This is a genomic window from Vibrio sp. Of7-15 (genome assembly GCF_022347565.1).
GTDB lineage: Bacteria > Pseudomonadota > Gammaproteobacteria > Enterobacterales > Vibrionaceae > NORP241.
This window is the reverse complement of sequence record NZ_JAKRGH010000012.1, coordinates 57,672-143,085: the sequence shown is the minus strand read 5'-3', so window position 1 is coordinate 143,085 and position 85,414 is coordinate 57,672. Positions and strand designations below refer to the sequence as shown.

The 85,414-nt window shown below is 41.8% G+C and carries 67 protein-coding genes, 2 tRNA genes and 1 pseudogene (1 of these 70 running past the window's edge); 26 read left to right on the top strand and 44 right to left on the bottom strand.

Translation table 11 applies throughout. From position 1 onward, the window contains the following. Positions 1–129: pseudogene (locus MHO82_RS14185) on the bottom strand (IS5/IS1182 family transposase); the annotation flags it as partial. Positions 130–391: 262 nt separating this feature from the next. On the opposite strand from MHO82_RS14185, the gene MHO82_RS14180 reads away from it, so the two are divergent. After that, positions 392–964 carry a hypothetical protein gene (locus tag MHO82_RS14180; RefSeq protein ID WP_239184605.1) on the top strand — a complete coding sequence of 191 codons (573 nt, stop codon included), beginning with the start codon at positions 392–394 and terminating at the stop codon, positions 962–964. 309 nt (positions 965–1,273) lie between these two features. Here the strand turns inward: MHO82_RS14180 and MHO82_RS14175 are convergent, their stop codons facing one another. After that, entirely contained in the window at positions 1,274–2,236 is a 963-nt protein-coding gene (locus MHO82_RS14175; protein ID WP_239184604.1) for a helix-turn-helix domain-containing protein, read from the bottom strand. 93 nt (positions 2,237–2,329) lie between these two features. Between MHO82_RS14175 and MHO82_RS14170 the strand changes: the two genes are divergently transcribed. Next, complete coding sequence (locus tag MHO82_RS14170; RefSeq protein WP_239184603.1) at positions 2,330–2,854, top strand: isochorismatase family cysteine hydrolase; 525 nt, start codon at positions 2,330–2,332, stop codon at positions 2,852–2,854. Positions 2,855–2,972: 118 nt separating this feature from the next. On the opposite strand, the gene MHO82_RS14165 is transcribed toward MHO82_RS14170, so the two are convergent. The 3 genes from MHO82_RS14165 to MHO82_RS14155 are packed head-to-tail and all read right to left on the bottom strand — an operon-like array spanning position 2,973 to position 6,926. Beyond that, positions 2,973–3,839, bottom strand: coding sequence for a hypothetical protein (locus MHO82_RS14165; protein WP_239184602.1), 867 nt, complete (start codon positions 3,837–3,839; stop codon positions 2,973–2,975). Positions 3,840–3,856: 17 nt separating this feature from the next. After that, on the bottom strand, positions 3,857–5,152 hold the full coding sequence (locus tag MHO82_RS14160) for an HlyD family type I secretion periplasmic adaptor subunit (protein ID WP_239184601.1): 1,296 nt from the start codon (positions 5,150–5,152) through the stop codon (positions 3,857–3,859). Then, positions 5,145–6,926 carry a type I secretion system permease/ATPase gene (locus MHO82_RS14155; RefSeq protein ID WP_239184600.1) on the bottom strand — a complete coding sequence of 594 codons (1,782 nt, stop codon included), beginning with the start codon at positions 6,924–6,926 and terminating at the stop codon, positions 5,145–5,147. The genes MHO82_RS14160 and MHO82_RS14155 overlap by 8 nt, the downstream gene beginning before the upstream one ends. A 137-nt stretch (positions 6,927–7,063) precedes the next feature. Between MHO82_RS14155 and MHO82_RS14150 the strand changes: the two genes are divergently transcribed. The 5 genes from MHO82_RS14150 (at position 7,064) to MHO82_RS14130 (ending at position 11,566) form a co-directional block, all read left to right on the top strand. Then, on the top strand, positions 7,064–8,581 hold the full coding sequence (locus MHO82_RS14150) for a DUF3131 domain-containing protein (protein WP_239184599.1): 1,518 nt from the start codon (positions 7,064–7,066) through the stop codon (positions 8,579–8,581). Between the two features lie 255 nt (positions 8,582–8,836). Beyond that, positions 8,837–9,463, top strand: coding sequence for a family 16 glycosylhydrolase (locus MHO82_RS14145; RefSeq protein ID WP_239184598.1), 627 nt, complete (start codon positions 8,837–8,839; stop codon positions 9,461–9,463). Positions 9,464–9,545: 82 nt separating this feature from the next. Next, entirely contained in the window at positions 9,546–11,261 is a 1,716-nt protein-coding gene (locus MHO82_RS14140) for a response regulator (protein ID WP_239184597.1), read from the top strand. A gap of 116 nt (positions 11,262–11,377) precedes the next feature. Continuing rightward, positions 11,378–11,469: transfer RNA gene (locus MHO82_RS14135), tRNA-Ser, on the top strand. A 22-nt stretch (positions 11,470–11,491) separates the two neighbouring features. Beyond that, positions 11,492–11,566, top strand: a tRNA-Gly gene (locus MHO82_RS14130). Positions 11,567–11,721: 155 nt separating this feature from the next. On the opposite strand, the gene MHO82_RS14125 is transcribed toward MHO82_RS14130, so the two are convergent. Both MHO82_RS14125 and MHO82_RS14120 read right to left on the bottom strand, forming a co-directional pair. Then, positions 11,722–14,922, bottom strand: coding sequence for an HD domain-containing phosphohydrolase (locus MHO82_RS14125; protein WP_239184596.1), 3,201 nt, complete (start codon positions 14,920–14,922; stop codon positions 11,722–11,724). Between the two features lie 309 nt (positions 14,923–15,231). Then, positions 15,232–15,678 carry an exoribonuclease R gene (locus MHO82_RS14120; RefSeq protein ID WP_239184595.1) on the bottom strand — a complete coding sequence of 149 codons (447 nt, stop codon included), beginning with the start codon at positions 15,676–15,678 and terminating at the stop codon, positions 15,232–15,234. Between the two features lie 341 nt (positions 15,679–16,019). Between MHO82_RS14120 and MHO82_RS14115 the strand changes: the two genes are divergently transcribed. The 3 genes from MHO82_RS14115 to MHO82_RS14105 all read left to right on the top strand — a co-directional run bounded on the left by MHO82_RS14115 (position 16,020) and on the right by MHO82_RS14105 (position 22,844). Continuing rightward, the gene (locus MHO82_RS14115; RefSeq protein WP_239184594.1) at positions 16,020–16,976 is read left to right on the top strand and encodes an ABC transporter substrate-binding protein; all 957 of its coding nucleotides are present in this window, start codon (positions 16,020–16,022) and stop codon (positions 16,974–16,976) included. 10 nt (positions 16,977–16,986) lie between these two features. Next, the gene (locus MHO82_RS14110; RefSeq protein WP_239184593.1) at positions 16,987–19,740 is read left to right on the top strand and encodes a response regulator; all 2,754 of its coding nucleotides are present in this window, start codon (positions 16,987–16,989) and stop codon (positions 19,738–19,740) included. A gap of 149 nt (positions 19,741–19,889) precedes the next feature. After that, positions 19,890–22,844 (top strand): HD domain-containing phosphohydrolase, encoded by a 2,955-nt coding sequence (locus tag MHO82_RS14105; protein ID WP_239184592.1) that lies wholly within the window; start codon positions 19,890–19,892, stop codon positions 22,842–22,844. Between the two features lie 114 nt (positions 22,845–22,958). Here the strand turns inward: MHO82_RS14105 and MHO82_RS14100 are convergent, their stop codons facing one another. After that, complete coding sequence (locus MHO82_RS14100) at positions 22,959–23,867, bottom strand: DMT family transporter (RefSeq protein ID WP_239184591.1); 909 nt, start codon at positions 23,865–23,867, stop codon at positions 22,959–22,961. A 328-nt stretch (positions 23,868–24,195) separates the two neighbouring features. On the opposite strand from MHO82_RS14100, the gene MHO82_RS14095 reads away from it, so the two are divergent. After that, positions 24,196–24,687, top strand: a complete 492-nt coding sequence (locus MHO82_RS14095; protein WP_239184590.1) for a GNAT family N-acetyltransferase — start codon at positions 24,196–24,198, stop codon at positions 24,685–24,687. Between the two features lie 54 nt (positions 24,688–24,741). On the opposite strand, the gene MHO82_RS14090 is transcribed toward MHO82_RS14095, so the two are convergent. Beyond that, a complete protein-coding gene (locus MHO82_RS14090; RefSeq protein WP_239184589.1) occupies positions 24,742–25,566 on the bottom strand; it encodes a transporter substrate-binding domain-containing protein in 825 nt (274 codons plus the stop codon). A 297-nt stretch (positions 25,567–25,863) separates the two neighbouring features. Between MHO82_RS14090 and MHO82_RS14085 the strand changes: the two genes are divergently transcribed. Then, a complete protein-coding gene (locus MHO82_RS14085) occupies positions 25,864–28,395 on the top strand; it encodes a zinc-dependent metalloprotease (protein ID WP_239184588.1) in 2,532 nt (843 codons plus the stop codon). A gap of 79 nt (positions 28,396–28,474) precedes the next feature. Here MHO82_RS14085 and MHO82_RS14080 read toward each other — a convergent pair whose 3' ends face one another. After that, positions 28,475–28,843 carry a VOC family protein gene (locus MHO82_RS14080; RefSeq protein WP_239184587.1) on the bottom strand — a complete coding sequence of 123 codons (369 nt, stop codon included), beginning with the start codon at positions 28,841–28,843 and terminating at the stop codon, positions 28,475–28,477. A gap of 139 nt (positions 28,844–28,982) precedes the next feature. On the opposite strand from MHO82_RS14080, the gene MHO82_RS14075 reads away from it, so the two are divergent. Then, positions 28,983–29,933 (top strand): YkgJ family cysteine cluster protein, encoded by a 951-nt coding sequence (locus tag MHO82_RS14075; RefSeq protein ID WP_239184586.1) that lies wholly within the window; start codon positions 28,983–28,985, stop codon positions 29,931–29,933. 42 nt (positions 29,934–29,975) lie between these two features. Here the strand turns inward: MHO82_RS14075 and MHO82_RS14070 are convergent, their stop codons facing one another. The 8 genes from MHO82_RS14070 to MHO82_RS14035 all read right to left on the bottom strand — a co-directional run bounded on the left by MHO82_RS14070 (position 29,976) and on the right by MHO82_RS14035 (position 41,979). Then, positions 29,976–32,150, bottom strand: a complete 2,175-nt coding sequence (locus tag MHO82_RS14070; RefSeq protein ID WP_239184585.1) for a TonB-dependent receptor — start codon at positions 32,148–32,150, stop codon at positions 29,976–29,978. A gap of 163 nt (positions 32,151–32,313) precedes the next feature. Continuing rightward, a complete protein-coding gene (locus MHO82_RS14065; RefSeq protein WP_239184584.1) occupies positions 32,314–33,630 on the bottom strand; it encodes a SidA/IucD/PvdA family monooxygenase in 1,317 nt (438 codons plus the stop codon). A gap of 12 nt (positions 33,631–33,642) precedes the next feature. After that, positions 33,643–35,403: an IucA/IucC family siderophore biosynthesis protein gene (locus MHO82_RS14060; protein WP_239184583.1), complete on the bottom strand. Its 1,761-nt coding sequence runs from the start codon at positions 35,401–35,403 to the stop codon at positions 33,643–33,645. Continuing rightward, entirely contained in the window at positions 35,403–36,323 is a 921-nt protein-coding gene (locus tag MHO82_RS14055; protein ID WP_239184582.1) for a GNAT family N-acetyltransferase, read from the bottom strand. The genes MHO82_RS14060 and MHO82_RS14055 overlap by 1 nt, the downstream gene beginning before the upstream one ends. Next, positions 36,316–38,091, bottom strand: coding sequence for an IucA/IucC family protein (locus MHO82_RS14050; protein WP_239184581.1), 1,776 nt, complete (start codon positions 38,089–38,091; stop codon positions 36,316–36,318). The genes MHO82_RS14055 and MHO82_RS14050 overlap by 8 nt, the downstream gene beginning before the upstream one ends. Positions 38,092–38,274: 183 nt before the next feature. After that, the gene (gene fhuB / locus MHO82_RS14045; RefSeq protein WP_239184613.1) at positions 38,275–40,230 is read right to left on the bottom strand and encodes a Fe(3+)-hydroxamate ABC transporter permease FhuB; all 1,956 of its coding nucleotides are present in this window, start codon (positions 40,228–40,230) and stop codon (positions 38,275–38,277) included. Between the two features lie 41 nt (positions 40,231–40,271). Further along, positions 40,272–41,165, bottom strand: coding sequence for an ABC transporter substrate-binding protein (locus tag MHO82_RS14040; RefSeq protein WP_239184580.1), 894 nt, complete (start codon positions 41,163–41,165; stop codon positions 40,272–40,274). Between the two features lie 46 nt (positions 41,166–41,211). Next, positions 41,212–41,979, bottom strand: coding sequence for an ATP-binding cassette domain-containing protein (locus MHO82_RS14035; RefSeq protein WP_239184579.1), 768 nt, complete (start codon positions 41,977–41,979; stop codon positions 41,212–41,214). Positions 41,980–42,120: 141 nt separating this feature from the next. On the opposite strand from MHO82_RS14035, the gene MHO82_RS14030 reads away from it, so the two are divergent. Next, complete coding sequence (locus MHO82_RS14030) at positions 42,121–43,335, top strand: MFS transporter (RefSeq protein ID WP_239184578.1); 1,215 nt, start codon at positions 42,121–42,123, stop codon at positions 43,333–43,335. Positions 43,336–43,439: 104 nt separating this feature from the next. On the opposite strand, the gene MHO82_RS14025 is transcribed toward MHO82_RS14030, so the two are convergent. The 7 genes from MHO82_RS14025 to MHO82_RS13995 all read right to left on the bottom strand — a co-directional run bounded on the left by MHO82_RS14025 (position 43,440) and on the right by MHO82_RS13995 (position 49,217). Beyond that, positions 43,440–44,171 (bottom strand): siderophore ferric iron reductase, encoded by a 732-nt coding sequence (locus tag MHO82_RS14025; protein WP_239184577.1) that lies wholly within the window; start codon positions 44,169–44,171, stop codon positions 43,440–43,442. A 135-nt stretch (positions 44,172–44,306) separates the two neighbouring features. Then, positions 44,307–45,488 carry a hypothetical protein gene (locus MHO82_RS14020; RefSeq protein WP_239184576.1) on the bottom strand — a complete coding sequence of 394 codons (1,182 nt, stop codon included), beginning with the start codon at positions 45,486–45,488 and terminating at the stop codon, positions 44,307–44,309. Beyond that, complete coding sequence (locus MHO82_RS14015) at positions 45,485–46,105, bottom strand: energy transducer TonB (protein ID WP_239184575.1); 621 nt, start codon at positions 46,103–46,105, stop codon at positions 45,485–45,487. Before MHO82_RS14015 ends, MHO82_RS14020 begins: the two co-directional genes overlap by 4 nt. Beyond that, positions 46,105–46,509 carry a biopolymer transporter ExbD gene (locus tag MHO82_RS14010; RefSeq protein ID WP_239184574.1) on the bottom strand — a complete coding sequence of 135 codons (405 nt, stop codon included), beginning with the start codon at positions 46,507–46,509 and terminating at the stop codon, positions 46,105–46,107. The genes MHO82_RS14015 and MHO82_RS14010 overlap by 1 nt, the downstream gene beginning before the upstream one ends. After that, entirely contained in the window at positions 46,506–46,991 is a 486-nt protein-coding gene (locus tag MHO82_RS14005) for a MotA/TolQ/ExbB proton channel family protein (protein WP_239184612.1), read from the bottom strand. The genes MHO82_RS14010 and MHO82_RS14005 overlap by 4 nt, the downstream gene beginning before the upstream one ends. Before the next feature lie 92 nt (positions 46,992–47,083). After that, positions 47,084–48,448 (bottom strand): MotA/TolQ/ExbB proton channel family protein, encoded by a 1,365-nt coding sequence (locus tag MHO82_RS14000; RefSeq protein WP_239184573.1) that lies wholly within the window; start codon positions 48,446–48,448, stop codon positions 47,084–47,086. 1 nt (position 48,449) lies between these two features. Beyond that, on the bottom strand, positions 48,450–49,217 hold the full coding sequence (locus tag MHO82_RS13995) for a DUF3450 domain-containing protein (protein ID WP_239184572.1): 768 nt from the start codon (positions 49,215–49,217) through the stop codon (positions 48,450–48,452). Positions 49,218–49,769: 552 nt separating this feature from the next. Here MHO82_RS13995 and MHO82_RS13990 point away from each other — a divergent pair. The 3 genes from MHO82_RS13990 to MHO82_RS13980 all read left to right on the top strand — a co-directional run bounded on the left by MHO82_RS13990 (position 49,770) and on the right by MHO82_RS13980 (position 52,091). Further along, positions 49,770–50,285: a sterol desaturase family protein gene (locus MHO82_RS13990; protein WP_239184571.1), complete on the top strand. Its 516-nt coding sequence runs from the start codon at positions 49,770–49,772 to the stop codon at positions 50,283–50,285. Positions 50,286–50,297: 12 nt separating this feature from the next. Then, positions 50,298–50,660 (top strand): hypothetical protein, encoded by a 363-nt coding sequence (locus MHO82_RS13985; protein ID WP_239184570.1) that lies wholly within the window; start codon positions 50,298–50,300, stop codon positions 50,658–50,660. An 846-nt stretch (positions 50,661–51,506) separates the two neighbouring features. Further along, complete coding sequence (locus MHO82_RS13980; RefSeq protein ID WP_239184569.1) at positions 51,507–52,091, top strand: GNAT family N-acetyltransferase; 585 nt, start codon at positions 51,507–51,509, stop codon at positions 52,089–52,091. Positions 52,092–52,165: 74 nt separating this feature from the next. On the opposite strand, the gene MHO82_RS13975 is transcribed toward MHO82_RS13980, so the two are convergent. The 4 genes from MHO82_RS13975 to MHO82_RS13960 form a co-directional block, all read right to left on the bottom strand. Continuing rightward, complete coding sequence (locus MHO82_RS13975) at positions 52,166–54,526, bottom strand: AAA family ATPase (RefSeq protein WP_239184568.1); 2,361 nt, start codon at positions 54,524–54,526, stop codon at positions 52,166–52,168. Between the two features lie 259 nt (positions 54,527–54,785). Beyond that, positions 54,786–54,953, bottom strand: a complete 168-nt coding sequence (locus MHO82_RS13970; RefSeq protein ID WP_239184567.1) for a hypothetical protein — start codon at positions 54,951–54,953, stop codon at positions 54,786–54,788. Between the two features lie 243 nt (positions 54,954–55,196). After that, complete coding sequence (locus MHO82_RS13965) at positions 55,197–56,891, bottom strand: SgrR family transcriptional regulator (protein ID WP_239184566.1); 1,695 nt, start codon at positions 56,889–56,891, stop codon at positions 55,197–55,199. A gap of 19 nt (positions 56,892–56,910) precedes the next feature. Next, positions 56,911–57,801 (bottom strand): LysR family transcriptional regulator, encoded by an 891-nt coding sequence (locus MHO82_RS13960; RefSeq protein WP_239184565.1) that lies wholly within the window; start codon positions 57,799–57,801, stop codon positions 56,911–56,913. Between the two features lie 104 nt (positions 57,802–57,905). On the opposite strand from MHO82_RS13960, the gene MHO82_RS13955 reads away from it, so the two are divergent. The 4 genes from MHO82_RS13955 (at position 57,906) to MHO82_RS13940 (ending at position 61,777) form a co-directional block, all read left to right on the top strand. Continuing rightward, positions 57,906–58,571 carry an NAD(P)H-binding protein gene (locus tag MHO82_RS13955; RefSeq protein ID WP_239184564.1) on the top strand — a complete coding sequence of 222 codons (666 nt, stop codon included), beginning with the start codon at positions 57,906–57,908 and terminating at the stop codon, positions 58,569–58,571. Positions 58,572–58,748: 177 nt separating this feature from the next. Continuing rightward, a complete protein-coding gene (locus MHO82_RS13950; RefSeq protein WP_239184563.1) occupies positions 58,749–59,960 on the top strand; it encodes an MFS transporter in 1,212 nt (403 codons plus the stop codon). 324 nt (positions 59,961–60,284) lie between these two features. Further along, a complete protein-coding gene (locus MHO82_RS13945) occupies positions 60,285–60,425 on the top strand; it encodes a hypothetical protein (RefSeq protein ID WP_239184562.1) in 141 nt (46 codons plus the stop codon). 332 nt (positions 60,426–60,757) lie between these two features. Beyond that, positions 60,758–61,777 carry a biogenesis of lysosome-related organelles complex 1 subunit 2 gene (locus tag MHO82_RS13940; RefSeq protein ID WP_239184561.1) on the top strand — a complete coding sequence of 340 codons (1,020 nt, stop codon included), beginning with the start codon at positions 60,758–60,760 and terminating at the stop codon, positions 61,775–61,777. A gap of 98 nt (positions 61,778–61,875) precedes the next feature. Here MHO82_RS13940 and MHO82_RS13935 read toward each other — a convergent pair whose 3' ends face one another. The 5 genes from MHO82_RS13935 to MHO82_RS13915 form a co-directional block, all read right to left on the bottom strand. Further along, positions 61,876–63,189: a TRAP transporter large permease subunit gene (locus MHO82_RS13935; protein WP_239184560.1), complete on the bottom strand. Its 1,314-nt coding sequence runs from the start codon at positions 63,187–63,189 to the stop codon at positions 61,876–61,878. Then, entirely contained in the window at positions 63,186–63,782 is a 597-nt protein-coding gene (locus MHO82_RS13930; protein ID WP_239184559.1) for a TRAP transporter small permease, read from the bottom strand. The genes MHO82_RS13935 and MHO82_RS13930 overlap by 4 nt, the downstream gene beginning before the upstream one ends. 15 nt (positions 63,783–63,797) lie before the next feature. Then, positions 63,798–64,859, bottom strand: a complete 1,062-nt coding sequence (locus tag MHO82_RS13925) for a C4-dicarboxylate TRAP transporter substrate-binding protein (RefSeq protein WP_239184558.1) — start codon at positions 64,857–64,859, stop codon at positions 63,798–63,800. A 391-nt stretch (positions 64,860–65,250) separates the two neighbouring features. Then, positions 65,251–65,763, bottom strand: coding sequence for a hypothetical protein (locus MHO82_RS13920; RefSeq protein WP_239184557.1), 513 nt, complete (start codon positions 65,761–65,763; stop codon positions 65,251–65,253). 195 nt (positions 65,764–65,958) lie between these two features. Then, positions 65,959–66,282 carry a DUF2007 domain-containing protein gene (locus MHO82_RS13915; RefSeq protein WP_239184556.1) on the bottom strand — a complete coding sequence of 108 codons (324 nt, stop codon included), beginning with the start codon at positions 66,280–66,282 and terminating at the stop codon, positions 65,959–65,961. A 153-nt stretch (positions 66,283–66,435) separates the two neighbouring features. Here MHO82_RS13915 and MHO82_RS13910 point away from each other — a divergent pair, with 153 nt between their 5' ends. Together MHO82_RS13910 and MHO82_RS13905 are read left to right on the top strand one after the other, a co-directional pair. After that, a complete protein-coding gene (locus MHO82_RS13910) occupies positions 66,436–67,452 on the top strand; it encodes an adenosine deaminase (RefSeq protein ID WP_239184555.1) in 1,017 nt (338 codons plus the stop codon). Between the two features lie 429 nt (positions 67,453–67,881). Next, positions 67,882–68,370 carry an FKBP-type peptidyl-prolyl cis-trans isomerase gene (locus tag MHO82_RS13905; protein ID WP_239184554.1) on the top strand — a complete coding sequence of 163 codons (489 nt, stop codon included), beginning with the start codon at positions 67,882–67,884 and terminating at the stop codon, positions 68,368–68,370. A 59-nt stretch (positions 68,371–68,429) separates the two neighbouring features. On the opposite strand, the gene MHO82_RS13900 is transcribed toward MHO82_RS13905, so the two are convergent. The 3 genes from MHO82_RS13900 to MHO82_RS13890 form a co-directional block, all read right to left on the bottom strand. Then, complete coding sequence (locus MHO82_RS13900; RefSeq protein ID WP_239184553.1) at positions 68,430–68,762, bottom strand: hypothetical protein; 333 nt, start codon at positions 68,760–68,762, stop codon at positions 68,430–68,432. Positions 68,763–68,863: 101 nt separating this feature from the next. Then, positions 68,864–69,469 (bottom strand): glutaredoxin domain-containing protein, encoded by a 606-nt coding sequence (locus MHO82_RS13895; RefSeq protein WP_239184552.1) that lies wholly within the window; start codon positions 69,467–69,469, stop codon positions 68,864–68,866. Between the two features lie 99 nt (positions 69,470–69,568). Beyond that, a complete protein-coding gene (locus MHO82_RS13890) occupies positions 69,569–69,772 on the bottom strand; it encodes a DUF3283 family protein (protein ID WP_239184551.1) in 204 nt (67 codons plus the stop codon). 130 nt (positions 69,773–69,902) lie between these two features. Between MHO82_RS13890 and MHO82_RS13885 the strand changes: the two genes are divergently transcribed. After that, complete coding sequence (locus tag MHO82_RS13885) at positions 69,903–70,310, top strand: RNA-binding S4 domain-containing protein (protein WP_239184550.1); 408 nt, start codon at positions 69,903–69,905, stop codon at positions 70,308–70,310. 80 nt (positions 70,311–70,390) lie between these two features. Here MHO82_RS13885 and MHO82_RS13880 read toward each other — a convergent pair whose 3' ends face one another. From MHO82_RS13880 to MHO82_RS13855, 6 genes are all read right to left on the bottom strand, one after another. Then, complete coding sequence (locus tag MHO82_RS13880; protein WP_239184549.1) at positions 70,391–70,771, bottom strand: MAPEG family protein; 381 nt, start codon at positions 70,769–70,771, stop codon at positions 70,391–70,393. Between the two features lie 34 nt (positions 70,772–70,805). Then, on the bottom strand, positions 70,806–72,953 hold the full coding sequence (gene pbpC, locus MHO82_RS13875) for a penicillin-binding protein 1C (RefSeq protein ID WP_239184611.1): 2,148 nt from the start codon (positions 72,951–72,953) through the stop codon (positions 70,806–70,808). A gap of 12 nt (positions 72,954–72,965) precedes the next feature. Then, positions 72,966–77,759 carry an MG2 domain-containing protein gene (locus MHO82_RS13870; protein WP_239184548.1) on the bottom strand — a complete coding sequence of 1,598 codons (4,794 nt, stop codon included), beginning with the start codon at positions 77,757–77,759 and terminating at the stop codon, positions 72,966–72,968. A 219-nt stretch (positions 77,760–77,978) separates the two neighbouring features. Continuing rightward, positions 77,979–78,767, bottom strand: a complete 789-nt coding sequence (locus MHO82_RS13865; protein WP_239184547.1) for a lipase — start codon at positions 78,765–78,767, stop codon at positions 77,979–77,981. A 56-nt stretch (positions 78,768–78,823) separates the two neighbouring features. Then, positions 78,824–80,710 carry a methyl-accepting chemotaxis protein gene (locus MHO82_RS13860; RefSeq protein ID WP_239184546.1) on the bottom strand — a complete coding sequence of 629 codons (1,887 nt, stop codon included), beginning with the start codon at positions 80,708–80,710 and terminating at the stop codon, positions 78,824–78,826. Between the two features lie 257 nt (positions 80,711–80,967). Then, positions 80,968–82,650, bottom strand: coding sequence for a FapA family protein (locus tag MHO82_RS13855; RefSeq protein WP_239184545.1), 1,683 nt, complete (start codon positions 82,648–82,650; stop codon positions 80,968–80,970). 319 nt (positions 82,651–82,969) lie between these two features. Between MHO82_RS13855 and trxC the strand changes: the two genes are divergently transcribed. Both trxC and MHO82_RS13845 read left to right on the top strand, forming a co-directional pair. Continuing rightward, complete coding sequence (gene trxC, locus MHO82_RS13850) at positions 82,970–83,398, top strand: thioredoxin TrxC (RefSeq protein WP_239184544.1); 429 nt, start codon at positions 82,970–82,972, stop codon at positions 83,396–83,398. A gap of 175 nt (positions 83,399–83,573) precedes the next feature. Continuing rightward, on the top strand, positions 83,574–84,773 hold the full coding sequence (locus MHO82_RS13845) for an MFS transporter (RefSeq protein WP_239184543.1): 1,200 nt from the start codon (positions 83,574–83,576) through the stop codon (positions 84,771–84,773). 18 nt (positions 84,774–84,791) lie between these two features. On the opposite strand, the gene MHO82_RS13840 is transcribed toward MHO82_RS13845, so the two are convergent. After that, a protein-coding gene (locus MHO82_RS13840) for a response regulator (protein WP_239184542.1) crosses the window boundary here: on the bottom strand, positions 84,792–85,414 show its 3' end. Its footprint extends 1,531 nt past the window's final position; only the last 623 of its 2,154 coding nucleotides appear in the window; its start codon lies off the right edge, out of view — the gene reads right to left on this strand; it ends in the stop codon at positions 84,792–84,794.

The following is an 85,414-nucleotide window of genomic DNA, read 5'->3' as shown; positions in this document are numbered from 1 at the left end:
TGATTTCTTCGCCTCACTTCTCCACAGGTCAATCGCTCTTTCATCAATCCAGAATGTCAGTGAACCTCTATTAATAAGTGATTGATTATATTGTTTCCAGTTCGTCGTTTTGTATTTCGATCTAGGCATGACACTATATGGTTAAAAGAGCTTTCCTGATCAGATCGTAGTTTAGGGGATTAGTTCCATCGATTTAGGAAACAAAGCCGTGAAGATGCTGAAAAAATAGCCAAGAAGGTAATTGAAGAGCATAAAAATAGTGCTGAGCTTTCAGAAGCTTTAGAGCCTCTAGAATCTTCAAGGCTATTGTGGAGCATTGGATATATCTATATATCCGACGATTAATATGGTGTATAACCAAAATATAAGTAAATACGTATTGAGTTAGAAGATGAGTAACCCTGATTGTAAAGAACAGCAACTTCTCAATGAAATTATTGCAAAAGCATTTGAAAAAAAGCAGAACGAAAATGTTGTTGATGAAGGTGCACTGAATTCAACATTAGAGTCTATCTGCGAAGTTACAGGAATGTCTCGTGAAGAAGCTGAAGAGATAGCAAATGAGGTGATTGAAAAGTATAAAAATAAACCAAAACCTTTAAAGAATCATAAAAAAGAGAGTATTAAAACAGCAACTGTTGTTGAAGGAACTACCTTGGAGGTTATAGGTGTCTCTCTTTTAACATTCGGCTTTTATTTAGCAAGTGTGAAAAGCCTCTGGTGTATTTTTGTACTGATATTTTCAGCTCTATTCCTTACGTTAGTTGTATCAAAGTATTTTATAAAGCATCTTGATTCAAAAACTAAATTTGTGAAAGTTCGTCTTCCTATCAGATATACAGAAAGCGGGTTAGAAAAAACCTATACAAAAGTTAAACGGCAATGGGAATTACAAGATTGGCGTGAAGTAGAGTATGTCAATGGTGGAACGACAGCACTTAGCTTTATTATATTTGAAAGATAAAATATACTAATCCCGACTTGATCTGACAGTTACCACTTTTTATATGGTTCCTGTCAGGTTAAATCTGAGCTAGATTTTTTCAGCTCAGACTGATTTTCCCATTCGTCCTTTCCGGTTGTACTTACGCTCTCCACTTTTACCTCTGAGGTAGAAAAGCCTGGCAAAAATGAGCTACATGACAAAATAAGTCCACTAATTTACGCATAGCTGGTTCCATTCAGTTTTTATCCCAAGCCCATGTTAAATATAGAAATTAAATTGAGGGATACAGTCTAATCTGTGCGCCGTTAATATGACTGAAATTACCCTTTATTCCATTTCAGTGACTGAATCTGTACTAAATCGTTTTCTAAATTCAGTAGGGGTAAGGCCGTACTCTCGTACAAAAGTTTTTCTAAAAGCGCTCACATCTTGGTATCCCACCTCATAAGAAATTTCAGATATCCCTTTTTTGGTGAGTTCAATTAATTGACAAGCATTATGCAAACGTAGCTTTTGTAAATATTGAACCAATGTCGAGCCTAATGTTTTGGTAAACCGCCTTTGCAGAGTACGAGAACTCACAAAATAGCGCTCGGCTATCGCCGCCATGGATAAAGGCTTCGCATAATGCTCCTCCAAGTAATTTTGTACTTTCAGAACAAGCTCATCCCCATGGTCTCGTTTGGGAATAAATTGATGATAAAACCGTTGTTCACGGTAGCCAATATCAATCACCATTTCTTTGGATAATTGTTGTGCGATTGCAGGAGAAGAGAATAACGAAATAACCTCAAAGACAAGATCAAGCCATGCCATACGGCCACCAGCGGTGATTACGCTCCCTTCATTGACCACGATGGCATTGTCGTTCAATTTTACGTTCGGAAACTCAGTTCGAAAAGATTCACTAAGCCGCCAATGAGTCGTACAAAACTTGTTATCTAAGAAGCCCCCGCTTGCCAAAATAAACGCGCCAACACACGCAGATGCAAGTACAGCCCCTTGTTGCTTCATTGTTGAAAGGTATCGATTTAGCATCGTGTGCTCTCTTGTATAGAAATCGTCACTAATACAAGGGGGCAGCACCACAGCCTGTACACCTCTTTCAAGGTCAAGCTCCTCCAAGGTATGAATATTTACATGAAACCTCACTGACACATCCAGCTGCTGACAAATCGTGTTAGTTAACATCATTGTTTCCGCCAATCCATGCACTGCTGATTGGCTGGCTGTGGGGTAGTTTATGACTGTAATCTCTACTGTTTTCATCTCTGTAAAATATTGTCGCATTTGCCTTCTTACGTGTCATTTTAGACTCTCGTTAACGTAATTCAAACAACACATAATGAGCACATAAACACAAAACACCGAAGAGAATACACCATGACTAAACAAGCACTCATTGTGATCGACATCCAAAATGACTACTTCGAAGAAGGCAAATACCCTCTTTATCAGCCTGAAGTCACAACAGCTAAAAACCTAAAAGCGATTACCATTGCTACCGAGAAAAACATTCCCATTATTCATATTCAGCATCTTGTCTCACCAGAGCTGGGCGAAGGTCTATTCTTTTATGACAACTCCTATGGCGCAGAGATCCATATAGACATTATGGCAGCAGCACCTAACTCTCCTATTGTTGTTAAACGTCATGCTGATTGTTTTGAGAAAACAAACCTTGAGGCGCTATTGCAGGAGATGGGCGTAGAAGAGATTCTATTAACAGGCATGATGACTCACAATTGCATCACTCATACAGCACTGTCTCCAGCGGCTGAAAAATACAACCCGAAAGTCATTGAAGAGTGTTGTTGTACCATCGACCCAATTACTCATACATTAGCTGTAGATTCAATGCAAGTTCGCGGTATCGAAATGCTCAGTATTGACAACGCATTCGCCTAAATTCCTTAAACCCAATGTCACCAGAATCTAAGTAACCTGAACTCAGGCTCTGTAAAAACAATGCCAATCCCCCCGATTGGCATTGTTTATCTCACTCCATTTTACTCACTCAGCACCATTAACTTTCTACGCATAACGTCCGATTCTGAGCGCTAATGGATGTGTCATTAGAAATCACGAAAAAATAGTATTCTTGATTCATTTCATGTTGCTGGATAAATGTACGTATGTGGTTAAGAACGCTTTTGGCTTCGTTGTAACGATAGAGGTAATCTTTATCGCATTCATTCACTGTACTTAAATCCACTTGAAGTTGATTGAACTTACTCATTAGCTCATCAATTCTGCGTTCTTTTTCCGCTTGTTGCGCAGAATCTGTGTATTTTTTCTCAAAGCCTGCTTTTTGCTTTTCCCATTCGTCAACCTCTGCAATCTTTTCATTCAATTGATGGTGACGAATTTTTGCTGATGCCAGTTCACCTTTTAGCTGTACCTGTAATTGACGAACTTTGGCCTTTTCTTTTTTGAGTTGATTGGCTAAATCTCGCTGGTAATTACGTTTTAGCTTATTCAGTGAATCACGCAAATCGTCAGCTTCACGAGTAGAGGAGGTTTGAGTGTCAAGCAAGCCTTGGATTTCTGTTCGTAAACTGAATTCCAATTCCCGCTGTTTATCTAACATTGACTGAAGATGAAGCTTTTTTTGTTGCACTTCCACTAATTTAGCTTCTGTTTCCACGACTCTAAGCTGCAATTTTTCTATCTCTTTTTCATTAAAATCTACCTGCTCCTGCGCCGATTTTAACGAGGACTTCAGTGCCAGTACGTCTTTCGATGGAGTATAACCTTGTACAACATGCCACCCTATGAAGGCCCCTTGAGCGGTAATAATGCACACACAAAGCAGTAATACTTTCATCTTCCACGTTAATTGAGTCGGCTTGGATGATGCCTCTGTACTTTTCATATTCACGTCTTCATTCATAAGTATTTCCCCCCCTCTTATGATTCTCGAAATGATCGGTAATATGAACTCAGCAATGGCTCTGTTAAGTAATCCCATACTGTTTGTTCTTCTAACAAGATGAACACTTCCGTGGGCATGCCAGGGTATAACTTCACATTCGGCAGTTGCTGTATTTCTGTATTACTTAACTTTACTTTCACTAAGTAACCGGGAGTTTGGTTCGCTCTTTTGGGAAGTAATAAATCAGCGGCCACATGAACGACTTCTCCGCTCACAGGCTGAATACGGCGGATATTATAAGCACTTAAACGAACTTTGGCTGCTTGCCCCTGATAGACGGAATCAATGTCTTCTGGCTTAATCAGCGCCTCTACGATCAACTCATCGCTGTCGGGCACAATTTCCATGATCACATCACCCGCATTCACCACACCACCGACACTATGAACATTTAAGCCCACCACCGTTCCTGAATGCTCACTGCGGATCACCACACGAGAACGTACATCACGCGCGGCCGCTAAAGCTTGCTTTACATCGCGCAACTCTTTTTCAATTTGACCCAATTGTGCTGTCACCTCTTGGGTTAGCTCTGCAGTTTCACTGGTAAAACTTTGCTCCAATGCCACTAGCTGGCGAGATAAACCATCAATATCAACATTGAGCTCCGCTTGCTGGGCATCAATACGAGCCTGATGGCGTTGCAGTTCAAGTAATCGAGTCTTAGAGACAAACCCTTTTTCACTCAAACCACGAGTCATTTCCACTTCTTGATTAACCAAATCCATCTGACGTTTTACCGCCTGAAGTTGAAACCGGATACCTCGTCGCTGCTCTTCTAATGAACGTCGCTGTTGCTTGTATTGCGCTTCTCGCAAGCCTTTCTGTAGCATGGCCTGCTGATGCTGAAGCTCATGAGAGCTTAAAATATTACTCAGCTCTGCTGGATCTATCTCTTCAATGTCTGATGTACTCCAAGTGATCGTTTTCTGGTTATTTAACTCAGCATCTAAACGATCATGCTGCGCTTGCAGAGAAATCATATGAAGGAATAAACGGTGATAGTCAGATTCAGCTTTGCTGTTCGAAAAAGCCATGAGCACATCACCAGCTTTTACTCTATCCCCTTCTTTCACATAAATGGCTTTTACCTGCCCACCTTCAAGGTGCTGCACTTTTTTACGCTGCGATTCCACCACCAGTTTACCTTCAGCCAACGAGGCAGAACTGAGCGGTGCGTTCATGGCCCACAACAAAAAGCCCCCTATAGTGAGAAAAATAAAAACAAACCCAAAACGGATCAGAGAAGTTGTATCAAAAGAGTTACCCATTCACTTCTCCTTTTTCTCTGGCTGGGGCTGTTTTTTCTTTTTGTTGCTGGCCCATTTTCTGCGGTTTCACTACTTTCTGTTGCTTGGCTAACTGAGCATTCCCCTCAGAGTCAGCGTGATGGCTCACAAACTTATCGCTGGTGCCCGCTTTTGCTATTTTTCCATCTTTTAACACAATCACCCAATCCATCTGACGTAAGAAGCCAGGACGATGACTGATCATAACCACGGTAATTTCATTCTCTTTGCAGTACTGCAATACGATGGCTAATGCCACTTCTCCTTCTGGATCCAAGTTAGAATTTGGTTCATCCAATACCAACAAAGTCGGGTTCGAAAAAATCGCTCTCGCTAAACCAATCCGCTGTTTTTGGCCGCCAGAAAGCCGCAATCCACCTTCGCCAATATAAGTGTCGTAGCCATTCGGCAGCGAAATAATAAGCTCGTGAATACAGGCCAAGCGCGCAGCATGTACAACCTCTTCTGCAGGCGCGTTAGTAAAGCGACAAATGTTTTCGGCAACCGTACCAGTAAGTAATCCAACTTCTTGGGGCAAGTAACCAATGTGTTTACCAAACTGCTCCTCAGGCCATAGTTCTACGGCTGCACCATCAATTTTAATGCTCCCCATCGAAGGCTTATGGATACCCATGATCAAGGCAGCCAAGGTGGACTTTCCTGAGCCACTGTTGCCCATAATGGCTAATGCATTACCAGCACCTAACTTAAAGCTGATATTTTGAAGAACAGGAGCCAAATGCGCCTCAAACTTGAGCCCTACATTTGTCAGCAGCAACTCACCACTGGGTATTGGTAACTCTGTTTTTGTTTGCCCTGAGTATTCGTGATTGACTGAGCCAAATTTCCTTAATCTTATATAGGCACAATAAGCGCTATACCAGCCTTTCCAACCACTCACAGCAAGCTCAAAAGGCATCATCACCCGAGACATAATAATCGAACTGGCAATAATGGCTCCTGTGCCAAGTTCTTGCTGAATAACCAGCCATACCCCAACAGTAAGTACGGTGACTTGCAGCACATTACGAACAAAACGACTAATAGACATAAGCTGCCCTGTTCGCTCATTCACACTCAATAACAATGTTGATAGCTGGCGGTTTTTATTCCCCCATTGCACTTGCACACTTTCAGCCATCCCCATTGCACGCACCGTAGCGGCATTTCTCAAATATTCATCCATCTCTGTACTGCTTTTACTGACCAAGCTGCGTGCCTGCTCACTAGATTGCCGGGCCGCATACATCATGACCACAGCCAGAGTGGAAAATAACACCATGCCTGAAATGGTGATCAAACCAATGTAAGGGTGCAGTAAAAACAAAATAATAAGGAAGAAAGGGATCCAAGGAATATCAAACACCGCAGAGGTAGAAGGCGTGACAAAAAAGCGTTTCAACTCCGATAAATCATGTAACCCTTGTTTATCAATTTGATTTTTTTGAGCCGAACGGTGGATGTCCGAAGACAATAAAATGGGGCTGAGTAAGGTGTCTAATTTCAAGCCAACTTTTTGCAAGAGTAAGGTTCGGACATGCTCTATTACGGCTTGACAAACAATCAAAAAAACCGCAATCGCCAATAAATAAAACAGTGTATCTAAACTTAAGCTACTCAAGACCCGATCAAACAATTGCAAACTGTATAAAGGTAACGTGAGCACCAAAAAATTAATAGCGAGGCTAAACACGAAAGCCGCGCTTAAATCCCGTTTACACCCTGAGAAAACCTCTTGTACATTTCCTTTATACAAAACCACCACCATAAGATTTAAGTTTCATATTATTATAGAAGTATAATGGGTTGTTCCTAGCATAAATTGATTAAATAACATGATATTAATAACAGTTTGATTCTCCCTCTTAAGGCTGGGTATACTCATCAAAAGATATGAAGCAACGCACACAGGAGCAACATAAGGATATGCAGGCTCAGGCTGTTCATCATTTTTTATTTATTGGCTTCTTAATTGGCGGAATAACGCTGCAACCCGCTCGTGCCAGCGAAACGAACAGCACCCAAGGTGCCGAATCTAAAACCACCAGTTTAAGCAGCCAAAGAGCCATTGTTCAGCCCTACGAACAAGAAACACCTGCACCTGTCACGTATCAAAGACGTGCAATCACGCCAGCCTCAATACCAATAGACACACTGCCTGACATTCCTACTTCTGATAACACTCAAGACACGGTGGTGATCAACCCTATTACGCCTATTGAAATAACAGAACACTCACTATTGCCACCCATGGTGTTAACAGAAAACAATTTAGATCTCTTAACCCCCTCCGATCTCGAATTAGCACAAAAAGCTTACAACTACATAAAGTGGAACTGGCAAGAAAATACTGGGTTTGTCAATTCTGTGGATGGCTATCCACACACCACAATGTGGGATCTCGCCAGTGCGCTAGCGGCTGTTTTAGCACTAGAGCAACTCTCACTTATGCCTACGGATCTCGTAACCCAGCACATTAAAAAAATGTTGAATACACTGCAGAATATTCCACTCTACAAACAGCAGTTACCAAACCGACAATACAACACACAAACAGGCCAGCCCTCGGGAAGAATGAGTAGCAGCAAGTTACAAGGCAATGGCTGGTCAGCGCTAGACATTGGTCGGTTACTCATTTGGCTAGACATAACAACACAATACAGACCAGAGTTTACCCTTCAAGTTGAGGCCATCAAAAGCCAATGGAGCTTAAACCATGCAGTACATAACAACAGCTTATTTGGAGAAAAGAATACGGGAGAAAAGCAGTTTTATCGGCAGGAAGGTCGGCTTGGCTATCTACAATACGCACAAAAAGGGTATCAAATTCAAGGTATTCCGTTAAATGATAATAAGCCGAGCAACAACATTAAGCAGATCTCTTTAGAAAATCAGCAGCTGTATATTGATGATCGAAACCTGCCTTTTTTTACACTTGATCCTTATGTGCTCTATCAAATTGAATTTGGTTTTACCGACGAGTGGTGGAATCAGCTTCTGCCTCTTTATGAACTTCACGAAGAGCAATATAAGAAGAAAAATCAACTCTGGTTTTTTGCTGAAGATGCCATGAACCGAGCCCCTTGGTTTTCATATAATAATATTTTTTACCAGAACAAAACTTGGCACAGCACAACACCCACAGGAAAAAAAGTAAAAAACCCTCAAACTTTTAGTAATAAAATGGCTTTTAGTTTAAGTGTAATATTTCAAGATGAATTATCTGATAAAGCGAACAAAGAAGTAGTTAGAATAAGTCAGCCTTATAAATCAATTCCAACAGGAAAATATTCGGATGGCACAATTAATACCGCCTTTAATGTAAACACTCAGTCCCTTATATTAACATCTCTGTGGTATAAAGTTAGAAATAATACACCTCTATATACATATAACCAGACAACAAATTAATATTTAGATACTAAAAACATTTTTCTTAACTACAATTTATATTCATTTATTAGATATATTAAGATCAGTCGTATGAATTTTAAGATGTGGTTATCTAAATTACCTTTCATTTCATGGTGTTTATATTCACCTTTTACATTAGCTAATGATCATTGTGATATTTTCAGTCCGCAATGCCAACATCAAGATACACTTTCCAATTTTAATTCCGAGTTGTGGTCTAAAGCCGATGGTTGGAGCAACGGGTTTCCTTTTATGAATCGATGGAGTGAAAAAGCCATCTCTTTTCAAAAACAACAAATGCGGATCACCTTATCCAAAACAAAAAAAAATTCCGACGGGCTGCACTATCGGTCAGGAGAATTAAGAAGTAACCGCTTTTACGGCTACGGCTGCTTTGACATAGAAATGAAACCCATTGCCACCTCTGGTGTTGTTTCTTCTTTCTTTCTCTTTGCTGGTCCCTACGACAGAAACCGGACCAGTAATGGGCAACATAACGAAATTGATATTGAGTTTTTAGGTAATAACACCAATCTCCTCCAAGTTAATTTCTGGACCAATGACGATGATTACCTCAATGACCACGCAACCCTAATCTATTTAGACTTCGACGCGTCGCTCGACTTCCATCATTACCGTATTGTCTGGGCCCCCGACTACATTCAGTGGTTTGTTGATCATAAGCTTGTTCATCAGGTTTTTGATGATGACCAAGATCCCATTCCTTCAGCCTCAGACAGCCAGCTAAAAGTCATGACAAATGTATGGTTAACGTCACCAGATATTTCCCAGTGGGCCGGTATCTTTCAATCTGAGAAGAAACACTTCAGTGCAGAATATAAAAATTTTAGCTTTCAACCAATTAACGACTGTAAATAATCAGCATGGATCTGTTTCTTAGCTATAATTAGCCAAGTATTTAATAACAATAACAATCTGGCTAGGGATAGGAGTCATCACTATGGAAACGGTGAATGATAAAAAGCATAATGACCTGCTTTTCGTTGACAAAAATCATTATAAACATACAGTGAAACGCGCTCTTATTATTGAGGATCAATCTTCAGCATCATTGCTGCTTAAATCTTTACTCAAAAAATTAGACATTCATGATGTGGATGTCGCAAATAACGAAAAAGAGGCCTTGCACCTCTGCCATAGTAAAAGCTACGATCTGCTTATTATTGACTATCATCTCAATGACCAAGTCACTGGCAGTGAGCTGCTTGATGAACTACGACAAAATAAGCTAATTTCAATTCATACTGCTTGTATTATTATTTCAGGGGATAACAGCCATGAGGTGGTTATCTCTTCCATTGAGTCTAAGCCCGACTGTTTTATTTGCAAACCAGTTAACTACTCTTCTTTAAAAGAAAAAATTGAGCATGCTTCTTTTGAAGTATCTACTCGTTACCCTTTTTTAAAAATAAAAAAAGAATATGGAGTACAAGAAGCTATTAATTATGGAATAAAAGAAATTGAAAATAGCAATAATAAAACGAACATTCTCCACTCCTTATTAATTAGCTATTTAATAAAGCTAAAAGAATGGGAAAGACTGAATCACGTCGTCAATATTATGATCGGGTTTCATGATTTCCCGCAACTTGATATAGCAACAGCTCATATTGAGTACCAAAATAAAAACCTCGAAAAAGCAGAAGAAATTTTAGAGAATTTATTAGATAGCTCTCCTTTTAATTTAGAAGCTATGGATCTTCTCTGTGAAATAAAAATAAAAAAGAAAGATTTTTCATCCGCATTAATGCTATCTGAAAAAGCAATGAAGCTAACCCCAAATAATGTTCCTAGAATATTAAATAGCGCTAAGCTATCTGCACAGCTTTTAGACAGCGAAAAGCTCGACTACTTTGGTAATACCTTAGCCTCTCATTTGCATTTCCAAGAAAAAGAGTGGTTAGTACAAATTATTCGGTTTGTTAACCTAAAAGAGTTAGTTTACGTACGCACCAAAAGCAATCACTACCGCCTAGATATCCCAAAAGACATCTTACCTTTTTTTAAAAAAGTGGCTTCCCGTGCGAAAGCGAATCAGAAAAAAGTCATTTCATGTTTTTCTAAAGTCGTCGCAGCACGATTTGAGCTCATTAATAACAATAAGCTTAATGCGAAAAAGCAACTATTTTCAGCTTTAAGTCCTTATTTTGATAACCTCAATAAGCTAGACGACCATCTCATTATTGAAAGTATTGAACCATTCATGCGATTGGGTGAAGCAGAACTGGCTACCACCTTTTTACAGCACGTAACGAATCACCAAGAGCATACCCCTTATTCTACAATGAGACTTAGTCAAATAAATCACAGCCATCTACTCAAGAAGAACATGCTAGTACGAAGGAAATTACAACAGGCAAAAGAGCTGCTTCATACCCAACCTAAAAATGCCCTAGCAACCTATGGCAAAATTTTAGATGTTTACCCTACATGCAGTGAGGCCCACTTAGGAAGCTTAGATGCCAACTATCGCCTAGCAGAAATGGATGAACACGTCGTATTAACCAGTTTCTCAGCATTAACTTTATTTACTCTCCCTCACCCCCAAGATAAATGGTGTAGCCAGCTCGCCACTCTGTATGAAGAAGCTGGGCTCAGTAGCCCACTGCATAAAATGAAGCAAGGAGAGCTACTCGCACGCACTTCTCACGACTAAAAATGGAATACAAGCCACAATAACGATCACAAAACAAACAGATTAGCTATTTATTAACCACTTGAAAATAAAAAGCTTTACAAGCTGGAAAGGATTACGATAGTATCTATTCCAACGGTGAGGTGGCCGAGAGGCTGAAGGCGCTCCCCTGCTAAGGGAGTATGCGGTTTATCCCGCATCGAGGGTTCGAATCCCTCCTTCACCGCCATTAATTTAAAGCAACACTTGTTGCGTGCATCGTATAATGGCTATTACCTCAGCCTTCCAAGCTGATGATGCGGGTTCGATTCCCGCTGCACGCTCCAACTTCCTATCTTAAGAACACCCAACGTAAAATCCCCTATAAAAATACCTATATCAACATATCGTTGATAGCTAAGCTGATCGTAGACTCAACTGTTATTTTTAATGAGCCTTAGCTCCTTCCACACCCATAGAGTGCAGAAGAAGCCGAACCGTATCAAATACTGACTTTAGCTCTCCGCTCTGAGCATTGAGTTTTAAAACCTTTAGGCTCTAGGTACTTAGTAACATCAACCGAATCTATTTGCTCTGGCTTTAAATAAGCTTTGGCATAACGCACATGAGTTTCACTTTGCACAAAAAGTTTAAATACATCCATATCAATGTGCTCATCCAACGCCATCTTATGCATGATATCAACAGCAACACTGATGGGTTTTGCTTTTTTATAGGGCCTATCAGACGCCGTAAGTGCTTCAAAAATATCTGCCACGACTAAAATTTTCTCAGGAATAGACAGCTGATCTCCCGTTAATTTTCTTGGGTAACCTGTGCCTTTAATGGTTTCGTGATGCGTTGAGGCGTATCGCGGCACACGTTGCAATTCAGGTGGGAAAGGCAGGTTCTCTAACATCTTAATGGTACTGATCATATGTTCATTAATCTTGAAGCGATCTTCGGCAGTTAATGTGCCACGGCCAATGGATAGGTTATAAACTTCACCTAAATTATATTGGTGCTCAGGTATCTCCATTTTAATGCCGTATTTCGGGTCGTAATCAGTGTTACGTGTTCGCTTAATAATATGCTCTGGCTTGTCGGATAGCAGCTGCTCTTTTACAGGTAAAGTGACAGTACTGGTCGGTTTAGAGAGCTCCTCAACGGGTGAAAGTCCAACTGTATCATCAAAGTAACGTAACCACGTTTGTTCCGATATCTGACAAATTCGAGCTTTACTCTCTTCATCCATAAACTCTTGACCTACATTCGACGCAGCGATAAACGCAAAGTCATCCTGCAATTGGGCTTGGGTCTGATTTCGTTGCTGACGCCACAACTCTTCATGCTCAGGCTCTGTATGTACTTTTTTCAAAAACTCGATTTCAGCCTCACGCCATAGCACTTCAAAACGCATTCTTATTTCATGAATACGATTATAATTGGCTTCTAATTTAGAGCCCTTATCCACTATATGCTCTGGAGTCGTGATTTTTCCGCAGTCATGTAACCATGCTGCAATCCTAAATTCACGTCGCTCGTCTTGAGTAGCAAATTTGAATGACGCAAACGGCCCAGAATCAGATTTTTCTGCCGCATCAGAAAGCATTAAACCCAGTTCAGGCACTCGATTACAATGGCCCGCTGTGTATGGTGACTTATCATCGATCGCTTGCGCTATTAATCGAATAAAGGCTTCCACAAACTCTTCTTGTGCTTTTTCGTGGCGCTTGAGTTCTTGCGACATGTCCACAATAGAAGACGACAATTCCCACACTTCTTTTATTCGCGTATCCACCAGCTCTACGGCGTCATAATCACGCTGTTTGATCTTCAGCGTTTCAGCTCGTAATGCACGTATTGGTGTCACAATCGGAGAGCCAAAGACCCACGCAACCGGCAATAAACAAGCCATTAAAATCGCGGTTGCAGCAATGGAGGTAAACACTTTTTCTTTCACCGAAGCATAAACAATATAGTTAGGAATAATGGCGGCGAAATATTCATCTTGATTAACGGCACTAACAAAAAAGTATTTTTTTACCCCTTCAATCTCACGTTCAATAAGCTGATTTTGCAACTTCTCGTCTTTTGCAAATTCAAAGAGCTCTACATATGGCACTACCAAGTTTTGTTGGTTACGCGTTGCTTGGGAAGAATTAGTAAACCATTTATTCTCTAACTCTGCTTTTTGATCTTCAGATATATTAAGAAAAGCCTTATCAATAATCGCAACCAATGCCTTATCAGACTCTTTCATGGCTAAATGAAATTCGGGTCGGTATGAGGTATTTAGTTTCTCTATACCATCATGGTAGGTCAAGCCATTCATAAAATACTGCTTAACGGTATGTTTCAATATGACATCGGAGTCAATCACTGCATCCGCTTCCCCACTAAGTACCGCTTCTATCGCCTCTTTTACTGAGTCAAACGTCACTATTGTCATCTGCGGATAGTTTTTTTTCAGTTCAGGAATGATGGACCAGCCACCTAAGATAGCTAATTTTTTACCATTTAAATAAGAAAGGTCGGTAATTGGCTCATGATTATGTTTTGTTAAGAGCCCAAAAGGAAGTTGATACATAGGTAAGCTAAAATGACCTAACTCGGCATTACTCTCTGTGTTTAATAACGAGTGCAACACATCAATTTTACCAGTACGGTACTGCTCTACTAATTGAGTCCAAGAAAATCCGTTTATATACTCAAATTGCAATCCCGTCATCTCAGAAACCATATTTAAAATATCAATACTGTACCCTCTCGGCTCACCTGCAATCGCGTAGTCGATTGGTGTCCATGCCAATTGATTCGATATTTTTAATGGACGAGTCTGGCTAATAAGCGCCTTTTCTTCTTCAGACAATACTAATTCGGAAGATGCAGGTAACTCTGCTTCCGTTTGTTTTCCTTGGTTAGAAGCAATGATCTCCCCAGTACTTTTATAGATATACGCTTCTTTCCCTGATAGAGAAGCTTGACCGAGGGTGGAGTTCACCATTTGAGTAGAGACTGAAGAAAGAACAATATCCAACCCTAAAACGGTATTGATATTAGGAACTTTGATAGAAAAAGTTTGGCCAGTTATTTTAAGGTGTTGAAACAGATATGGGTTACTTTTGAAGACCTTATCGACACTCGCAGAGTCGTACCAGGGTCGCTGACTTGGAAAATAATTACTTCTTTCCGATGTGGAATGTCTCAAAGTAAACTCTTCATCGTAAAATAATGACTCTTTAACCCGCTGCTCCCCTTTGCCATAAATTTTAATAAGTACCCAGCGATCTTGCGGTAGTGCCTTAATTTTTTCTCGTACGACCGGAGAAGATTCAAGGTTAACCAGCTGATAAAAACCATCGTCTTGATTCGCTATATAAATACTGTAAAAAAGCGGGTTATTCTTCATCGCTTCAGCCAGTATTTTACGCACATCTTGCTCGCTATCTTTATACTTTCCCGAGCTGCCAATATGAGCCAGTAATTTTGCGGTACTAGACGCATCCATATCTAAATTACGGATATAAGTACTCACTGACTGAGACATGGCTGAATAGCGAGCTAAAGCATTATCAGTAGCAATTTGTTTACTAAAATGGAACTGAAGGCTAATGGCCACCATTGCGGTGAGTAAGGTAGCCAATAAAAACATACCGCCCACCGTGAACTTGATTGAAATCCGTTTATCACTCCTAAACATTCGGTATCCTTACCTAAGCTGTTAACGTTTCCCTTCAATAAAACTTACCACATAGCAACCCATATGGAACGTGATTTTTTTAAAAGAAAAGTAAGTCTGTTAACCATAGAACAAAAAATAGTAAGACGCTGAATTTAAAAAGTAATTATTAAAACTAACAGTTTATAGATGCTGTAAACTTAAGAATCCATCTTCGAAAACGACGATGGTAATGGAAAGAATTTATTGTGGTAATGAGGGAAGGTAAAAGGAAAAAGCAAGCATAAAAACGGTTACACTTGCTCTAAAATCACTGAAGAAAATACAGCCTTATTTTTTTGAACCGATCTTTGCGTATTCATTTAATAAATTAGATAACACAGGTAGCCAGCCTAATGCGTCTGATGGGGCTTTTTTCAGAATGTTTTCAACCATCTGACAATGTTGTTCAAGCGTTACTGCTTCTTCTAAATTAAACAACATTGCATAACAGTGCCATAAAATCAGGCGATACATACGCTCAGCATTTTGTGCCGAGTTTTCAGATTCTGAAAAAGCCAGCTTTACTTCACCTAATGCAACAGCCGTTAGCCTTAGCATGGCATCAAGTTGGGCTGTTTGCATCTTATCTGTATCGGCAGCTTCATCTTGATCGAACGTGAAAATCTCTTGCATGACTTCTTCAGGAACCATACGACTTATCACACGGTGACTGAATTCTTCCAACTCTTGTCGTGGCATTGTCACCAAGCAAGAAAATGTATAATCGCGTTCCATAACTTTTCCTAACGATCAAAAATAAGGGGGCGTATTTTGCCCCAATTACGGTGAAGGGAAAACCCATTTATTTCACCTTCCTAATGAATAAAGGCAGCCTCTCACTAATAGCCAAATAAGCACCATTATTATCGTATGCTTACTTTATCCTTAATAATTATGCTGATAGTAATATTAACTAAGCCCAACAGCCCCCTAAAACTGTGACTATTTTTTCGTCATTAGATATAAAGTTCGACTACACTCACTGATAAGGTATTCAATAAAAAGAAAAGCTTTATTCAAGCAAAGTCTCCTTTACCAATAATCACTTTTTACATCATTTATATTAAGGAAAATATATGATGCGATTCGTGTGCAAAACCGCACTTTTAATTGCGCTAGCCAGCCTCTCTTTTCAAATAACCGCCAAAACCATTTACCAAATTGGAATCGCACCATGGACTGGTTATGAAGAAAATGTCTCCGGCTTTAAACACGCAATGGAAAAAGCGGGGTTTAGAGAAGGGGAAAATGTCGTGTACACGCTGAAAAAAAGCAACGGTGATCAAGAAGTACAACAGCGTATCGCCAAAGAATTAGCAGACAGTGATCTTATCTACTCCTTGACCACGACAGGTACCAGCATCATTAAAGAGCACACGCCAGAAGAAACGCCTATTGTTTTCTCCATTGTCACTTACCCTGCCGATGCTGGGTTAATTGAATCTTTCGACTACTCTGGTAACAACCTTGTCGGCACCAGTAACTACGTGTCTATTCACAGTTATGTCAATTTACTCACCACACTATTACCGGAAACAAAAACGTTGGCGATTTTCCATCGTAAAGGAGAACCAAATTCAAAAATCCAAGCCAGTAATGTGATTCGATTAATGGAAGCAACTGGGATTAAAGTTATTGATTTAGAGCCTACGTCCGTTGACGAAATGGCACAAATGGCAAAAGAAGTCGTCAATGAAGTTGATGTCTTTATGACCACCACTGATACTTTGTGTCAAGGTGGAGGAGAAGCCGCTCTACTGCCCATTTCATTAGCCAATAACATCCCTATTCTCAGCTCCAATAAGGCTCAAATAGAAGAAGGTTCAACCTTTGGACCTGTTGCCGATTTTTACACATTAGGAGCAATGGCTGGCGAACTGGCTGCAAAGATACTCAAAGAAAATAAAAAGCCAGCCCAGCTTGAATCCAGACTCATGGATCTTCCGGTAATTTTGCTGCATAAGAAAAATACACAACGGCTCGGAATTTCCGTTGATCCTACGTTACTGCCTAATATTAAGTTTGTAGAGTAGGTCGTTACGAATGTCGTTAGTTACTCGCTTACTGTCACTGATCGCAACCATCGTGTTCAGCGTTATGCTATCCCTCAATTACTACGGCATCCAATTACTACAAGAGACGGATCAGCAACAATTTAATCAACTAAAACGCAGCTACTTAACGTTAATCGATTCAAAGTTTGACTCTCATGTTGAAAACTTAATGCACGCTACAGAGGTCATCGCACAAAACCCCGAGATTCAGAAATCACTGGATTTACAAGTAAGCCGAGGCATTAACCAACGATTAAATAAACTGGTCACTCTCTACCCTAATTTAAACTATTTATTGGTTGTTGATACCCGATTAAAAATCTTTGCGGCCAATACTGTAAACAATAAGGGAAAGCGCATTAATAGCGAGCAGCTCCTCGGCCTCAGTATCAATAAAAATCCATTATTTTATGCCCCAAACATGCAACAGGCAGTGTCGGGTACCCCTGGCTTTGATCCTTTTTCATTAGAGCAGGACAGTACCAAACGTTCTCAATGGATCATATCGCCAGTAATAAAAAGAGGAAAAATAAAAGGTTGGATTGTTTTAAGCTTTTCTTGGCAAAATCAAATGCAAGAGATTCTAGATACATTAACGGATCAGCTTATCGAACAAAACCCCGCCATTATTGGAACGTTATTAGTAAAACAAGACGGTAAAACCATTGCGCTCACCAAAGGTATTAAACCCATTTACCCAGATACATCACTGCCATTCAAAGCAACAGAGAACATCGTTGTCTTAGAGCACCCGGTTAAGTTTAATCGCTTGCAAGGCCACATTTTACTCATAACAGACAAAGAAAAAGCCAATGCTGCAGCCAATGAAGCAGAACAAATCCTATTTATCGGGGTCGTACTCAGTACTCTCGCACTGATCACCTTCCTCTTTTTTATTTTACGTAAAACCTTGTTTCAAAGAATTACGACTCTAATACAAGGAACAAAGCAGTTAGAAAAAGGAAACTACCAATATCAGCTACCTCCTCTCGGGCGGGATGAATTAGGACGACTTGCCGATGCCTTTAATCAACTGGCTATCAACCTACATTGCTCACGAGTTCAACTACTGGAAGAAAAAAACTCCCTTGATGTTAAAGTCGCAGAGCGCACCAAGCAACTCGAGCAAGCCATGGAGCAAGCTGAAGCAAGTACCAAAACCAAGAGTGAATTTTTAGCCGCCATGAGCCATGAAATTCGTACCCCAATGAATGGTGTTCTTGGCATGGCCCAGCTTTTAAAAGACACTAAGTTAGAGCCGCAACAACAAGAGTATCTCGATGTTCTTTATAACTCTGGTACCTCTTTATTAAACATCATCAATGACATTCTCGACTTTTCAAAAGTAGAAGCCGGTCAAATGGAACTGGAGAATATCTCTTTTGATCTCGAACGCGCCGCTTACGATGTTTGCCAAATCCTGTCTATTCAATCCAATAAAAAAGACGTTGAACTTATTTTAAACTACGCTCCCGATTGCCCACGGCAAGTAGAAGGAGATGCTGGCCGAGTTAGACAATTACTAACAAACCTAGTCAGTAACGCCATAAAATTTACTCACTCGGGGCATGTCATACTGAGTATTGAGCAAACACAACCCCACAATGGCCAGCCTTATCATCACATACAAGTCATCGATACAGGCATTGGCATAGAAGAAAAAGTACAAGAAAAACTCTTCGCGTCCTTTACTCAAGCCGATACGTCAACAACTCGAAAATACGGCGGTACAGGGCTTGGGTTGGCCATTTGTAAAAAAATAACGGCCTTAATGAACGGTGACATTGGAGTCAACAGCACCCCAGGTAAAGGCTCGACCTTTTGGATAAACCTTCCTCTCGCCTTACTACCGACACCGAAACCACTGCCCAAAGCTGAATTAAAAGGACTTAAAGCCTTAGTGGTTGATGACAATCGTACCCACCTTCAGGTGTTCACTGCCATGCTTAACAGCTTTGAAGTATACGTAGAAACCTGCACCAAACCGAAATTAGTCACAGAGTTACTTGAACAGGCCATTGAACAAGAAAAGCCTTTTGATATTTTAATCTCCGATTACCAAATGCCCGAATTAGATGGTGCCCAGCTAACCAGAAACATCAGAGCCAATGATAAAATACAACACATTCCTATCGTGATTCTTTCTTCCTCTTGCCAAAAAGGAGATGGTAAATTACTCAAAGAAGCGGGAATTAACAGTCTAATCAATAAACCAATTTTAACAGAGATTCTGAAAAATACGCTTATCTCAACATTAGGCCTAATGCAAACGCCGGGAGAAAGAACCTTTGTTACCACTCATGACATTAATGAATCGGACCGAGCCAATACCGCCGAAAGCACGCGGCTAAATGGGCATGTTTTATTGGCTGAAGACGTGAAAGTAAACCAACTAGTGGCCAAAACAATGATGGAACAACTTGGTTTAACGCTGGACATTGCCGCTGATGGTTTGATTGCCACAGAGCTTTGCCAAACTCATCGTTATGATCTGATCTTAATGGATTGCCAAATGCCGAATCTAGATGGTTATCAAGCCACAAAAAAGATTCGTTTGCGTGGTATCAACCAAACTACCCCCATTGTTGCACTGACCGCTAACGCCTTACATGAAGATAAAGAAAAGTGCTTAAGCTCAGGGATGAATGATTTTTTATCAAAACCTTTTGACCAATCAAACTTTGCCAAATTGCTACAAAAATGGCTAAAAAAAGATGAAGCGAAGATGCACCCTTCTAAATAATCCCCCAACACCATCGTTTATGTTTTTACTATCAATAAGCTAGCCATAACTCTGCAAACTTGAAAGACCAGCATTATGCACTAGTATGACTAATGGCAGTCATGGTTCTATGCTCATCATCGTACGCTTTCAAGGTTATGGATAACCATATGACATTAGCATTCAAAAAACAGAGTTTCCCTCTCCACATACATATTTCAACACTCTTAATTTCAATTTTGATGGTTGTTTGTGCCATCCAAGCCTGGTTTTCTTATCAGTACATTTCTCGGCTTATGCTCACGGCAAATGAAGAGCTGTTTGAGCAAATTAGTGATGAATCTTTAAAAAGCTTTCAAGCCAGTTATCGTCCTATGGCTCGTTCCGTTGGCTTAATTGCCAGTTCTGAACTTACTCAGGCCAAAGGTCTCAATGAACGAATGCAATACACTCCCATGCTCATTGAGGTATTGCAGCATGAAACCAGCGTAGCGGCGCTGCAAATTGGTTATGATACCGGGGAGTATTTTATTGTTCGTCCTCTTCGAACTCCCTACTTCAAAGAGCTTTTTCATGCTCCAGCAGCGGCCGAGTTTGTTATTGATAATATCGCTATGAACGCCGATGGCACCAATAACATGGTGCGGTTATTCCTTAATTCTCAACAAGCTATTATCGGCACACGTAACGTTGGCCCACAAGATTACGATCCCCGTAAACGCCCTTGGTATCTTGCTGCTAATGCCGATAGAAACGCTTTAACCAAGCCCTATAAATTTGCTTTCATGAAAAAAATGGGGCTCAATCTAACTCGAAAATCTTCAACAGGAAACAGTGTTGTCGCGGCTGATATTACCTTAGATACCCTGTCTGATTCATTAACAGAAAATAACACCTCGAAATCCGCATTACGTGTCATGTATAACGATGAAGGCATGGTATTAGGGCATAACGACATTGATTTATTCAATCAAAAACTGACTCAAGTCGGTGACAGAACATTAATGATTTCCGACTTAAAACAAGACATTTTATTACAAGCCATCAATCAAATCCCATCATCAAACCAATTGATTGAATTCATGTATCAGGGGCAGTTATGGTATGGAAAGATCAAACCACTGACTCCTTATACCGATACCGTTTTCAACTTATTAATGCTGATCCCAGAAGAAGAGATTTTACAAGAAGCCTACAGTATCCGAACCGCCAGCGTGATCATCACAATATTAGTTGTTTTATGCTCTATTCCCATCGCTTTTTATTCTGCTAACCTCATTGCACGCCCACTTCGTTCTCTCTCATACAAAGCACAGTCAGTTGGCCAATTTAATTTTAACGACAGTGAGACTACACGTTCTCATATTTCTGAAATTCAAAACCTACAAGACTCCATGAGCACCATGAAAGAAACCCTAGGCAGCTTCTTAACGCTCATAGGCTCTATGAGTGAAGAACAAAATTTTGATCGCTTACTCGGTACGATTTGTAAAGAAACCGCCCAATCCACGAAGGCTGAAGGGGCTGCTCTGTATCTGGTTAGTGATGATGATTCTGAGTTGATCCCATATTACCTATGGTTCAAACAATCTGGCTCACAGAGCATCGATGAAATGCCCGTGCTCGATTTATCCGATCAATTTAGTAGCAACCCTTTTTTAGGCTCACTTAATACCGAGCAAGTCGTGATCATGAACATCAACCCTGAAGAGCAATTCGATAACCCTTTATTAAAAACCATGGTCCATACCATTAATGATGATCTACTCACCAACTGCATTGTTCCACTAAGAAGCCGATCGGGTGAAAAGGTAGGAGTACTCAACCTCATTTATAAACAGAAAGACGCAACCCAATTTGAAGAAACTTATCAACGCTTCATTGAGACCTTATCAGGCTTTGTCGCCGTCACCATAGAAAGTCGCCAAATGCTTTCGACTCAAAAATCCTTATTAGAGTCTTTCATTCAACTCATCGCCAACGCCATTGATACCAAATCGCCTTACACTGGTGGCCACTGTCAGCGAGTACCTACTATCACCAAGCTTTTAGCAGAAGCCGCATGTGAAAGCAAAACCCCACCTTTTAAAGACTATCAGCTCACGCCAAAACAATGGGAAGAATTACACACTGCAGCTTGGCTGCATGACTGCGGAAAAATTACTACCCCAGAGTTTGTGGTAGATAAAGCAACCAAGCTTGAAACCATTTACAACCGTATTCATGAAATTCGTACCCGCTTTGAAGTACTAAAACGAGACGCTCAAATCACAGCACTCAAAAAAATACTCGCAGGAGAGCCGGAAACAGCAGTACAAACAGAACTAGAACACGAACATAAAACCCTAGATGAAGACTTCGCCTTTATCGCCAAAATCAATATCGGCTCAGAGTTCATGTCTGAACAGTCATTAATACGATTGGAAAAAATTGCCGAACGAACTTGGCAACGAACTCTCGATGATACGATTGGCCTTTCTTGGGCTGAAGCAGAAAGGCATACAAGCAACACTCCCCCTACCTTACCAGTCACGGAAAAACTACTTGCCAATAAACCAGAGCATAAAATTGCCCACGACCTTATCCCAATTCCTAAAGAAAACCCATGGGGGTTTAAGGTGGAAGCACCCCAATACAAATATGATCGTGGTGAAATCCATAATCTGTCGATTCAGCGTGGCACCCTAACCGCAGAAGAACGCTATAAAATCAACGACCATATCGTACAAACCATTGTGATGTTAGATCAGCTTCCATTTCCTAAACACCTGAAAAATGTGCCAGAGATTGCTGGAGGACACCATGAAAAAATGGACGGCACTGGTTACCCCAAACGTCTGACCAAAGAAGACATGACAATATCAGCCCGGATCATGGCCATAGCCGATATATTCGAGGCATTAACCGCTTCAGACAGGCCGTATAAAAAAGCCAAAAAACTCTCAGAAGCCATCAATATCATGCATAAAATGAAGCTCGGAAATCACATTGATGGAGAGTTATTCGAGCTATTTCTAACCTCTGGTGTTTATCTACACTACGCAGAGCAGTTTTTAGACCCCAAACAAATCGACTCTGTGGATATTCAGCAATATTTAAATCAGCCAGAACCTTCCATTCATTAAATACTGACAATAGAGCAGAGCTAAATGGCGAACTTTGAAAGCAGGGCTGCCTAAACTGAAACCCTGCACCAACATTGATTATCCAAGGTGGAAGCCATGATCACTCAAGACAATCTAAGACGATTTGGTTTTACGCCAATTTAGCTGCACAACCGACCACAAAACAAGGCCCATGCCAGCAGCATGAAACACAGTAAAGTTTTCATCTAACAGAACAACCGCAAACACCGCGGTAATCGCTGGGCCAACATTACTGGTCAAACTCAGGTGAGAGGGAGTCAAACGTGCCATTGCTGCTGCAACAAAAAAAGAGGGGAGTACAGTACAAAACACCCCTATAATAATGCCAAGCACAATGAACTCTGTACTCATCGCTGTTACGTTTAGTGAACTCACCTGACTTTGTAATAAAATCATGCCCCCAGCACTCCCCATACCTAAACACGTAAATAACTGGCTCCCCATGTTGCTGATCAGTGACTTACTCAGAATTAAATACACGGCAAATATAAAAGCAGAGCCTGCCGCTAATACACTTCCTAGCCAAACATCGTTACCTAAATAACTCAAATCATGAGCAACAATAAGCGCAATTCCTACATAACCAAATAATACAGAGACAAACGTGCCTTTGGCTGGTCGTTGCTTTAGGGCTATCCAGCTGATCAACACCACAAAAGTGGGGAATAGAAAAATAACCAACCTTTCTAGCTGAGCACTGATGTATTCCAAAGACAAAATATCGAGGTAAGACGCGATGTAATACCCTAAAACCCCAACACATGCCGCTTGCCAGCCGTGCTTTTTCACCTGCTCACGAGGCTGAGCATCACGACATAGCCACATTAGCATCACCAAATAAAACGGAAGTGAAAAAGCAGCACGAATAGCCATAATCGAGAGTGCATCACCACCATATTGATATGAAAATTTAATCAAAACAGGCTTAATGGAAAACAGCACAGTGGCAATTAACGCAAAGGTAACACCTGCTTTTATATCTTGTGTGGGGTGTTGTATCATAAAGTCACTCACAATCTGGTGGGAAAAGTAGACTGTAAGTGAAGGCAAGATTCTTATGGCTGCGAGTCACTCACAGCCAGATAATTACTATCGGCCGAGAGGCAATAAGGTGAGGAGGAGGAGCAGTCCAAATAAACCGATAGTTGTGTTCATAGGTAATCATCCTTAATTTGAATAAATTTTAAGCTAACGCCTTTCCTATTTAAATTCAAGAGAAAAATTGACCAAAGTAGTCTTTTATTAATTGAAATTATTTTTAATCTTCCTGTTGCTTTTATTTTAATAAATAGGTATTTCTTTAATAAAGTCACAACAGAGGATATGAGTAATGGAAGTTATTATTCGTCACGCAGAGAAAAAAGATATTAAAGGTATTCAAGAACTATACTGTGGTGAAAGTGCATATACAGGTACTCTGCAACTTCCATTCCCATCACTCGCTATGTGGGAAAAACGCCTCTCAGACGTTCCTGACGATGTTTATGTATTTATTGCTGAAATAGACGGAAAAGTTGTTGGTAATTTAGGCTTCGAAATTGCAAAAAACGCAAGAAGGAAGCACGTTGCGAGCTTTGGTATGGCCGTTCATGATAACCACCAAAATCAAGGTATTGGCAGTAAGCTTCTTGAAAAAGCCATGGATCTTGCAGACAACTGGCTAAACTTAAAAAGAATTGAATTAACTGTGTATACGGATAACGCCTCTGCCATTGCAATGTATAAAAAGCACGGTTTTGAAATAGAAGGAGAAGCCAAACAGTTTGCATTCCGAAATGGGGAGTATGTGGATACCTATTATATGGCCAGAATAAAAAACTAATCTTCATCTAGTCAATTAAAAATAAAGCAAATAATAACCCGTGAATATCTCTAATCATTTAATCCATTTGTTTATGATTTTTTGATATTCACCACTCTCTTTTAATATTTTTAATTCTCTATCAAACTTATCTGCAATGTATTTTATTCCTGGGTATTTAGAAGCTTTAGAAAAAGGCATTGGATAAGATTTAGAAAATAAAACAGAATCATAATAGGTAATAGAGTCTTGTAAATTCATCTGTTTAATGGTGTATAAGCCCACCGTTTTATCAGCAGGATAAACATCAATACGGCCTTGCACCGACAGTAGCTTCATGTTCATTTTCAGACTGGAAGACGCATAGAGTTGAGAATGCAGCGGAATTAAAGAGGAATCCCCTTGAAAATACGTAGAACCGTCTTGATATGGAAATGCCTGCCAGAAATTACTATGGTAAGAGTTACCTTGTATAATTCCTACCTTTAAATTTTTTTCTAAAATGGTTGAGTACCCTTCAAAGGCCGGTAACACCTGCTTTTTATGAGTAAAAAATACAAACTCACTGGCCCACATACTTTGCTCGGGATACCACAAATACGGCTCTCTGCTGTCTTTTCGGCTAGTTGATAACACGGCATCTGCTTGACCTGTTTTCACCATGTACCACGCTCGCTTCCAAGGTAGAATATGGAACTCGACAGGGATGCCTATTTTATCAAAAATATGAGAAGCAATATCGATATCAATGCCCACCACCTTATCATTTTCAATAAATTCAAAAGGGGGAAACTCTTCACCCACAACAATTAAAGCTCTATCTACATCCACGGCATAAACAGGTGAAGAAAGAACAAGATAACCGCAAAGAAATAAAGTCAACCGCCCAATTCCTTTCATACTCACTCCTTAAATCTCCCCATTAATCTTAATTGTAGTTAGCTTTAACAATAGCCAAATATAAAACTGAGCGCACAATAAATAAATCAACAATCTATCGGATAGCAACGTTCCTAAATCCATCCCATCTATTTTCTATCGTCTTACTTTTTAACCCGCTCAACGCTACCTACTAGAGCAGCCCAAAAATACTTGGATCCCCCCTCTCAGTTTCTAATTCTTCTTTACTTTTCACTACCAAAATTCGTTACGCTTCCCCCATTTTCATCGGCCCTGCAAGAACCATAAGGATGCCCCATGACTTTAACAAGATTATCTCTTGCATTAACTATCGCACTAACCACAGCTAGCGCCTCAAGCTTTGCTGAAGACACTACAAAAACACAAGAAAAAAAAGAACAGACCTTAGTTGAATTACTGGCTGACAAAAAGGAAAGTAAAGGGCTGCTGAATTTTTACCAAGATAAAAAAACAGGCGAAACCCTCATGCTGCTCAACAACAATCAGCTTGATGTACCTATGTTGTATTTTGCTCACACTGTGGATGGCGTAACGGATGCAGGCCACTTTCGTGGAAAGTACCGTGAAACAAAAATTATCGAGTTTCGCCGCCACTTTGATCGCATTGATATCATAACAAAAACCCCGCGCTACAAATTTGATCAAGAGAACCCAATCAGCAAGGCCAGCGATGCCAACATCAGTGAAGCTGTACTTGCTAGCATCAAAATCGAAAAAGAAGAACAAGGCCAAATCGCATTAAAAGTCGATAAATTATTTTTAAGCGAGTCTCTCCATAAAATCTCACCATGGTCGAATCCAGATAAAGAAAAAGACAAATACCGCTTCGAGTTAGGAAAGCTAGACGATAAAAAGTCTCGTATTTTAAACAAACGCACTTACGATGATAATGTCGATGTCGTTGTCGATTATGTCTTTAGCAACACGAATCCCAAAGTCTATGGCTCCCATGCCGTGTCTGATCCACGGGCAGTTTCTCTAAAAATTCAGCACTCGTTTGTCAAACTTCCAGACAATAACTTTCAACCTCGCCTCGATGACGCTCGCATTGGCTATTTCACTGAACAATATAACGACATGACCTCCAGTGACTGGGCACCTTATCAAGATGTAATCAATCGCTGGAACCTAGAGAAAAAAGACCCTAATGCTGCATTGTCAGAACCTGTTAAACCCATCGTATGGTGGATAGAGAACACGACACCACATGAATGGCGTAACACCATTAAAGAAGCGGTACTTAGCTGGAATATTGCCTTTGAAAAAGCAGGCTTTAAAAACGCGTTGCAAGTGAAAGTACAACCTGATGACGCCACTTGGGATGCCGGTGACATTAACTACAACGTGTTACGCTGGACTTCTTCCCCTCGCCCACCTTTTGGTGGCTATGGCCCTTCTCTCGCTAACCCGCTTACAGGTGAAATCCTTGGTGCAGACATCATGCTTGAGTTTGTCTTCATGAAGAATCGCTGGATCCACAATCAGCTCTTTAGCCAAGGTGCCAGCTCGTTAGAAAGTATGCCTATAGACTCCTCTCATGAGCACAGTCTTTCTTGCAGCGCAGGTCATGAATTACAGCATGGCTTAATGTTCGCCAAAGGCCTAACTGCCGATGACGACCTTAAAACCAAAGCCATTTTGGAAGAAGGGCTGCGCATGTTGATTTTGCATGAGGTTGGCCATACATTGGGCCTAAACCACAACATGAAAGCCTCCATTTTATGGGATGAAAAAGAAATCCATAATAAAGCGCTAACCCAAGGTGTACTGACAGGCTCTGTCATGGACTACACTCCTGCCAATGTGGCCCCTTTGAACACCGCCCAAGGGGATTACTTCCAAACAAAACCTGGGCCATACGATATTTGGGCCATTGAGTATGGCTATTCCCCTGCCCTTGATGATACAGCGCAAGAACAACAACGATTAAACGATATCTTATCTCGCTCTTCTGACAAAGGTCATGCATTTGGCAATGATGCCGATGACATGCGCCAAGCAGGACGACACATAGATCCAAGAGTCATGATCAGCGATATGTCTTCAAACCCAATAGCCTACGCCACAGACCGAATGGCACTGATCAATAATAAACTCAAAACATTGAAGCTAAATGCCTTACAAAAAGGTGAGTCACACCATTCATTACTCATTTCAGCTAATGTGTTATACGGACAATATCGCCGACAAGCTGAGGTAATTTCTCGTCACATTGGCGGTGTATATGTAGAACGTGATGTCGTTGGTGGCAGTACTTCCCAGCCTTACACACCAGTACCGCTAGCAAAACAAAAAGAAGCCATGAGTGCATTAACAAACTATGTATTTGCACCAGATACACTAGCAGCAATGCAGCCTTTATATACTCACATGCAGCATCAACGTCGCAGCTTTAATCACTATGGCCGTAACGAAGATCCAAAAGCGCATAAGATGCTCCTGAACATGCAGAAGTCGGTATTAGACCATTTATTACACCAGAATGTGTTACAGCGACTGTCAGACACCGCCTTATATGGCAATGAATACTCACTCAACACATTCATGAATGATCTGAGCGCTGGAATTTTTACTGACAAGCAACCAGAAACGTCCATCAGCCAAAACCTACAAATTGAATACGTTCAGCGCTTAATTAAGATGTTAGGTACTGAAGGAAGCTCCGACTACCATCACTTGGCTAAATCTTCTGCAACGTATCAGCTTCAAAAAATTAGAGCGAAAAATCGCCTCATGCAAGATACCATCGAGAGTAAAGCTCACCAAGCCTATTTAGAGTTAATGATAAAAAAGGCGCTTGAAGCTTAATCAACCTAGATTCACTATAAAAAAGCCGGATCTCTTATTGGAATTCCGGCTTTATCGTATATGCCCCATAGCCAACTCATTAAGCCTCTTCCATTTCCTTATCAGACCACACCGCATACTCATTCCCATTTGGGTCCGAGAAATGAAAACGCCGCCCACCGGGAAATGAAAAAACCTCTCGCACTATCGTGCCACCCGCCTGCATTATTTTGGCTTGTGTTTGCTCCAGATTTCCACTGTACAGCACCACCAGCGCACTCCCATTATGGGTAGAGGTACTCTGATCGGATTTAAAAAAACCACCATCAATACCCTGTTTAGAAAAACACGTATATTCTGGGCCATAATCCACAAACTCCCACCCAAAGGCTTGGCTAAAAAAGGCTTTTGTTACTTCTAAGTCTTTTGCTGGAAACTCAACATAACTGATTTTTTCCGTGTTATTCATAATAAATCCCTCCATTAAATAAAAACCATTACTAAATAAAAGCTATTGCCACTAAGTGTATACCAAGCTCTTAATCAGCCTGAATTTAGAATAAGAAAGTCTATATTCAATAGAAAGCTTTACATCGCAAGGTTCCATAATGCATATCTGCTCTGATCTATTGCAAACGCTGCACGTTTCACAACTTAATGTCACCATTACAAAAAAAGAAGTAAATGAGGTCATTCACAAACTAAAAATGAAACACCAATGCAAAACTGACGGCGAATTAATGGCTCAGTTAGGGTTATCGAACGCATTGGAGTTGTATGAAGTCATACAAAGGAATATGGAGAACTCCATTACTCACCTAGTGAAACTATCAATGAAAGAACAGCTGTTTGAACAACTCATCGAGCTATTTCACGATAATAAAGAGCGCTCCAATAAAGCAATAGTGTTAGAAAATGCCATTACTCATTTTTTACAACAATACCCTATCGAATTAGATCGCCTTCGCGTGCAAGAAGAGCTAGAAAAAACAGCACACACATCAGATACCATGATTGCGGCTAAAACGGCCGTCACTGACATTGAAAGCTATCAGAAGATTTGTGCAAAAGTGATGGAAAAGCAAATACTCGAAAAGCTTATGGCGCATGCATCTGTTACTCAACAAGAGCTGAGTTTCACGCAATTACATAATAAAAACATAAACCAAATACCTATTATTACCATCAACACCGAGAACAAATGTGGCTATTGCAGTGCCAAACATTGCTGTAATTACATTACCCAGAAAATCCCTGAACCTGAAACACAAAAAGATTTCGACCACCTCCTTTGGCAAGTTTCTCACCACAACATCAGTGTGTTCGAAGATGCCACTGGCTGGTATTTAATGATAGAAACACCGTGCGAGCATTTAACCCACCAAGGCAAGTGCAACATTTACCAACATCGCCCTCAAGTATGCCGCGATTATAAAAACACCTTTTGTGAATTTGATTACGCCAACGACACGAGCCATTTCATCCACTTCTTTGTCGACTACGATTCCTTTTTAGCTTATTACAACAATGTCGCCCACAAAAAAGCCGCTTTAAGGTAACCCTCAAAGCGGCTGATATCTATTTAAACAGTAAGGTCTACATTAGTAGCTAATTTGATAGTTTAGAGTGTACGTACGGCCACGGCCTTTAAAATCAAATTCAGGTGTTTCACCATAAAACATTTGAGCTCTTTGACCCCATAGCGTTGTATAGTCTTCATCCAGAAGATTTTGAACTCCAAAACCTAAACTACCGACTGGCAATTCATAACTGCCTTGCAGGCCTAAAATAGTATATCCATCTAGCTTCTCTTGCTCACCGTCTTCATAATCAAACATCGTTTGACTTGTTAATTTAGCGGACAAGTCAGAATCACTCCACCCAATCCATGCATTAGCCTTAGAAGTACTGGCAGATTTTGCTTGTATATCTTCCCAGTTCCCTTTTTGCTTAATTTTTGAAACTACATAGTGGCCAGACATACCTACTTCGATATTATCATTCACCCAATAAGAGACTAGGCCTTCTGCACCGTAGACTCGTGTTTCATCATCTACCGCCGCAATCAATAACGTTTTCCTATCATACTTAATGGAATTATTTGATTGTGTATAATACGCAGCACCTTGGAAGCTTAATGAGTCTAAGTCGGTTCTATATCCCACTTCAAAGCTATCTGTTTTAATGCCTTCCATTTTGGAATCATCAACATTAATACTCTGGTTTAGATTCCAATGTCCATTTGCATCAGGAGCTGAATCATAGGTACCTTGGCCATAGTATTTAGCTGGGTCAGCTAAATCAAATCCTTGTGAGAAATTAGCCCACACTTGGGATTCAGCTGACAAATGGTAAATCGTACCAATATTAAATAAATGAACCTTGTAATCTGTTTCACCACCAGGAACAGCATCTGCACTCGTGCCGTTACCTTTCACAATTTGTTTCTGTTGCGTATAGCCAACAAAGTCCTCTATTTTATTATTTAGATACTGGTAACGATATCCCCCCTGAATAGACCAATCTTCGCTAATTTGATAATCCCCTTGGATAAAACCTGCCAAGGAACCGACTTTCACCCCAGGGTATCGACCTGAATAAGTATAAATTTTATTAACCAACCCGCCGTTTGACTGAGCATAATAAGCTTGGTTACTTTCATAGTTATCAATATAACCGTCGATCCCATATACTAAGCTTAATTCCCCAAAGTCCTTTGAAAGAGCCAGCTTAGCTGAGAATACATCTGTCTCATGTTGTGATGAAGACGTTAAATCATCCCTTGCGCTGTAATATGGGCTGAAAGTATGATCTTCTTTACGATAAGATAGTTCAGCGATGGCTTGATGATTTAAGAAATCGCTGTCACTGTACGTTACACTGAGCATCGCACGCTCGGTTCCTTGTTGACGATCAGATTCGAAACCTTCACGAAAATCTACGTACCCACCACTAGCATCACGGTAAACACCATAAGGTGAATCTTGCTGACTATCATAATATTGGAGAAGGACATTTAACGATTGAGTCTCCGATACATTAACCCCAATGGTAGTGACAGCATCTAAAGTTGTATTATATTGCAGCGACCCTTGTGATGTATCTGGCACGACCATGTCGCCATTACCATCATAAAGGGCTTTAGTTTCAGTATAAACAACCGCCGCGCGCGCTTGAACTTTATCGTTTCCACCTGCAATAGACTGGCCTAACTTATAATCAAGGTCTTCACTACCGTTCAAACCAGACGTGCTACCAACATAACTTTCAAACTGAAGCTCATCACTTTCAGCTTTTTTAGTCACAATATTGATCACACCACCAACAGCACCACCACCATAAAGAGAATTGGCACCAGACAGAACTTCAATGCGATCAATATTAAATGGATCAATCGCTTCTAACTGGCGGCTTATCTGGCGAGAAGATTGCAGTGAAACCCCATCAATCATCACCAACATTTTTCTGCCACGCAGATTTTGGCCGTAGTTTGAACGAGAGCCACTGCTGACATCTAACGATGGAATAGTTGCAGCTAGAATTTCACCCAGTGTTTTACCAGCACGATATTCTTGTTCAATCTGCTCTGAGTCCACGTACCAAACCGTACCAGGGATATCACTGATCGCTTTTGGTGTGCGGCTAGACACAACCACCATTTTTTCTTGAGCTGAAGTGTACTCTTCTGCTTGGGCTGCAATAGATACAAAAGATGTTGCCGACGTTACCGCCATAGCAACTAATGTGAGCGGGAAAATCCCTTTTTTGGCCTTCATTTTATTTCTCTTATTACATCATGTAGTTACGAAACTTATTAAGAATGACAATAATACTCATTTGCCACTCTAATTCTATTAATATTTCTTTTTATTTATAGTTTCGTAACTCAATAACTCTTAAAAAGTGTAACTATCCGTTACTCAATTAATGCCTTGGCTGTTAAGCTTCTGTCAGCTCTTTCACCGTGCTCTCTGATATCCAATCAATCATCCCTTTGTCAGATTGAATGTCATAGATATCATTTCCTGCTAGGCGGTTAATAATTCTTGCGCTCCGCCATGCCATCAAACTCAATTGTGGCTCAGCAATACCGTGGCTATGCATACCAGCGTTAACCGCAAAAATCTTATTATTCTGGCTACCTTCCCACTGTAGTTCAAAGTCAGGCGTCAGCTGGTAACGATCTTGATCATCGAGATCTAACATCGGAAGAATAGAGTTCAAACATGATGGGTATGGTGATTTAAAGCCCGTCGCCATAATCACAATATCTGCCTGATGTTGCTCAACTTGCTGGCTAAGAGCATTACTTGCGCTTAGTTCAAAACCAGATTCTGTCTGCTTTAGTTGATCCATAGAGCGATGTGGAAGTAAACGAACCCACTTATCTTCTTTCATTACATCAAAGCGATGGTAAAGCTCACGGTAAATATCCAGTAGTGCTAATTGCGTGACACCATCCGAAGTTAGCTTTTGCGCTGCGACTTCAGACTCTTTCACACTTGGGCTTAGGTTTAAGAAGGTATCGACATAATCAGGCGTAAAGAATTCATTGGTAAATGACGCTTCATCCAGTGGCTGGAAGTTAGATCGACGTGATAACCAATCTAATGAGGCCACTTTACCCCATTTGCCACGCAGTACATTCAGGAAGATATCCGCACCACTCTGACCACCACCGACGATCATGACACGCTTACCAGTAAAGTCGCGATCACGTAGACCCATTTCCGCAGCATGGAACACTTTATCGCTAATATGACGTGTCGCGCATTCAGGAATGAATGGCACTTTACCTGTGCCAATACACAGATTCTTAGCTTCGTACATACCTTGGTTAGTATGTAATTCAAACGCTTTACCGTTGTACTCTACGTGTTCAACCTTAGTGGAAAACTGCACATTATTCAGCTGATGCGCAACCCATGCTAAGTAATCTGAAAACTCATGACGACTGATGCAGCTTAATTCAGCCGATAAAAAGCGATAAAACTTCTTATTTTTGACTAGGTATGACAAGAAAGAATATGGGCTTTCAGGTGCAACACCACTCACCAAATCTTTTAAGAACATAGTTTGCATATTGGTGCTATCAAGCAATAGTCCAGGGTGCCATGCAAAAGAATCTCGTCCTTCAAAGAACTTAGATTGAATCTGTGAATGTGGTGCTAAAAGTGAAGCAACACTTAAGTTAAACGGGCCAACCCCAACCCCAGCCAAGTCCAATACTGCCTTGTTTGTATTTTTATTTTCCATTTTAATTAATCCCTATTGATTTAAAGCTTTATGTAGTGGGTTATCCAACATGTCATCCATGTCTGGTAGCATACGAGATGCACTAGAATCTGTGCTGTGTCTAAACTTCGCTAAGTTCAAACCAATACGTAAAATACGTGGTTTAAACAGATCTAAGCGCTCAAAACGCTCCTGATATTCAGGGTGAGCAGCCATGTAATGCTGAATACGCAATGCCAATAATTCATAGAACTGTACTTCTGGCAGACCTAATTTCTCAACCAACGGAGAAATGAATCTCAGCACAGTCACAAAGTGCCCTGTTTGCAGATCATGAATGATCAACTCTTCTGGCAACTTCACCGTCACGTCTTTCACAAGATCCGCTAGAGACGCTTGCTCAGGAAGAGCACGATCGACCAAGCGCATATCACCTTGAAAATCTTTTAGTAAAATTCGCTTCGGTACTGAATCTTCTAAGACCACAGTGACATTCTGTCCATGGGCAATGAGAGACACCCCGTATTTACACAACAAGTGATAGAACGGGATCACTACCGCATCAAACAGACGATTTAGCCACTCTTTCAGATCTAAGCCAGATGCCTGAACATACTCGGCTATTAATGGGTTGCCCGCTGAGTCAGATTCCATTAACGCCGCCATTAAAATAGCGGTTTCATTATCCTCTAATTTGCAGTAAGCCGATTCTCGCCAAATCACACCTAATAGCTCATGATAACGATAAGGGGCATCGGTTAATTCTTGATAATCCGCTTGCGCCACAAAAGCCGCTGCGGGTTCTTGAAGTACCTCAGCCTGCTTAGAGATCAGTAATGGATCCGATTTAAAAACAGAATCAATCCAATCTGATGCCGTTGGACCCGCCAAAATATAACGCCCAGGAATACCGCGGTAACATGAGGTATTCATAATGGTCAATGGCAGTTTAATGTCATAATTATCTGGGCGAGTCACGTTACTCAATGTGCGGATCGAAAGCTGTGGTAAGAACTTGTCACCAAATTCACCAAGGTAGACCAGTGTTTGCTCGGACAACTCACGCACAAATAGCAGCGATAGTTTCTGATCCCATTGCCACGGGTGCACCGGAACCACAGTATAATCACTAATGTCCACATTAAATGAAGCCAGTACACTTTCCATTTTGTGTAATTCAGCCTCATCAACCGCCGATGAAATCAGCTGCTGCCAATCCACCTGATCATTCGTAGACTTTTGAATAATGGAATTATGAACAGCAACCCAAGCCAGTTGGAACGCACGCTCAGATTCAGGTGCATAAAGCTTTAAATCTTCACTGCTCCAGCCACGACGACCTTTGTTAAAAGCAAATTTAGGGTGACCATCAAACAAACTCTGCTGATGCTCACAAGACAAGAATGCAAGATCTTGTGCTGTCATGTTCGCTTTACGTAACGCCAGCTTACAGTCACCCAGCAATGTGGCATTCAAATCTTCAAAGTGCTCAGCCAATGCATCATCACTGATACCAATTTGCTCTTGAATATCACGCATGAACTGCGTAGCCAGCAGCGGCTTATCTTCTGAGTCTGTAATACGAGACAAAGAATCGGGGTCAATTACAATTTGCCCCCAAATATTTTCTTTACCCGTAAACTCATAACGAACACCCGTTTCTAACGTTAACGAAAAGCCAGAGCCTGACTCTTTAATTCGAAACGCTTGCTCGTAAGCCAACTCACTGATCAGTTTGGCGACCATTTTGCGATTCACCGCTGGCCAATAAGTATGTAATGCTATTTGATCCATCACCACTGCTCCGTAAAGAATGGCGCTCTTTCTAGCATTACTAATGCTGAACGCTTATGAGGGAAATTAAATTCAAAACGCTTCTGATAACCCACTTCTTGAATACGATTAAACAGGCGCTCGTTATCTGATCGTGGCTCTAATACAATGCGCTGCGTTCTGACATCATCGATGAACAAATAATGGCTGATAGCTCGCATCCAACAGTTAAAGAAAGCCGGGCCACGGAAGTCTGGTTCACCAACTAAAAGGTGAATACCACGATCGTAGTCTTGTACGTCGTAATACGGGCTTAATCTGTCTTCACTGACCCAATAAGCTTCAATATAACCAAAAGGCTGACCATTAAATTCACCAATCAACGGAATAATATGATCATCGTTTAATCGCTCTTGAGCAAACTCAGCCAGCTTTTCTTTACTCCACGCTTGTTCCCAAAAATGCGCGACACGAGGGTCATTCATCCAACGAGTAAAGCGATCCATATCCTTTTCAAGGTCGAATACACGGAAACTTACTTCAACCTCGGCGTCATGATCATATCGCTGATATACCACACCTTGTGGCATTGATGGACGCAATGGATGATGACGATATTGATTCATCGACTGTACTTGTTGAAGCGGAAATGCCGATGAAACTTTATGTAAATGCCACGGCTGCGGTTGCTGGTAAAACGCTTGGCGAGACAACACACTTTGCTGAAACAGAGGAAGGTAGCCAGCAAGGTGAGCCAGAACCGCGGATGAATCTGATGTCAACGTTACTGTTTCGATGGCTTTGTTATGACTAAAAACATGATCAATTTCTTGTTGAAGCTGCTCGACCGTCGCAGAATTATGAATGTCCTGCTCTGACAGCGTGATCGCCAACGTGGCTTCAGGCTCTAAATTGAACACAAAAGTGTTATAACTAAACATTGATAGCGTCCTTTGCATGAATCAATGGATTTGGTAAATCAAAATAAATCACTGCCGGATCTGGGATGGAGTTTTCATTGAAGTTTTGAAGGTAACAGTAGAAATTTCCTTTGCAGCACAGCGCGTCACTTTCTAGAACGTAATCGAGACATTTAGAATCACGAACACCTTGTTCTTTTAACTCTGCAAGTTGCTGATGCAAAATCGTCACAAGTGACTTTTCATCCACATCGCAATTAGCAGCAATAGAACCAATCACATTAAACGTAGAGTTAATGATCAGATAATACGCAAAATAACGACGAACTTTATCTTGATCCCAGTAGTTTTCAATGTCTTGCTTCGTATCATTTAAAGACTCAGCAAAGCGCTCAAAAGCCAGATCCGTATACCCTGTTCCCTGACAGTCGCGGTAATACATACCCACCGGGAAACCCTGATCCATTTGAATAACAATGTTCTGTTGATGGGCAAGGAACACCACACCAAAGTTAGCTTGCAGATTAAATAATGGGACAACGGCATGCTGACTGTATGCGCTAAACCATTTCAATGCCGCTTCTTTGATTGTGAGTTTTTTGTCTTGTGCGAATTGTTTGATGCGCGCCGCAACTAGGCTTTCACCACCGTATGGGTTTTGCTGGGTTAAAGTAGCCAGTACCACCGCTTCTTCTTCCGGCTTGTCGCTCAAAGGGTTGTCTCTGAAGGCAACCAAACTTTCGTCAATCACGTTACCTTGCTTATCAACTAAACCAACATAAGCTGGCTCTTGCATCAGTTGGAAGCCTTGTTTGTCGCCCAGCACCTCACTGATCTCAGTATCATGGAAAAGCTGATTTAAGCGAGTGCCTCGAATCACTTCTTTTAGTGATAAGTTACGAATTGAGTTGGTTAGCTTCACACTGAGTGAAAATTTCAACATGTAAGGCAAAGAAGGGGCGTACAGAGAACGCGTGGATGAAGTTGGATACCAGTTCGTACCTAATACACCAAGATCGCGCACTTGGCCTTGTGCTACGTAATCTTTAACATCTTCATTCTGTTGAAATACGCCCCACTGCCATGGGTGCACTGGCAATAACACTTCATTTTCTGTTAACTGAGATTCAAGTGCTTGCGCTAAGGCGGAATCATGTTGCACTAACTCATTTAGGCGCTGAGCTAAACTCTTTTCACCCGAAGAACCAAACACAGTTACCGACTTATCAACCGCTAACCAACGCAGAGCAAATTTACCACCAAACTCAGGGGAATAAGTCTTGGCATCTTCGTAGCTAAACTGCTCACGGCTCTTAGGCGCAGGGTGGAAAGAATGACCAATTAATAAACCTTGCTCCGCATGCTGGAAATTTAAAGCTTGATCAAATAGCTTCTCTGCGTAAGGGCTTTCACCCACCGCCATGTAAGTATTGCGGTAACTTTCTTTTACTCGCGTTGCGAAAATGTCTTTTTGTTCTTCAGAAATCAAACCAACCAGGGCTTGTTCATTTAGAATAAATTCAAGTACTTGCTCAAAGCTTATCGTTTGCGCTTTTTCACCATAAAAAATCGCTGGGAATTGGTACTCATGTAAACCAACCGAAGAGACATAACGTAAAGGGATTCTGATTTCACGCTGTTCTGAAAGTGGGATCAAGTAATACGCTTCGTAAGCATCTTCAATAATCTGGACTGTTGAACACTCTCTCGCCAAGGAGTTTAAAAAACAAGCAGCAGGAACATCGTTACCGTTACGTGTCATGCTAAGTGGATCTTGGTTGTTATTCATAACATTCTCATTGTTTGCAACAAAGGAGCGCGAATGCTAATAACTATCATTTGTATGTTCAACCAATTTCTAACAAAAATTTACAAGTATCTACAAAATTTATTTCATATATCAAATAGGCATAAAAAAAGCTGATTAATCAACCAGCCTTAACAATTTAACTACATTTTAAATAACAGTTATTTACTTTCTCATTAAGTATAAAAAGTAAGCTCCTCCGATGAGTGAGGCTAGCAACCCGGCTGGAAATTGCCAAGGATACCAAAATGTACGACCAATCCAGTCTGCTAATACCATTAGTACACCACCTAATAAACTTGCAGTAAGCAGCTGATGCGAAGCTCGGTACTGATTCAATGAGCGAGCCATATGCGGAGCCAATAAACCAATAAAGCTCAATGGCCCAATAACAATGGTACACAACGTAGTGAGTGCAGCCACTAGTACTAACAAAAGCAAGCGTGTCTGACGGCAATCTACTCCGACACTGCTTGCCGATGTTTCACCTAGCCCAATCAAATCCAACCAACGATGTCCAGCTAGCGCGATGCCACCTAAGACAGCCACGCCTACGATCAGTAAATACACATCATGGATTGCAACTAAGTAAGTCGAACCAGATAGCCAAGTCAGCAAAGCTCTGACGTTATCTTGCCCCGACGACATGGCAATACGAAGCAGTGCATCTAGCCCTGCGCTCAGCGCAATACCTGTTAGCAGCATCTGAGTCGGTGCAAAGTTTTGCTTTCTTCCCATCAACCAAATAATGGCCGTCACGCCAAGAGCACCTAAAGTGCCGAGTAACATTTGCTCATGCCTTTCTACAGCAAAGCCAAACATGGCCCCAGTAACCAAAGCCAATGCCGCCCCTGAACTGATCCCTAAAATCTCTGGGCTGGCCATTGGGTTGGTAGACACTCGCTGGATCATGGTACCTGCAATCGCCAAACCGATTCCGGCAAGTAAGGAGACTAAAACTCTTGGGAAACGAAGTTCTAAAATCGATGGGGATAAAGAAACAGCCCAACCCGCTTGCCCTTTGCCAATCACCAACGCGGTAATCAATGACACCACCATTAGGCTGATTAACAAGCTCAATACCATTGTTAAACTTCTTGAACGATAATGAGCTCGCACTTCATCTCTGGCTTTCAGATCTGACTGCAACACTTTACGGTTGAGTAACCACAATAAGAAAGGAGCACCAAGTAGCGCGGTCATGGCTCCCGTCGGTAATAACTCCCCACCAACGCCAGAGAATGGTTGAATCACTAAATCGGCCAGCAACAACATTGACGATCCCACGACTCCGCTGACAATGATTTGCTGCTTCAGCTTTCTTGCCCCCATCATACGGGCAATAGCAGGCGCCACAATACCAACAAATCCGATTAAGCCCACTTCACTGACCACTGCCGCTGTAATCGAAATAGCTAAGACTAAGCACAGTATTTTGATCTGCTTTACATTAACACCAACAGATGACGCGACCCCATCCCCCAGCTGTAATGCTGATAAAGGCCGTTCTAATAACAGTAACAAAATAACTGGCACAATAATCAAGGGGAGCAATGTCGTTACACTCGACCAATCGTTCTGGTTTAGTGTACCAGCCCCCCACACAAACACGCTGGTGAGCTTCTGCTCATGCAGCAACAACAACATGGTGTTTAGCGACCCAAAGAAAAGGCTGATCACCATACCTGCCAGTACCATGTGAACCGGAGAAAACCCTCGCTTTGCCGACAATACAAAAACAAGGGCAGTGGCAAGACAACCGCCTAGAAAAGCAGGAATAAAACCACCCACAGCAAGACCTGCTGGCAATAAAAGAATGCCTAACACCATGCCAAGCTCTGCACCAGCTGCCACCCCTAATGTGGTTGGTGAGGCTATCGGGTTGCGTAATACAAACTGCATGACACAACCTGAAACGGCAAGTGCAAAACCACACAATAACGCCACCGTTAATCGAGGCAAATAAGTGAGGTTAACAATCAAGTGCTGGTAGTTACTGGCATCATAGTGAAATAGCGTATTCCACAGTAAGCTCAACCCTTGTGAGTATGGAACGGTGTAATGGATTAAACTGAATACCGCTCCCACTAAAAGAAACACGCCGATCACACGGATCGGCATTGCTTTATTCGGCTCAGTTTTTAATAGATGAAGTGTGCTCATTAGTTATTAATTAATTGCTCTGTTATATGATCACTAAAACGCTGCGCCGCCACTAACCCACCAAATGTCCAGATGGCTGGCAACTCGTACACCGATTCTGTACGCGAAAACGCCATTGCCTGCCACAATGGTGACTCTGTTAATTGTTTTCTTTCATTCTCTTTTAAAGGCCCGAACACCATGAGGTTTGTTTTTTGGTGCTCTGCGAGCTTTTCGATTCCTGCTGTTGTAAAGCCCCATAAATTGGTTTTCTCATGCCACGAGTTTGACAGCCCCATTCCTTTAATTGTGGCTTGAGCTAAAGATCCCTCACTATGGATCCTTAATGTCTTGTCATTAATAAACCGAATAAATAGCAAAGGTTTGGTGTCTGGTTTCACCGTGCGAATTTTATCGCCATTAGCGGCCAAACGCTGCTCTGTCTGCTCTATAACCTGTTTTGCTTCCGCTTCTTTCCCAAATAACTTGCCCAATTCCAACGTAATGTGTTTTGCCGAAGCTAATGGCGCTTTGTCTTCACTATAAACAGTAAACACCAGCGTTGGAGCAATCGCACTCAACTGCTGATACGCTGGGGCCATGTGTTTACTGATTAAAATCACATCCGGCTTTAATTCTGTTAACAATTCTAAATTCGGCTCTCGACGTGAACCAACATTGGCTACCGAATCTTTTAACGCAGGTTCACTCACCCAAGCTTTATACCCTTCAACATCAGCGACCCCTTGAGGGCTAACGCCTAAACTCAGTACGGTTTCCGTTAAGACCCAATCTAATGCCACCACGTTTTTAGGTGTCTGTTCAAAATTAGCCTTTCCAAGCTCGTGTTTCAGCTCTAAGGCTTGCGTGGAAAATGCACATAATGCGATAAGTAAGGCAAATATCTTATCCATGAATTTTATCCTTTCGATTCAATAATAAACTTGAGGGAATAATGAGTTAAGGGATATAACTGATCGACTGGCCAGTCTGAGGGTGAGTAAATAAGGCTAACTCCATACCATAAATTTGTTGTAAGACATCAGGTGTCATTAACTCTTGTGGTGTGCCCTGAGCAATCACCTTACCTGAATGCAATGCAATGAGCTGATCGCTAAATTTAGCAGCCATATTAATATCATGCAGCACCATGATCACCGTTAAACCCAAGGTTTGGTTCAGCTCACGGATCAACGCCAGTAATTCATATTGATGAGCAACATCCAGTGCCGACGTAGGCTCATCCAGTAAAATACACTTACTCTGCTGCGCCAATAACATGGCAACCCAAGCTCTTTGGCGCTCACCGCCGGATAACGTTGCGACAAAACGCTCTGCAAATGGCGTCAAACCGACTTTTTCAATCGCATCATCCACGAGTTGGTAATCTTCATGACTATAACGCCCAAATGCCCCTTTCCATGGGTAACGACCAAAACACACAAGTTCGCGCACAGTCACACCATCGGTGATTGGTGGGTGCTGTGGCAAATACGCAACATTCAACGCAAAGTCTTGACTAGAAAATTGATGAATGGCTTTTCCATCAAAAAGTACTTGTCCATTCGCAGGGTTATTTTGACGACTTAACAATTTAATCAGTGTTGATTTACCGCAACCATTGTGGCCCAGCAAAGTCGTCACCTTCCCACTTTCAAACGATAAATTCGTATTATGAAGGATAGGTTTTCCATCGATTTCAAACGATGCATCGACCAATTGATACATAGGGTTACATCTATTTTTTCAGCTGAAATAATGCACAGAACCTTACCATATTAGAATGTTAATGATAATGGTTTTCACACTCAGTGTTTGTTAGTAGAATGCCCGCACCTAAACGCTCTTACACAGGATAAAAGAACCACCATGCCAAGGAAATCTGAGCGAAAACAAATACAATTAATCGTTATTGGTTTGATCGCCGCCCTCATGGGAATAGGACAAAATGGTTTACTCGTTTCACTCCCTTTTCTCGTCGAACACTCTGCATTTTCACTTCCCACTTGGTCCATCGTCATCGCTATTGGCAGCTTCCTCTTCTTACCCGCGGCACCATTTTGGGGCAGATACAGTGACAAAAATGGCCCTAAGAGTGTGGTAATACAAGCACTGAGTGGCATGAGCATCAGCTTTTTACTTCTCTTTCTCTTCACTTCACTCAGCGGCACTTACTCAGACTCTGCACTATACTGGCTCATTGGTTTAGTTATCGCGCGAATCATTTACGGCTGCACCGTAGCAGGCATGGTGCCAGCTAGCCAACACTGGGCAATTCTGCTCTGTGGGGAAGAAAATCGCCTCAAAGCCATTACTTCGGTAAGCTTAGGGCTAAGTACTGGACGCCTTGTTGGACCGATATTATCCATTGTATTACTAAAACTCGATCCTTTTGCCCCACTCACCATCATGGTTTTATTTCCAGCCATCGCTTTATTTGCGGCTATCTGGCTACCCAACCCACAGAGTGAGCCTAAGCCAGAAAAAAATATTAAGCAGCCTGCACCGTGGCTCCCACACACGGCATTATTACCTTATTTAATGACAGGCTTAATGTTATGTACGGTTATTGCTTTACTTCAATACAGCTTTTCACCATTAATCGGCAGTATCACTGAATGGCCTACAGATAAAATCAGTGACGCCATTGGTATTTTACTGACCATCAGCGCAGCCATGACACTCATTACTCAAATAATGGTCATTAAAAAGAAAAAGTTGGATATTAGCTCGATGTACCGCTTAGGTGCATTTTGTTTACTTACAGGCTTTGTTTTGTTCTTAAGTACCGAAATATGGGTATTTGCAATTGCCATGGCAATCAGTGCGAGTGGCGCAGCACTTTTGGTTCCAGCTTACACATCTAAAGCCACACAAACCGATTCTGACAACCCTGGTGCAGTAGCTGGCTATATTTCGATGTCTCATACTCTAGGCTATGGCTTAGCGTCACTCCTAGCCTCAACAGCCACGCTCTCAGCAATTTATCCGGTCTGGATCTGTATTGGATTATCTGCATGCGTGGTGGGTGTTGCTCTACTTAAACTAAAAAGCACCACACCAAAAGAAGCTCCCCAAAACTAAACACATACTATGGCCACCATAATCGATATGGTGGCCATAGTGCTTTCATCTCTTACTTAACAATCAACCATTACGATGATGCAAAAAATAATGGTGGGCACAGTCTAACGTTTATTCTCTGGGTTACGTGGGCACGTTGTACACCACTTCCTACCCTCACACTTATACACTAAGCAACAACTTGTACGTATCAATCTCAGTTTATCGGTTTCAATATCAACCTGAAGACTTGAAAGCAGCTTCACAGGCAAATTGCATGCATCAAACCATTGCTTCGCTTGATCCTGAAGGTATTCATTCGACAGCTTCGGCATAAAAGTCTGTAGTTTAACAATACAACCTAAAATACTGTCAGCCAATAAATGCTTAGTAAACCCCGGGCGAATACGGGTCCAATCATTCATCTCAGCACGATAAAACTCAAACAGCTCTTGTAACTGCAAGCCTGCTAGTTGAATTAACTCAGCGGCCGAACCACGATGATGTTGAGCGCTCTCAAACTGAAAACCAGAAATAAAATCTGGGTGAGTGTATTGCCCCATCCTTTTGATATCGGGCAACCCTTTACAGGCATAAATGGACACAAACGACACATAAACTGGCTGCCAACAAAGTAAATCCCATGTACGAGTTAACCAATACGCAGAGCCCGATTCTGGAGTATTTTGCGCCAACTGATCGTACAGCTTCTGAATATGCGAAGAACATTTGTGATCGATATGAATTACCCCCTGCTCGGTAGCATCATCGGGAATGCTTCCTACGCGACCATCAAGATAAGGAGTAACTTGCTTAGAATAATCAAATAATTGCTCAATGAAAGGATCGTGCATCATGAATGAAGTAGAAAAATCAACAACGTAAGATGACTGTCAGAATAAGATTAATACAAAATAAATGCAATTAATTATCATTTGAATAATAAAAAAGCTGATCCATGTTGGATCAGCTTCTTTAATTTTGCTTTCTAGCTATAGAACCACTTCCTCTGATTCCATTTTTCGCAGTTGAGTTAAGTATTTAATCCACCCCTTAGCCTCTTGAGACGGCTTAAGGTCTTCTGCTCGCTTTGCCTGAATCAGCGCACTTTCTAGGTTATTAAGCTTATAAAACACCCTCGTTTTTACTAACGAGACTGCTGATTTTTTATCTTTAGCTTTCACTTTATCAAGAGAAATAAGAGCTTGTTTATAATGCCCTTCCTGAACTAAAAGCTGAGCAAGGTTCCAATGGTACTTTTCTTTAAAACTGGTCGCTAAACGCCATACTTCAATCGCTTTATCCCATTCCTTTGCCATTTGCCAATAAGTGGCCTGCTCTACCAGTAACTTCACATCCGATTGCGACTTTTCCAATTCACTAATTTGTAAGGCTGCACGCTCTGGAATTCCACGCTGCGCATAAAGCTGAGCCAATAAACGTAAATCTTGCTGACTTAGCTCCACACCTTGCAATTTAGCCAACGCTAAAGAACTTAACGCCGCTTTATTGCGATTTAATCGAATCTGAAGACCTACTAGTTGTCGCCACCAATTGACTTTATTCGGTTGTAATACAATCAGCCTTTCTAATGTCGGAACGGCACTCTTCCAACGTTTAAGCTGCATCTGAGCCCCAAGTTTTAAAGACAATGGCGGCACCGTATCAACCTGATGGAAACGGTCGTATTGCTGTAAAGCACTTAATACTTTCTCCCACTCCGCAATTTGATAGTGGCTTTGTGCGATACGCAGCCAAAGCTCATCTTCTTTTTTCTCTTTAGGCAGTGACTTTACAAGCTGATAGTAATGAGGCAGCGCTTTCGAAAACTGCTGATCATTCAGTAATAAATCAGCCAGCATACGCCTTGTTACCCACGCTTGCTCATCTTGTAATAGACCACTATCGACTGCGTAGTCTAGTTGCTGGATGGCAGACTGAATTTTATCCGCTTGCCAATAAAACACCCCCAACATACGCGCTACAAAAGCCTTGTCATAAGCACGAGAGCTGTCTAAGTCTTTCAGCACAGCAATGGCTTCAGCAACTTTTTCCTCTTGGGCTAGCTGCTGCGCCTTTTGTACTTTATTTGCGGTGTATTTACTCAATTCAGCGGCTTGAACAGAAAGAGCAAAACATAACATTGATAACGCAATTAACACTGGTTTCATCATTTTGCTAACTCAAACTCCACTTTCACGGTTTGACCGACTTGTGCGATGGCTTTGCCATTCACTACTTTCGGCTGGTATTTCCATTTCTTCAGAGCTCTGATTGCTTCACGTTCGAACACCCTTTTCGGTGTTGCACTCACAATCGAAATATCAACAGGACGCCCCGTAGGATCAATCGTAAATGACAAGACCACTTCCCCTTCTAAGCCACGTTTCTTAGCTTTAGAAGGGTAGCGAGGCTCAACACGATATAAAGGCATTACCTCTTGGTTAGAAGTAAAATCAGCAAAGGTTGGGGCACTGATGGCGAGCCCTTCAATGGCCGTATCTAACCCTAATGATGGTAAAGAGGTCATTGGGGTAAGCGCTGTCATTTGTGTTTGAGCGCGGGACATTTTGGCTTCCGGCGGTGGCTCTGGCGCTTTAGGTTGCTCAGGCACACTGCGCTGTCGACGGCGAACTTCTTGTTCATTTTCCACCATCACCATATTAAAGCTCAATGCCTCACTGGCTTCGGAGGAACGATGGTGGCCTTTATCCACCATCCAAGCCATAAAGCTAAACAAACTTAACGCAATGGCAGCAGCCAATGGAATAGCTAGTATGACTCGCCCCATCAGCGCTTCTCCGCAGCCAACGCAATATTTTTCACACCAGCCCCTTTCGCAGCATCCATCACTTTAACAACGGTGCCGTTATAAGCATGCTCATCGGCTTGAATCACCAAAGAGGCATCTGGCTTATCAAGTAGCAGGTGCTCTAATGTGGCCTCTACACGCTCTACGTCCACCATACGCTTATCAATGTAAATATCATTAGAGGAGGTGATCGCAACAAAGATCCCCGCGTCTTTTTGACTCACCACATTGGAAGCTTGTGGACGGTTTACCTCAACCCCAGATTCTCTGACAAATGAGCTCGTCACAATAAAGAAAATCAGCATGATAAAAACAATATCAAGCATAGAGGTGAGATCGATTTGCGCTTCCTCATTTTGACTTTGACGTCGACCGAGTCTCATCGCTGACTCCTTAATGATTTTTCTAATTTCAATTCAAGTAATTTGCACGCTTTTGCTAAACGAGCGTGTACAAACATGCCAGCTAAAGCAGCAACCATTCCCGCCATTGTGGGTAAGGTGGCCAATGAGATACCTGAAGCCATGAGCTTAGGGTTACTACTGCCTTGATTAGCCATCACATCAAACACAGAAATCATACCAGTCACAGTTCCTAATAAACCCAACATAGGGCAAATGGCCACTAACACTTTAATAAAGTTAAGGTTTTGATTAAGGGCGAGATGAGCTTGACCAAGCCAGCTTTCACGAATGGCCAAAGCGTACCAAGAAGAATGATCTTTTCTTTGCTGCCACTGCTCCACCCAAACTTTGCGTTGTTTAGGAAAAGAGAACATCAAATACAGAATACGCTCTACAATCAATAACCAACACACAGCAACGACAGCGGCAAGCCACCAGAGCACTTGTCCACCTTGCTCCATAAACTGTTGTAGCGATAGCAACCAGTTATGCAGCAATGGCGAATTGTCCCCCAATAAACTTGCCAGCCCCGCAACGGATAATAAATCCCCCATTACGCCGCATTTCCTATTGGTGAAGTTTCAGCCCCTGAGCCAGATTCACGCTCTGCCTGCTCAGCAACGAGACCGATACCTTGCTTCTCAAGAATATTACGAATACTTTCAGATTGAGTGCTCAATAAGTTATGAGCTAACAGCAATGGCATTGCCGCAACCAAACCAAGCACCGTTGTAACTAACGCCATCGAAATTCCCCCAGCCATCACTTTTGGGTCACCATTACCAAATTGCGTGATCACCTGGAATGTTTCAATCATGCCAGTAACCGTTCCGAGTAAGCCCAACATAGGTGCAAGAGCCGCTAACAGCTTCAGCATCGACAGACCTTTATCAAGGCGGTTTTGTTCATCCACAACCACCTCTAATAAGCGCAGCTCCAGCGCCTCGACTGAGCGGTTCTGCTCTTTATCATAAACAGCCAGTACACGACCCAGTGGATTGTTACCTATCTTCGATGGATTTTTTAACTGGGAGCGAATTTTCTGACGAGCCACCATTAACACCCCGCCTCGGAATAACGCAATCGCTAAGCCAACGGAAAGAAGACCTAAAATAACTTTACCAACAACGCCACCTGCATTTAATCGGTCCATTAAACTCGGTGTATGAGCAAGTTGTTCCAACATAATTCCGCGAGAAGGATCAACAACAAAATTAGACATGGTTCCATTCTGCAAAGCGCTAAGCGAGCCTAAAGTCGGGCCATTATCCGGCTGCTTAATATAAACTTTGGCATCTTGGCGCTGACCATTCCAATTCACATAACCTTGTTCTGTCACTAAGCCTATGGCACCTAGTCGAACGGCCGGAACTTGGCTCGATTCACCTTCGCTGTTAATAAATTGAATCTCACTCTGAGAGACCTGCCCACTGGCAATGATCTGCTCTTCCATGCTTCGCCACAATCCGGTCAACTGTGACATAGAAGGTAAAGATTTCGCTTCCACGACATCATCGATCACAGCGGCATACTGGTTACTATCAACACCAGTTACCGACTGATTTAACTCCGACTGCAATTCTTTCGCGTTTTGGCGAACAACACCAAACAGCTCACCTAGACTGCCCGTTTCTAAACGAAGTTGCTCTTCAAGGCGAGCTAACCTGTTTTCATTTTCACTAAACTGGGCCGTTAATTTATCGGTACTGTCTTGCAAAAAAAGACGCTTTGCTTCTAACTCTGCTTTTCGCTTTTGTAACTCTTGCTCAGTTTGCTTAAAGCCTAACTGACGAGCTTGATCATGCTTCTGCTGCTGAGTATTTTCTATTTTTGCTTTTTGGGTTAACTCTGTTGTGGCTAAGGTACAAAAAGAAACACTGGCTAAACAAAGTGCGGAAATAAGTGCTTTTAATTTCATGTTATTTGCCCTCAGCAGCAACTAAAGATACAGGTAACGTGATCAAGCTCGGTGCTGCTTGCTTCGTGGCGATATTGTAAGCTTTATCCAGCTCAGGTTTCATAGCCGAATCCAATGCTTGCCATGACCCTTTATTTTGATCCCAAGCCCAAAACTTAGCCCCACTTAAATTACGAGCCACCAAAGAGATACGACCTAAATGCAAAATATCCGTTTCAATAACTCGGTTATTTGCTAAGTTGATCTGCCCCTGATAAACGCCCAGCTTAGTACCGTAATCCATTTCTATTTGATAAGCCTCTAGAATACGACGGTACTTCTCTGCATCACTAACATCAGCACGGGTCATCACCTGTTCAAGCTTTTCAATACGCTCCAAACGCTGCGTGTATTTAATGGGTTTGTCCTGATCTACGATGCTTTTCAGCCCCTCAATCATTTGGTACATCAAAGGAACGACACCTTGGCGAGTGTACTTAATTTCATCAATTTGCGCTTCGATACTGATCGCTTCTTGGTTTTGGTTTTCCACCAACGCCGCTAGATGATCACGGTATACGTTCAAGTTTTTCACTTCTTCTTCTAGCTGCTCAATTTCAGCTTTAAGAGAGATTGCGGCTTCAGCACTGGAATCTATTTTTTTCTGGCTAGTAGCAGATGCATTGTTGGTTTTATTTTGAATAGCTTGGGCACTATCAAGGCCAGAGGCATACACGGTGGAAAGTGTGGCAGAGAGAACAATGGCCAAACTGGTTTTCATCAAATTCATATAAATAGTCAATTAAGTATAGAGAAGGTCTAATTGTGGTGTTTATACCACCAATGCCGTATTGATAAAAGATGTCATTATCAATCTCATGTTTATTTTGATTAGAGGCAAATAAACATGAAACAGCACTGATTATTCTCTGATATTGATCCCCCTCTATATGTATAAAAAGAAAATATATTTCCTGATATAGCCCATTAAAAGTATTTATAACTTACTGCCATCGCGTTCTTTTCCTTCATGTATGCAAATTGATGATTAACTCATATAGACAGTGATGTTTGTTCCAATTCACTGTTCACGAGCAGTACTGCAAGCCTTGCAGTGCTCCAAATTCAATCAATATGAAGGAAATAAAAGTATGCTATTACTTTATATATCAATGATTCAAATCCTCATCTTTGCGTTTTTTTTTCTTTAGAAAAACGCTCCCCACGAGTAAATTATGAGAAAACCAAACATTTTAACCTATGGTGGTTTGCTATTGTTCTTGCCACCCTTTTCTGGGTAAGGCTGTTTTTTGTCTTTTGGCCAGAACTGAGTGGTATTGGCATGAAGCTCAGTGATGACCCTATTATAGAAGGTTTTGGCTTTTACCTTTTCTACTCTTTCTCTAACTACTGGTTCCACCGCTTAAAACATTCCAACACCATTTGTTGGATGCTGCACAAACTTCACCACTCCACCTCCCACATGGAAAGTAAGCTCGCTTTTTATAGACATCCATTGGAAGTTATTGCCAACGGTGCATATCTTATAATTCTGGGGCGACTACTTTTTGATATATCTATCTATGGAGTCGCAATAGCATTGCTCATCGAAGGTAGCCTGGAGGTATTCCATCATTCAAATATCAAGATAGGGAAACGATTTGAATGGATCGGTCATATTGTCCAAACACCAGACATGCACCTGATCCATCATGAGTTTAATCTTCACCGCTACAATTACTCACCGTTTCTCTGGGACACGATTTTTCGTACCGCCCGCATACCTAAACACGATAAGAAAACACGTTTAGGATTCAAAAACAGCAATAAGATTATTAAATTCATGCTATTAAAATAAGGAACGATAACTATGAGTAGCTTAGTTACAAGCGAAATTAATAAGGTTGTCAGCTTTAAGCCACAGCCCGAATTTGATTTAGAATCATTACGAAACACGTTAGGTATAGATGCTATCGGAACCCAAGAGCTAGAATCTCGATTACGTGAGGAGATCTCGATCTACTTAACCGGTACATTTTTTAATAGTGAAACCAATCGAAGTAATAAAAAATCCTACAAGACCTTAAGTGCTGAATGTAACGTTAGTCATACTTACATTTGGAAATTTCACATGAAAGAACAAGCGATTTGTATCACCAATATGAATAAGATCGCGAACTTTTTTCAAGTTCGGTACTTAGTGTCTAATTTTGAGGATAACAGCACGAGCTAAACAACGACAAAAACTGATTATGTGGTCATTATTAACTAAGTTATCCGTTGTATTGATACTTTAGTTAATGGTGATAATCAGAACAACTCGCTCGATAACAATAAAGCCAATGGCACTCTCGTCATTGGCTTTAACGCTGCCAATCGTATTCGTAACAGAAACGATAAAAAACACATTCTCCAGTGGAAAGTGAGCGTCTTTTCTTGACCGAAAAGTAAGGCCATAAAGTCTTACTTACAAGACAGCCTTTTCACCTGAAAATAATTAAAATTTTTTCATAAAAACACTGCCAATCAGCCAAAATTAAAATTCATTCATAAATCAAACACGTAAATAACAAAAATATCACCTCATACCTCAAGGAAAGAATTTACGCTTCAGCTAACCTATCAACAATAGTTGACAGGTTTATCATAGTGGCCCAACCTTATGTGCAACAAAGAGACAAAACCAAGTTGCACTACATTACGTACACCTGATTAAACAAAGCAATCACATGACAACATTGAGGGGGACACATGCTTTTATCTCCATTATTACTTTTAATTGCCATCGCAGTTGGAACCGCACTCATTCATCTCATGGCACTCGGTTTTTTGATCTTTTTTGAAAAACCAATGTACATTTGCTGTGAGCGATTCAGAACATTACTGAGTATTGGCAGAAAAAGCAGACCAATAAGAAGAGCATCACGTCACTCATAGCCACGTATTCCCTTACGACCTAGTAAGCTAACAAGTTTTGGGCACTCTGAGATTTTACTCGAGAAAATCAGAGTAGCGGCCTCCCGAAACCGCCATAATTCCCTTATGATACAAAAAATAAGTCCAATAAAGTGAATTTAACTTGCTATATTCTAACCTCAAACAAGGTCAACCTTACCCATTAACTACAGATGATTTAACCATTCGCTTAATCCGTGAAGATGATCTGCCTGACGTCTTCTCAACACTTGAAAACCCAAATGTCACGCAATATCTGTTTTTTGCTCCCGCTCCACTCGAGGTATATCAAGCCTTTTTTACCCCAATAGTAGAAGAAACTCAAAATGCCATAGAAAAAGAAAAATGGCCCGAACACCCTACTTTTATTATTCGAGATAACAGCCAACGGTACATGGGTATGGTAGGACTCACTCAAGTTATGCTACTGCAAGGCAACTTTGAGATAGGCTTTCAACTGCCTGAACACGCATGGCAACAAGGTATCGCTACAGCGGCCTGTCAGCTACTGACTCACATCGCTTTCTCAGAATTAGATGCTCACAAAATCGCCGCAGATTGCTATGCTCAAAACATCGGCTCGGCTGCCGTACTAAAAAAATCAGGGTTCACGCAAGAAGGTAGCCAGACTGGTTACTATAAAATCAATGCAACCTATGATGATCGTCTTATTTTTGGTATCACATCGGCACAATACTCCGCCTTATAAGACGTATTTTAGCAAGAAAGACGCGATATAAACCCTGAACAAAACGTTTCTGATCAGGGTTATATTCATAATAACTACGAGCGCAATTGATCTAACTCGGTTTGCACTAAATGAAATACTGAGCCTTCTGTGAATTGCCCGCTTTCTTCCTGAACTCCCACAGGCTTATCTGCCAATATTTCGATAGCTTCTGACACATGATTAATCGCCCAAATAGAGAACCTACCTTTTTCAACGGCTTCCACTATGTCTCGGCGCAACATTAAATTATGGACATTGGATTGTGGGATGATCACCCCTTGATTGGCCGTACGCCCTTTAATGGTACACACATCAAAAAAGCCTTCTATCTTCTCGTTGACACCACCAATCGGCTGCGCTTCACCAAACTGATTCATGGAACCTGTAATCGCCACATCTTGCCTTAGAGGACATTGAGAATAGGCCGAAATAACGGCACACAACTCGGCCATTGAAGCACTATCGCCATCCACACCACTGTAAGACTGCTCAAAAGTAAGATGCGTTTTTAACGGTATCTTCGCCTTTTTTCCAAAAATAGACGCTAAATACGCCGATAAGATCAGAACCCCTTTAGAATGGATACTGCCGCCCAGTTTCACCTTACGCTCAATATCAAACACTTCACCTTCACCAAATGCCGTCGTTGCCGAGATCCGATTTGGTGCACCAAACATGTGATCTGAAGTTGAAATTACGGATAGCGCATTCACTTGCCCAATCGTACTCCCATCTGTTTCAATTAAGGTTGTTCCATTAATAAAGCTTTGCATTACCGTGTCTTTTAAGCGACTCACCCGCATTTCTTGGCTTAATAAGGCTTGCTCCACATGGCTTGAACGGATCAAGTTGGCGTTGGAACTACGAGCAGTATAATTAGACTCTCGCAATAAATTAGCAATATCGGCAGAATGCAAAGAAAGTTTATTTTGATCTCCAGCTTGTCGAGAGCTGTACTCAATAATTCGTGCAATTGCGTGGCGATCACAATGTAACATGCCGCTATCATTCACGATACTGGAGATAAAACGAGCGTATTGCAGTTCCGACTCATCCGTACGATCCATTTCATCTTCAAAATCCGCCGTAACCCGAAATAGCTCACTAAACTCAGGATCATAATGTTGAAGCAGCTGATACGTTTGATAATCCCCAAACAAAATAATTTTTACATCCAGTGGGATGGATTCCGGCTCTAAAGACACCGTGCCAGAGAGTGTTACTTCTCGCTCTAATGAATTTAAATTGAGCTTTTGAGATCGCAATGCCCGTTTTAAGCCGTCCCACACATAAGGGCGCTCAAGCACTTTTACTGCATCCATGAGTAAAACACCACCATTCGCACGGTGAAGGCTACCTGCTCGAATCAAAGAGAAGTCGGTAAAAACAGTGCCTTTAAACGTGGCATTTTCAACGTAGCCAAATATGGTGTGATAATTGGGAATTTCTTCCACCACAATTGGAAACGCATCATCGTTTTGGCTCACCAATAAATTCACTTGATAACGACGTGGCATTTTTTTATCTAAAGCAGCATACGCAAGCTCGGCATGCTCTTCACTTTCTTGTAAAAAGATGTCGATGTTTTCTAAAATATCGCTCTGCATATCAGACAAATACGCTTTAACATCGCTTTGACTGCGGTAAGTTTCTTTTAATTTTTTTATAAAAGGAGCCACAACACCTAACGCTACCCCTTCATCAAGCTTTTGAAGTTTTTCGGAATAGTCTTCTTCCCATTCCGTCAAGTGCCTGATCATCCCCCTGAGTTTAACCTCTAGCTTATCGATGGTCGCTTCAAATTTGTCTTGGGCTTTTTTCGGTAGAGCATCAAACGTTTCTTCGGTATGCAGCTCTTCGCCATCCAAAGCAATAAATTGGTAATCCCCCTGAGTTGTTACCGCTAAGCTTACGTCCATTTCCTTAGCTTCAACCGTAAGCTGCGCCAGCGCATTTTCTTGCTTTTTCACTAACTGATTTTTCAGGGTTTCAGAACGGGAATAATACATTTCATTATCGAAGGCAAGGGGTAACGCTTTTACCAACTTCGACATTAATTTCTCAATGTCCTTTTTAAACTGACCACCTAACCCCGTCGGTAACTTTAATACCTTTGGGCTTCGCACATCAGCAAAGTTCGCCACGTAACACCAGTCATAACGAGGATAGCCATTAGGGTCGTGTCGGTTAAGGTAGCGTAGCACCATGGTTCTTTTCCCTAACCCATTACGCCCTATCGCATAAATGTTATAACCCTTTTCACGAATAGACATCGCAAATTCCACTGCTTTTTGAGCTCTTTCTTGCCCAACAATTTCATCCAGTGGGGTCAGTTTTTTGGTTGACTTGCACGTCAGATCATTAAGCTCAGATACACGGTACAGTCTGTCACTGCTTAGAGGTTTTATTGGCATAGATGTCCCTCTCTCTCGCCGGATAATGTCTCTAGTGTAGACTGTAAATGATGACTTTTTAGTGACTTAGCTTGTATTTAATTCGAAAAAAGAAGGGAATACCTACCTAGTGCACCAAAAACTGTTCTAAATAAGAAGAGGCTTAGAAAGTGGAAAACGACAAGATGTAAGTCTTTGACTATAAGAAATTTTTCTATTTTATAAGGGGAGTCAGTCATATTCAGCTGAGCTAAATGAATGCAATGCGAATACAATTATCTCATTTTTTACTGCTTAACATTCTCCATAAGTGGTAAGTCGCATGAGTTAAAAAACCAAATGCAATCAAGAAAAAGAACTTAGAGAGTAAAGGGACCAATGCAAATGACCATGCAACCAGCACAAACATAATTCCAATTAGCCCAGAAAGTCCCCATTCATGTGACATGTCCCTCTCCTTCTGCATTTGTGCATCATCACAACAGTATAGAATATGAAACCAATGTCATTTTAATTTTAACTGCGCCAGTTCTCAATTTATAAAGAATTGCTTGCTTAAAAAGCCACATCCAGAATAAGAAAATCTATATAGTTAATATTTTCAATGTATTAGCTATGCTGATGCTCAATGCGATGCTTCAGATTTCTCATAAGGTAACAAGAGCAGGTCAAACGATTTCAATTATCCCTATTAGGCTCTTAAACTTATGCTATTAAAATCTAACCACCCATTTGCCAGCAGTTCCCCACCAGACAAATTATCTCGGACTCCCATTTGCTGCTTAATATGAAATATTGGTAAATAATCCCCGCGCTGTATTAACTGCTTTTCGATGGCACGTAGCGCTTTTAAACGTACCGACAAATCAACACTTTGCATGCTTTCTACAACCTTGCCTGTTAACCAAGCTATTTCTTTTTTGCTAAAACAGCATCGGAAAACAGAGGTCGTCAGAAAAAATTCAATCCAGTCCATTTCTAGGTCGGTGCCAAATACTGAGCCTGATACCAATACATCGGCTTTTTGTACCAAATCACCTTGATCAAACTCAGGAAAACTCACCACCTGAACCTGATTCTTAACACCAATATCATCAAGCTTTTTAGACAAATACCACGCCGTATCAATATGATCATCAAGCTGATAAGTCAAAATCTGTAAAGGAGGAGTATCGACCAGAGATTCTAGCCGTAATGGATTCTCTGGTAAGCTCGTCGGTGAAGCTTCTAGCAACATACTATCGGCTTTTTTATAGTCCGTTCGATTCAAAAGTGGGTTTAATGGTAGCTGCTGAAAAAAAGCCATTAACGCAATACGATTTGCCTTTTTTCGTAACCACGGATGGTGATAATGATTCAATGCGCAATATGTATTGCCTTTTTCCCACTGAACCAAGTGCTGAAAGTCTTGCTTAGCCTCCGAGGACAACCCATGACAACAAACCAAATCAGAATTGAGTTCAAAATTAGTGGCTTTGTCCCCCACATTCCACACCTCTACCGCATCTAACCATGGCCGGTAACCATGATAATGAGGGTTAGCGGTTAAACGAGTTCTCCACTCTGTTTGTTCTGATAAATAAAAAGAACCGCTGTAAAGCGCATCCCCATTCTCACTGTATGCAGTAATTCCTCCCGCAGAATGAGCTAACAGCTTGGGAATGAGCTCAGGCATCAAATGACTGCTAAATTTCAGTGTTTTTTGATCAATAACCGTCACTTCATCAATCAATTGGAATAAATAGCGATTACAGTGTTCTGTGTTACGTAATTGTTCAAAATGAGCTTGAATATGATGTGCTGTGATCGCTTCATTATTATGAAAAGTAATTCCTTTTCTCAGCACCACAACCCAACTTTTTCCATCTCGCCACCATTGCAGAGCCAAGTCACCACACACTTGTTGATGCTGTTCATCCACTTGAAGCAAACGAGAATAAAGATAACGACTTAGATGAACTTCTGTGCGGCGAGCAAGCTGAGTTGGCTCTAAACTGTGCGTTCCCCGGTAGAAGGGCACTTTTAATACATCCAAGGCCTCTTTTTCATTTTGATGTTGCTGTAAATAACTCGCCAACAATTTTTGTCTATCCGTTCCTCTTAGTAACTGTATGGCTTGATCCAATTTATTCTGCTTTAGTAACTGATTAGCTTGCTGCTCTATGGCTTCTTTCGGATTTTGTAGTAATCGAACTTGAGGAAAATTCCCACGCCCAATACCTGGTTGCCACTCAATCCATAAATCTTGCTCTAATCGCTTAATAACGAGCTGGGCATTACGACGAGTGCACCCTAAATACTCTGAAAATTGATCCAAAGAAAGAGGCTGTAAAGAGGAAGATTGACAATGACACATCAAAAAATCCAGAGCTAACCAGTAGCGCATAACAAATAAAATCCTTTTATTACTGACGACTCATCGCCGCTTTAATGTCTTCAATCAACAATCGAGTGCGGTTGGCCATATTTAGCCTTGCCGGGTATAGCAAAGACACTTGAGTTCGGCTCACATACCAATCAGGTAAGAGTGGAATCAGCTTTCCTTGCGCGACAAGTTGATCCGCCGTTAACGTTGCCATCACGCCAATACCAAAGCCTTGCTCTATGAGATGCCGATAACTGGCAATGCTGTTGGCTTTATGTTGATGGTTCAGCATAAAGCTTTCCTGCTCTCCTTGGCTGTTATGAAGAGTCAAAGTGTCCATTTGATCGTTACCCGCAACGGAAACCCAATCAAATTGACTGAGCTGCTGCGGACATGTTGGTAAAAAGTGCTCCCAATTAGCACCAGCATAAAGCTTAATATCCGTTTTCACCAAGGGAAATGAAATTAAGCTCGAATCAGGCAAATCTCCCGATCGAATGGCAATATCAATGGACTCATCAATGATCGACAACCTCTCCTCGGTGATCAACACATCAAATTGCACTTTAGGGTACTTGTTATGAAATGCGCTGAGGATCGGCATTAACTGATACTCATAAAAATCGTGCGTCGTAGTAATACGTATTTGGCCTTTCACTTCCTGAGCAAAACTTTTTACTTCATCATGCCCCGCTACCGCTGCTGGTAACAGCTGTTTCGCGTGTTGGTATAATGCCGAACCTTCCGCAGTGATATTGACCTGACGAGTACTACGAATGAACAGCTTAGTCCCTAAGTAATCCTCTAACCTCGTAACTTGTTCACTGACTTTCCCCCGTGGCATCCCCAAGCGCTTCCCCGCCAACGTAAAACTGCCCGTTTCAGCAACAACCGTAAAAATAGCCATGGGTTTTAAGTAATTCAACAGCACTAATTGATACCTTTTTAGTAACACTAAATGGAAATATTACCCACTAATAGAATCAATAAACAAGTGCAATAATCATCTTAACTTAATTCAAACAGGTACTTATTATGACCATGAAAACACTTGCCATCATTGGCGGAACAGGCAAAGCCGGGCAACAAGTGATTGATGAAGCGTTAGCCAGAGGCTACCAACTACGAGTACTGGCTAGAAACCCCGAAAAAGTGAGAAAAAGCCCAAACATTACTGTTATCTCTGGAGATGCACGTGACAAACATAGTTTAAGAATGCTTTTAGACTCTGCTGATGCAGTGGTATCGACTTTAGGCCCCGCTGGCATCAATAACAGTATTAAAAAAGCCAAAGAAGCCGCTAAAGACATGCTTTGCTACAACAGCACCAAAACCTTATTACCATTAATGGCAGAGCAAGGCATTAGCCGGATGGTATTAACAGGCGGTGCCAGCCTCAAGCTGCCCGAAGATAACAATAATTTCATTATGCGTTTCCTGCTTAATAAGTTTGCGCCTAAATTATTAGGAGATTTGGCCATCGATCGCCATAAAGAATACCAACTATTAAATGAATCCAATATCGAGTGGACCATTGCCCGCTGTGGAGAAATCATAGATAAACCATCCAATAAACCGTTAAAGACCAGCGACAACAAATTTCAAGGCGGTCAAATTTCCACTCACCACCTCGCCAATTTTTTATTGGATCAAGTCGAAGATAAACAATTTGTCCGAAAAGGTGTGTTTTTAGCAGGGTAGTTCAAACCCGTTATATCCGGCTTATTTCTTACTAAAAGTAATAAGCCTTGGCCCCTAGCTCAACGTAAGCCTGTTTTTTGTTCTATAAAAGGTGAAATTACCTGTTAAAGCTTTCTATTTTTCTTCTTCTTTTTACCACGATAATACAAAGGAAATCGTATCTAAAAAGGGATGAAAATGAATACATTAGCTGAGAAACCCACCTCAATATGGAGCCAACCAGTTTTTAGGACTCTATTTTTCACTGCATTCTTTGCTTCACTAGGATCCACTATTTATAAACTCGCCTTACCTTTATTGGTGTACGAGATCAGTGACTCTGCTGAAATGATGGGCTGGATGCGTGCAGTGGAATTTTTACCGAATCTATTACTGGCCATGTTCATTGGGGCGTGGGTCGATCGGTTTAATAGAAAACGCTGGTCACAATGGATGCTGATTGGGCAGATAGCGTGTCTTATTACGGCTTACCTCGCGGTAGAGTGGTTAACATCACCGCTTTGGGTGTTATTTCCCGCTGCGTTTCTAATGACCGCATTCGACTATGGTTATCACAATGCACGCATGGGCATTTTCAAAAATGTATTACCCACAGAGCAACAAAATACCGCCACGGCCAGAATGAGCTCATTATACAATTTCTTTGATACCCTTGGTCCTGCCCTCTCTGGCATTTTATTACTGCTATCTGCCATTCATAATGTCTTCTTACTGATGATTATGATTTACCTATTGGCTTACCTGCAATTCTCAAAACTGCGCTTTGAAACACCATCCCGTCACACCTCTTCTTCTACTTTTCAAGCCATTAAACAAGGATGGGAAGCGTTAAAAAATAATACCTGCATGTGGCACATAACTCTCGCTGTCATGATCATTAATACCACAGGAGCGGTGTTTTCCATCCAGTCGATCTTTTATGCAAAATCAGCCTTAATGCTCAGCAGCGCCGAAGTAGGTTACATTGTTGCCAGTGCTGGTATAGGCGGCCTACTTGGATCACTGATTGCCGATCGTCTACGTCGTATAATGGGGTTAGGCCATTTACTCATTTCCTCAATCTTTCTCGAATCTATCGGCTTTATTTTTATTGTTGTCACTCCCTCTAGCCTCACCCTCAGTATTGCCTTTTTTTGGGTTAGCTTTATTGGTGTGATGAGCAATATTTGTATTTGGAGCTATCGACAAGAAGCCTTTGATGAACATGTCATGGGGCGAGTGGCAGGCATCACGGGATCACTTTTTAAACTATTAATGCCCATAGGTTTAGCTCTTTCAGGTTACGCTGTCACTATGTATGGCATTAATAACATTTTCATTACGTGTTTTGTTTTTCAATCTGTTACTGCCGCTGCCTTACTTTTTAGTCAAGTAAAACACCTGAAATAACCAACGGCTGATATCAAGCCGCTTGCCTATAACATAATAAGTAGAGATAAGTGGCTTGGTTTTTACGCCAAAGGCTGATACAACTAGCCATAGTTAGACTTAAAACTCTTTCCATACAATTTACATAAGCAAAACACCACCAGAATCAATTGATCACATAATCAACAACAAAGCTTTCTTTTTACTAAAAATTCTCAAAAATTCATCCTATGTCCAGATTTCTTGGCTATGATTAGTTGGAACTAGCTTCAAAGTTTTACTTCTAATGAACACCGTTTAATTATACAATTAACACAATAAAACAACGTTCAATAAGGTGGCACTATGAATTTAATGATCAAACACACCATCATGACAACAATTGCATTTTTGCTTTATGTTTCATTCAGCGCATTGGCCAATGCACACACATTTACGGAAATCGAACACATTGTACCTGCCATTCAACAAATTACCCTTTTATAAATTAAAACTTAACGAATCTGTGCTGGCCTGCTGGTAACTTTCAATAAGAGAAACTTCCTTATGTAATACATAGAGTTGCTAACCTCAGGCCTACAATTTCTCTCTTTCTCTTTACATACCTCCCTATTGCTTTTGCATTAATACGCAATGATAAGCGCAATAAATCGACATTTGGCTCGGATTTACCTGCATATTCATGTATTCTGAAAACAATTTTCTAACTAAGTCACATTTTTGACTGGGTGTGCTTGCCACACTATTTATCCTATTTGTAAAAACTCATGTTATACACAGACTCAATTAACTTACGATTTCCGAAAGGTCGATTCGCCATGTTTACCGTTTACGGTTTTACTGGCGCTTCTATCCTTGCTTCTATTATCTTTTCTCTCTTGCTTTTTCTATCCATTGACGATGATCCATGGATGCAATTTTTATTTGGTTCACTCGCGGTTATTTTTGAATTAGGTAAGTTTTTTGCGTGGTATGAATTTGGAGAGCGCCGAGCACGACGAAACTACGCTGGTGCTTTCTCTGCCCTCGCTTTTTACGTGGTTTTAGCGGCGATTTCCATTGGTGGTAGTGTCGGTGGCATCAACAGCGCAACCAATGCAGCACAAGGGCATTTAAACGTTCACCAGAGCAAGATAAATGCGTATAACATGCAAATAGATGCGATTGAAAAACAGATCACATTAAATAATGTAGCGGCTGAAAAATACATTGAGCTAGAGCGAATCGCAACAGGTGTGGCTCGTATCCAAAAGGAAAACAACGAACTCAGACAGCAGCAACAAGATCTGGCTGCAAAACGAGATGCTCTACCTGTTGTAAGCCAAGGCTCGGTTATTGGTCTTATTGAAAGCCTTGCAGGCGCTCTCAGAGTGCCTACCGATATGGCACAATTAGGTCTTGTGATCTTTTTATCGGTACTACTCGACTTCTTTGCCGCATTTTTTGTGGGCTTAATTGGTGAAGAACTACGTTTTCGTCACTTTTATCGCCGTAACAATGGCATGACCATCGACAGCTTTAATGTAATTAAAGATCCTGAACTGCTCACTCACCATAAAGAAGTTAACGAAGAAGAGACGAAAAGCGAACCAGAAGAAGCCCCGGAGCCAAAAACAGAAACTCCTCCTGAGCCGCCAAAAACACCTTTTGAACGTGCCGTAGAAGCATTAGACACTAATCAGGTGAACTGCAGTAAAAAAGCAATGGCGAAGTTTTTGAAAATCAGCACTGAAGAAGTGGATCAGATCTTTTCAACATTACTTGAAGGTGGTTTTGTAACTAAAAAAGCCAACCACCACTATCAATGGCAAGGTATCCCAAAGCCCAATGCAGAGTAGCCTTTAACTCTCCCTAATATTGAAAAACATAAAAAAGCCAGCGTCTGCTGGCTTTTTTATATTCCTTAATAATTAACTCTGGTTGATGAAAAAACAACTTACCACCTTAAAAGAGCCGTAGTTAATACAGGAAAAGCCAATACAATCCCTAGTACCAGCAGCATCATAAAAGCAAAGGGAGCGGCTCCAGAAAAAATCTGACTAAGCGTGATAGATGAATCATCCAACGTTGATTTGATCACATAAACAGATAAACCGAAAGGGGGAGTTAACAAGCCGATTTCCACCGCCAATATCGTAACAATACCAAACCAGATGAGATCAATATTCATGCTTGTCACAACAGGCAATACCAACGGTAACAAAATCAGCATGATGGAAGAAGAATCCAATACTGTTCCCATCAAAATAACCACAGTGATGTAAGCAAAAATAACGCCCCAGAAGCCTATATCAACTGTAGTGATCCATTGACCAAATTCAAACGGTAGACCAGACACCGCTAACATACGAGAGTACATTTGTGCTGCGATGATTAAAAAGCAGATGCTGGCGGTAATTTGCCCCGTTTCATTTAGAATTGACCAACATACCTGCCAACTCAGCGCTTTTTTAATCACGCCGATAATAAACGTTCCCAAACAACCAACAGCCCCCGCTTCTATCGGAGTAAACACACCACCATAAATGCCACCTAGCACCAAAGTAATTAAACCTAACATCGGCACACTTTTCACGAGCAGTGAACGCCACTCTATGCGCGCTTCTTCTTGGTACGATATAGGCTGACCGATAAAGCGTGGGAAATAGATCGCCATCAACACAATGCCGCAGCAAAAAAATACGGCTAACAGTAAACCAGGAGTCACCCCTGCTAAAAATAAATCCCCCACTGATTGCTCAGCCAAAACCCCATATAAGATCAGCAGCAAACTAGGCGGAATCAACATCCCTAATACTGAGGAGCCAGCCACAACACCCGTTGAAAACGTTTTGCTGTAACCATGACGTATTAACTCTGGCACCGCCACCTTGGTAAATACCGAAGCCGAAGCAATTGAAATCCCAGTGATCGCCGCAAATAATGTATTCGCCCCCACGGCACCCACACCCAATCCGCCACGTAAACGACGAAAGATCACATAGGCAACATCAAAGGCATCTCGCCCTATGCCTGCTGCCGATACAATTAATCCCATCAACACAAATAAAGGGATCACCCCAAAGTGATAGCTTGCAATGGAATCATAGGCCACTATCGCTAGCAGCTTACCTGCTAAAACACTTGATCCTTTCATCAACCACACACCGAGATAAGAGCATAGCATCAGCGCAATCGACACATATAGCCCGCTGTATACCAACAACACCATCAGTATTAATGACAGAACGCCAACATCTAACGAGCTCATAGCCTCTCCTTTCGAGGTGACAGAACCGCTTGATAACAACAAAGTATGCAGCCCATTAAAAACTGACAAAAAAGCGCAGCGCAGCCAACCATAATAATGAGTTTTATAGGCCAAATAGGTGCCGTGAAGTCACCAATCGAACCAACAAACGTATTTTTACTCCAGGCTTTAAGAAAAAAGGGGTAGCTAACTGAAAATAAAACCGCCACCAATATAGCAGCGATCATATTAAATAATGCCTCAACCATTAACTTCAGCTTAGGGAATCGCTTCCCCACCATCGTTAATAACGCATCAGAACGAGTTAACTTACCTTGTTGAACGGTATAAGCCACTTGCAAAAACACAATGGCAGCGATAGACAAGCTGACAATTTCAGGCACACCAGATAAGGGCGCACCGAATACACTGCGCCCAATCACATCGGTATTAACCAAAATAACAAGCATCACAATCAACAATGAGCCAATTGTGTTTAGAATCATTGTCAATCTATGTAAAAATTGAGGGAGTTGATCCATAAACAGAACGAAAAAATAAAAGCGATGGCGCTCAGACTGAAGTATAAGCCGAGAGCGAACTTGTTTATTCATGCCCACTCTCCGATATTATTCTTGATCCCAATTTCGTGTCGGACGCACACCCGTTGCTCGCATCGCATCAAGATAGCTTTCTAATACCAAGCTCCCCGCTTTACCTTCACCATCAAGCTGCTTCGCCCAGACCTTGGCAACATTATCCATACCTGCTGCCCATTTAGAGCGAAACGTAGCATCCACCTCAGAAATCACCGCACCGTGATCTGCCATGGTAGCCATAGACTGCTCAACAGACAGAATCAGATCTTGATGGTAAGCAATACGTTGGGCTTCGGCTCCAGTTTTTAGTGCGGTTTGTACTTTTTTCGGTTGCTCATCAAACCACTCTTTATTGGCAGCAATGCCCCCCGCATATTGAGCACCAAACCCCACTTTTGTAATATAAGGAGCCACTTCATACAGCTTACTTGGTACTGCCGCCGTCGCGAAAACAATAACACCGTCATAAACACCTGTTTTCAGCTCATTGTAATAAGTGGTTAAATTACCCGACACACCGACCGCACCCGTTCCTTTCAGCCAGTTAACCGCAGATCCTGGAGCCGCAATTTTTTTCCCCGATAAATCAGCCATATTGGTCACAGGAAAGTCAGTCATCAGTAAATAATCATCAATCCCCGTGGCCCCACCTAAGTACTCCACACCATTGTCATGCCAAGCCTCCTGCATGTCTTTATTTGAGTGATTAAGCTCATCCACTAAACTTGCCACAGTACCCACATCATCAGAAACAAAGGGCGTAAAATACGTGACGTTTTGTAACGATAGTTTTGAAGATTCAAATAACGTTGAAACAAAGGCGATGTCTGCCAGTCCTTCTTCTGTCGCTTCTAGTACACTCCCTACTTTTGCCAGTGAACCACCATAATGCTCAGACCAATTAATGGTGTAACCAGTGCCTTTTAGCTCCTCATTAACAGCGGGAATAAAAGTGTGTTGCAAATGCTTAACCCAGCGAAAAACAGGTGGGTGTCCAGCAACGACAGTGGCGTTAATGCTTTCTGCCAATGCAGCGCCACAAGTGCTGACCGACATCGTTACTACTATCGCTAATTTCCCAAATGTATTCATATTTACCTATCCATCTTTATGATCTAAAACCACTTAATAAATGCGGCCACTATTTAAACAAACACAAATAGGATACCACCCCATATAATTCCAAACCAATGGATTAATATGAAAAAACAATCATAATAGTTAAGTAAATAAGTCAAACCACCTTAGGCTATGTCAGCTACTATCTTGGTGTCATCACAGATAACCACTTCCAATAAAAACAATGAAAAAGCGAAAGTTTAGCTGATTAAATGAAGGAATTTTGAAGCCATACTGGACAGCAAAGAACTCTGCCCGAAAAGTTATCACCAAATAATTGAAACACGCAGTCTATAACTCACAAAATAAAAACAAAAAAGGAGCGTCCAAAGAAGCTCCTTACCTACCATCCAGCGTAATTCAATTACAACTGAGCATAACTACACTTTTGGGATAATGCGTACAGCGCATCTTTTGCGCCAGCTATCTCAAATTGATCTTGACTGACACCTAATGAGCCCACTAAACGAGATTCCATTTTTTCACCAGAACGTATCGCATTTACGATTTTTTGTACGTCTTGGCTCTCATTGGTGGATGCGCCTTTACCACTACCATCACCTTTAAAGGTATTAATCATAAACATTGGTTGATCATCAATGGTGATTTGAGCAAATGCCGAATTGTAAAACCCTGTATTGTTTTCTGTTTCAATATTCACCGACAGGCCGGTCGCATCACAAAGAACTTGAAAGTTGCTACCATTACCAGTTTCCGTTAATGACAACATATATTGATACCCTTGAGTAGATACCGAATTATGCTCTGATAAAATCCAATTATGATAGGTTTCCTTTTGCATATTGGAAGAGGATGTTGCTGCACATCCTACTAGTGACATCAATAAACCACTGAATAACCATTGTTTTGTTCTCATACAACCAAACTATTTAATCTTACAACACACTATACATAACTATAACAACAAAATTCTGAGTTCACGTAGCTAAAAATGACTTTTTGAGAGTTTTCTTCAAAGAAAAACTTGTATATAAATAAAAAACACTGTAAAGAAAAAACGCGATTACGCAGGTAAATTCATACAAACAACCTGCAAATGCTGCTAACATGTTTATGGTCTTGATTGTTCACATTTCCAACAAACACCAAACTGTACTTCAGATTCTTCACCACATGACTGACAAACCCAGCTTTCAATACACAACCCATTAACACGTTTTGTCTGCTCATAATCTTGAATAATTTGACGAGCCATTGAGTACTGGGCTTCATAAAGCAGCCAAACCGTCGGATCGGTGTCTTGTGTACAGGGCAACTCGCCTTTTAAACCAAAAATGCCTTCTCCTCTCACTTCACAGCGTATGCCCTGAGACTCTAAAATCCCTCGAACAATATGTGCTTCCGTTGGATGCTCTGCAGAATAGATACATTGCATGATGGTTTTCCTTAACAAATTCGAATAGTTATATATCCAGCACTCGCTTTGCTATAAATATAGACCAGATAAACGGAGAATCTTATTCACTACTTTGCTCATTAATACTTTTGCAACTAGGCTTAAGCTCATAATAATAATGAGGAACTGCCAATGAATACGTCATCAGATACCCGTTTTATTCAACAGCTACCCAAAATAGAACTGCATTTACACATTGAAGGCACTCTAGAGCCAGAGCTCATGTTTCAACTTGCCGAAAGAAATGGCATTGCTTTGCCTTTCCAGTCCATAGAGCAAGTACGTGCAGCGTATCAATTCACGGATCTACAATCTTTTCTCGACATTTATTATCAAGGAGCCAATGTCTTACAAACCGAGCAAGATTTTTATGATCTCACTTGGGCTTATTTATTGCGCTGTCAGCAAGACAACGTCATACATTGTGAAATCTTTTTTGATCCGCAAACGCATACCGACAGAGGCATTGCTTTTCGTACTGTTATCAATGGTATTGAACGGGCGTTAGAAGATGGTAAGAAAAAATTAAGCATCAGTAGCCAAATTATCATGTGCTTTCTGCGACATTTAAGTGAAGAAGCTGCTTTTCATACGCTTGAGCAAGCACTCCCCTATCGCGATAAAATCGTTGCTGTCGGGCTCGACTCTTCAGAACAAGGCCATCCCCCAGAAAAATTTGAGCGAGTTTTTCAGCAAGCAGTTAAGCATGGTTTTTTAGCGGTTGCTCATGCTGGTGAGGAAGGCTCTGCCAGCAGCATCTCAGACGCAATGGAGCTCTTAAAAATATCAAGAATTGATCACGGGGTTAGGTGCAGTGAAGATGAACAACTAGTGGCTAAGTTGGCTCAGTTACGCATGCCGCTTACCGTTTGTCCACTATCCAATATCAAGTTATGTGTGTTCGATACCATGGAGCAACATAATATTGTGGATTTATTAGATAAGGGGCTCTGTGTCACCATCAACTCTGACGACCCTGCCTATTTTGGTGGTTATATGACGGATAATTTTTTGGCTGTCGCGAATGCTCATTCACTCACCCAACAACAACTCGCTCAATTTAGCTTTAATGCGATTGAAGCCAGCTTTTTAGAGCACGCTGAAAAAGAAAGATTAACAACAAAATTAAAAGCGTATTTGAAAAAATAATAGAAGAGAAAAAATAAGGTTAAGATAAGCATCAGTTAATGCGGTATAACTCGCTTATCTTAACCAACCAAATAAACTGGATGATTTGCTTGTGATCAAGACCATGATCATAATGTTATTTTTGAATGATTAATCCGTTAAACAAAAGCAGGGCTAGAATACAACAATTAACAATTTTCACACCTGCCAATTTTGCAAACTAAGATTCATATCTTGACCTATTAAAGAATATAGTAACATGATGCATATAACACAAGTATCGCGTGCTACTAAATCATTACTGAAAAGCTGCCTCTCTAATTATTTACCTTGCCGCTACTCAAAATAAACACACCATGACGCCAAGAGAATAACAAGGCCAAACCTAGAGGCTATTAGTTATCATTTCTGTTATAGTCAGGCTCTTTCAAAACACCGCTAGGATAAATTATGCAAATTGCCAACAACACAGTCGTTCAATTCAATTACGTTTTAAAAGACGAGCAAGGCCAAGAGCTTGAAAACAATGTTGGACACGATCCTATTGCTTACTTACACGGCCATAACAACACCATGGTAGGCGTAGAGAAGGCTCTTGCTGGCAAGCAACAGGGTGATAAGGTTTCAGTCACGCCACCAGCCAAAGAAACGTACGGCGATCGCGTTGAGGGCCTTGAACAACGTATTCCAGTAAAACACCTGCAAGGTCCTAAAAATACCAAATGGAAAGCAGGCATGACAGCCATTGTTCATACAGAGCAAGGCATGCGCCAAGTCACCATTTTAAAAGCGGGTAAATTCATGGTCACAGCCGACATGAACCACCCATTTGCAGGTAGAACATTAACGTTTGATCTTGAAGTAGTTGCAGTACGAGAAGCCACAGCAGAAGAAATTGCTCATGGCCATGCACACGGCGTTGGTGGTCACCAACACTAAAAATAACAACAATACCTAAGTGGCTTATTGAGTTAGGCCACTTTTTTCATCGTATTTGCTTAAATACTGGAACTCGGGCCATAAAGAGGAAAATAGTCACTTAGCTCAAACTCGGTTTCCCCATCTAAAAAATACCATAGCCCGCCGTCTTGAATAAAACTAATCAAACAAAAACGTACATACGCTAACGCCATAGACAAAGCCTGAAAGCCATCTTCACCATGTACTTTTTGATCTATGTTTAACGCCCCTGTAATACTCAACTGGCACGTGGCACAACCTTTTTCTGGACAACCGTTTTCATCAGGTAAATATAACGTAACCACCGTTAACTTCCTCTGCCCAGAAGGCAGTTCAGCCACCAGATCCAGCTTAGCTACCACTGTTTTCATGGTGACCTCACCGACTAAATTGCACTGATGCGCTTCTATAAATTTAGTCGGTGTTTGAGCAGCTTGAAAGTCGCCCCGAATTAAAGGGGGAGTTTGCCATTCTAAGCCACTGTGTTTGCCGATATTGATTCAGCAGGTAGCGATGACGTATTAGCAAGATGTTGCTCTAGGTTATCAAACCCACCAACATATTGACCATCAAGCCAGATTTGAGGCACAGTTACTGGTGTTTTTTCACCAATGATCGCTTTGGTTTCAGGGATCATCCGATAAAGCGCAGCACTGTCTTTCACAACATCATAATACTGATAATCAATACCCGCTTCATCCAAGGCTTTTTTGGCTTTCACACAATATGGGCAAGTGGCTTTGCCATATACGATATTCCCTTTAAGCTCAGAAGATTTGGCCACTTCGCTGATCACCGATTGCACTAGGACCCCTCGGTTAAGTGCCTCTCCTTGGCTGACTACTTTACCTTCCACAACCAAAATAGGTGCATGCCATGAACCTAACTTCAGTGGCTCCCACCAATGAGATAACCAGTCTTTCACTTCCAGTTCAATATCAATACCCGCTAACTCATTATCAAACGTATCTTGCAGAATATCTTTGGTTAACGTGCATTCGCCACAAGGAATATTCACCTTAAACGGTCCCCAGCTACCAGCCCAGCGATATAGCGTCATCTTAATTGGTGTGGTCATAAATTCGTCTTCCCAGTCTTAATGAATGTTAGCCTCGTTGTATCAATAGAACTGGCAGCGCAGTAAAAACTTTCAAGATTAAACCAAATTTATTACTGACTACTGCACACCCATTTTACGTTTGTACTTCTCCACCGCTTGGTTATAAAAGCTTTGATCGTCTTCATCACTGATCTTATTTACCTCAGTAACAAAGATCTCATAACCCGCTTTGCTGTTTTTTACCTTCCATACTGCATAAGCCGCTTGCTTATCTAATTCAATGCGATTCTTTTCTTTAGCCGGAAGCAGTGACAAATTCATAGTGTGTAACCTAATAATAAACACGATTAAACAGCCCTAAATGATAACACACCCCGTAAGATTATTACTTTCCTGATCGAAGCGAACCCCGTTACAATAGTGGCAGTGATCACCAGTTTAAGTGAACAAGATGTCAGAAGAAGAATATGAAGTAGAAGCACTGGAAGTGGAAGTGTCTTCGCAACCCATAGAACTGTATAAAGTGCTAAAAATCGCCAATGCCGTCAGCGGTGGCGGAGAAGCAAAGCATGCTATCGGTGAAGGCTACGTCGCCGTAAATGGTGAGTTAGAGCAACGAAAACGTCGTAAGCTTTATGACGGTGATGTCATTGAATTTAATGGTGAATTTTATTACGTCTACTGTGAAGCACCGGTGCAAGAAGAGCCTGAGCAAGTTAAACCAGCTCCGAAAAAAGCCGCTAAGTCGAACAAAAACAACAATAAAAAGTCTTCATCAAAAAAAGAAAAGAAAACAACCGCACCAAAAGAAGAGATAAAACGCGACAGCCAGACTGGCCGTGGAGCAATCAAATTTTAGCAATACGGTAAGTTTTAAGAAAACATAAACGGTAAAATCAGTACGGAGCATACACAATTATGCTCCGTACTGCGCTGCGGTTAAATCAATGACTGCCACAGCAAGTAACAAGAGCAAGCAATAATAACGCTGAAGGTCATCGCCATCCCGGAGATTCTAAACTTCAAGTTCTCATTAACTGAGCTAACACCATAAGCGTGTAACAATCGTCCTATCACCAATATCGAACCCAAAACATGGCCCCAGCCAGACGCTAGACCACTATATTCGCAAAAAAACAATAACACTAAAGCAAACGGTACATATTCAGAGAAATTCCCATGAACCCGAATCGCTCGCTGCAAGACTTGCTGATCATTATCACCAATCGCAACCAGATATCGACGCCGAGCTTTAATCACTTTAACGCTTAACCCTATGTATAACAGCCCTAATACAGCGGCGTATAACGATATAAACATGAAAACTGCCTTATTCTTTTAATTAATAACAACGTTAATTAATGACAAACTGCACCGTATCACAACCAATATTACAAGCACTCAATCGATAACTTCCTGCTTGTAAATCGTCTAATTTCAATTGATTGGTTGGCAGCTTTTGATCATTGAGATACCACACCACCGATTCCAAATTGGCGATCAAAGTAAATCGCTGTCCTGGGTAAGGGAATAACTGCATACCTTGTTTAGGGCGGATGATGTGGATATTTTTTTCAACGCCAACAGAAGCTTGGCTTGCTAATTGATTCCCTGTTTTTTTTGACCAATTCAACAAAGGTTGAGGCCACTGATGCAGTCCTTCAAACCCACTCTGTTGCCGAAGAGTCGGGGGAGTATGATGATTAATGGTCAACGCAGATTGTCGCACCACACAATCCATTGGGTTCACCAACGCCGCATGCAAGCCACTTGGCCAACAGATATTCTCTTGAGTGACCTGATCAGGCTTGGTAACAAAAGATCGATCTTTGGGCAAAAGGTCGAACACATCAAACAACAGTGGTGCCGCTTGGTTTGCCCCAGTTTGTCCAACATAAGGCGCACCATCAGGTCGGCCAATCCAAACCCCTACCGTGTAATCGGCACTGGTTCCAATGGCCCAAGCATCACGATAGCCATAACTGGTGCCCGTTTTCCATGCCACATTACGCTGATAGGCCGCCCTTACCCGATCAGGTGGCGCAATGTCTTTTAGTATTTCATATAAAATCCAACTACTGGCTGGTGATAGCAGCGGTTTACTCACCACACGGTCTTGAGCCTTGAAACGAGGAAACATGCTTTCCCCATTTCTTGCTAACGACGAAAACAGCGTCACGAGATCTTCCAACCGAATCCCAACCCCACCTAAAGCTATCGACAGGTTGGCTTCTGCCACTTTCAAATCAATATCGGCCCCACTCAGTTGATCCATAAACTGCTGTGGCCCAACATGATTTAGCACCTGAACAACAGGCACGTTTTTCGATTTTTGCAACGCATGATCGAGTCGAATTGCATCAGAGAAGCGCCTGTCAAAATTATGAGGGCGATAATCCCCAAACTGACGCGGCGCATCCGTTAACAAGCTGGCTGAGTGCACTAACCCTTTATCTAACGCGACACCATAAATAAAAGGCTTTAACGCAGAGCCAGGCGAACGAACCGCCTGCACCATATCCACATGACCATAGCGATAGAGATCATTAATATCCGCAGAGCCTTTGTATGCCAGCACTTCTCCGTTTTTATTATCCATGACTAACACAGCCGCAGACAAAGGTGCTGACCACTGCTGACTGCGTTGGTGGATCACCTGCTCTACATCCGATTGAATCGTAAAATCAATGAAGGTTTGGATCTCCGTGGCATTATCAGCATGCGCTTTTAAACGTCGAGCTAATAAAGGAGCAAACAGAGCACTGTTATGACGATCCGCGTGTAACGGCGAGGCCAACATACGTTCAAGCTCAGAGGTACGAATATCCATCGCCTCATACACACGGCGTAGCACCTTATTGCGAGCCTTAAGCGCGCGCTCTGGGTGACGATCTGGGCGATATAAACTCGGCCTTTGAGGCACCACCACTAACGTAGCCGCTTCAACAGGACTTAACTCATCAGCGTGTTTGGCGTAGTAACGTTGGCTCGCCGCCTCTACCCCTTCTATATTGCCTCCCATTGGGGTATGAGTTAAGTACAAGTCCAGGATCTGAGATTTACTGTAAGTAAGCTCTAATTGGAAAGCACGAAATATTTGTTCAAGTTTCCCCGCATAAGTCCTTTTATGCGGGTAAAACATGCGAGCCACTTGCATTGTCAAAGTCGAGCCACCAGAGATCACTCGACCATAATACAACTGCTGACCAAGCGCTCGCAGTAACGCTAACGGGTTTACTCCAGGGTGATAATAAAAATACTTATCTTCGTATTCCAGTAAGGCCTGTAAGTAAAAAGCAGACACCTCTTGATGGGTTGTCGCTATACGGTATACCCCTTGTGAATTAGCAAACTGGCGTAACACTTCGCCTTCACGAGAAAACACCGTTGTTGATTGATCAGTACGGCTGGCCAAATCAAGCGGGTACACCTGATTTAGGCCAGCAAACCCCACAGAACAAACCGCAACTAATCCAATAAGAGCGCCTGCGCCACGTTTCATCCACAACAAAAGTTACTTCACCTCATTAATAACAAAACGAGATGGTTTGGTTGTTTCATAGATGAATTTTTCTGGTTGATACATATCCTCTAAATACAAAGCAGGCACCGCTGAACTTCCTGGCGTTTCAGCACGAATGACATAGTTAAACTGATATTCGTCCCCGGATCTGGCATTAAATGCCGCCATTAAGCGATCGTTACGGTATTCCAAAGTTTCAGTGCGGCTCATTGGCTTTAGCTCCGCTCTTAAAATCAAATCGGCACTATCAGTACGATCTGGGTTTTCTAACACGAAACCAGTTGGTAAAAACTCCACTAACATGGCATTTCGTACAGTCTGCCTTAACTTATAGCGCACCGTCACAATCAACTTTTCACCAATGTCTAACGCTTCGCCTTGATACATGCTGCCATCACTGCGGCGATATTCTCTCACTGCGGTATAAAACGGCAAAGTCGACTCAGCGGCCTTAGGATCAGCTAACCCTTTCGTTAATATCTGCACATACAAGTCATGATCATTCGGGTTTACGATCGTGCCATCTTGCTCCACCGACGCGAGGCCAGATCCCATCGCATTTAGCAGTGAAAACTCATTATCACCCGTCGAAACTTCCATGCTCACCGATTGTTGGTTTAGTGCACTTAGCGCCACACCCGCTTGAACCAGTGAAGTTTGCTCTTGAGTACTCAGGTAACGTCGTTCCGCAAACAAATTCACAATGCGCTCTGCCATTTCATTACGCAAGCTTTGCAGTTTGTCATTTAATGTGATCACTTGCTCTAGCTCTGACAACAGCGTCACGATTTTTGCGTAATCACGAATCGTCGAACCGTAATCGTAATCTCGGCTTCTTTCGTGCTTGGTTGTTCGGTACAAATCACTCACTTGTTTGAAGTAATAGTTAGCTTGTGGCTGCGCACCATGAAGTAAAAATGCACCACCTAAATAAGCCGCCGATAATGGTGAACTAATGCCTTTTTCACGACTGAACTTATCTAACTGCCACAACGTGGTGTATTCCAAACGTTGTGTTTTCGCCCCTAACCACGCAGCATAATAACGGCTTGAAGAAAGCTGACTGCGCTGTGGGTACTGCACAATATTCTTTAATGCTTTTTCCAACATGTTTTGTGGCACAAGATTAGGGTATTGCTGCGAAGCTTCCCACAGGAACTCCGTCACATACACACTGATCCATGGTTGCTCTACGCCGTGTTTATTCCACATTGCAAAGCTACCATTGGCTTTTTGCATGGTCGCCAGTCTTAATATTGCCGCTTCTAAGATCTCTCGCTCTGTTTTTTCTTCAGCTTGTTGCTTTTTCAACGGCACTAAACTGTCATCTTTTAATAACCAAGGAAATGCCTTACTGGTGGTTTGCTCTGCACATCCATAAGGGTAGCGGAACAAATCTTCACTGTGATCGAGCACGTTAATTTGTGGCGTTCGTGAGAAGCTCACCGTAGCCACAGGGTTTGAGGATTTTTGCAGACCTGACCAATATTTGCCCGTCACACTGGCAAATGGCTTTTCTTCATCAGATGTTGAACGATGCGCTGGTAGCGTTAATCCATATTTATTGCTGACCACAGGCTGAGTAACACGAACAGGAATAGACCAATCTCGAGTTTGCTTAAAACTTTCCGTTTCTTGGCCGTCTGCTCCTGTTTCAATTGCCAAAACATCAATGGCTAATGAAGCCAGCGAATGAGGTTTACCTGCAGTACTAATATCAAACGGGACAGATAAGAACTGCCTTTCTCCGTCTTTCAATGTTGCCGTAAGTGTTTGCTTACCTGTAAACATCAGCTGCTCTGATCCAGATACCGTTGCCGTCACTTTCTGGGTATTACCAGATTGGTTAAATACCTCCAGTAGAGTTTGACTGCTGTCTCCTGGTGCAAAGAATCGAGGCACCGCCAACTCTGCCACAATCGGAGAAACAATATCCACATCCGACACAGAATACCCGTATTGATCCGCACTGAAGACCGTCGCCACCACTTGCGCCTGACCATTATAATCAGGAATATCCACTGTCAGTTGTGCTTGGCCTTGCTCATCAAACTGCACAGCATCGCTCATGATGGTAATGGTTTTGCTTTCTACCGTGTCGTCTAGCTGCGCATTACTGTCTAACGCCGCATCACCACCATAACGGTGAGTTAAGAAAGAGTCGGGACGTTGCTGATAAATACGAGAATACAGATCAATCACATCAGAGCTGTAACGACGCTGAGCAAAGAACCAATCGTTAATGCTCGGCACTTTATAACGAGCCAGATTAATGATGCCCTTATCCACCAAAGACAACGTCACCCAAGCAGGTTTCGTTGTGGCTTCAGGTAAAGTAACCGTAAACGTGGCAGGTTCAAGCGGGATCAAAGTGTCTTCATAATCTACCTTCACCGCCAATTGACGTGCTTGACGATCAAATTTAACAGGCATCACCGAAAAATAACGACGCGGCATGCCATTATTAGTGCTGACCAGCGTGGCACTCAAGTACACATCATGACGCTTTAAATTTTTATCTAATGGGATCTTAAACTGATGCTCACCAGCCTTGATCTCATGTACTTTCTGCCATTCCACATGGTTAGATTCTAATGAGAAGAACAGGCTACCTGCTACATCACTTTGAACCGTTACCACTGCGGTGTCGCCATCTTGATAATGGGTTTTATCTAAGCTCATGGACAACTGATCAGGCTTTGCTGGTTGTAACTCTTCTGATGCACCCCATCCAGCCCAAAAAGAATAACGCGTCACTAACCCAGCTTCGGTCGTCGCGGTTAAACGATAGCTCCCCCAATCAACGTCTAAGAAGATCGAACTGGCCTTATCTTTCGTTAAAGTTAAAGAGTCAGACACCACTGGCTGCCATTCATTATCGTGTTGTAACTGCCAACCATCAGACTCACTGTAAGTCCAGTAGTAGCCACCACGATTACGCTCAAGCAAGTAGTTCACTTTACCCGACAGCAAGGCTTCCCCTTTACCATCCAGCAAACCAATTCCAAATTCCGCTTTGCTGTATGACGGTACTTCTTCACCCGTAGGTAAAATGCCCGCCAAAGGTTGGCCCGTCCACAACATGAATTGCTTGTTGCGCTGAACCGTCGCACCGCCCGTTTCAAACAATTCAAAATTGAAGCGCGTCAGTACTGGCGACTTCAATAGCGATTGCTTAATAAGAGGCAACGACATCTCTTTCTGACCGTTTTCATCCAATTTAACGGCATCAATATCAGGCACATCTCGCCAATGGCTGATCGAGAAAGCTTCACCCACGAAGAAGTCTTTGTACGGACCTTCAAAATGATTTTTTGGTTGATAGAATGATGAAATACCCACTTTATTGCCATTTGCTGGCGCACCAAATAGGTACATGCCTTCTAAACCCACAGGCAAAGATTCGGTTTTGGTTTGTACCCCTGTGGCAACATCCACCAGTAAATCCATGCGCTCAGGCACAAACTCACTGACATTAAATGAAAATTGATTCAGCGTTTGTTTGGCGTCTTTATGGTGCTTAATATTCGCACTCCAACGGCCTAACGGAGCGCCTTTAGGGATCGAGAAATGATCTTGATAGAAGCCTGTCGCATCCGATTCGGGTAGCCAGCGAGATGTCGCAATTTGACCATCAGGTTTGACGTATTCCACAAACAAACGCTGCTTGGGTAACGCCTCACCATCTTGATCACGAAGTATGATGTTAAGCGGTAACAATTCACCTGGCTTAAACAAGTTCCGGTTGGAATAGGCAAACGCTTCCACTTCTTGCCACTCACGCCCAGTCACTTTAAAACCCGATAAGTCCAGCGGCACTTCTTTTAATGGCAATAAGCTATATTGGTTCTTGTATTGAATCACCAATGAATCGCCAGTTTGGACGTCATAGTTAAACTGATGCTGACTTCCTGGCATTCCCCCCAACTCAACACGCTTTTGATCTTTTTGTAAAATAAACGCGGTTGCACCACGAATGGCTTTGCCTGTAGACAGCGAACTCAGCTGAACATTGAGCTGGTTTTTAAATACCTTGGCTTGGACACCAATGTCCGTAAGCAACACATGAGCAATGGTGTAATTGCTGCTATTAAAATCGCCAGCCACTTTCATCACAACGATATACCAGCCGTCTTTTAACTCTTTTGGTAAAGTAATTGCGGTCTGTACATCTTGGTTTACTGCAGAATGGGGCAAATCAAAATTTAATGTCGTCACCGATTGATAGCTTTTACGCATTCGGTTAAGTCGCCAAGGACTCACATCTTCTTGATAATACATTTCATTAAGCAGTCGAGAAGGATCGGTAACGTGCAGTACTTCCACGGAGATCTGCTCCGCATTCACTGCGGTAATCGGTAGTGTTCGGCTACCTTTCGCAGGCACCACCGGACCACGACCCACCAAACTCACTTGCGGTTCCCGCTCAAAAATAGTGACTTCTTGCTCTCTCGCAACCAAGGTCTCAACATCTTTAGCAATGATCACTTTATAACGCTGGTTCACCGCGACTTGGTCATAAATAAGGGCATTTTGAGCCCCATTAAAAATCCAATCCGTCGATTTTTTAGATGACTGAGATGATGAAGACTTTGTAGGCAGCTTTTGAATCGTTGCCAATTTTTTACTATTAATTTTTCCATCAAACTGCACAATAATCGCAGGTTTTCCTTGGTGGGTATAATTACCAACAAATGTCACTTCGGCTGCATAAGCCTTAGCCATACTCAAAAGTAAAAAACACAGAGTACTCACCCACAGGGCTATAGTTCTCCTCGTCGCCATACATCTCTCCAATTTACTGGTTATTACCATAAAACCCGCCAACCGAGTTGATTATTTTAAATGTACGCAAATTGTAGATGATATGACCAAAGGGTAGATAGCATTTCTAGGCTAAGTATTGTTTTTATAATGAATTTTATGATTTGGTGAGCAGAAATAAAAAGTTACATAAAAACAAATGAGCCCAAAAACATGAAAACAATATTGATAAAAACAACATTAATGCTCATCAAAGAAGTCTTTATTACGAATATATTTACTCATAAAATGATAGGAAAAGGGGCGTAATATCCAACTCAGTATTGATCGCCACAGTCGATTTGGAGTGGAGACATTTTCATAAATTCGACCATTATACAGCCACAACATGCGCCCCACATGCCAATACAATAAAGGAATTGGTGGCATGAAAGTCACAGCATCTAAATCACAGCAAATGCGATAAGTGCACCGAGAAAGGGTATAACGTCGTTCAAAATTTTTACAACCAATGGCTGGCTGCCCAAACGTCACCACACGTTTAATGGCACCTGGGTGCAAACGCTCCAACCAATCCGCCATCACTAACGCAATAGCACCACCAGAAGAGTGCCCAGTAAAAGAAACACGCTTACCCTCTTGAATCAAAGGGATTAGTATCGCAAACAAACGTTCATGCACAGACAAACCCAATGCTTCTTCATTACTACTGGGACGACTTTCTTGCCTTAGAAGGCGATAGAATCCAGCATGAATATGATAATCAGAACCATGCTCCAAACAACGGCACGGCCACAAAAAAAAGTTAAGTAACCAATCCGTTACGCTGTGAGAGCCTTTGATAACCACAATCACTTCCTGTTTATGCTGGCTCCACAAAACGCGGATCATGTTTTTCCCCCAACGATTTTTCACGATTCGGTGCCCTTGAAGCGAAAAAGCATAACGACTTTGGGAGAATTGTTCTGAATACGCTAAATTACACAACACAGCGTAACGTTCGTATTGATAACGCTTCAGCTTTTTCACATCTCTCATCACTCAAAAATACACCCTACAGAGTATAGCCACAGGGTGTACGAGCACTAACGCTGGAACCCAACCACCAGCTGATTTAACTCTACGGCTAAATCTTTTACTTGATCGCAAGTATCACTGGCGTGAGAAGCCGCTTGAGACGTTTGTTGTGCCGATTCAGCAATGGCGACAATATTTTGGTCAATATTATCTGTTACGCTTGTTTGCTGCTCAGAGGCCGAAGCAATAAGCAAATTCTGATCAAAAATACTGGTAATCGACTCCATCATCAGTGCCATGGCTTCTTGGGTTTTCTCTGTTTGCAGTACACTCTCATCGGCACACTGTTTGTTTTTCTGCATCAGATCAACACTGTTTTTAATCCCTTTTTGCAATTGCTCAATGATCACCGTAATTTCATCGGTGGAATCATGGGTTTTCATGGCCAACTCACGCACTTGATCCGCCACAACCGCGAAGCCTCGCCCTTGCTCACCCGCACGCGCCGCTTCAATGGCGGCATTAAGTGCCAATAGATTAGTTTGATCGGTAATATCACGGATCAAATCAATGAATGAGCCAATACGATCACTTTCTTTTTCAAGCGCAACAATGGCATTTTGTGACGACTCAACCCGAGCAGCCAACTCCGTCACGCCTTCGAACATAAGGTGGTTTATCTCTTGCCCTTGTTTAGCGGTCATGTTCAGTTTTTCAGCTTCGTTGGCCGCATTCGCTACGCTAACCGCAATGTCTCGACTAGTTGCAGCCAATTGGTTTGCCGCCGTAGCAACCATTTCAGATTCAGACTGCTGGGCTTCAGCATTTTCTTGAGTTTGAGTGGCTAATGCAGCGGTTTCCGATGAAGAATCGGTTAACTGCGAAGCAATAACACCAACACTGCCAACTAATTTCTGTAGCTTGCTGACAAACTGATTAAACGAACAAGCCAGTTCCGATAATTCATCTTTACCCGACTCATCCATTTTGACTGATAAGTTAGCCTCCCCAGAAGCAATATCTTTCATTAACGCATTAACACTTTTCACTCTAGACGTGACTGAACGTGTCAGCAAAAACAGCAAACCAATGAGAATCGCCCCAGAAACAATGCCAAATGCCATCAGCCTAACTCGGACCAATTGATGCTTATCGGCTATTACCAAACTCAAACTTTGATGGAGAAGCTCGATGTTTTTTTCGACCTCATGAACCGAGCGGCGTAATTGACCTTGAAGACCTAAGTTATGAGAAAAACCAATCACCTCAATGGCATCAACTAAAGACGTGAATGTGTCTCGGTAACGACGTAATCCAGCCCCTAAAGAGACTTGCTCACTGTGTGTCAAACGCGATCCTGAAAGGGACTGCAACAACGCTTGATACGTGCTCTCGAACTGTCTCGCATAATACTTATCACTTCGCTGTAAAAAGTCTTTTTCGTGACGACGTAACGTCAGAAGATGACTGTATATTTTATCATCGCCTGATTTTTGAATAATGTTCTCTAAGAAGTGAGCAGCATCACGAGCATCACCATGTAATCCAGAGTGATGATCAAACCCTGCTTTCATTTTATATTGGGCAATCATCTTAAAATCACGCCAATAATCATCCAGCAAAGACTGCATGTGTTGGATATCACGAGTCCCTTCGACACCTCTCTCATCTAACTGTTGGCTCATGAGAGTAAGCGTCGATTGTAAGCCTGTCAGAGTTTGCTCAAACTTCCCGACATACTTTTCATCCAAGCGAGATAAAAAGTCTTTTTCGTGGCGACGCAGCATTAAGATGTCGTTCTGGCTTTGTAGCATCATTTTGGACGAGCTTTGCAACGTATCGAGCTGCCTAAATGACAATTCAAATACAAAACCAAATAACACCAAAGAAATAACAAGCAATAACGATGTGAAATACAGCTTACCTTTAATGGTAGCGGGTAGAAAAAAGTGCATAGCGCCCCCTTATTTCAAGTAAGCTGCTACCACACACTTCAACAGACTAACTTCATCAATAGATATAATTCTATTAACTATAGATTAAAACCTCTGTTTGTATGCATTCACACGTGTATAAAAATAGAAATATATACTTATAAAATATGAGGTTAAGAGAAGGGTTAAAGAGGTTTTCAAGAAAGTTAGAAGGTAAAAAAACTCCGCGAACCATAAATGGCAGCGAAGTTTTTAGGTTTTTATCTGAATAGCAGAAATTATTCGCTTTCTACCATCTCTTTTTTCGTCCCCATAATTGGAGTCAGTTTAATCTCATATTGATTAAAACTAATGCGACATGGACCATGATCGCGCTTCGTCACCACTTGATCGTCACCAAACTGCAATGTCACCCGAGGAAAAACATGATTTTTTGCGATGATGGCATTGTCTTTCAATAAATCGTTAAATTCTTGCTCTCGCAACTCCAAACGATTTTTGGTGCTGGATAATTCTTCGGCATTTTTTGCCTTCATTTGCTGAATGTTATCCGTCATCTCTTGAGTACGTTCCGCTTTTGGTACCTTCGACAAATCCAGCTCTGCACGCACCACTTTCATGGTATCATCTTGCGCGGCTTTATACGCTTCTTGCAGCTTCTCGATAGACTCTTTGTATTTACCATAACGAGTAAATGCATTCACCAATGTTTCAGTACCCGCCGTCGCCCCCAGATTGACGGTGGTAATATTCTCCGCAGCAAACACCTCACCACCACAAATGGTGCCATTACGCTCTGCGCTGTCCATCACAGTAACCGATTTACCACTACGCACTAAACTGTGCATGGCGTGAAGGCCTAAGTTAATGTCTTTGCTGGCCTGAACATCGGCGTATTGCGTGAACTTAGAAGTTATGCTGCCCGCAGCTTTAACAAAACAAGAATACTCTTCACCTTTTTCGACTTGGTGGCCAATGATCCCTTTCATGGCAACCACATCACCGTGTGCTTGTACATTAGCAGATTCAATGAACCCACCAACAGTCACGCTGCCAGTGGCTCGAACCATCATACCTGGCGTCACATCACCACTGACCACCACACTGCCTTTGAATTTAATATGGCCTGTTGTGATATCAATAGTATTTAGGCATAAGGTATTATCCACTTCTGCACCATGTTCATGAATCCACGGCATGCCAGAGAGGGTGGCAACCAGTAAGTTCGGATCATCTTCCGCAACTTTGGCTCCCTTACCTGCTTTTAATTTCGTGTTCCGCCCTGGTTCGGCTTCGAGCACATTGCCAAGTACGGTAAAACCATGTTTGCCACGCGTCGCTGGGGTACGCTTCATGAGCTTATCCCCTTCATTCACCGTAATGGTTTCACCAAGGTTTCGCATATCCACGCGGCCTTGATCATCCCCTTCGATTTCTTGGGGCTGTAGCACTTGCTCTCTAAAATCTTCAACCAATGGATGGAATTGAGCATCTGCACCATGTTTAGGCAATACGCCTTTCGCAACAAGATGAGAAAACTCCTCCCCAGGTGCTAACTTTTTACTGGCAGCCAGAACACGCTGTAAACCTACCTTAATGATCCCTTTCGCAATTTTTTGTTTTGCTAATGCCGCTATCATTAAATTGCCTTGTAACGGACCACCACCATAAGCTCCAGTCACCGTCATCGTGGCTTGCATTTCATCTTCGTCAACATCGATACGAAAAGACGCATCTTTACGCTCAGCAATAACACGAGATTCACAGCTTAAGCTGCCCTTTAACTCAGTAACAAAACTACTTACCGCCTCTTTATCCACTAAGAAATCTTTTGCGCCAATCTCTTCTAAAGCAACATCGAGATCCACTAATGTAAGTTCTGATTCTAGTTGGAACTGCTCCGGTAATTGAGTAATAACTTGTTGACTGTCCTCAGACAGCTTTATTAGAGATTGCCACATACAGAATTTTCACTTCCCTAGTCAACACAAAGCCAAGTATGTCGTACCAAAAAATAACACAAAGGCCACTTTGTCCCTCTTATTCTTTGATACATATTGAATACATTCAAAGAAATGTTGGCCTCTTTAATCATATCTAATTAAAATATATCACAGTAAAAACAAGCGATCACGGTTAAGTCTCGTGGGTGCAACAGCTCACCTAATCAATCTTTTAATAGATTTTATCGATTGCTGCTATCACTTTTTCCATTTTCCCTTTCACTGATAAATTCGTTACTCTTGGGGCCATTAAATGGAAATAAAAGAGTAGCCAACCATGACAACTTTTACGACCCGCTGTCCTCATTGCCAAGCACTAAATCGCGTTCCTAACGAGCGTGTCACAGAACAGGCCAATTGTGGAAAATGTAAAGATACTTTATTTGACGGTGCGCCATTAGAAGGGACAAGCACGAACTTCAGTCAGCTACTTAATAGCGAACAAGCCGTTGTAGTGGATTTTTGGGCACCGTGGTGTAATCCATGTGTTGGTTTTGCCCCGGTATTTTCAGATGTTGCAAAAGAGCGTACAGGCCAAGCCCGATTTGTAAAAATTGATACCGAAGCACAACAAGCGCTAGGAGCTCAATACCAAATTCGCAGCATTCCAACGGTGATGGTCTTTAAACAAGGAAAAATGGTGGCCACAATCAATGGTGCATTACCAAAAGGTCAATTTAATCAATGGTTAAATGAGCACATTTAAACCCACTATTTTATAACCTAATCACCAACTCTACCTCAGAGCAAATCTTCATGGTTTGCTCTATCTAACTTAGATAAGACCGTTCTTTTAAGCAACTTAGCTAATAACATTTTATTAACTTAATTCCGTTTTTGTGATTCAATTCCAACACGTTACCTTTAATCACAGAACTCGAATGAAACAACTTCCTTGGAATTCCTGGTTACTCGCTTTAGTCCAACCCTTTGTCCTTTCTGTTGGCGCACTGAATGTGTTCCTTGGTGGCATTATTGGCACTGAACTGACTACAAACACTGACTTTGTCACTCTTCCGGTCACGGCATTAATTTTAGGGGTCTCCCTTAATGTTTTCCCTGCTGCAAACATTCAAAAGAAGTGGGGGAGAAAAACCGCTTTTGTTACCGCAGCCACTATCAGCTCACTGGTCGCTTTTCTAGCCGGGTTTTCTATTGAGCAAGAATCGTTCTGGGGATTTGTGGGATGCAGCTTTATTTTGGGCACTCAGCTTGCGTATGTAGGGCAATACCGATTTGCAGCCATTGAGAGCTGCAAAGACGCCAGCGCACACCCAAGTGCCATTAGCTTGGTGCTATTAGGGGGAATAGCGGCTGCCATTGTAGGGCCAGAGCTTCTGAATTTAGGCCAGTTTGTGAATATCTTTGATAGCCAATATGCCAACGCTTACGTGGCACTCGGAGTATTAGAAATCATAGGTGCATTGATTTTATTGTTTGGGATGAAGCCACTTCAAATTCAAGAAAAAGCAGAAACAGATTCTGAAGCTCGTTCACTCGTCACCATTATAAAACAACCCATTTTTTGGCTCGCGCTAGGTTCAGGGTTAACCGCATACGCTGTCATGGCTTTTTTAATGACCGCTACTCCGCTGGCCATGCAACACCACGGTCACGATATTCAACACGCCAAATGGGTGATCCAAAGCCATGTTGTCGCGATGTATTTACCTTCACTATTTACTGCCTTTTTTATTAAACATCTGGGGTTGTATCGCTTAATCAGTATTGGCTGTTTGATCATGCTGGCATGCATTGCGGTAGGCCTAACGGGCCACAGTGTTCACAGCTACTGGTGGGCATTAATCTTACTCGGGGTAGGGTGGAATTTCTTGTTTGTCTGTGGCACGTCTTTATTGCCGAAAGTATATAAAGCCAGTGAGCGTTTTAAAGTACAAGCCACCAATGACTTTTCCATTACCGCTTTTCAAGCTTCAGGTTCTTTAGGGGCTGGCATGGTGCTATTTTCCCAAGGGTGGGAGTGGATGTTAATCGTGTCAATTTTTCCTATCGCTATTTTATTTTTAACCAATTACGTGGTGAAAAAACAAGAGCAAAAGCCCATGACACAAACCGTCTAACTCAGCGCGACGAAAAGACTAACCTAGTTGACCATGGTGATCCGAAGACATGTCCGCTGGATGTTGGCGATTGTGCCACGTATTAAGCATGTCATTTAACATATTCACTTTGGTCGGCTTAGAAAGGTAATCGTCCATTCCCGCATCTAAGCAGCGCTGCCGATCCTCTTTGGTCGCGTTTGCCGTTAGCGCAATAATTGGCATGTGAGCCAGCGCCACATCTTTACGAATGGCTTGCGTGGTTTGAAAACCATCCATCACTGGCATTTGGCAATCCATTAAAATCAAATCAAATTGCTCACCGCTACGAAGCCTTTCCAACGCTAACTCACCATTATCAACCACAGTGAGCTTATGATTAAGCTTCTTCAACATACGCGTGAAGACATTTTGGTTAACTACATCATCTTCAGCCAACAACACCGACATGCAAGCCACACTGTCTAGCTGCTGAGATTTACGTTCAATAGGGCGGATTCTTGCTACACCTAAAAAGTCGGCGCAACTGTCTCTGAGTTCAATCTGTTTAATCGGGCGTGTAATGCGATCAATAACCGTAAACCCTTGGCAGATACTGTCTAACTCATTCAATCGCTGAGCTTGATACATCACCATGATCGGCGTTTTTTCTGACAACAAAC

Excerpts from the sequence above, each read along its gene's own strand:
- MHO82_RS14180 (WP_239184605.1), top strand. The coding sequence starts at position 392 with ATGAGTAACCCTGATTGTAAAGAACAGCAACTTCTCAATGAAATTATT.
- MHO82_RS14175 (WP_239184604.1), bottom strand. The coding sequence starts at position 2,236 with ATGCGACAATATTTTACAGAGATGAAAACAGTAGAGATTACAGTCATA.
- MHO82_RS14170 (WP_239184603.1), top strand. The coding sequence starts at position 2,330 with ATGACTAAACAAGCACTCATTGTGATCGACATCCAAAATGACTACTTC.
- MHO82_RS14165 (WP_239184602.1), bottom strand. The coding sequence starts at position 3,839 with ATGAATGAAGACGTGAATATGAAAAGTACAGAGGCATCATCCAAGCCG.
- MHO82_RS14160 (WP_239184601.1), bottom strand. The coding sequence starts at position 5,152 with ATGGGTAACTCTTTTGATACAACTTCTCTGATCCGTTTTGGGTTTGTT.
- MHO82_RS14150 (WP_239184599.1), top strand. The coding sequence starts at position 7,064 with ATGAAGCAACGCACACAGGAGCAACATAAGGATATGCAGGCTCAGGCT.
- MHO82_RS14145 (WP_239184598.1), top strand. The coding sequence starts at position 8,837 with ATGAATCGATGGAGTGAAAAAGCCATCTCTTTTCAAAAACAACAAATG.
- MHO82_RS14140 (WP_239184597.1), top strand. The coding sequence starts at position 9,546 with ATGGAAACGGTGAATGATAAAAAGCATAATGACCTGCTTTTCGTTGAC.
- MHO82_RS14125 (WP_239184596.1), bottom strand. The coding sequence starts at position 14,922 with ATGTTTAGGAGTGATAAACGGATTTCAATCAAGTTCACGGTGGGCGGT.
- MHO82_RS14120 (WP_239184595.1), bottom strand. The coding sequence starts at position 15,678 with ATGGAACGCGATTATACATTTTCTTGCTTGGTGACAATGCCACGACAA.
- MHO82_RS14115 (WP_239184594.1), top strand. The coding sequence starts at position 16,020 with ATGATGCGATTCGTGTGCAAAACCGCACTTTTAATTGCGCTAGCCAGC.
- MHO82_RS14110 (WP_239184593.1), top strand. The coding sequence starts at position 16,987 with ATGTCGTTAGTTACTCGCTTACTGTCACTGATCGCAACCATCGTGTTC.
- MHO82_RS14105 (WP_239184592.1), top strand. The coding sequence starts at position 19,890 with ATGACATTAGCATTCAAAAAACAGAGTTTCCCTCTCCACATACATATT.
- MHO82_RS14100 (WP_239184591.1), bottom strand. The coding sequence starts at position 23,867 with ATGATACAACACCCCACACAAGATATAAAAGCAGGTGTTACCTTTGCG.
- MHO82_RS14095 (WP_239184590.1), top strand. The coding sequence starts at position 24,196 with ATGGAAGTTATTATTCGTCACGCAGAGAAAAAAGATATTAAAGGTATT.
- MHO82_RS14090 (WP_239184589.1), bottom strand. The coding sequence starts at position 25,566 with ATGAAAGGAATTGGGCGGTTGACTTTATTTCTTTGCGGTTATCTTGTT.
- MHO82_RS14085 (WP_239184588.1), top strand. The coding sequence starts at position 25,864 with ATGACTTTAACAAGATTATCTCTTGCATTAACTATCGCACTAACCACA.
- MHO82_RS14080 (WP_239184587.1), bottom strand. The coding sequence starts at position 28,843 with ATGAATAACACGGAAAAAATCAGTTATGTTGAGTTTCCAGCAAAAGAC.
- MHO82_RS14075 (WP_239184586.1), top strand. The coding sequence starts at position 28,983 with ATGCATATCTGCTCTGATCTATTGCAAACGCTGCACGTTTCACAACTT.
- MHO82_RS14070 (WP_239184585.1), bottom strand. The coding sequence starts at position 32,150 with ATGAAGGCCAAAAAAGGGATTTTCCCGCTCACATTAGTTGCTATGGCG.
- MHO82_RS14065 (WP_239184584.1), bottom strand. The coding sequence starts at position 33,630 with ATGGAAAATAAAAATACAAACAAGGCAGTATTGGACTTGGCTGGGGTT.
- MHO82_RS14060 (WP_239184583.1), bottom strand. The coding sequence starts at position 35,403 with ATGGATCAAATAGCATTACATACTTATTGGCCAGCGGTGAATCGCAAA.
- MHO82_RS14055 (WP_239184582.1), bottom strand. The coding sequence starts at position 36,323 with ATGTTTAGTTATAACACTTTTGTGTTCAATTTAGAGCCTGAAGCCACG.
- MHO82_RS14050 (WP_239184581.1), bottom strand. The coding sequence starts at position 38,091 with ATGAATAACAACCAAGATCCACTTAGCATGACACGTAACGGTAACGAT.
- fhuB (WP_239184613.1), bottom strand. The coding sequence starts at position 40,230 with ATGCCGATCCGTGTGATCGGCGTGTTTCTTTTAGTGGGAGCGGTATTC.
- MHO82_RS14040 (WP_239184580.1), bottom strand. The coding sequence starts at position 41,165 with ATGGATAAGATATTTGCCTTACTTATCGCATTATGTGCATTTTCCACG.
- MHO82_RS14035 (WP_239184579.1), bottom strand. The coding sequence starts at position 41,979 with ATGTATCAATTGGTCGATGCATCGTTTGAAATCGATGGAAAACCTATC.
- MHO82_RS14030 (WP_239184578.1), top strand. The coding sequence starts at position 42,121 with ATGCCAAGGAAATCTGAGCGAAAACAAATACAATTAATCGTTATTGGT.
- MHO82_RS14025 (WP_239184577.1), bottom strand. The coding sequence starts at position 44,171 with ATGATGCACGATCCTTTCATTGAGCAATTATTTGATTATTCTAAGCAA.
- MHO82_RS14020 (WP_239184576.1), bottom strand. The coding sequence starts at position 45,488 with ATGATGAAACCAGTGTTAATTGCGTTATCAATGTTATGTTTTGCTCTT.
- MHO82_RS14015 (WP_239184575.1), bottom strand. The coding sequence starts at position 46,105 with ATGGGGCGAGTCATACTAGCTATTCCATTGGCTGCTGCCATTGCGTTA.
- MHO82_RS14010 (WP_239184574.1), bottom strand. The coding sequence starts at position 46,509 with ATGAGACTCGGTCGACGTCAAAGTCAAAATGAGGAAGCGCAAATCGAT.
- MHO82_RS14005 (WP_239184612.1), bottom strand. The coding sequence starts at position 46,991 with ATGGAGCAAGGTGGACAAGTGCTCTGGTGGCTTGCCGCTGTCGTTGCT.
- MHO82_RS14000 (WP_239184573.1), bottom strand. The coding sequence starts at position 48,448 with ATGAAATTAAAAGCACTTATTTCCGCACTTTGTTTAGCCAGTGTTTCT.
- MHO82_RS13995 (WP_239184572.1), bottom strand. The coding sequence starts at position 49,217 with ATGAATTTGATGAAAACCAGTTTGGCCATTGTTCTCTCTGCCACACTT.
- MHO82_RS13990 (WP_239184571.1), top strand. The coding sequence starts at position 49,770 with ATGAAGCTCAGTGATGACCCTATTATAGAAGGTTTTGGCTTTTACCTT.
- MHO82_RS13985 (WP_239184570.1), top strand. The coding sequence starts at position 50,298 with ATGAGTAGCTTAGTTACAAGCGAAATTAATAAGGTTGTCAGCTTTAAG.
- MHO82_RS13975 (WP_239184568.1), bottom strand. The coding sequence starts at position 54,526 with ATGCCAATAAAACCTCTAAGCAGTGACAGACTGTACCGTGTATCTGAG.
- MHO82_RS13970 (WP_239184567.1), bottom strand. The coding sequence starts at position 54,953 with ATGTCACATGAATGGGGACTTTCTGGGCTAATTGGAATTATGTTTGTG.
- MHO82_RS13965 (WP_239184566.1), bottom strand. The coding sequence starts at position 56,891 with ATGCGCTACTGGTTAGCTCTGGATTTTTTGATGTGTCATTGTCAATCT.
- MHO82_RS13955 (WP_239184564.1), top strand. The coding sequence starts at position 57,906 with ATGACCATGAAAACACTTGCCATCATTGGCGGAACAGGCAAAGCCGGG.
- MHO82_RS13950 (WP_239184563.1), top strand. The coding sequence starts at position 58,749 with ATGAATACATTAGCTGAGAAACCCACCTCAATATGGAGCCAACCAGTT.
- MHO82_RS13945 (WP_239184562.1), top strand. The coding sequence starts at position 60,285 with ATGAATTTAATGATCAAACACACCATCATGACAACAATTGCATTTTTG.
- MHO82_RS13940 (WP_239184561.1), top strand. The coding sequence starts at position 60,758 with ATGTTTACCGTTTACGGTTTTACTGGCGCTTCTATCCTTGCTTCTATT.
- MHO82_RS13935 (WP_239184560.1), bottom strand. The coding sequence starts at position 63,189 with ATGAGCTCGTTAGATGTTGGCGTTCTGTCATTAATACTGATGGTGTTG.
- MHO82_RS13930 (WP_239184559.1), bottom strand. The coding sequence starts at position 63,782 with ATGAATAAACAAGTTCGCTCTCGGCTTATACTTCAGTCTGAGCGCCAT.
- MHO82_RS13925 (WP_239184558.1), bottom strand. The coding sequence starts at position 64,859 with ATGAATACATTTGGGAAATTAGCGATAGTAGTAACGATGTCGGTCAGC.
- MHO82_RS13920 (WP_239184557.1), bottom strand. The coding sequence starts at position 65,763 with ATGAGAACAAAACAATGGTTATTCAGTGGTTTATTGATGTCACTAGTA.
- MHO82_RS13915 (WP_239184556.1), bottom strand. The coding sequence starts at position 66,282 with ATGCAATGTATCTATTCTGCAGAGCATCCAACGGAAGCACATATTGTT.
- MHO82_RS13910 (WP_239184555.1), top strand. The coding sequence starts at position 66,436 with ATGAATACGTCATCAGATACCCGTTTTATTCAACAGCTACCCAAAATA.
- MHO82_RS13905 (WP_239184554.1), top strand. The coding sequence starts at position 67,882 with ATGCAAATTGCCAACAACACAGTCGTTCAATTCAATTACGTTTTAAAA.
- MHO82_RS13900 (WP_239184553.1), bottom strand. The coding sequence starts at position 68,762 with ATGAAAACAGTGGTAGCTAAGCTGGATCTGGTGGCTGAACTGCCTTCT.
- MHO82_RS13895 (WP_239184552.1), bottom strand. The coding sequence starts at position 69,469 with ATGACCACACCAATTAAGATGACGCTATATCGCTGGGCTGGTAGCTGG.
- MHO82_RS13890 (WP_239184551.1), bottom strand. The coding sequence starts at position 69,772 with ATGAATTTGTCACTGCTTCCGGCTAAAGAAAAGAATCGCATTGAATTA.
- MHO82_RS13885 (WP_239184550.1), top strand. The coding sequence starts at position 69,903 with ATGTCAGAAGAAGAATATGAAGTAGAAGCACTGGAAGTGGAAGTGTCT.
- MHO82_RS13880 (WP_239184549.1), bottom strand. The coding sequence starts at position 70,771 with ATGTTTATATCGTTATACGCCGCTGTATTAGGGCTGTTATACATAGGG.
- pbpC (WP_239184611.1), bottom strand. The coding sequence starts at position 72,953 with ATGAAACGTGGCGCAGGCGCTCTTATTGGATTAGTTGCGGTTTGTTCT.
- MHO82_RS13870 (WP_239184548.1), bottom strand. The coding sequence starts at position 77,759 with ATGGCGACGAGGAGAACTATAGCCCTGTGGGTGAGTACTCTGTGTTTT.
- MHO82_RS13860 (WP_239184546.1), bottom strand. The coding sequence starts at position 80,710 with ATGCACTTTTTTCTACCCGCTACCATTAAAGGTAAGCTGTATTTCACA.
- MHO82_RS13855 (WP_239184545.1), bottom strand. The coding sequence starts at position 82,650 with ATGTGGCAATCTCTAATAAAGCTGTCTGAGGACAGTCAACAAGTTATT.
- trxC (WP_239184544.1), top strand. The coding sequence starts at position 82,970 with ATGACAACTTTTACGACCCGCTGTCCTCATTGCCAAGCACTAAATCGC.
- MHO82_RS13845 (WP_239184543.1), top strand. The coding sequence starts at position 83,574 with ATGAAACAACTTCCTTGGAATTCCTGGTTACTCGCTTTAGTCCAACCC.